Below are 115070 nucleotides of genomic sequence, written 5' to 3' on the forward strand. Positions count from 1 at the left end.
GAACGCCAGCACTGCCACCAGCAATCCGGCCGCCAGGCTCAACCAGGCCAGCCTGCGGGTCGTGGCATCGTTGAGCAGCGCGGCGGCAATCAACAACATGCCGGGCACGAACGCCACGGCCCACAACAACCAGGCGGTGGCATGGGCCTGGCTGGCACGGCCATCCAGATCGGTGGGATCCAGCGGCAGCATGCCCATGCCCAGGAAGGCCAGGCCGGCCAGCACGATCAACTGTCCGCCCACGCGCAGACTCCAGCTGGCCTTGGGCGGCATGCGCGCCAGCAGGCTGACCCCGGTGGCCATGCCCAGCGCGCCCACCAGCACGAAGGCGACCAGATTGAAGCCCAGCGCATGCGGCACGCCCTGCGCGCCCAACAGCGCCACCGGATGGCTGGCCTGCAGATAGCCCGGCAGCGTGACGCCGAAACCGGCCAGCGCCAGTACGAAAACCGTTGCCGCGATCAGGCCCATGTAGCGCTGCGCGCGCTCGGTGGTTGCCATTGGCTTGCTCCAACACGGGGCGCGACGCGCCGCCAGAACGCGGCATTGTCGTGCCGGTCGGGCGCGGCGTGAACCCCTGACGCTGCCACGGCCATGCGGAAGGCGCCCGAACCGGGCACGTGAGCGCCTCATTGCGGCTGGGCTTGTGTCAGCCGCGTTTGCCACCATTACCTCCCATTGTTGCCGCACTTAACTTCTGGAAGCCCATGTCCGACAAGCCGCATGTATTCGATGCCACCACCGACACCTTCGAGACCGAGGTCCTGCAGAAATCGTTGACGACACCGGTCCTGGTGGACTTCTGGGCCACCTGGTGCGGCCCCTGCAAGTCGCTGACGCCGATCCTGGAAAAGCTGGCCGGCGAGTACAACGGTGCGTTCGAGCTGGGCAAGGTCGACGTGGACAAGGAACAGCAGATCGCTGCGGCGTTCCAGATCCGCTCGGTGCCGACGGTCTTCCTGGTCAAGGGTGGGGAGATCGTCGACGGCTTCCCCGGCGCGATGCCGGAAGGCCAGGTGCGCGAATTCCTGACCCAGCACGGCGTGCTGCCGGCCGAGCCGCAGGTGGCAGAAGACGTGCCGCTGGCGCCGCTCGACCCGCAGGCGCAGGCCGCGGCGCTGCGTGAAGCGGTCGCCGCCGAACCGGACAAGGACGAACTCAAGCTGGACCTGGCGCTGGCGCTGCTCAAGACCGGCGACACCGCCGAGGCCGAGCAGTTGATCGATGCCCTGCCCGCCAACCTGGCCACCGACGACCGCGCGGTGCGCGCCAAGGCGCGGCTGAGCTTTGCCAACGTTCTCAAGGACGCCCCGGACGCCGGCACCCTGCAGGCCGCCGTGGATGCCAACAGCGCCGACCTGCGCGCACGGCACCTGCTCGGCGTGCGCCATCTGCTCGACGGCAACGACGAAGCGGCGCTGGAGCAGTTCCTGGAAATGCTGCGGCAGGACCGCAGCTTCGACGACAACCTGCCGCGCCGTAGCCTGATCGATGCCTTCCGCGTGATCGAGGACGAAGATCTGGTCGGCCGCTATCGTCGCAAGATGTCGGCGCTGGTGTTTTAAGCCCCAGCGTTGACGTGCGACACCTGTGCTGAGTTGAGGCGGTCACCCGATCGCCCTGCTCACCGCAGGATGCGCGCCGGGCCTGTGCCCGGCGTGTTGCGTTCGGGGGCCTGCATGGCTTTTTGACCCGGGCCAACGACCATGACGACACCAGCTCGCGGTCGGCAGCAACGGACGGACGCCGCGCCGACCACGCGCAGCCGGCCTACTCCATACGCATGCGAATGTTATGCTGCGCACTTTCCCTTGCCAAGGAAACAGGCCCGCATGCGCGCATCGCTGTTCAAGTTAGGCGTCAATCTGTGGCCGCCATTTTTGTTTGCCGGCATCCACGTCACCGTGCTCTCGGCCGACTACCGTTTTGCGCGGGTGGAGCTGCGCCAGCGCCCATGGAATCGCAACTATGTCGGCACCCATTTCGGCGGCAGCCTGTTTGCGATGACCGACCCGTTCTGGATGCTGCTGACCATGCACAACCTGGGCCGCGAATATTACGTCTGGGACAAGGCCGGCAGCATCGAATTCGTCAAGCCCGGGCGCGGCACGGTAACGGCGGATTTCGTCATCGACGACAGCGTGCTGGCGCAATTGCGCCAGGCCACTGCAAACGGCGAGAAACATCTGCGCTGGTTCGAGAACACGGTCTACAACCGCGACGGCGAAGTGGTCGCACATGTCCGCAAGCAGCTCTACGTCAAACGCAAACCCGCACGCTGAGGATGACGGCAGTGACGCTGCCACGCCAGCCGATACGGCGATGCATGTTTCGCTCGACTCGCCGCCCACGCAACGGATGATGGCAGAGCGAAACAGCTGCACGCCCTCCTGACCAGGCGCTAATGCCGCAGCAGCAAACGCGCAGGCGCTTTGCCGTAGGCGCAACGCGAGTGTCGCCACCGCAACCGCAAGCGTGCCGCCCGTTGCTGCAGTTGTCGCGCAACGCGCATCTGTTTTGTATCAGGCCATGGGCGCATTGACTTGGAACCCGTTGCTCACTGACAAGCCTGCGTTCTGGCATGCAGGTAACGCCGGGCTGACGCAAGCGCCACGGCCGCAGCCCTGGCTGCAACTCGTAGCGCGTGCGTTTGGTTATGGCCAGGCGCCGGCGTCTGGGCGGCGCTCAAGGCCTACCCTGTTGCCACTGCTGCAGCGCCTGCTTCTGACGCAAGGCCGCGCCAAGCGCGTGCAATTGCGCAGACAACTCTGCGATCACCGCGCGGCCTTCGCCTTCACCCGCGACGGGGAGATCGGCCAGCCGACCAAGCGCATCGTCGATGGTCGCGATCGAGACCGCTTGCGCAGCCACCTGGTTCCTTAGCTGCTGCAACGCATTGCGCAATCGGTCGACGTCAGCGCTGAGCGGCACGGGCACGCCCGTGCCTTCTTCCATGGCACGCGCCACTTCGCCCTGGGCTGGCGGGGGAAGCAAGCCAAGCGCTGTGTCCAGGGGCTGGGCGAGCGTCTGCAAGGTGCGTGAAATCGTTCTATCCTGCTCGGCCGCTGCAATGGCGCGCTCGTGATCCAATCGCGTGGCCTGGGTGGTATTTGTGCCGTTCTTGGCTTTCAGCGCATTCCACACCACATCGTTGAAGAACATCTGCGCTCCTTGCTGCAACACCCATGCTGGAGAATTGTCGGCCTCTCCAGGCAAGCTGCCGCCGCCATACCCTCCTCTCAGCGGGGAAGCGATCAATCTGGTGGCACCCAACGAAGCCATGTTGGCCAGCACATTGCCGACCATATGGCGTCCCAGCACATCGCGCAGCGCCGTCGTTGCCGCGTTCGCCGTGCTGAACGCCTGTCTCGCTAAAGCCATCGCTTCCTGACCTGTCTGCAATAGATAGCTGGGAAAATGCACCGCATCGGACCACGTGGCAGGAGGTCGTGTCTTGTCCGGCAATGCAAGAGCGAACAGATTCAAGCGCTGATGCCCACCGAGCAAATCGGGAACCGTCATCTGGCCAGTGCGCCCCATTGCCTTGCCGGTGTCCAGCAACGCCTTGTGCAAAGCGCCTGCACCACCCACCGCCAGCCCGGCCAGGCCAACTTCGGCAACCGCCGTACGGGTGGAGGGGTCCCCTGAGGTGCGCCGCGCGGCGTTAAAGCCGCCGCTGATGGTCGGCCTGAGCAGCATGGTGTCCAGCGCCGTATCGTCCAGCATGGACTGACGCTGAGCGATTCCTGCCCGACGGTCATAGGCCTGTGCCGTGAGCTCGGCACGGGTCGGCGTACCGTTTTCTCCGGGACGCACGAAGCGCTTGTTTCCCTCAGGGGTGACTTCCAATAGGACCGGCGGCGGGTCCGGCACCAGGATTTTGGGATCGATCGCCTGGAAACGCGGCAGATTGGCAACGCGCGCGCGCCTGTCCATCGATGGAATCAACAGCGTGTCGCAGGCATGCGACCCCATTCCCGAGATCACCCCAGCCAGGGTCGCTGTACTCAAGGGTTCGGAAGCGGGCGGGCGGCTGCTCTGGTAGGCAGTGGCTGCAGAAATGCCGAGCGGCGTCCGCAACGCGCCAACGAAAAACGATCTGAGACTTTCATACGCAATGGGCAGCGACGCTTTCCTGCCGACCGCCTTCATATCCCCGGCAACTTCGTAGGCAGCGTCCGGACCGAACGCCTCAATACGCTCCTGCAAGCGGGCATCGGCCCACTGCACGTATTCCGCCTGCAATGCGAGCTGCTCGTCCGACGGCTCCGCAAACGGGCGATCCTTCAGACCTGCACGCAGTTGCGTCTTCAGGCGTTCGCAAGCGGCGACACAACGCTGCGCGTAAGCCCCCTGCGTCGCCGAAGAAGAAGCCGCCTGCTGGTTGCCTGGATGCCGCCCAGCGCGATGCTGGCGCTCTGCGCGCTCAGACGCAGCGCGGGAGGATTCACCCGCTTCCGGACGCCACTGCCTGGTCTTGGCGGGGGATAATTCACCCGACGGCAGCGTTGTGGTCTTGCCTGCACGCGCGCGCAAGCGCGGGCTCGGCTCCGCCAGCCCCTTTAGCACCGTCGAACGCGGCGTCTGCGGCTCTGGCACGAATGGTTCGCTTGCGTGCGCGGCACCGGGATTTGCGGACGATCCACTTGGGATGGACGGTGGAGCGCTGTTCTGGCGTTGGAGCTTCATACGACAGCCTCCCTCGCGCTGCCCGCCTGCGTCACCAGCGCATCCAGCACGACACGTGCGACGACCTGCCCCCGCTCGAGAGTGGCTGCCACGTCTTCGGGCGTCTGCGCGAGCAGCAACGGGCAGATGCACAGCAGGCCCAGGTTGGACATCGTCAGCCGCCACCCGTACTCGGTCAGCAGTTGCTCTTGCAGCGCAAGCAGTGTGACGACCTCGTCGCCCTCGAGTTCGCGTGCGGCCAACGGCAGGATGACTTCCGGAAATCCCGACACGCCATCGTTCCGGGGCTGCGCATGCACGCGACACAGCATGCCCGCAGGCCCGAGAACGGTCTCGCCTTCACGCAGGCGCTGCACCAGTGCATCGGTCAGGCCCAGGCGAATACCAAGACCGGAAAAGAACGAAGCCACCATGGAATCAACATTGATCTGATCGGATGTCATTTGAGGTATCTCACAATGAAAGTGCGAGCTTCATCGCTTGGCTCTGCCTGGGCAGTGTCACTGTCAGCGCCCGGTCACCGCAAAAAAAGCGCGAATCACCGGCGCAACGCACGAAGCGCGAAGCCTCACGCAAATAGTTCGATCCGCACGCTTGCCTGTTTGCTCAAGTCAGCGATCAAGGCTGTGGTGGCCACAGATTTTTCGGCACCTCAGGCCATGCCCGTCACCAATGACCATCGCCTGGCGCGCCGTCCGGCGCGGCAGTCCTGACGCGCAGCACCATTGGCATGCACCCACGACGACCTGCTCGCCCTGGACGCGCATTTTTGGAAGGTTGCTGACGAGACAGAGACCGGCCGACTGCAGAGTGCCAGTGCATTTGAAAAGACTGCCCTCTGTCACGCTCCACATCCATTGCATACCAGGCGCCGCTTCGGAACCTGATTTGGTTCGCGTACGGCGATAGAAAATCTGCTGGACAGACAGCGGGCATACGCGTCTGGTAGTTCAATTTTCGCGCAGTGCATTCACCACTTCGCCTCCACCAATACCGGCAGGCTCAGGATTGCACCAGGAACTTCGCTACGGGAGGGAGGTTCCACGGCATCTGCGATGCAATCCCATGCGATGCGCACCAATCGTCCGGTACGCACGCAATCTATCTGCCGTATACACGTCAGGAGATGTCCCGATGAAGTCATCCGCATCCGTCGATTCGGCCAGCCGCAGTGCGGGGTCGCACTTGCCTGAGATCCAGGAAACAGAGCTCGCCACTGCCTCCACCTCTGCGGCCGTCACACACCAATCCGCGCCGGACCCCGCACTCAGCCCACTTGGGCGTGCGCCCGTCAGGCGCAGTGGCGCAAACACGCTGGGGGCGCTCCTAGCCAGGCCCGAGCAAGACGCCCAGGCCCTCGTCCCGCAACCGGCAACCTCATCGAATGCAACGAAGGCGACGCTGGCACGGCTTCGTCAGCAGTTGGCTTCGGACGATGCACGCGCAATCGCACCGGACTTGGCGGCCGATCTGATCAGCAGGCTCAGGCCGATGAAATCGCCCGGCACCACGGGTGCGCAGGCACGCGCGGCCACGCATGCGGACCTGGTCAGCCGCATCAGCGAACACGATGTGATCGATTGGTACAAGGCGCAGGGGCTGAACGAAAACGACGTAGCCACGCTGCGGCGCACCGCACTGCTTTCCGGCATGCCCAACCCGAGCGGCAGCTTCCTCACCAATGCCATGCAGTACATCGTCTCGCCGTGGATCAACTATGCGACACGCCAACCGTGGGCCGGCGCAGGGTTCGGTCTGGCCACCATGCTGGTCGCCGCACCTGTGAATGCCGGCCAACAATCGGCGGTTGTCAGCCTGTGCGAGTCGATTCGCGAACACGGCGCACACGTCATCGTGCCGGACAAGAAGCAGATCAACGACAAGCACTGGCTCCCCGAACTGGCACACGCCCTCAAGGAAAAGATCGAAACGTTCGCCAAAGCCTGCGACGTGTTTCGCGAGATTCAGAGTGATCCGAATTCCTCAAGTAAGGAACGCGCGGCGGCAGCCGACGTCTTGCTGGCAGCAGAGAAGGAGCTGCACCAGGCCCAGCATGATTTCGTCATGACCCAGGGCGCACACGATCGCCAGTGGCAGGGCAACCGCTGGCAGGCCGTTCCACGCATCTTGCGTTCGCCGGTGGCCAGCACGCTGGGGCTGCTCAGCAAGACAGGCGCGATGCGTGCGCTGTCGCCGACGGCGCAGACGGTTGGCGCGATGTTGATGACGGCTGCGCAACATGTGGCCGCCGGCTTCGACGAGCAAGCCAAGCAGGAAGCCAACAACAAGCTCAACCTCTTGTACGCCGATGTACTGACCGACGCAGGCAAGCAGAAGCTGGCCAGCGGCGCGGCGGTCAGCGCAGAGGACATCAAGGCCGACAAGCTACGCAGCCTGATCCAGTCGCCCACCCAAGCGCTGGTCAAGCGCGTCACCGCCGGGGTCGCCGAGTTGGAGAAGCTGCTGGCGGATGCAGTGACAGCAGAGGGTACGCAGCCAGGCGCAATCACGGCGGACGACCGCGACATCGAGGCCGGCGACGCCAGCAAGGCGATGCAGGAACTGCGCTTGGTGCGCAACGACCTTGAGGCATTGCGCGAAGGCAGGCTCGACGAAATCGACCCGAACGGCACCGCATCCAAGCTGCTTATCGGCGCCGAGAAGTCCGTGCTGTCGCAGCAGCTGTTCAACGATATCGCCAAGAAGTACAACTATCTCGAGTTCACCGCGCAAACCGCACAGCGCATCGGCCAGATGTTCCATCTGATCTTCCTGGGCAGCGCCGCATCGTCGGTAATCAGCAAACTCGTTTCGGCCTCCCAGGGCGGGACCCGCAATGTTCCGCTCCCGCAAAGCCTGGCGGTCTCGGCGATCTCCGGGGGCATGGCCGCCGTTGGCGCCCTGAACCAGCACACCGCCATCACCATCAAGAACAACCGTCGCGAGGGAAGCACCGACATCGGGCTGGGGAAGCAGGTAGGCCGCGGAATCCTGGGCGCCATGCATGAAACGCTCTCCCAGCGACGTGGGACCAAGGCCAGCAAGGCCATCAACACCTTGTTGGAGGGCAATGATGTTGAAGCGCTGCTGGCAACGGCAAGAGCGTTGTCTGTGCAGGAGGCAAGCACCTCTTCCAGCCAGCCACAGGATTTGCCATCGACATCCAGGGCGGCACCACCGCGCCGGGAACATGTTTCGGCCCCGAGTAGCCCGAACCGATCGAGGCTGGAACAGACCAATAACGAGATAACGCGGTCCAAGAGCGCTCGGAACTTGGGGACGGAACTGCACGAGTTCGCCCGCATGGCCGGCAAACACTCCAAGCACCTGGTGTGAGGTGATGATCCGGCATGTTGCAGGGCGTCGCTTCCCTGCAACATGGCCGCCGCACCGGACGCTGCCTTGTCCGTTACCGACGTCGATTGACGCGGGGTGTGCTGCTTCCTCGGCAGCCGCGCCGGCAGGCGGATGCCGAAGCGGACTCAGTGCCGGACCAGCGGCGGCATCAGGCCGAAGATGCACGCCGCTGCATCGTTCGCCTCGGCGGTGAACGAAGCGATATCGCTCCTATCCATGTCGGGTCGCCGCCTGTCTGCCAAGGCATTGGTCACCGGCCATCGCGCGGCTGGCGACTGCTGCCCAAGCGCGCAGACACCACCCGCATGGCTGGCGGATGTGAGCGACATGTGTGCAAGGCGGGCCGCCAGCGGGCGACGCTCACGGCCTGCTCGCTGGGGCATGCGGAGTCTGGGGTCTCCCAACCCACATGGAATGCTTTCATGAAAGCGATCAACGTCATCACCCTGGTGCTTCTCATCGTCGGTGGATTGAACTGGGGGCTGGTCGGCCTGTTCCAGTTCGATCTGGTTGCCGCACTGTTCGGCGGACAGGACGCGCTGCTGTCGCGTGTGATTTACACGCTGGTGGGGCTCTCGGCGCTGTGGCAGCTGGTACCGCTGTTCCGCAACAACCATGGCACTGCCGAGCATCACACCAGCCCGCACGTGCGCAACAATCCGTAACCTCCTGCCCGCGGCAGGTCTTCGCATCTGCGCATGACGCCGGCGCACTGCGTCGGCGTCATGCCATGCGATGCATGCTTTGCGTCTGGGCGCGTGGTCGGCAAGAATCGCAGACACCTCCCTGCTGGCTGCCTTCATGCTCCTGCGCACTGTTGCTTCTGCCTGCCTGCTCGCCCTGCTGTTACCCGTAGCCGCCAACGCGGCTTACCGTAGCCCGCAACAGATTCTCGACAGCTCGCCGGCCAGCGCGTGGCGCGTGCTCGATCCGGACCGCACGCTGTACCTGGAGCTGGATGCCGGACGGGTCATCATCGAGTTGGCGCCGCAATTTGCGCCGGAGCACGTCGCCAACATTCGCACGCTGGCGCATGAGCGCTTCTGGGACGGGCTGAGCATCTATCGCTCGCAGGACAATTTCGTGGTGCAGTTCGGCGACCCCGATGGCGAGACGCCGGCCAAGGCCAAATCGCTTGGCTCGGCCAAGACGCATCTGCCGGCCGAATTCGAACGCGCATCGCAGGGCCTGGATTTCCAGCGCCTGCCCGACAGCGATGGCTGGGCGCCGCAGGTGGGCTTTGTCGACGGCTTCCCGGTCGGCCGCGACACGGCCACCGGCAAGACCTGGCTGGCGCACTGCTACGGCACCCTGGGCGCCGGGCGCAACAACGACGAAGACAGCAGCATCGGCGCCGAACTGTACGTGGTCACCGGGCAATCGCCGCGCCAGTTGGATCGCAACATCACCGTGGTCGGGCGTGTGGTCAAGGGCATGGAATTGCTCAGCGTGACGCCACGCGGCCCCGATCCGATGGGCTTTTACGAAGACCCCGCGCAACGCGCACCGATCCGCGCGATCCGGCTGGCCAGCGAAGTGCCTGCGCCAGAGCGCACGCCACTGCAATTGCTGCGTACCGACAGCCAGACCTTCCGCGATGTGGTCGAGGCACGCCGCAACCGCAAGGACGATTTCTACAAGCGCCCTGCCGGGCACATCGACCTGTGCAATGTGCCGTTGCCGGTGCGTGTGCCGCCGGCTGGTTGAATCGGGAATCGAGAATCGAGAATCGGGAATCGCAAGAGCGAGTCGCGCCCCGTCAGCGGGCGCGCTGGCTGAAGGCGACGCTACCGAGGATCAGCACCGCGGCCACCAGCATGGTACAGGTGAGCGGTTCGCCCAGCAGCGACCATGCCAGCAGCGCGCCGAACACCGGCACCAGATAGGTCACCGTGGACGCACGCGCCGGGCCGATGCGCTGGATCAGGCGGTAGTACATCAAGAACGCCAGCCCGGTGCACACCACACCCAACGCGGTGGCGCAGGCCCACGCCAGCGCCGGCACCGGCGTGGTCGGCCATTTCCACCAGGCCAAGGGCGCCAGCAAGAGCGCGCTGCAACCCAGGGTGGACGCCGCCGACGCAGCAGGCGGCAAATCGCCCATATGGCGCTTCACCAGGTTGTAGCCGATGCCGTACAGCAGCGAGGCAGTCGCACCAGCCAGCGCTGCCGGCCCGACGCTCAAGCCGGCAGATTTGCCGGTGGCCAGCACCAGCACGCCGATAAACCCCACCAGCAAGGCCAGCGCGCGACGCGTGCCGATCCGTTCGCCGAAAAACAGGAAGGCGATCAGCGCGGTAAACAGCACCGTCATCGCATTGCAGATCGCCCCGACTGCCGCCGGTGCATGTTGCGCGCCCCAGGCGAACAGCAGGAACGGCAACGCCGAGTTGAGCACACCGATTGCCGCCAGCATCGGCCAGCGATGCAACGGGAAACGTTCGCGTGCCAGCCACAGGAATGGCAGCAGCACCAACGCACCCAGCGCCAGGCGAATTTCCACCAGCACCACGGTGCCGAACTTGGGCGCGGCCACGCGCATGAACAAAAACGAGCAGCCCCACACCACGCCCAGAAAACCAAGCTCAAGCGGCGTACGCCATTGACGTACCGCAAGCTCGGGCTGCACCGACGATTGGGCGCTCATGGCCGTGCTCCCGAACCGTGCCATGCGGGGATGAAACGGCAGAAGACGGCAGCAGGCAGACTAAGAGACATGGCACGATCGTCGCGAAGGGATGATGCAGCATCGGCTGCCACCAGGGGCGCGACAAGCGCGTAGTATCGGGGCGAGCCACAAATCTCACTCATGCCTCGATGAATCTGCGCCCTACCTTGTTACCTGCGCTGGGCGTGTTCGCCGCTGCCGCCCGCCACCAGAATTTCGCCCACGCCGCCGAAGAACTGCACCTCACCGCCAGCGCGGTCAGCCACCATGTGCGCAAGCTCGAAGCGCTGCTGGGTGCGACCTTGTTCCAGCGGCTACCGCGTGGCGTCAAACTCACCGCCGAAGGCCGCCAGCTGGCCGATGCGGCCACCGCTGCGCTGGCCGAGATCGCGGCGGTAGCCGGCAACCTGCATCCGCGCGAAGACGCCATTCCACTGCGCGTTACCACGTTGCGGTCGCTGTCGTATTGCTGGTTGTTGCCGCGGCTGCCGCGCTTTTGCCGCGCCTATCCGCATATCCGTATGGACCTGCAATCGGATACGGCCTTTTCGCGTTTCGAAGAAGGCGGCCCGGACCTGGGTATTCGTTATGGCCAAGGCGCCTGGCCCGGACTGACCTCGCATCACCTGATGGACGACGAACTGTTCCCGGTGGCCTCACCGTCGTTGCCGGAAGTGGCTGCCCTGCGCACGCCGGCGCAGATCGCGCAATTACCGCTACTGACCGACATGTCGCCGCAGGGGTGGCGCGACTGGTTCCGCGCAGCCCAGGTCCGCGGTACCACCGTGCCGCCGATGCACACCTTCAACGACAGCACCGACGCGATGCGCGCCGCCGTGTATGGCCTGGGCGCGGTGCTGGCGCGCAAGCACATCGCCCAGCCCTACCTGCAGCGTTACGAACTGGTACGCCTGCCCGGCCCCACGCTGAAGGCGCGTTACGCGTACTACATCGTGCACCCCAGCCACCGCGAACTTAGCCCGGCCGCGGCATTGTTCATCGACTGGCTCAAGCGCGAAGCACAGGACGAACGCACCCCGATGCCGGCACTGCCCGCCGAATTGGTGGCGTTGCCGCTGAGCGAAGGCGTACAGGAGCCGCGTGCAAGGCGGCGTTTGCGTAGCGCATCGGCGGCGGAATGAACCAAGCGGCAGGCTGGCATTTGTCGAAAAATTTGGGCTATCCAGGGCGCTTCCCGATGCTGGCACAACGCAACAACGCCGACGACAAACATCTGCGCTTCCGCTCGTCGGTGGCATTGCGCCGGGTCGGCACGCACGAGATCGAGCTGACCATGGCCACCCGGGTGAGCTGCCGCAACGGGTTTGGCCGTGTCTACATGGCCTGTATCCATCATGCGCATCACCACTACGTCATGCCCACGATGCTGCGCGCCGCAGTAGGCCGCGTGATGCAGTCCGACCCCGTTACCAGCCAGGCATGGCCGGCACGGCCCGCGTGATGTGAGCAGCGCGCCATCACCTCGTTTTGTCCTGGCGATGCCTAGGCTTGATGTCCCCAATCCACAGGACACTCCCATGCCTACCCTCCGCATGCGCATCACCGGCACCGACGACGACGCGCGTGCCATTGCCAACCTGCTGCAAAGCATCGACGGCATCGAGCACGTGGAAGAAGTGGACGATCTGATGCCGCACCTGGACGACGAAGATTCCAGCTCGGCAGGCCTGTCGGACGACGAAGGTCCAGGCAGCCACGAGTTCGAAGTGGAAGCCGGCAACGAGGCCACCGCGCAGAAGGTCCGCGACGCGGTGCAAGAGCTGGCACTGCAGCTGGACGTGTTTGTGGAATACGAAGTGGACGAAGGTTGAGCCGGGCTCAGCTCTACCTGTGGCGACAGTGCTGCGTTGCTGGATCGCACGCGACGCCATGACGCGTCCTGCGGCGCTTGGGCATGCCGCTGCGCGCTCAAGCCGCGTGCGATCGAGCGCTGGCAGCGCACGCCGCATGCACTGATCGGTCGGATGACCCCGCAGCTGCACGGCAGTCCCGCGCAGCTGCGGTGCATCAGGACATCCGGCGCCGACGTACGCGCCAGCGCCACGCCTGCAACAACAACCAGCCGGCGATCAGTGCAACCGCAGCCACCGGCAGTAGCGCTGCCACTGCGCGGATGACGAACGCCACGCTGCTGGAAAATACCTCGCCGAACTCGGCAGCGGCTTGTGCGATCTCGCCCCTGCCCTGCTCGCCACCGGTACTGCGGAAATTGAGCGTCAGCAATTGCGTGCGCACCCGGCGCTGCTGCTGCGCGGCCTGCTGTTGGGTCTGCTGCGCCTCGGCTTCGATCTCGGCCAGCCGCTTGGACAAAGCCAGCAGATCGGTCACCGCCAGATCGCGGCGCTGCTGCAATTCCAGCAGGCGCGCATGCTCTTTTTGCAGCCGCGCCTGTGCCAGGCCGGTGTCGGCGATCTGCTGGGCCAGATCTTCGGCCCGCGTGCTACGCGCGGCGACATCGCCATGCTGGCCGGCCAACTGCACCATGGGTTCGATCCCTTCCGGTGCCAGCCGTACGCTGACGCGCCCACTGGGATCGCGCCCGCCTTCCTGCTCGACCGCCAGCAAGGCGCAGTCGCCGAACTGCGCGTCCTGGCAGGCAGTGCGTATCGCGGCGATGCGCTGGCCGATCTGGTCGGCAGGCAGCTCGATGCGCACATCGTGCTCGTAGGCCAGGGCATTGCCCTGCGCGGCAGGCGGTGCCGGCGCCGCAGCCCCGCCGTCGGCCGCCATCTCCGCGTGATGCTTCGCACACCCGCACAGCGCCCATCCCAGCAGCATGGCCGTGGCATACCGCTGCATGGCACGGCTCATCGGCTGGCTCCGTCGATTGCATGCACCTGCAGCCCGGCAAGATCCACTGCCGGCAGGCAACGCACATTGACCGCGACGCCCATTTCGCCGGTCTTGGGGTTGAGGCCCTCACTGAAGGGCGCGATCCCGCACTGCGTGCAATAGTGGTGATCGATGTGCTGCTGATTGAAGCGGTAGCTGCCCACAGCTTCCGGCGCGGCCTGAAGCTGCAGCTGCGTGCGCGCGCCGAACCAGAGCAAACCGCCGCGGCGGCGACACAGCGAACAGTTGCAGTCGTAGACCTCGGTGATGGGCGCTTCGGTCTGCAGATCGAACGCGATGCGTCCGCAATGACAGCTACCGGCATAGTGCATGTGATCCTCCTTGGAACAGGCCACCGTGCGGGTGGCAAGCATGATGTTGCGTGTACGCGCCGCCTGGGTAGCGAGGCGGCGCCCGGGAACCGGAGTGTACGAGCGATCGCGCCCGTAACGTGCAGCCGTCGTGTGCCCCCGGGCGATTGCGCCGCTGCACGGCCGGCAGGATCGGGGCGCTCACCCACACGTGGTGCGCATCTGTCAGGGCACATGGAGGGCGCGCACGATCCGCAGGGTCAGGCGGCACACGCTGGTCCAAGCCTCGGCCGCGCCCGCCTGGCGGTGAGCGCCGTCGATTTATTGGCTGCCCTACACCAATGGCGGATGCGCACGTGGGCGCAGATGCCTATGCTGGCGGTTTGATTCCACCAGGACCCACGATGCGTCAACGCCTGCTTGTCCTCGCCCTGCTCACCGGCCTCAGCGCCTGCCAGCAACAGCCCGAATCACCGCGCGCCGATGCAGCCGCGCCTGCCGCCAACCAGGCACAGACCCCGGATGCGCGCTTTGCCGCATTATCCAAACAGGCCCTGGACACCTGGATGCAGCTGTCGCCGGTGACCGCCACCCAGACCGGCGACCATCGCTTCGATGCGCAAATCGACGACCTGAGCGCCGGCGGCCGTCAGCGCAGCGTGGATGCGGGCAAGAAGCTGCTGGCCACCCTGGATGCAATCGAGGTGGCCAAGCTTTCGCGCGAGAACCAGGTGGATGCGGCCATCCTGCGCAATCAGCTGCAATCGGAGATCTGGAATACCGAGGTGCTGCAAAGCTGGGCCTGGGACCCGCAGGTCTACAACGGGCTGGCCGGCAGCGCGCTGTACAGCCTGATGGCGCGCGAATTCGCGCCGCTGCCCGAGCGCCTGACCGCGGCCACCCAGCGCATGGAAAAGATCCCGAGCATCTTTGCACAGGCACGCGAGAACCTGGACCCGGCGCGCGTGCCGAAGATCCATGCCGAAACGGTGGCCAAGCAGAACAAGGGCATCCTGAGCATCGTCGACAGCTTCATCGCGCCCAACATCAGCCAGCTTGGCCCGATCGAGGCGGCGCGTGCGCAGGCGGCCATCGACAACCTGCGCAAGGCAGTGGCCGAGCAGCAGACCTGGCTGGACACCGTGCTGGTCCCCAATGCCAAGGGCGACTTCCGCATCGGTGCGGAAAAATACGATCAGAAGCTGAAATTCGCGCTGCTGTCGTCGCTGTCGCGTGCCGACATCAAGCAGCGCGCCGAATCCGAGCTCAAGCGCGTGCGCAGCGACATGTACGGGATTGCGCGCACGGTACTCAAGGACAAGCCCGGCGCTCCCCAATTGCCCGAATCGCCCACCGAAGACCAGCAGCAGGCGGCGATCGAAGCGGCGCTGGAACTGGCGTATGCCGACAAGCCGGCGCGCGACAAGGTGGTGGACGCGGCCAAGGCAGCGCTGGCCCAATCCACCGAATTCGTGCGCCAGAAGGACTTGATGACGCTGCCCGATTCGCCGGTGGACATCATCCTGATGCCGGAGTTCCAGCGTGGCGTGGCGGTCGCGTATTGCGATTCGCCCGGCCCGCTCGACAAGAATCTCAAGACGTTCTACGCGGTGTCGCCGATTCCCGACGACTGGAACGACAAGCAGGTCGATTCGTTCCTGCGCGAATACAACACCCGCATGATCCAGCTGCTCAGCATCCATGAGGGCACGCCGGGTCACTACCTGGAAGGCTGGCATTCGGCCAAGTTCCCCTCCACGCTACGCGCGGTGCTGCGCTCGGGCATGTTCGCCGAAGGCTGGGCGGTGTACACCGAGCGCATGATGCAGGAGCAGGGTTACCTGGATAACGACCCGCTGTTCCACCTGGTGCAGCTCAAGTTCTACCTGCGCACCATTGCCAATGCCATTCTCGACCAGGGTGTGCATGTGGACGGATGGGATCGCGACAAGGCGATGCACCTGATGACCCACGACACCTTCCAGCAGGAAAGCGAAGCCTCGGGCAAGTGGGTGCGTGCGCAGCTCTCCTCCGCGCAGCTCCCGACCTACTTCGTCGGCGTGCAGGAACATCTGGACACCCGCAAGGCGGTACAGGACAAGCTCGGCGAGACCTTCAACCTGAAGGCCTATCACGACAAGATGCTGTCCTACGGTGCACCGCCGGTACGCTTCGCCCGCGAGCTGATGCTGGATCAACCGATCGAGTGAGCATTTCCCTTCTCCCCGCGGGAGAAGGTGCCCCGCAGGGGCGGATGAGGGTACGGGCGAAGCCTCGCGTGCCTCATAGAGGACGCATTTTCTTGGTGCGAATTCAATCGACCATGAAGCCTTGTGTCATCCAAAACTAGCAAGTGGCTTCGCCCCGGACCCTCACCCCAACCCCTCTCCCGCCGGGAGAGGGGCTTAGGTCGTTGCCAATGTCTATTGGCCAGTTTCCAACCCGCGTTACCCCAGTCCCGTGTCCTTACACGTAGCTTTCCGTCACGCATCCGCAGCAACAAACCCTCCGGTCTGCCGCGCCCAAAGCCGTGCATACAAGCCGCCATGCGCAATCAATTGCGCATGCGTGCCTGTCTCGACGATCTTGCCGGCATCCATCACCACCAGCCGGTCCATGCGCGCGATGGTCGAAAGGCGGTGAGCGATGGCGATCACCGTCTTGTTGCCCATCAGCGCGTCCAGGCTGTCCTGGATGGCGGCCTCCACTTCCGAATCCAGCGCCGAGGTCGCTTCGTCCAGGATCAGGATCGGCGCGTCCTTCAGCAGCACCCGCGCGATCGCGATGCGCTGGCGCTGACCGCCGGAGAGCTTGACCCCGCGCTCGCCCACATGCGCATCGAAACCGCGGCGGCCTTCGCCATCGATCAGCGTGTCGATGAAACTGTCGGCGCGTGCCTTGCGCACGGCATCGAGAATCTGCGCCTCGCTGGCCTGCGGCCGCCCATACAGCAGGTTATCGCGGATCGAGCGATGCAACAGCGAGGTGTCCTGGGTGACCAGGCCGATCTGCCCGCGCAGGCTTTCCTGCGTCACGGTTGCGATGTCCTGTCCGTCGATCAGGATGCGGCCCTGCTCCAGGTCGTACAGCCGCAGCAACACGTTGACCAGGGTGGATTTGCCGGCACCGGACGGCCCGACCAGGCCGATCTTCTCGCCGGCACGCACCTGCAGATCCAGCCCGGCGATCACCCCACCGCGCTTGCCGTAATGGAAATGGATGTGCTCGAACTGCACCTGCCCCTGCGTTACCTGCAGCGGCACCGCATCGGCTGCATCCTGCACCTGCACCGGTTGCGAGATGGTCTGCATGCCGTCCTGCACGGTGCCGATGTCCTCGAAGATGCCGTTGACCGTCCACATGATCCAGCCGGACATGTTGTGGATACGGATCACCAGACCGGTGGCCAGGGTGATCGCGCCCACGCTGATCTGGCCGCGGCTCCACAACCACAGCGCCAGCGCGCAGGTCCCCACGATCAAAAAGCCGTTGGCCACTGCGATGGCGGTGTCCATGGCGGTGGTCACCCGGGTCTGCCGGCGGTGTTTCACCGCCAGTTCGTCGATGGCATCGCGCACATACGCCTGTTCGCGGCCGGCATGGGCGAACAACTTGAGCGTGGAAATATTGGTATAGCCATCGACGATGCGGCCGGTCGCCTTGGAGCGCGCATCGGAGGCAACCCATGCGCGCGCCTTCATGCGCGGCACGAAAAACGCCATCAGCGCGACGTACACCACCAGCCAGAGCAGCAGCGGCGCCATCAGCCAGGGGTCTGCCTGCGCGAACAGCCACAGGGCACTGCCGGTGTAGACCACGATGTACCACAGCGCATCCACCATCTGCACGGCCGATTCGCGCAGCGAGGTGCCGGTCTGCATCACCCGATTGGCGATGCGCCCGGCAAAATCGTTGTTGAAGAAGCCCAGGCTCTGGCGCACCACGTAGTTGTGCATCAGCCAGCGCGAACGGTTGCTAAGACCCGGCACGATCGCCTGATTGACTAGCAGATTGTGCAGGCCGGTGAAGAACGGCCTTGCCACCAGCGTGATGACCGCCATCCAGATCAGTTCGCCCGCATGCTGCCGGAAGAAGTCCGGCACAGGTTTGCCGGCAAGCATGTCGACGATGCGGCCGAGGAAGTCGAACATCGCCACTTCCACCAGCGCCAGCAGCAGCCCGGCGATCAAGGTGGCCAGCAGGATCGGCCACAACGGCCGCAGATAATGCAGATAAAAGCGCCACACGCTGCGTGGCGGCATCTCCCGCTCGATGGGCGGGAAGATATCGATCAGGGACTCGAACCAGCGGAACATTGCGCAGACTTCGGAAACACCGGGATCTCAGGCTAGCCGATCGGGCGTCAAGCCGCAGTGGCGCTGGTCGGCACGCGGCTCGATCAGCCCATGCACTGCGTCAACGCCGTCGCCAGGAGAACAAGAGACGAGGTTTGCAGCGCCTTCGCCCATGAGGCGCCACCGCTGTCACTCGCGCACGCGCGCGAGCAGGCGATTGACCTCTGCCAGATCGAAATGCCCAGGTTCCAAGCGCCCACCCAAGCTCGCCAATTCCTGCACATGCTGCGGGTGGTCCGGGTCGGCGATGACGTGCAACAGCGCCTGGTAATCGGCAATGCCGCCACTGCTATTCGGCGGGCAGGCATTGGCACCGTCCACACAGCGCGCCACGCGCAGGCCGGCATCGGCCGGCAAGAGCGCTTCCACTTGCAGCCGATGCTGCCAGCCAGGGCCGGCACCGTAGAAATACTCGAAGCCTTCCAGTTCGCCCACCGCGCTTTCCAGCGTGACACGCCCGGCGTGCTTGAGCCGGGGACGCTCGGGCACATCCAGCCCGGATTCGCCGTAACGCCCGCCGCCGAGGTCGAATTCGTAGGGATGGGCGCCATTCCAGCCCATCACCGGCTGCAATACGCGATGCAAGGTGGCCAGGCGTACTGCGCCCGACACCAGCAGGCGCCGCCAGATCAGCGGCGCACTGCCGATCAATGCCACATGCAGTTGATACACCGGCGCAGGTGCCTGCAGCGCTTGCTGCGCGGATTTCTTTTTTGCCTTGGTCATCATGCGATGCGTGTGCCTGCCTGTTACCAGTATGGCGTGCCAGGCAGGCGAATGCAGACGCTGTCCAGATCGGCGATTGAATCACTGCGCAACCGCCAGGCGGGCGCGGCCGGTGCCCGGGTCGGGATGTAGCACTTGTCCATCCCGCCTCTGAGCGCCCCGTCCACGCCCGCCCGACGGCCACGCGTCACGGCTTGGCGGCCACGCTCAAGCACTGCGGCGCAGGCGCAAACCGAACAGCAGGTCATACAGGATCGGAATCAGGCCCAGCGTCACCAACGTGCCCAACGCCAGCCCACCGATCATGGTGATCGCCATCCCCGTCCACAGCGGGCCTGCAAACAGCATCAGCGGCACCAGGCCGACGATGCAGGTGAGCTTGGTCATGACGATCGGGCGCAGCCGCTTGACCGCGGCCGCCACCACCGCTTCGCGGCGCGGCAGGCCATCGGCAAGTTCGGCTTCGATGCGCTCCAGCAGCAACACCGCGTTGTTGACGATGATGCCGGCCAGCGCCAGCAGGCCGAAGGTCGCCATGAAGCCGAACGGATAGCCGGTCATCACCAGCGCCAGTGCCGCACCGATCAGCACGAACGGCACCGCCGACAGCACGATGAACAACTTGCGGAACGAGTTGAACTGCCACACGAACAGCAGCAGGATCGCGCCCAAGGCATGCGGCATGTAGTGCAGCAGGGCCTGATTGGCTTCGGCCGAATCTTCCAGCTCGCCGCCAATCTCCACGCGGTAGCCGGGCGGCAGCTTGAGCGCGGCAATTGGCGCGGACAGCCGCTCGACGATCTCGGTCGCGGTCAGTTGCGGGTTGCGCGCGGTCACGGTGATCGCACGGCTGAGGTTGCGCCGCTGGATCGCCGACGGCTCGCTGTCGCGCAGCACCGTGGCGACCGCCGCCAACGGTACCGGTGCGCCGCCTGCCTGCGGGTACACCAACGTATCGGCCGGGTTGCCGTTGGCGGCACGCTCGTCGGTGCTGCCGCGCACGACAACCGGCACATCGGTGCCATCGTCGCGGATCAACGTGGCATCCACGCCGCTGTAGCGCCCCTGCAATGCCTGCGCAATGTCCTCGCTGCTGACACCGGCGCGGCGGGCCTTGAGCTGGTCCACCTGCACCACATAGCGCGGAATGCGCGCCTGCCAGTCGTCCTGCACGTCCACGGTGCCCGGCACCGCCCGCAAGGCCCTGGCAATCGCAGCAGCGCTGCTGCGCAGGATCGCCTCGTCCGGACCCACCACGCGATACACCGCCATCCCGGCTTCGGTGGCGCCCAGCGAAAAACGCTTGGGCTCGGCGCGCAGCGCGGGGAAGTGGCTGCGCACATGCGAGCGCACCCGTGCGATCACCGCATCGATGTCGGTCCCCGGCCGCACGCTGACCGTGAAGTAGGCCTGGTTGGCCGCCGGCAGCGGCGGGTTCAGGCCCAGCACGATGCGCGGCCCGCCATCGGCAACATACCCGATGCTGTCCACCACCTCGGGGTTGGCGCGGCGGTCGCCCAACCAGCGGCTGAGTTCACTCACCGTGCGCAGCGTTTGGCGTGCATCGCTGCCCGCCTGCAAGGTCACCGGCATCTGGAACTGCAGGCGGTCGGACTTGGGCAGGAAGTCGTATGGAATGGACACCAGCACGGTGACCGCCACTGCCAGCATCGCCGTCATCGCGCCGATGAACAGCACCTTGTGCTGCAGCACGCGTTCGATCACACGGCGGTAGCCGCGATAGAACCGCGATTCGGCTGCATCGCTGGTCTTGGTGACATGCACCTTGGCGAAGTACATGCACAGCAGCGGCGTCACCGTGATGCTCAGCAACCACGAACCCAGCAGCGTCACGCCAAGCACGGTGGCCAGCGAGCGCAGATATTCATTGGTGCTGGTCTGGCCGAAGAAGAACGGCGAGAACGCCAGCACGATGACCAACGACGAGGTCAGCAAAGGTGTCGCCAACGTCCGGCCCGCATCGATGCAGGCCTGGCGGCGTTCCTCGCCGGCCACCAGGCGGCGCTCGATGTCTTCGGCAATCACGATGCCGTTGTCCACCAACAAGCCCAGCGCAAGAATGATGGCGGCAATGGAGACCGTCTGCAGCTCCACGTTCAGCACACGCATGACGATCAGCGAGGCGAAGATGGTCAACGGCACGATCGCGCCGACGATCAACCCGGTACGCCAGCCCAGAAACAGCATCACCACCGCCATGACGATGACAATGGTCTCGCCCATGACGTGATGCATCTTGCCCATCTCGCGCTCGACCACATCGGCCTGGAAGCTCACCACGTGCTGGGTGAAGCCGACAGGCAGCTCGTGCGCGGTGTCGTCGAGCTTGGCGCGCAGCGCCTTGCCGAACTCGGCGATATTGGTGCCCGGCTGCATCGAGACCGAGACCACCACCGCCGGCTGGCCCTGGTAAACGGCCGCGCTTTGCGGCGGGTCGGCCGGCATCACCTGCACCTGCGCCAGCTCGCCCAGGGTCACCTCGCGGGCACCGCCCGCAGGTGCGCCGGGCACGCTCAGCAGAACAGCGCGCAACTGCTCGGGCGTGCGGATTTCGCCGGACGTGGCCACGGTCAGCGCCAGCCCCGACACCGCGACCTGCCCACCGGAACCCACCACATTCTGCGCGCGCAACTGCGCCATCACGCTGGACGGCGTCAAGCCGCTCGCCAGCAACCGTGCGCGATCAAACGACACATACACCGATTCGTCCTGCAGGCCATACAACTTCACCTGCTCCACGCCGGGCAAGGCGTACAGCTGCTCGCGCATGCGCCGCAACGGGCCGCGCATTTCGCTCATCGAAAAGCCCGGTGCGGTCACCGCGATCGACGCCACCGACACGCGCCCGAAGTCGTCGTCGACAAAGGGACCAAGCGTGCCCGCAGGCAATTGCGCGCCGGCCTCCGCGGCCTTGGCGCGCACCCGCTGCCACAGCGCCGGCAGATCCTGCACATCGTCATAGGCGGTCAGCTGCACGATCGCGCCGCCCGGATGCACCGTGGTGACGATGCGCTTGATGCCGGCCAGCTCGCGCAAGCGCTCCTCCACCGGACGCGCCAGCAGGTTTTCCACCTGCTCGCTGGGCATGCCGGGATAGGCCACCGACACCAGCGTGTCGCGTACGGTCACCGACGGTTCTTCCTGCGATGGGAAACCGAGAAACGCCACGATGCCGCCGATCAGGATCATCGCTGCGGCAAACAACGTCAGCCGGCTCGAGCGCATCGCCATCTGGGTCAGCTTCATGGCGTGCGACCTCCGCTCAGCTGCGTCTGCGCCTGCAGTGGCGTCACCGGCTGGCCGTTCACCAAGAAGCCCACACCGGCGCTCACCACCTGCTCGCCTGCTCGCAGCCCGCGCAGAATCTGGACGCGCTCGCCGACGATCGTTCCCAGGTCGACCGCGCGTTCGATCACGGCCCGCGTGGCCGGCTGGTAAACGAACACGCTGGCCTGTTGCCGGTTGAGTCGGGGCAATACCGCCGACAACGGCACGCTCGGCGTGGACGCGGCAGCAGGCGGCAGCGTCAGCATCACGCTGTCGCCGCTGCGCAGCGAAGGCGCGGCGGCGAGCGGTTCCAGCAACGCCTGCACCGTCGTGGCATTGTCCAGGCGGCTGGAAAGACTGCGCAGACGCAGTTCGATCGGCGCGCCGCCCGCATCCACCACGCGGGCATGCACGGTTTGCCCCGGCACCAGACCGGCACCGGCAATTGCCGGCAGCGTGGCGACCAGTTGCACATGGCCCTGCCCCTCCACCTGCAGCACCGCCTGCCCCGCCGCCACATCGGCCTGCGGCTGTTGCAGGCGCGCCACCACGCTGCCATCGAAGGGCGCGCGGAGCTCGCCCAGACGCGCGCCGCGGCGCGCCATGGCCAGGTCGGCCCTGGCCACCTGCAGCTGCGCGGCGGCCGCATCTGCCGCCGCCCGCGCGGCAGTCAAGGTGGCGCTGGAACTGGCGCCGTCATCGAACATTGCCTGTTGCTGGCGCAATTGCAGTTGCCGTTCGCCCGATTGCGCCAGTGCCGCGCGCACGTTGGCATCGGCCTGCTGTTCGCGCAGGCGCAGCGGCTCATCGTCCAGCCGTGCCAGCAGTTGCCCGCGGGTCACCCGGTCGCCGACATCCACCAGCACCGCAGACAGACGGCCTGCCCCTTCGAACCCCAGCTCGGCGCGTTGTTCCTGGCGCACCAGCGCCGGCACCTGCAGTGGGTTATCGCCCCCGTTGCCGAAGCGCTCCAGCTTCACCGCGCGCGGCGTCTCGGTGGCCGGCGCCTCCGGCCCGCTGCATGCGGCCAGTCCCAGCAGCAACGTGCCGCACACCAGGCCGCGATAGAACATCGTCATCATTGGATCCCCCGGTGTATGCCGCTCAGCGGCTGTAGGTCAGTGCGAGGTTGCCGCTGACCACGCTGCGGCGTGCCACCAGCGGGCTGTCTTCGGCGTTGTCCAGGTAGCGCGTTCCGGTGACCCCCAACGTGGTGGCCCAGTGGTCGCCCAACGAGTGTGTCCAACTGCCACCTACCGCGGCGGCATACGCACCGGACCCGGCATTGAAGGCGGCAAAGCGGGTGCGCGCGGCTTGCGCATCGGTGACGCCGAAGTAAGCCTGATTGAAGCGGCGGTCGCCGCCATGCACGTCCAGGTCCAGGGTGACCGTGTCGTTAGCGCTATGCAGCAGGGTGAACTCCATCCCGGCGCGATAGCGGTTGCGGCGCGCAGCATCCTTGAGCGTGAATTCGGCCTCCGCATTGACGTTCATGTAGGGCGTCACTTGCTGCATCACCAGCGTGCGTGCGGTCACCGAGCCAGGCACATCGCCCATGCCGGCCAGCAGGCGCGAGCCCGGCCGCCAGTTGCTGTCGCTTTGCAGCCGGCCCAGGTCGTAATACAACGATTGCGATACGTAGAAGCCGGACTTGCTCTGGAATTGCAGGCCGCCGCCGCGGGAGGTGTCGAAGAACAACACGCCGCGCTGCACCACCAGCACCGGGTTGAATTGCACGCGCGCGCGCTCGGCACCGGCATACTCCGGCGTGGCAACCGCGGCCGCGCCGGCCGTGATTTCAGTACGGTCTCCCAGCAGGCGCGAACTCCCGGTCAGATCGGTTTGTGCGTGCGCAATGCACGGAATGGCGCTCATGCAGGCAAGCACGCTGGCGCGAACGGCATGGTGGCCACGCAGGCGATTGAAGGACGATAGGTTCATCGAAAGTCTCCGTCGGAAGTCAGGAAGCGGTGGGCAGGCGCACGCCATAGAAGGCTTGAAACAGCGCAATACGGCTCAGCACGCGTTGGCGTGCGGTATCCAGGTAATCGAGTTCGGTCTGAGCGATGCGGGTCCGCTCGGCCAGCAGCGCGCTGCGGTCTTCCAGACCGGCATCCACGCGTTCATGCATTCGAGCAAGACGCAGTTGCTCGCGTTCGACCTGCTCGCGCGAGCGCGGCTCGGCCTGCGACAAGGTGGCGTGCGCGTCGAGCGCGTTGGCGACCTCGCGGAATGCAGACTCGATCGCCTGCTCGTAGGCGACGACATCGGCACGTTTGCGTATTTGCGCCAGGTCCAGGTTGGCGCGATTGCGGCCGCCATCGAACAACGGCAGGTTCAGTTGCGGCATGAAGCTCCATACGCCGTGGCTTGCAGAAAACAGGCCGTTCAATCCGTCGCTGGCCGTGCCCACGCTGCTGCTCAAGGTGATGGACGGAAAAAACGCCGCGCGCGCCGCGCCGATGTCGGCATTGGCCGCGCGCAATTCCAGCTCGGCCTGCTGGATGTCCGGGCGTTGCAGCAACAGCGACGAATCCAGGGCGCGCCACGCACTGGCAGGCGTATCAGCGGCGATCAGACCCTGCAGGTCGCCGGGTACCGGAGTGCTGTCGTAGCCGGCCAGCAACTGCAGCGCACGCAGCGCCGCAGCGTGATTGTCGTTGCCCTGCAGGGCCGCCACATGGGCTTGGTCGGCCTGTCGCTGCTGCGCATCGCGCTCGTCGCGCGCAATCAGCCCTACCTGATATTGCCGCTCGGCGATGGCAAGCAGCGCAGCGCTGTCGGCATCCAGCGATTGCAGCTGCTGCAGCGCCTGCGCGGTGGTGCGCTCGGCGGTGTAGGCACGCAGCACCTCTGCAATCAGGGCGCCACGCGCCGCGTCGCGGCCATAGGCGCTGGCCAGGTAGCGCTGGCGTGCGGCCTCGGACATCGCCTGCAGCTTGCCGAAAAAGTCCACTTCGAAATTGCCGATTCCCGCATTGGCAATCACCAGATCCTGCTGGTACCGCGCATCCAGCGTCGGGTTGTCGAAATGTTGCCGCAGCTGCTGCGCGCCGACGGCGAGCGTCGGCAGGCGCGACGCCCGCGCAATGCCGTACTGTGCACGCGCCTGTTCTACCTGCAACGCCGCACGGCGGAAATCGCCGTTGTGCGCCAAGGCACGTTCGACCAGGGGCCGCAGGTCGCGGTCTGGCGCGAAGGCCTGCAGAAACGCGCGCTCTTGCTCGTTCAGAGCGACGGCGGCGGTCGCATCGGCGTCGGGCTGGCCGGATGCCGGCGCCAATGCCGCCTGCGGGCTGCCGAACGTGGCCGGCACGCCGACCACCGGGCGCTGGTAGGCCGGCGTCAGCGAGCAGCCAACCGACAGCACCGCACTGGCGGCAACCAGGCACACGCAGGACCAACGATGCGGAATAATTTGTGGAATCATGATGTCGGAGCACAGAGCCAATCTCGACCGACATCCTCGACCCGCAGCGTCCAGGTTGTTTTCGGGAATTATCCAGATTTGATCGAGACGACAGGGCAACACGCCATGACAGGCAAAAAGGTTCTGCTGGTGGAAGACGACAGCGATAGCGCCAGCATTCTGGAGGCCTATCTACGCCGCGACGGCTTCGATGTGGCGGTGGCCGGCGATGGCGAACGCGCCATCCAGCTCCACCGGCAATGGGCACCGGATCTGGTGCTGCTGGACGTGATGCTGCCCAAGCTCAGCGGCATCGAGGTGCTGTCGACGATCCGCCGCGCCGGCGACACGCCGGTGATCATGGTCACCGCCATTGGCGACGAGCCGGAAAAGCTTGGCGCCCTGCGCTACGGCGCCGACGATTACGTGGTCAAGCCATACAGCCCCAAGGAGGTGGTGGCGCGCGTGCATGCGGTGCTACGCCGGAGCGTGGCGGTGCGCGCGCCGGGCGAGCCATTGCAGCACGGTCGGCTGAGCGTGGATCCGGCCGCCGTGGTCGCCAGCGTGCAACACGAAAACGGCGACAGCGTGGCGCTGGATCTGACGCCGACCGAATTCAACCTGCTCGCGCTGCTGCTCAAGACCCCATTCAAGGCCTTTACGCGCAGCGAACTGCTCGACGCCTGCCTGCCCGATAGCGATGCATTGGAACGGGTGGTGGATTCGCACATCCACAACCTGCGCCGCAAACTCGAAGTGCATGGCATCACCGGTGTGCTGGTCACCGTGCGTGCAGTGGGGTATCGCTTTCAATGAAGGTGCTGCGGCGGTTTCATGCCTGGCGCAACCAGGCGCCCCTGTGGTGGTGGGTGGGACTGCGCATGAGCGCGCTGGCGGTGGTGACCATGATGGTCATCGCGTTCGGCATGTGGTGCTATTTCAATCTGCGCTACAGCCTGATCCTGAGCAACGTGCCGGCCGAGCCGCGTGCCGAGATCTCCCAGCTGATCGAGCAGCCCCGGGCCAACCAGGCGCGCCTGTGGGAGCTGTTCCAGCGCTATTACGACATCGAAAATTTCCTGCCCGGGCTGGCCAATCCGGACTGGTGGATGCTGGGCGCCATGATGACCATCTCGGTCCCGGTCATCCTGTTCTGCGGCCTGCTCGCGTCGCGGCCGCTGTCGCGGCAATTTTCGCAGGTGGCTTTCGCCGCGCACCGGGTCAGCGATGGCGATTTCGGCGCACGCGCGCAAGTGGTGCGCGGCGCGCCGGACGAGCTCACCGCCCTGGCCGACGACTTCAATACGATGAGCGGCAGGCTGCAGCAATACGAGCGCGAATTACGCGACTCCAGCGCGATGCTGGCGCATGAACTGCGCACCCCGCTCAATGCCGCGATGGGACGCGTGCAAGGCATGCTGGATGACGTCTTCCCGCGCGAACCGGAGCAACTGCGGCTGGTGCATCGCCAGCTGGAGCAGATCAATCGCCTGATCGGCGACCTGCACCTGGTGTCGCTGGCGCGTGCCGGCCAGCTGGTGCTGGAGCCGGAAAGCGTCGAGCTGCGGGAGCTCGTCGCCGAGCGCATCGAGTGGGCAGGCCCGGCGCTGCGCGAGGCGCAGATGACCATTCACTACCCCACGGCTCCGGCGCTGCGCCTGCATGCCGACCGGCACCGGCTGGGCCAGGTGCTGTCGATCCTGATCGATAACGCGTTGCGCTACGCCGCAGCCGGCAAGTTGCTGGAAATCGAGGTGCGCCGCGACGGCAACAGCGTGCAGCTCACCGTCGGCGACCGCGGTCCCGGCGTGGCGCCTGCGCAACTGCCGCACTTGCTGGACCGCTTCTGGCGCGCCGACAGCTCGCGCGCGCGGCATTCCGGCGGCAGCGGCCTGGGCCTGGCGATCGCCTCGGCCATCTGCCAGGCGCACGATGGCCAACTGGTCGTCAGCAACCGCCCCGGCGGTGGCCTGCTGGCCAGCGTGCAGTTGCCGCTGGGGCGTTGACGCAAGGCCCGGCCGCACACGCCGCCAGTGCACTGCCCGCACCTGCGGGCAGTCGCGCGCCGATCACCGCGACTGCAGGCTCGGCACCGCGTCGCTCACATTGGCGTGGCGGCGCATGATCCAGTTGAACAACGGCGTGGCCATCAGCGTGGACAGGATCGCCATCAGCACCAGCACCGAGAACAGGCCCTGTTCGATCACACCCGCCTGCAAGCCGATATTGATGATGATCAGCTCCATCAGCCCGCGTGCATTCATCAGCGAACCGATCGCCATCGCGTCGCGGTTGTTCTCGCCGGTCGCTCGCGCCGCGGCCCAGCAGGCCACGCCCTTGCCGATGAACGACGCGGCCAGGATCGCCACGCCCGCCAGCATGATCTGCGGCTGCAGCAATACGCTGAGCTGGGTTTTCAAGCCCGAATAGGTGAAGAACATCGGCAGCAGCAACACCACGACGAACGGCTGCATCATCTCGCGCAGCTTCTCGGTCAGTGCGCCCCTGGGCAGGCAGACACCGAGCAGGAAACCGCCGAACACCGCGTGGATGCCGATCGCATCCATGGCCCAGGCGCTGATGCAGAACAGGATCAGCACCACCGCCAGGACACTGTTGCTCAGCGGCTGGCCGGGCACCACATGATCGGCCAGCCGCTTGAGCAGATGCCGGCCGACGAAAATCATGAAGACCGCATAGCCGATGCCGCCGCCGATGGCCAGGTAGGCACTGCCCCAACTGCCGCCGAAACTGGCCAGCACCACGGCCAAAATGCACCACGCTGCGGCATCGTCGAACGCGCCAGCGGTCAGCGCCAAGGTGCCCAAGGGGCTATTGGTCAGACCGCGTTCGTGGATGATGCGCGCCAGCATCGGGAAGGCGGTGATCGCAATGGCCGCGCCCAGGAACAGCGACGCTTCGGCCAGCTTGGCCTTTTCCGAAAACAGGCCCTGCACGTTGATCAACCATGGGCACATGGCAAATGCCAGCAGGAACGGCACCGCGATGCCCGCCATCGACACGCTCATGGCACTGCGATAGCGCGCGCGAAAGTGGTCGCCGCGGAAATCGGTTCCGACCAGGAACATGTACAGGCCCACGCCGAACTGCGCGAACACATACAGCACGTCCATGGTCTGCTTGGGGAACAGGGCCGCCTGCGCGCCCGGCGCCAGCAAGCCGAACAACGAGGGCCCCAGCATCACGCCGGCAATCATTTCGCCCACCACCTGCGGTTGCCCGAGGCGCTTGGCCAGCATGCCGACCAGCCGGCACACCAACAAAATCGCGGCAGCCTGCAAAAAGAAATACACCGACATCTGCGGAGTGGTCATGCGTGCGGCGACATCCCTGAAAAGTGCGCAGATCGTAACTGGACCTGCCGCACTTCGGTAGCGTGCGGCGGCCGATGGCGATCTGAGCCACCTGCGCGCTTGGGCCCGCCAGGCGCAGCGCGCAGGTCATCCGCGCGTGCCTGCATCATTTGCCCACAGCGGTCTGCGTCGGCACCGGCGTCAGCACCAGGTCCTGGAAATCGAAGCTGAAATCGGTCAGCGGCGAAATCGGCTCCATACGCATCTCGCGCACCGTGCCGTCCGGGGTCAGCGCAAAATTGACGAAGGCATCGGCATTCAAGGAGCGGTCGTCCCAGCGCACGATGAAGCTGTCGTGCTGCCAATGCTCCAGCGTGCCCACCAACTGGGCGGTCCTGGCGAACTGCAGGCGCAGCCGCTTGCCGTCCTGGACGATCACCACATCGCCATACCAGGGGTCGCGATAGGTGGCCGCGTAACTGCGCAGCGGCAACGACGGCGTGGACCGCGCCGCGCGCGCGTCCTGGTGCTTCTTCCAACTTGCGTCCGCCTCGCTGTCGGCCTTCTCCACCAGCTTGGCGTAAGCGGCGGTCCAATCGGTGGACGGCACCTGCAAGAAGGCATCCAGCACCTGGAAGGTCACGGCGTTGAACGCAGCGCCCACCTCCTGATTGGTCAACACCACCACGCCCAGCTTCTGATCCGGCAGCAGCGTCAGGCGCGACACCATGCCGGGCCAGCCGCCGGTGTGCCAGACCAGGCGATGGCCGCGGTAATCGCTCAGGCTCCAGCCCTCACCGTAGCCGGCGAAGTTCGGCCGCGCCGCGGCAAGCTCGGGCACCTGCACCTCGCCGATCGGGATCGGCGTGATCATCGACCACATTTCCTGCTGGCGCTTGGCGCTGAACAGGGGTTTGCCATCGGGCAGGATGCCGCCGGCCAGTTGCACGTTCATCCACAGCGCCATGTCGTGCACGCTGGAATAGATGCCGCCGGCACCGGAGTTGTTGGACCAGGTCAGCGGCGCCACCGTACGCAGCTCGGTGAAGTCGTACTTGGCATGCCCGACTGCCGCGTGATCGCCGGGCTGCAGATGGTCGGCGTTGAAGCGCGTGCCGCGCATGCCCACCGGGTCGAAGATACGTTGCTGCAGAAATGCCGCGTAACTCTGCCCGGAGACCTGCTCGATCACCTTCTGGGCGACTGCGTACAGGATGTTGTCGTACGCATAGCGGTCGCGAAAACCGCCCTTCAGCGGCACCTTGGCCAGGTGCTGCACGACCTCTTCGGTGGTGTAGCTGGTGCTGGGCCAGAACAATAAATCGCCTGCACCCAGGCTCAGGCCGCTGCGGTGCGCCAGCAGATCGCGGATGCGCATTTGCCCGCTCACATACGGATCGGACATGCGGAACCACGGCAGATGGTCGATGACCTTGTCATCGAGCGAGAGCTTGCCTTCATCGGCCAGGATCGACAGCGACGCGGCAGTGAACGCCTTGGTATTGGAGGCAATCGCAAACAACGTGTCGGCCTGCACGGGCGCAGGCTTGCCGGTCTCGCGCACGCCGTAGCCGCGCTCCAGCACCACCTGGCCGTCCTTGACGATGGCCACCGCAATACCGGGCACGTCGAACTGTTTGCGCACACGTTCCATCTGCGCATCGAACTGCTGCATGCCGGCGGGAAGTTCGGCCGCGTGCGTTGTCGTCACCAAGCTTGCCACCATCAGCACGCCCCCACTCAGCCATCGGTTCAAGGTCACTGCATCACCTTCAGGTTGTTGGTCAGATCGATCCGCCGGCGCCATCCAGCGCCAACGGTTGCGGCGCCACCAGCACGCCATTGGCATCGGCGTACAGCCAGTGGCCCGGAACGAAGGGCACGCCGGCAAAATTCACCGGCACATCCACATCGCCCAGATCGCGTCGCTCGGTGCGGCGCGGGCAAGCCGCCAGCGCCAGCACCCCCAGCGGCAACGTGGCAAGAATCTCGACATCGCGCACGCAGCCGTGGATCAGCACGCCGGCCCAGCCGTTCGCCACCGCATTGGCCGCGATCTGGTCGCCCAGCAGCGCATGCTTGAGCGAGCCCTGCCCGTCCACCACCAGCACGCGGCCGTCGCCCGGCATGGCGGACAGCTCGCGCACCCGCGAGTTGTCTTCGAAACAGCGCACCGTGACCATCGGTCCGGCGAATGCCGTGCGCCCGCCGAAGTGGCGGAACAGCGGTTCGGCGATCGTCACGTCGGGGTAGCGGTCACACAGATCAGGCGTGGTCCAGGTCATCGGGGCGATCTCGCGCGGCAGAGTTGGCATGGTAGCCGCCTGTGGCCGCGCGCGGGCGATGGGTGACGGATGACCGATACCCGATGACCGACACCCGATTACGCGCCATGCAGGCACGCACGCGCAGCGACCGTGCGCGCACGCGGACAACGCTGCGTTCGCCGCGTCGTGATGGTCGCTGCAAGGCAGTCGCCATGCGGCGGTTGCCGCGTATGGTCTCCGCCGAGGCGCGCAGCGCAGAAGGCGTGGGTTTCCGGCAGCTACGCCGTCTGCGGCTTGCGCAGCCCATCTCCAGCAGCGTGCAACGCCAGCGCGGCAGGCCAGTGCAGGCACAACTCACCTTCGGCACGACCGCCAGCCTGCCATGCAACGTTGCGTCGTACGGGCTCAACCATTGCACTGCCCCGCGGCGCCCATTGGCAACCCATCTTCTCATCGCGCCACCTGCGCCACGGCTATGATCGGCCGGCGCGCGCTGCACCCATCGACGCATCCGCAATGACGCACGACCTCGCCAGCGAGTCTCCATGCAATGACCGACCTGTTCGCTTCCGCCCCGCCCGCCCTCGAAGGTATCCACATCGGCATTGGTGGCTGGGTGTATGCGCCGTGGCGCGCAGGCATGTTCTACCCGGAAGGCCTGGTGCAGCGCCGCGAGCTGGAATACGCAAGCCGCCACGTCACCGCCATCGAAATCAACGGAACCTATTACGGCACGCAGAAGCCGGCCACTTACGCGAAGTGGCGCGATGAAGTGCCGCCCGGCTTCGTGTTCTCGGCCAAGGCGCCGCGCCGCATTACCCAGTCGCGCAAGCTGGCTGGCACCAGGGCGCAGGTGGAAGATTTCATCGGCGGCATTGTCGAGCTAGGCGATACGCTTGGGCCGCTGGTGTGGCAATTCGAACAAGGGCACCGGTTGCAGGCCGACGATCTGGACGCGTTTTTGTCGTTGCTGCCCAAGCGTGCAGGTCCGCGTGCGCTGCGCCATGTGCTGGAGATCCGCGACCACGATGCGGTAGATGCCTCGCTGCTCGCATTGGTCCGCGGCCATGGCGTGGCCACGGTGTTCACCGATTCGGATGAGCACCCCTCGTTCGCCGATCTCTCCACGGATTTCGTCTATGCGCGTCTGATGCGCAGCCAGGCGCGCCTGCATGCAGGGTATCCGGCGCCGGCACTGGCGCGTTGGGCAGAGCGCATCCAGGCCTGGCGCCGCGGCGAAGACCCGGCCGATCTGCCGCACGTGGACGCTTCGGCAGCGCCGGCACGGCAGCCGCGCGAGGTCTTCGTGTTTTTCATCAGTGCGGCGAAGGAACGCAACCCGGCAGCGGCGATGGCGTTGTTGAAAGAAGTGTCGGCGCGTCAGGGCAGCTAGCAACACGACAGCGCGGCCGCTTCGGATCGGCAGGTTCCATGCGTACGTTCGATTCTGCGTGCGGCGTCGGCAGCCCATCTGACGACGGCTTGCCGTTTTATCAGCCGCCCTTGGTCCGCACATGAGGGCAATCCGCGCTGGTTGACGCGGCCGTCTCTTGCGCACAGCGCTGAGCGCTGAGGTGCCACGATCGATCGCGGAATGGGCTGGTGCATCGCTCCTCGGCCATCCTGCCGTGATGCAGGTCGGCCGTTGGCGGGCGGGTCGCACGATTGCTGCGCGACAGCCTGGTCAGCCATCCCTCCACCCCGCCGCTGCACGCCGGCGCCGCGTTCCTTGCAGCGCAACATCACGCAGTTTTCGGCGACAATGGCGCATGCCCACGACCGACCTGCGCAAGGCGCAACTGCAAATCCACTTCTGCGTCCTGCTTTGGGGCATCACCGCGATCCTGGGCAAGCTGATCACGCTGCAGGCACTGCCGCTGGTGTGGTGGCGCATGTTGATCGTGGTGGTGGCACTGGCCTTGTGGCCACGCGTGTGGCGTGGGTTGCGTGGCTTGTCGGGGCGTGTGGTGCTGGGCTATTGCGGCATCGGCGCGCTGGTGGCCTTGCACTGGCTCACCTTCTACGGCGCGATCAAGCTGGCCAATGCATCGGTGGCGGCGACCTGTATCGCACTGGCGCCGGTTTTCACGGCGGTCATCGAGCCATTGGTCACGCATCGCCCGTTCCGTCCGCGCGAGCTGCTGTTCGGGCTGGCCGTGTTGCCCGGCGTGGCGCTGGTCGTCGGCGGGGTGCCGGACGGCATGCGGGCCGGCGTGGTGGTGGGCGCGATTTCGGCGGTGTTCGTCGGGCTATTCGGCTCGCTCAACAAGCGCATGGTGGCGCATGCCGACCCGCTCACCGTCACCGCGCTGGAACTGGGCGCCGGCACGCTGACCCTGACCCTGCTTGCACCGGCGATGCCGCTGCTGCTGCCGGCCTTGCATGGCGATCTGCTGGTGGTGCCCAGCCTGCACGATGGCGTGTTGCTGCTGGCGTTATCGCTGGCCTGCACCTTGCTGCCATTTGCGCTGGCGCTGGTCGCCTTGCGGCATCTGAGCGCCTATTCGGTGCAATTGGTGACCAATCTCGAACCGGTGTACGCCATCGTGCTGGCGATCGCGCTGCTGGGCGAACAACGCGAACTGACCCTGCAGTTCTATCTCGGCGTGGCGATCATTCTCGGCGCGGTGTTCCTGCATCCGGTTCTGGAGCGTCGGCGCACGGTGGCGCACCCGGAATTGCTCGGCACAGCCGAGGCGAAAAATATCGTCGACTGATTGCACAGCGCTGCAAGATCGCGCTTGTCCACTGCGACCGCCGCGTTGAAGCACGCCGGCGTTCACGCTGCATCGCGCGGCGTCCGCGCCGCCCGGCATACGGCAATCGACGTCCCATGCACTGGCCAGGCGATCTGCATCGGCAGATGCGCAACCACGCGCCCCTACTCCAGTGCGACCACCTGATCGCGCCCACCGCGCTTGGCCGCATACAGGGCCTGGTCGGCACGCTTGATCACCGCCTCCACGCTTTCCTGCGGGTACAAGGTCGCCACACCGATACTCACCGTCACCGGCAGCGCGATCGTCATCGCCGCCACGCTCTGGCGCAGGTATTCGCATTGCACGCGTGCCTGCAGCAGATCCGTATTGGGGAGCAGCAATACGAATTCCTCACCGCCATACCGGGCGATGGTGCCGGCACCGGCCATATGCGCACGCAACAATGCGGACAATTCGCGCAGCACTGCATCGCCCTGATCGTGCCCATGCACATCGTTGACGGTCTTGAAGTGGTCCACGTCCAGCAGCGCGACCGACAGCGGCTGGCCCACCGCACGCGTCTGTTCGGTGGCCGCCGCCAATGCCACCGCGAACGCGCGCCGGTTGGGCAGGCCGGTCAACGGATCGGTGCGGGTCTGTTCGACCAGGTCGGCGTTCAACGCATCCATCTGCGCGTAATAGCCAGCCATCTGCTGTTCGTACCACTCGCGCTCGTGCAACTGCTGGCGCAACTGCCTGCCGGCCAGCCGCAACTCAAGCAGCTGCGAGGCCTGCCGCGACAATGCCTGCAAGGCCTCGCGCTGGTCTTCGCGCAGATGCGCCGGGGTCTGGTCGAACACGCACAGCGAGCCCAGCGCCAGGCCCTGGCTGGTCACCAGCGGCGCGCCGGCATAGAAGCGCACCCCGCCGCTACCGACCACCATCGGGTTATCGTGGAAGCGTGGGTCCAGCAAGGTGTCGTCCACCATCAGCACTTCGTCCGGGCTCAGGATCGCGTGCGCGCAGAACGAGATATCGCGTGGTGCTTCGCTGCGTGGCGCACCGTGCGCAGACTTGAACCACTGCCGGTCTTCGTCCACCAGCACCACCGCCGCCATCTGCGTCTCGCACAGCGTGGAGGCAATCATGGTCAGGTCGTCGAATGCACGTTCGGCTGGCGTATCCAGCACGTCGTATTGGCGCAGCGCGGCCAGCCGCTCGGCCTCGTTGCTCGGCAATTCCGGTTTGATCACTGCCGCCCCCTGGCTGTTATCTGTGAAAGTATGCCGGAGCCCGGCAAGTGCCACCATCGGGCGCACCCTACGCTGCAGCGCCGCCCTGGACGGCATCGGATATTTCGAAGCGTGATCCATACAGCGGGCGCAAGCACCCGGCACGACGTTGCACATTTGGCGCGGCAGCACGGCACTACAGCGCGGGCATATGCCGTGTCCGAAACGCCGGCTGCGCTGACCTGACTGCGATGCAGCCGGCCCGGCACAGGCGCTTACCAGTCGGTGCGTTGCGGCAGCAGCCCGCGCAATTCCGCATCGCTGAGGTTGCGCCACTGCCCCGGCTTGAGCGCAGCCAGTTTGATGTTGTCGATGCGCACCCGGCGCAGTTGCGTCACCCGGTAGCCGAACTCGGCAGCCATCAGGCGAATCTGCCGATTCAGGCCCTGCTCTAGCACGATGCGGAAGCCGAATTTGGCAATGCGTGCGGTGCGGCACGGCAATGTGGTTTCGTTGTGGATGCGCACCCCGCGTGCCATGCCGCGCAGGAATTCATCGGTGACCGGTTTGTTGACCGCGACCAGATATTCCTTCTGGTGGCGATTTTCCGCGCGCAGGATCTCGTTGACGATGTTGCCGTTGCTGGTCATCAGGATCAGCCCTTCGGAGTCCTTGTCGAGCCGGCCGATCGGGAAGATGCGCTGCTCGTGACCGACGAATTCGACGATATTGCCCTTGACCGAACTCTCGGTGGTGCAGGTGATGCCCACCGGTTTGTTGAGCGCGATGTAGACGTGCTTGCGACCACCGAGCTTCTTGGCCTCGCGTATGCGTAGCGGCTGGCCATCCACCAGCACGGTATCTTCCGCGCCGACCACCGCGCCGGTGCCGGCGGGTACGCCATTGACGGTGACCCTTCGTTCGCCGATCAGGCGATCGGCCTCGCGGCGTGAGCAGAAGCCGGTTTCGGCGATGTATTTGTTGAGTCGGATCGTCATCTGCCAATTATCGGCGATTTGGAGCAGGCCGTGCGCCATGCCGGCTGACCGGGCCAGCAATCGGCAGCAGGCAGTCGCCAGCCGCGTTGTACACGCAGCACCGGCCTGACGCTGCCCGACGTCGCCCGGGTCAAGCGCGCTTACCCGGAGACGGCCACCAGCTGCGGCGTGTGCAACAGTTCTTCCAGCGGGCATGGACGATGCAGGCTGAAACCCTGCACCTGGCCCACGCCGGCCTCGCGCAGCCCGGGGATGTCGGCCTCCGATTCCACGCCTTCGGCGACCACCTCGATGCCCAGCGCCAGCCCGACCTGGGCGATCGAATGCACCGCCGCGCGATCCACCGCATCGTGCGCATAGTTGCGGACGAAGCCGCAATCGATCTTCAACACGTCCACGGTGAATTGCTTGAGATAGCCGAACGAGGCCAGGCCGCTGCCGAAATCGTCCAGCGCCACGTGACACCCGCGTGCGCGCACGCTCTGCACAAAACGCTGCGCGTGTTCCAGATCGCCGATGACCGCGGTCTCGGTGATCTCCATGCACAGCTTCGGCACCAGTGCCGGGTAGCGCTCGAACAGGGCGCAGACGACGTCGAGAAAATCCGGCTGCGCGATCGATTGTGCAGACAGATTGACGTGGCACAGGTCCAGCATCGCCACATGCATCGGATTGGCCGCCAACTGCGCGCACAGCGCTTCCAGCACATAGGTATCGACCATGCGCCCCAGGCCGTAACGCTCCACTGCCGGCAAGAATTCACCCGGGCTCAGCACCCGCCCGTCGCTGGCGCGCATGCGCACCAGCACCTCGTACTGCAGGCGTCCCGGGTCGTTCAGCACCTGGATTTTCTGCGCGTACAGCAGCAAACGCTCTTCGGCGATCGCCTGTTGCACCGCACTGATCCAGCCACCATCGTGGCGGCGCTGCGCCAGTGCCAGATCGTTCTCGTTGAAGCAGCGAACGCGGTTGCGCCCTTCTTCCTTGGCCGCATGACAAGCCAGATCGGCGGCGGTCATCAAGGTAGTGAGGTCGCTGACGCCGTGGCGAATCTCCACCACGCCAAAACTGCAACTGGGCGTCAGCGGTCGCCCGCCTTGATGGCTCCACGGTTGACCGAGCACGCCGTGCATGCGTTCCAGCACGGCCTGCGCCTGCGCCAGGTCGGTATTGGCCAGCAGGATGGCGAACTCATCGCCGCCCAGACGCCCCAGCCAATCGCCAGAGCGCAGCTGCATGGTGATCACATCGGCGAAGTGGCACAGGAACTTGTCGCCGACCGCATGCCCGAAGGTGTCGTTGACCAGCTTGAAATGATCCAGGTCGACAAAGCACAGCGCGTGGCACATCTGCGGCGATTGCGGCAGCTCGATCAGGCGCAGCAGCCGACGTTCGATTTCATGCCGGTTGATCAGCCCGGTCATCGCGTCGTGGCGCGCATGGAAGGCCACTTCGTCGGCCAGCTCGTGCGCGTGCGAGACATCTTCGATCACCGCCAGCACCAGGGTCGGCTCTTCCGGCCCCGGCTCGACCAACGACGCGCTCCAGCGGCCCCACATCACCCCGCCGTCGGCACGCACGAAGCGCAATTCGCCGGACTGCAGCAGCTTGGGCCAATCGAGCATGCCGCGGCTGTCCAGCTTGATGTCTTCCGGATGCATCACCTCGGCCAAGGTGCAGGCCTGCAATTCTTCGGGCCGGTAGAGCAGCACGTTGGCCATCGACGCATTGGCATCCAGCACGTTGCCGCGCAGATCGAACTTGACCATGCCCAGCGCCGCCTGCTGAAACGCGGTACGGAAGCGGCCTTCATGCGACAGCAGATAATCGCGAATGCGCCGCATCGCCAGTACGCAGGTGATCAACACCAGCAGCAAGGTGGCCAGGCTGCAGACCACCATCACATCGTGCAGCAGCCGCGCGCAGCGGGTCAGGTAGGCCAGAAATTCGGACGCGTCGTGACGCATGCGGCCGTCCAGCAGATGCAGTTCATCGCGCAGTGCCTGCAACGCACGCGGGTCGGGCCGGTTGGCGGCCTGCACCGAAGCGGCGCGGTCGGCCAGATTGCTCAGTTGCAGGATGCCGGCGTCGGTGCGCTTCCACAGCGCGATGGCGTCGCCGAGATACGGAAATTGGTGCCCGTAGCGATACAGCCGCACCATTTGCGGCATGTCTTCATGGGCATTACGCCCAGCGGTCAGACCAGCGTAGACCGCGTCCCAATCGATCATCGGCTGTTCGATCGCCACGCGTGCGGCGCGGTCGCCCAGCGGCACTTCCAGCGCGCGGCAGGCGGCCTGCAGATCGGCCGTATCCCCGCTGCCCAGGTAGCGCTCCATCCAGTACACCGATTCTTGCTGGGCGTTGGACCAATGACTTTGGCCAACGATCCAGGCGGTCGCACCGGACTGGACTTCGATCACCAGCGCCGACACCACCGTCATGCAGACGGCGATGCCGATCAACAGCGCCAGAGGAAGCGTCAGCCAGCCACGCACCAGGTGCATGGTCTGCCCACCGCCCTTGCCGCGTACTGCTTGCGCCATCGCCGTCCGTCCTTCGCCGCCCCAATGCGATTCAGGCGCCCACTGGGCGCCTGAAGGCAGTAACGGCCGCAACGGCCGAGTCTGTATGGCTATGCCCGCTTGGCGTGATGCGACCGGGGTTAGCGACGCTGACTAGATCAGCCTGATCGCCGCCGCCTCGAGGCGCCGTGACGCCTTACCTGCTCGCTATGCCCTTGGATGCATAGCGATACTGGGCAACCCGACCGTCTGCAGGATCCCTGCAAGCAGGGCCGGGCAGCCTTACTCGCCGCGCGGCTTCGGCGGACCCTTGCGGTGCGGCGCGCCGGCGCGGTCCATCGGACGGCCCGGGCCGTTCGGGCGACCGGACGGCTTGCCGCCACGCGGGAAGCGCGGCTTGGACGCCGCTGCGGCCGCTTCGCCGTCTTCCAGCTTGCGCATGTTGAGCTGCTGGCCAGACACCCAGACCTTCTTGAGGTGCTGCAGCAGTTCGCGCGGCATGTCGGCCGGCAGATCCAGAATCGAGTAATCGTCCTGGATGTCGATACGACCGATATAGCGGCTTTCCAGCCCGGCTTCGTTGGCGATCGCGCCGACGATATTGGCCGGCTTCACGCCGTGGCTGTGGCCCACTTCGATGCGGTAGCTCTCCATGCCGAACTCCGGCTCGCCACGTGGGGCCGGCTCGCGGCGTGGACGCTCGCCGGCATCGTCACCGCGCGGCGGGCGTGCAGCGCGCTCGCCGTCGGCACGCGGGCCACGTTCGAACTTCGGCTCGAAGCGGGGGCGATCGCCGCGGTCGGCACGCTCATGACGTTCGCGCGGCGCAGTGTCCTCGCGCGCACCGCGCACCGGCGGGGTCAGCAGGAACGGGGCATCGCCCTGCAGCAGCTTGGCCAGCGCGGCGGCGATATCGATCGCCGGCACGTTGTTTTCGGCCTCGTAGCGCTGCAGCAGGTCGCGGTACATGTCGATCTGGCCACCTGCCAGGGTCTCGGTGATGCGGCTCATGAAACGCGCGACGCGGGTGTCGTTGACCGCGTCCACGCTCGGCAGCTGCATCTCTTCGATCGGCTGACGGGTGGCGCGTTCGATGGAGCGCAGCATGCCCTTCTCGCGCGGCGTCACGAACAGGATCGCGTCGCCGTTACGCCCGGCACGGCCAGTGCGACCGATGCGGTGCACGTAGCTTTCGGTGTCGTAGGGAATGTCGTAGTTCAGCACGTGGCTGATGCGCTCCACGTCCAGACCGCGAGCGGCCACGTCGGTGGCCACCAGGATGTCCAGCTTGCCGTCCTTGAGCTGGGCGATGGTCTTCTCGCGTGCGGCCTGCTGCATGTCGCCGTTGATGGCCGCTGCCGCCATGCCGCGCGCCTGCAGCTTCTGCGCCAGCTCTTCGGTGGCCGCCTTGGTGCGCGCGAAGATGATCATGCCGTCGAACGGCTCGACCTCGAGAATGCGGGTCAACGCGTCCAGCTTGTGCAGCCCGCTCACCCACCAGTAGCGCTGGCGGATGTTGGCCGAGGTGGTGGTCTTGGCCGCGATGGTGACTTCGGCCGGGTCCTTCAGATAGGTCTGCGCGATACGGCGGATGGCCGGCGGCATGGTGGCCGAGAACAAGGCCACCTGGCGCTGCTCCGGCAACTTCTTCAGCACCGCTTCGACGTCGTCGATGAAGCCCATGCGCAGCATTTCGTCGGCTTCGTCCAGCACCAGCGTCTTGAGCTGGGACAGATCCAGGGTACCGCGGTCCAGGTGATCGATCACCCGGCCCGGGGTACCGACCACCACATGCACGCCGCGCTTGAGCGCGCTCAGCTGCTGGGCATACGGCTGGCCGCCGTAGACCGGCAGCACGCGGAAGCCGGGAATGGCTTCGGCATATTTCTGGAACGCCTCGGCGACCTGGATGGCCAGTTCGCGGGTCGGGGCCAGCACCAATGCCTGCGGCTTGACCTGGTGGAGATCGGCGTTGGACAGCACCGGCAGCGCGAATGCGGCGGTCTTGCCGGTACCGGTCTGGGCCTGGCCGAGCACATCGCGGCCGGCCAGCAACGCGGGGATGGTGGCAGCCTGGATCGGCGACGGCGACTCGTAGCCGACATTGGCAACGGCCTTCATCACAGCGTCCGAGAGGCCGAGATCTGCAAACAGCAGCGGCGCGGAAGATTCTTGGGTCATGGGTAACTCCGGAGGCGCCGCACGGAGCCGGCAGGCGCAAAGCAGCATAGTGTGCCTCTTCAGCCCCCTTGCTGTCGAAATTTTCGTGACAGTCCATTCAGGTTGTGAGGAATTGTGCTGCTGCGCGAATCATCCCCCGTGTCGTCCCTTGACCTGCCCGACCGGAGCCACGCCCCTGGACACAGACCTGCACACCCGCTTCAGCGCCCTGCTGCAGCAGCATCGCGGCATCGTGCTGAAGGTGGCGGCCAGCTATTGCCGCGGACGCGACGACCGCGACGAACTGGCGCAGGAAATCGCCACGCAACTGTGGCGGGCATTTCCCGGCTACGACCCGGGTCGGCGCTTTTCCACCTGGATGTACCGCATCGCCCTGAACGTGGCGATCAGCGATCTGCGCGGCCGCCGCGCGGCCGGCGAGCCGATCGCGCTGGATGCGGTGATGGAGCGCATCGCCGATCCACAGGCGCACGACCCCGTACGCGCGCAACAGGTGGCCGCGCTGTATGCCTTCATCGCACAGCAACCGCCGCTGGAACGCGCGCTGCTGTTGCTCTATCTGGACGAGCACAGCTATCGCGAAATCGGCGAAGTGCTCGGCATCAGCGAAACCAATGTCGCCACCAAACTCAGCCGACTGAAAACGCGCATTCGCGCCGAGCTGTGAACCCCACCGATCCGCAACCGGAGCAAGACATGGAACTGGACGACATCGCCCTGGCCTGGCGTTCCCTGGAACAACGGCTGGACCAACACGCTGCACTCACCGACCAGGTGCTCGGCGACCTGCGCAGCCACGCAGCGCGCGCGCATCTGCGCCCGTTGTGGCTGAGCCAGTCGGCGCAACTGCTGTGCGCCATCGCAGTGAGTGGCATCGTTGCCCACAGTTGGCTCAGTTTCGCCGAACAGGCCGCTGCCGTCGTCGGCGGCGTGTTGCTGCAGGCGTGGTGCGTTGCGCTGTCAGCGTCTGCGGCCCGTCAACTGTGGCTGTTGTCGCAGTTGGATTTCGCCAGGCCACTGCTGCAGACACAGCGCGCGCTTGCACAGCTGCGGCGCTGGCGCACGCGCGTGGCGCCGTGGCTGGGCGTGGCGTTCTGGGTGCTGTGGGTGGCAGTGGCAGACGCTGCGTGGCGGGTCTTCACCGGCCAGTCGTTGCCGACCGCCTGGCTGCTATGCAACCTGCTGGTCGGTGTCATCGGCGGCATCGGCACCTGGCTGGGCTATCGACGGCTGCAGCGCAGCGGTCACCCCTGGCTGGAACGCCTGGACGCCGCGCATGCCGGCCGCAGCGTCGCCCGCACCGAGACCCTGCTGGAACAGATCGCGCGTTTCCAGCGCGAGTAGGCGGATAATCGCGGCCTCCCTGCCACCGAGCACACCATGCAATACCTGGAATTCGACCTGGACGGCGACTACATCGAACTCAACCAGTTGCTCAAGCTGGCCGGCATTGCCGACAGCGGCGGCCAGGGCAAGGCGATCGTCGCCAGCGGCGCGGTCAGCGTCGACGGCGTGCAGGAGCTGCGCAAGACCGCCAAGATCCGTCCCGGTCAGCTGGTGCAGCTGGACGATGTGGAAATTCGCGTATTGGCATGGAACCCGGACGCCGAGCCTGACGCATGAGGGTGGTGGAGATCGGCCGGCGCAACAACGCACCTTCGGCCGACGATCCAACCCACGACGTCTGTGTTTTTTCGATCGCCATCGACTCGGACCAGCCGTTCTGGCTGGAGCAGTCCATCCGCGGCGGCCATGCCGAGCGAGGCGGCTGCAGCATGCTGGCCTTGCACGAACTGGATGCCTGGCGCGGCGACTGGCGTGCAGAGGTGACCAGGGCCGGTTGCGCCTGGGTGATTCCACTGCTGGAGCAAGCCCTGCATACCGGCGATACGCAGGCGGCCATCGATGCAATCCTGGCGCGGGTGCAAGCGACTGATTGAAGCTCACACCCGCCGGCGACGCTGCATCAAATGCCCAGCAGCGCGCGCACCAGTTTGATGATGCCCCAGAACGACACCACCCAGATGGCGCTGCGCAGGTACGGAATACCCGCGGCATACACCGGCACATACGCCACGCGCGCCCACAGGTAGAGCTGCACAGCGAGTGCTGTTTCTGCGCTGGTGCGCCCGGCCACGCTCACCGCCAGCACGGCGGCCGCGAAGATCGGAAAGGTCTCGAGATAATTGCGAAACGCACGGTCCAACCGCGCCGCCACGCCGGTGAGCGGCTTGGCCTCGCCATCGCGTGCGCTGGCATTCCACTTGGTGCCGCGCTGGGCGGTCATGCTGGCCGAGGCGGCCAGTAATTGCACCAGCCCGAGCACCATCGCCCAGCCCAGCATCTGCAGCTCGATCGTCCGTGGCATACGTTTCTCCCGGCCGATGGAAACATCACTTCACCGCCGTGCGCAGGCTGTAACCGGCCAACCGCCAGGTCTTGTCTTCGTCCAGACGGAACGAGACCAGCTCGCGGACCGGCTGCTGCGCCTTGGCGAAACGGGTCGGGAAGCTGACGTTGACATACAGGCCTTCGGGCACCTGCGCGCCGGGACCGTACTTGACCCGCGTGACCGAGCCCTGCCCGCGCCCCACCACCGCACCCAGCCGCGCGCGTTCGGTGCCGATCTGGCTAACGAAGGCGTCGCGCTTGACCGCGGTCTTGGCCACCTTGGACGCGCCATCCCACAAGGACGCGACTTGGTTGCCGTCCACCATCTGCGCCACGCGCAAGGCGGCCTGGGTCATCTCGATGTTCTGCTTGGTCAGCTGTGCATGCTGCGCCGGGCTGAGCGCCGGCTGCCCTGCGGGCGCTGCAGCGGCCGGTTGCGCCGCCGCCGGGCTGGCGGCGCGACCGGCCGCCTGCGGTTGTTGAGCGAACGCCAGCGCTGGAGCCAGTGCCAACACGATAACCAGACGAGAACGAAGCATGGGACAAGGACCTTGTACGGATCGGGTGGAAAGGGAGAGGCGCCGCCCACCTTTTAGTGGGTAGCGCAGTCTAGAGCGCGTCATGCGCAACACAAGTCTGCGGGTGCAGGTCCGGGGACGGCACTGACGACAACACGCCAAGCGCTGACGCGGGCCTCGGGAACAACGCATTGCTCGAGCGCGCAAGCGGCGAGCAGGGACCTCCGGCCACGGATGCGCGCATCGGAAGTCATCAGGTCTGGCAGCGGCGTTTCATCCTTCTGTCTGGAGTGGCAGGCATGCGCGCATTCCGCACAGGCACGCACCAACCTTGAATTCCCATTGCCGTTGTCAACACGATCTAGACCTCGCTCCCGGGAGCCGGCGGCACGGCCGCCACGCCACGCGGCCGCCACAGACGCCAACTGACCCAGAAGGCACGCGCGATTGCGGCAATCAGCGCCGCCAGACTCAGCCAGGTGGCCAGCGTCGCCGGCCATTGTTCGTGCATGGCCGCAGCGGCCAGACGCAGCAGCTCGGCCACACCGAAGCCAACCAGCACCAACAGGGCCGAAGGTAGATAGGCCAGTAACACACCCTTGGTCTTGCCTCGCATACGCCCCCCGGCTCGGTTGTGATGCAGCGACGATAGGCAGGGCGCAGTGCGATACGCGTGAAGCCCATCACTGCGCTCAACCGTCGGGGTGCGTCGCGGGCGACGGGCCGGCCTGGGCCGCGTCCTGCGCTGGCGCGGAGTCTGGTTCGGCTGCAGGTGTCGCCGCACCTGCGGCATCGCGCTGGGCTTGGTCGTTTTGCGTCTGGCCGGCCTGCGCCTCACCGGTCTGCGTCTCGGACGTCGGGGTGGCCGGCAGCGCCGCGGCATCGGTTTCGGCCAGCGGGCTTTCTTCCGGGCAGGCCGCATCCGGAAAGCCGAAGCGCTGCTTCAAGGCCAGGCCGCAGGCATTGACCGCGTCCAGGTCTGCACCCTCGCCCTTGCACTTCTGGTCGAAGGCGACCAGAAACGCGTCCTTGCGGCGTACGAAGGCATCGCCGCACTTGCGCATCTGGCGGATGCGTTCCAGATCGTCCTGCACGGCGTTGGTGCCGTCCAGCCCGTATTCGCGCAACTCTTCCACGCTGAGCAGGCGCAGGCTGCGGTTGGGCACGGTCATCATCAAGTCGGCCACCGCCACCGCCACGCCGTTGCGCTCCAGGTAATCCTTGACGTTGCCGTAGACCTCGCGCAGTTCGCGATTGAGCTCGGCGCGCGAAGTGGCCTTGGAGCTGATCCGCATCATGCGGTGAATGCCGACCTTGCCGGCGACCAGGCGGTTGTCGCCGGCCGCCAGCACGAACACGCAGGCGCTGTGGCAGATCGAGCCTTCGCGCACCCAGATGGTCCAGTTGGACTCGCCGATGGTATCGCCGGCGCGGATCGCCGCCTCCACCTGCCCGCCACTGGAATCCAGGTCCAGGATGCGATGCGGCAACTTCCACTGCTCCGCGACCGAGGCCAGCCGCCACACCAGCGCCGCAAAACCTGCATTGATCTTGCCGGCGTAGCGCACCCGCACCAGCCCGGTCTCGCGGCACGGCGCCAGCGCCGCTTCCACGCTGGCCCGGTCCAGTGCCGGCAACAGCGTGCCGTCGCCGGCCTCGCGGCTGTAATCGGTCGCGCAGCTGATCCAGGCCTGGCCCGATTCCAGTTCTGCCTGCGGCCAGCCGGCCTCGCCCGCCTGCGTGCGCGGGCGCGGTGGCGGGACCGGGTCGGGCGTATCCACCGACACCATGTGATCGCCATCGCTTGCCTGCCCTGCACCACTCTGCTGCGCAACCGCTGCATCGGCGGAGGTCGCCGACCGATCGCAGGCGGCCAGCAGGAGCAAACAGGCAAGGGACAGACAAACCGATTTCAGCATGATGTGGGGCACGGAACGCGACGGAGATCACCCGCAGTCTATGGCTGAATGGGTCGATGGGTTGACCCGGCCATAAACGCGCGGGCTCGCTGCAACCCTGTCCGAAAACGGCCAGCCGGCGCTGGGGCGAGCGCATAGACTGGCGCCATGCAGACCGCAACGCCCGACCGAACCCAATGCGACCGCGCGCGCCTGGCACGCGATGCACGCTTCGACGGGCTGTTTTTCACCGCCGTGCGCAGCACCGGCATCTATTGCCGCCCGGTGTGTCCGGCGCCGCCGCCGAAGCCGGCCAATGTCAGTTACTACCCCACTGCCGCGGCAGCCAGCGCCGCCGGCTACCGGCCGTGCCTGCGCTGCCGGCCGGAGCTGTCGCCGCAGGCGCAGCAACATCTGGGCGAAGAAAGCGTGCAGCGTGCGCTGGCGATGATTGCCGACGGCGCGCTGCAGGAGCAGCCGGTGCAGACGCTGGCCGATGCGGTGGGCTTGAGCGCGCGCCAACTGCAGCGGCAATTCGTGCAGCAGCTGGGCGCCACGCCGATCCAGGTGCACGGCACGCATCGGCTGCTGCTGGCCAAGCAATTGCTGACCGAAACCGCCCTGCCGGTCACCGAGGTCGCACTCGCGGCCGGCTTCAACAGCCTGCGCCGCTTCAACGCGGCCTTCCTGCACGGCTGCGGCATGCCGCCCTCTGCATTGCGCAAGCAGCGTACCGAGGTCCCCGGCGGCGAACTGACATTGCGCCTGGGCTATCGCCCGCCACTGGATCTGCCGGCGATGCTGGCCTTCTTGCAGCGCCGCGCGATCCCGGGCATCGAGCAGGTCGATGCCAATGGCTACCGGCGCGTCATCGGCCCGCCGGGCAAGGCCAGCGTGATCGAGGTCAGCGCAGCACCGCAGCGCGCGGAACTGCTGCTGCGCATCGGCGCTACCGACCCGCGCCAGATTCCGCAGATCGTGCGGCGCGTGCGCCGGCTATTCGATCTGGATGCAGACCTGCAGGCCGTGCACGCCACGCTCGCGCCGGAACCACTGCTGGCCGAGGCGCTCGCGCGCCGTCCCGGGCTGCGCGTGCCCGGCGGCTGGGACGGCTTCGAAGTGGCGGTGCGTGCGGTGCTGGGCCAGCAGATCAGCGTGGCCGGCGCAGCAACGCTGGCAGCGCGGCTGGTGAACCGTCATGGCGGTCATCATGCCGACATGCCACCCGGACTGGATCGCAGTTTCCCCACGCCCGAACAGCTGGCCGACGCGCCGCTGGAACAACTCGGCCTGCCGCGTGCGCGCGCCGCCACGCTGCGTGCGCTGGCATCGGCCTGCGCGCAAGGCCAGCTGCACTTCGGTGCCGGGCAGCGCCTGCCTGATTTCATCGCCGCCTGCACCGCGCTGCCCGGAATCGGGCCGTGGACCGCGCATTACGTGGCCATGCGTGCGTTGTCGCATCCGGACGCGTTTCCGGCCGGCGACCTGATCCTGCAGCAGGTGCTCGGCGCTCCCGGGCGCCTGAGCGAACGCGCCACCGAGGCCCGTTCGCAGGCGTGGCGACCGTGGCGCGCCTACGCCGTGCTGCACCTGTGGCATCTGGCCAACGACCGCAAGGACACCCGCGCATGAGCACACTGCACTACGACACCTTTCCCTCGCCGATCGGCGCACTGAGCGTGGCCGCCGACGACAGCGGCGTGCACCACATCCTGTTCGCGCAGAACCGCTACGACGCCATCGGCCGTGCGCGCTGGTTGCACAACCCCGATGCGCCGCTGGTGCGCGAAGCACGCGAACAGTTGCTCGATTACCTGCATGGCGGGCGACGCAGTTTCGATCTGCCGCTGGCGCCGGTCGGCACACCGTTTCAGCTGACGGTCTGGCGCACGCTGGCGCAGATTCCGTTCGGGCAGACCTGGAGCTACGCGCAACTTGCGCAGGCGGTCGGCAAGCCGGCCGCGAGCCGCGCGGTGGGCGCTGCCAACGGACGCAATCCGCTGCCGATCGTGCTGCCCTGCCATCGCGTGATCGGCGCCAATGGCACGTTGACCGGCTTCGGCGGCGGCCTGCCGACCAAGCAGGCCCTGTTGCAGTTGGAAGGCTGGTCCCCGCGTGGCGCCGCGCGCGCCGACGATCTGTTTGCACCTGCCTCGGCAGTGCGCACTGGCTGACTTCGCGGCGTCATCGCTGCGCCGTAAACTGACGCCATGATCGACCGACGTTTTGGAGTTGCCGCAGCGGCGCTTGCCTTGCTTGCGGCCTGTAGCAGCCAGCCATCTGCGCGCAGCGCGCCCACGCAGGTGCCGACTGCAGCGCCCAAGACCGCATCGGCCAGCACCCCGCACACACTGCTGCTCATCTCCATCGACGGCCTGCGCGCGGACATGCTCGATCGCGGCATCACGCCGAACCTGTCGCAACTGGCACGCGAAGGCGTACGTGCGCGCTGGATGACGCCCTCGTATCCGTCGCTGACGTTTCCCAATCACTACACCCTGGTCACCGGGCTGCGCCCGGACCACCACGGCATCGTGCACAACAGCATGCGCGACCCGACGCTTGGGGGTTTCTGGTTGAGCAAGTCCGAGGCGGTGGGCGATGCGCGCTGGTGGGGCGGCGAACCGGTGTGGGTGGGCGTGGAAAACAGCGGCCAGCATGCGGCCACCTGGTCGTGGCCAGGCAGCGAGGCGGCGATCAAGGGCGTACGCCCGTCGCAGTGGCGCCATTATCAAAAAGGCGTGCGCCTGGACACGCGCATGGACGCAGTGCGGGGCTGGCTGAAAACCGACGGCGCCCGGCGCAATCGCCTCGTCACGCTCTACTTCGAACATGTGGACGAAGCCGGCCACGACCACGGCCCGGAATCGCGCGAATACGCCGACGCCGTGCGCGCGGTGGATGCGGCCATCGGCCGGCTGCTGACAGGCATGCAACGCGATGGCACGCGTGCGCGCACCAACATCATCGTGGTCTCCGACCATGGCATGGCCGAGGTTGCGCCGGGGCATGCGATCAGCGTGGAAGACATCGCGCCGCCGCGGATCGCCACCGCAATCACCGATGGCCAGGTGATCGGCTTGCAGCCATTGCCTGGGCAACAGGACGCTGCCGAGGCCAGCGTGCTCGGTGCGCACGACCACTACGACTGCTGGCGCAAGGCGGAGCTGCCGGCACGCTGGCAGTACGGCAGCCACCCGCGCATTCCGTCGATCGTGTGCCAGATGCACGAAGGTTGGGATGCACTCTTCCCGGACAAGCTTGCCAAACGCGCGCAGCGGGGCACACGTGGCTCGCATGGCTTCGATCCGGCATTGCCATCGATGCGGGCGGTGTTCCTGGCGCAAGGCCCGGACCTGGCGCAAGGCAAGACACTGCCAGGCTTCGACAACGTGGATGTCTATGCGCTGATGACCCGGCTGCTGGGTATTCCCGCCGCGCCCAACGATGGCAACCCGGCAACCTTGCTGCCAGCCTTGCGCGTGCCGCCGGCAGCCGACGCCAAATAGACGCGACCGGCACCCGCAGCAACGCCGCCCTGCGCGCGCGCAGCATCTACGCCGAAAACGCGCACGCAGGCAAGACGCTGCGCCACGTCGTGGCCGCGCGGCTCATGTCGGCGACAGCACAGGAATGTGGCTCGCTGTAGACACCGCTGCGGCCCAGCAGTGCGACAATGACGCAATGTCTGGTTCCAATTCCCCGCCGCGTCGCTTGCGGCCGCTGTTGTCCAGCGAAGGCTGGCGTCGTCGCGCTGCACTGTGGGGCGGCGCCATTGCGGTGGCGCTGGTGGCGATCGTATTCGCCAAGGCCAGCGACGCGGCCTTTCATCTATTTCAACGCATCACCGCACACTCGATCTGGTGGGCACTGCTGCTGACGCCGGGCATCTTCGCGCTGCTCGCCTGGCTCACCTCCGGTGCGCTGCGGCCTACGCGCGGCAGCGGCATCCCGCAGGTGATAGCCGCGCTGGAGCACCCGGAGCCGGCGTTTCGCGACAGCAACCTCTCGTTGCGCGTGTCGGTTGGCAAGCTCGCGTTGACCACCTTGTCGCTGCTCGGCGGCGCATCGGTGGGACGCGAAGGACCCACCGTGCATGTCGGCGCCAGCCTGATGCATGTGTTCGGGCGCTGGTTCGGTTTTCGCGACCCACGCGAGCTCTCGCATTTCCTGCTCGCCGGCGGCGCCGCCGGTATCGCGGCCGCATTCAATACCCCGCTTGCGGGCGTGGTCTTTGCGATTGAAGAGCTGAGCGGGCGTTTCGAGCACCGCTTTTCCGGCACCCTGCTCACCGCGGTGATCGTCGGTGGGGTGGTGTCGCTGGGCCTGCTGGGCAACTACACCTATTTCGGCAAGGTGGCCGTGGCCTTGCCCTTGGGCCAGGCCTGGCTGGCGATCGCCTTGTGCGGCAGCGTGGCCGGGTTACTCGGCGGCATCTTCGCGCGGATGGTGCTGGCCAGCGTCAGCGGCAAACCGCGCTGGTTGGGCGCGCTGCGCCAACGGCATCCGGTGCTGCTGGCCGCATTGTGCGGCGTTGCACTGGTCGGGCTGGCGCTGGTGTTCGGACAAGGCGCCTTCGGCACCGGCTACGAACAGGCGCGCAGCCTGGTGCAGGGGCATGCGGTGGTCGGCCACGAGTTCGGCATGATGAAACTCATCGCCAACCTGGTCTCGTATCTGGCCGGCATTCCAGGTGGCCTGTTTTCGCCGGCGCTGGCAGTGGGTGCCGGCATCGGCCACAACCTCTCGGTGCTGATGCCCAGCGTGGATCCGCGCACCTTCGTGCTGTTGGGCATGTGCGCCTATCTCACCGGCGTGACCCAGGCGCCGCTGACCTCGGCGGTGATTTCGCTGGAACTCACCGACACCAGCCAGATGCTGCTGCCCATCCTGGCCACCGTGCTGATCGCGCGCGCAGTCTCCGGGCTGGTCTGCAAGACGCCGATCTATCGTGGCCTGGCCGAGCAGTTGCTGGCACCGGGTGGCGCTACCGTGGCACCGACGACTTCCGCGCCTGGTCACTGACGCTGGATGCGGCCGGCCAGCAGTGCGCAGCGCGGCCGGCTGCGACAGCAACGATCCAGTGCCGGGTCGCCTGGTGATCGACCACATGTCCCGGCGTTGATCAGGTGGCGCCGGGCCTAAGCCAGCGCGCACACGTACGCCAGGTCCATGAACGTGCCGGGGAAAGTTGCCGCGAACTGATCGGGCATCGCCTGACCAGCCGGCGCCTTCACGATGCCGGCCGGGCAATGCCGGACAGCGGACATAAAAAAACGCGGCGCAAGCGCCGCGTTCTGGTGTCGCGAAGCTGGCCGGGATCAGCCGGCCTTGGCGACGGTCTTCTTGGCGACGGCCTTCTTGGCCGGGGCCTTGACCACGCCCTTCTTGGCAACCGGGGCAGCTGCACCCACGACAACCTTGCTCACCGCGTGCGAACGCGAATTGCCGTAGCTGGCGTTGTAGCGCTTGCCCTTGGCGGTCTTACGGTCACCCTTACCCATTTCGTCGACTCCTGAATGTGAATACAAATTCCCGTGCTGGCACAGGTCTGGCGAGGTTTCACCGGCGGCGCCCTCGCGCAAGGCCGACAAGCCTACCACGGCGGCCCCGGCGCGCGTAGCTGGGCAGCGCCCGGCCGCCTTGCGGCACTGATCGACCCAAGAACGATGCATGCAGTCGTGGACTGTGCGCGGCCGCGGTTGGAGCAGCAGAGCAGCCAGAAAATGCGGGGGCAGACGTGGAGGAACTCCGCTGTCCGCATCGGCCTGGCGGCGACGCAACCGCACTACGACAAAGGCTTAGTGCGACTAACAAAACGTAGCGAGCAGCTATCAGGTGGGCACGAACGGCGCGCTCAGAACCTTAGCGTACGCGTGGTACATGCCGATTCCGAGCACCGGCCGCGCCCGCCTGGCGGCTGCGCAGTCGTGTTGTTAGCCGCCCTTAGTGCGCGCAGCTGGCGTCGTGCACATGCCCATGCCCGTGATTCAGACGCAGATTGACCAGGTGGGCGATACCGACCAGGGCGCCGCCCAGCGTCATCACCACCGCGTGCGGCACCACCGAATGATGGAGCGGGTCGTACAGCAGGCCCAGCCACAGCAACCCCAGGCCGGGCAGCAGCAACGCCAGTGCATGCAGCGCTTTGTGCCGGCGATACCCGAGCACCAGGCTGAAAAGGCCCAGCAGCGTCACGAACACCACGATGGCCCGTTCCACCCCGTCGCCCAGCCAGAACGACAGGCCCAGCGAAGGCGCCAGCGCCAGCACCAGTGGCAATACCGCACAGTGCACCGCGCACAGCAGCGAGCCGGTTGCGCCGAAGCGGTCAAGAAGATGGCGAAGGGTTGGTAGAGGCATGACGTCCAGCAGGGTACTCGCGGCGACGTGGAATAATATAACATCTTACTGTTCCAGCCCCGCATCAGTGCATCGCGCAGTCATGCGGGCTCGCCGCCGGCGCAGCAGGAAAGCTGCGCCTTACCACTGATACACAGTAACAATTACAGAGTCCGGTCCACCATGCCCTCTTTTGCTCCCTCTTTCCGCCGTTCTGCGCTCTCGCTGGCCCTGACCAGCCTGCTGACCCCTGCCCTGGCCATGGCCGAGGACGCTCCGGTCGCTGCCGATGGGCAGACCCCGCCCAGTTCGGACACGCGCCACGATGCCAGCCCCTCCAGTGGGCGTCATATCAAGGATCTGGACAAGGTGGTGGTCACCGCCAGCCCGCTGCGCGATGCGGCCGGTGAGTTGAGCCGCCCGGTGGAAGTGCTGGCCGGCGAGCGTCTGGACGAGGTGCGCAGTTCCAGCCTGGGCGAAACCGTGGCCAGCCTGCCCGGCGTGCAGAGTTCCAACTTCGGACCCGGCGTGGGCCGGCCGATCATCCGCGGCCTGGACGGCCCGCGCGTGGCAGTGCTGCGCGACGGCCTGTCCACCCAGGACGTATCCACCGTCAGCCAGGACCATTCCCCGGCGATCGAGCCGTTCCTGGCCAACCAGATCGAAGTGCTGAAGGGTCCTTCGACCTTGCTGTATGGCTCCGGCGCCATCGGCGGCGTGGTCAACGTGGTCGACGGGCGCATCGCCGAGACCCCGGTGGACGGCTTCAGCGGGCGCGCCGAAGTGCGCATGGACGGCGGCGACAAGGACGGCAACACCGACATGTTCCGCGTCGATGCCGGTAATGGCAGCGGGCTGTCGATCCACGCCGATGGCGTGTATCGCAACCAGAACGACTACGACACGCCGAAAGGTCGCCAGCTCAACAGCTGGATCGATTCCAAGGTGGGCTCGATCGGTGCATCGCTGTCCGGCGACTGGGGGTTTGTCGGCCTGTCGGCATCGCGTTTCCGCGACAACTACGGCAACCCGGGCGAGCCGGGCGACCCGTCCATCGGCGAGCGCGGCGTGTCGCTGAAACTGCAGCAGGACCGCTACGACCTCAAGGGCGGGCTGACCGATCCGTGGGGCGAAGGCAGCGCGTTGCGTTACAGCTTCGGCCATACCGATTACGCACATACCGAATTCGAAGGCGCCGAAGTCGGCACCGTGTTCACCAAGCGGGCCAACGAAGGCCGCGTGGAAGCCTCGTTCACGTTTGGCGGCGGCTGGCAGACTGCATTCGGTCTGCAAGGCAGCGACAGCACCTTCCAGGCGATCGGCGAAGAATCCTTCGTGCCCAAGACCGATACACGCTCGCTCGGCGCATTTGCCGTTGCGCGCAACAGTTGGGAGCGGGTCACCGCGGAAGTCGGCGCGCGCGTGGACAAGGTCAAGTACCAGACCGATGTCGGCGTGGATCGCGATTTCACGCCGACCAGCTTCTCGGCCAGCGGCGGTTTCCGCTTCAACGAACAATGGCGTCTGACCGCCAACCTGGACCATGCCGAGCGCGCGCCGGCCGAAGAAGAACTGTTCGCCAACGGCCCGCATATCGCTACCCTCGCCTTCGAAATCGGCGACGCCAACCTGAAGACCGAGAAGGCCAACCAGGCCGAGCTGGGATTGAATTTCCAGAACGAATGGGTGGATGCCAAGGTGGCGGCGTACTACAACCGCTACAACGACTTCGTCTACATCGTCGACACCGGCGGCCAGTGGTTCAACGAAGAAGACAACGACTTCCTGCCGATTCGCCAGTGGACGCAGGCCGATGCGATCTTCCACGGCTTCGAAGGCGAGGCCACCGTCCACCTGGCCAACAACGAGAACGGTGCGTGGGACCTGCGCGTGTTCGGGGATACCGTGCGGGCGCGCCTGAACGATGGCGGCAACCTGCCGCGGATCGCACCGGGCCGCTTCGGTGCGCAGCTGCGCTGGGATGCGCAGCAGTGGCGCGCATCGCTCGGTGCCACCCGCACCATGAAGCAGGACAAGGTGGCAGTGAACGAAACGCCGACCGACGGCTACACCTTCGTCGATGCACATCTGGCGTATCACGTGGACCGCGGCAGCACGGCGTGGGAAGTGTTCCTGGACGGCAACAACCTGACCAACCAGGACGCACGCGTGCACACCTCCTTCCTCAAGGACGATGTGATGCTTCCTGGCCGCAGCGCCTCGTTCGGCGTGCGCCTGTTCTTCTGACGGCAGACTCTCTCCCCTGCTGACTGGAAGGAAGGCCGCCTTCGGGCGGCCTTTTTTATGTGCATTGCCGAGCTATCGGCGCCGGCTTGCGCGCACTGCACTGCGCCTGCAGTCGCGTTCGCCAGCGCGTGGGTCTGCACGACACTCAGGACGGAAGCACCCACGCGCGACACGCCAGCACGACCTTCTTCCCAACGTGGAAGCGCAGCCCACGGCTGCTGCGTCGCACAACACGCTGCGGCGCATCTAGGGTTAAAACTTCATTAGCACTGCGCTGACAGGGGGCGCAAGCGACGCGATAGCGCGGGCGCGCGCGTGCACTGGCTGCCGATGCCTGCACACGCGGCGTGGCTCGGCAGCGTTCTTGCACTTTAAGACAAGGAGCCTTGCGCATGCGTTTTTCATCGCCCCGCTACACCCTTTCGCTTGCCGTCGCTGCCGCGCTGCTGGCACCGGATGGCCGCACGCAGACCGCCACGCCTGCATCAGGCAATCAGGAGGCCACCACGCTGGATGCGGTCATCGTCAGCGGCACCGCGCGCTTCAAGGGCCTGGCCAAGCGCGACGCCAGTTTTTCGATCACCACGGCCAGCCCGGAGCAGATCCAGCAGGCGGTGCCGCAAAGCACCGCCGACCTGCTCAAGATCGTGCCCGGCGTGTGGGCCGAGCCCAGCGGCGGCGGCACCGGCGCCAACATCTTCGTGCGCGGCATGCCATCGGAAGGCGATGCGCCGTTCGTGACCATGCAACTGGATGGTTCGCCGCTGTTTCCGCCGCCGACCTTGTCGTTCCTGGAGAATTCCACGCTGTTCCGTGTCGATGACACCGTCGAACGCATGGAAGTGCTGCGCGGCGGCTCCAGCCCGATCTTCTCCAACGGCCAGCCCGGATTGACCGTCAATTTCATCCAGAAAAAAGGCCAGGACGAACCCGAAGGCAGCGTGCGCCTGACCGGCGGCAACAACGCCTTGCGCCGCATCGATGTGTTCAACAGCGGACCGATGGGTAATGGCTGGTACTACAGCGTAGGCGGTTTTTTTCGCGAAACCGACGGCGTGCGCGACCCGCAGTTCTCCGCCGACAAGGGCGGCCAGTTCAGCGCCACCTTGAGCAAGCGCTGGGACAACGGCGAGCTGTCGTTCTACGCGCGCCACACCGACGATAACAACGCGTTCTACACCGCGATCCCGTTGCTCTCGCGCAACAACGGCAACGATCTTTCCAGTTTCCCCGGCTTGAACGCGCAGACCGGCACCCTGCTCGGCCGCGATTTCCGCAATGTGGATCTGTTGGTCGGACCCGATGGCCAGACGCTGCGGCGCGACCTGGCCGACGGGCGCGGCGTCAACATCGACGTGTTCGGCGGCGAATGGAACTGGGAGAGCGGCGGCTGGACCGTTGCAGACCGCTTCAATGTGATCAGCGGCAGCGCACCGACCTACGCGCTGTTTACCGGCGATGCGCCACAACGCCTGGGCGATTTCATCGCCAGCTACGGCAGCAGTGGTAGCGCCAGCTACACCAATGGGGGCGGCGTGGTGGATGCGAATCAGCAGGTGCTCGAAGCCGGATGGTGGTCGGTGGACAAACGCCTGAATTCCTTTACCAACGACCTGCGTCTGAGCCGCGAGCTGTTTGCCGGCAACACGCTGACGGTGGGCGCGTATTACGCCAAGTATTCCTCTGCCGACACCTGGTACCTGGGCAATACCATGTTGCTCACCGCGCAAAACAACGCGCGCCGCATCGATGTGGCGTTGGACGATGGCCGCCAGGCCACGCGCCAGGGGTTCACCAGTACCGCGTTCTTGAACCTGCGCGCCAAGTACGACGGCGAAAACATCGCCGCTTTCGTCGCCGACGAGTGGGAGCTGAGCGAACGCCTGCGCCTGGACCTGGGCGCACGCTACGAGCGCCAGAGCGTCACCGGCGATGTGCACGACGCCACGACCGTGGATCTGGATGGCAACCCGGCCACGTTGTACGACAACGCCACCTCGCTGGCGCTGGCGACCACCCGGCGCATCGATCAGAACGATGAAGCGTTGTCATGGACAGCCGGTCTGAACTTCACGCTGGACCAGCACAACAGCCTGTTTGCGCGGGTCAACTCCGGGGTGAAGTTTCCCGGCTTCGACAACCTGCGCGATGGACAGACCCGCGTGCAGGACGTGGATCAATACGAGCTGGGTTTGAAGTCCGGCACAAGCGTCTACGACCTGTATCTCACCGCGTTCTACAACACCTTCAAGAACTCGCCGTTCCAGGCATTCCTGGCCAATGGCGAGAACTTCACCGCCGTGGGCGATTCGCGCGCACGTGGCCTGGAGGTGGAGGGTGCGATCCGGCCGTTCGGCGGGTTCGAGCTGGCTGGCACCGGGGTGTGGCTGGACGCCAAGTACCGCAATTATCGCGAGTTCACCGGCAACCAGGTGATGCGCCAACCCAAGCGCCAGTTCCGCATCACGCCCAGCTATTACTGGATGCTGCCGTTCGGCGACCTCAAGGTGTTTGCCACCTATTCGTACATCGGCGAGCGCTTTGCGGACCTGGCCAACAGCCAGCGCCTGCCCTCGTACGACATGCTGGATATCGGCGCCAACCTGCATGTGGGCGAACATTGGGAAGTGACGGCCAGCGGCAGCAACGTCACCGACACGCTGGGCCTGACCGAAGGCAACGTGCGCGTGCCTGGCGCAGCCACCGGTGGTGTCTTCATGGGCCGCCCCATCGCCGGGCGGCAGTACCAGATGTCGGTGGCGTACCGCTGGTAGTTCGCCGCCACACGCTGAGCCGCGCAGCAGCGCAGACTGCTGCGCGGCACCTCGCTACCGCATGCCTCGATGCGCAGCCTGGTGGCACTGACATGCCCGGGCCATGGCCGACGTTGCCAGACGCTGCGGGCCCCATGCGTTTTCCCATGCGCGGCAGACGGTGTAACACGGTGATGACAGGACGGAGCCGAACAGCGCCGCATGCGAAGCACGACGACGCATCGTGATCGCTTATTTCGATCGAAGTGACTGCCACTGCCAAATTTTTCTGCAATTTTCGTCGGCAGAACTTCGCATGCAACGCATCACCCGACACGCCAGCCGTAAATTGCGCGATGTGTCACGAAGATGTCGTCTCTGGCATGCCTTGCAGACAATGCTGCCCCCATTTGTAATCCAGGCGTTCTTGATGCGCACGCATCGACAACATCGGCTGCGTCGACACGCACAGGGGAGCCGACGCCGGACCTGACGCAGCGTCCATCGGCAGACATGCGCTTGGTAACTCAACTGGGATAAACGCACATGGCTCTTGTTGCAGCCTCCTTTGCATCGATGTCGCACACCCCGGGCATCGACACGCAGCATCTGACTGCCTGCGGTGCAGCTCGGCTTTCGGATCGCACTGCCTGACGGGCTTTCCGGACCCGGCTGGCACCTGTTGGGTCCTTCACTCGCATTCCTCTTTCCGGCTCCACCAACACCGGCTTCACAGGCGCGAGCTTCGTGGAGTGGAGCAGTTGCAAAGGCCGATCGCGCGGTTGGCCTGACGGAGGAGTGTGTCACTCGACGGCGCCCCCCATTTGACTGGAATCAAACGGAATGAACTCTCTTCGCAGGCGACCTCTCGCGCTGTTGATCGTTGTCCTCCTGAGCGGCAGTACGCCGCCGTCGGTACTTGCTGCCACCCAGGCAACGGCTGCCGCCACCCCGGCCACTGCCAGCGCCAGCGCCAGCAATAGCGCCACAGCGAAAGCCACTGGCAACGACCCATTGCTGCGGTACCAGTGGCATATCTCCAATCAGGGGCAGGCCGTGATCGGCGACAGCCGTCCGGTCGCCGGCGTGGACATGGATGTCGACATCCTGCATGCCCTGGGCATTCGCGGCCGCGGCGTGCGGGTCGGCGTAGTGGACGATGGGCTGGAATTGGGCCATGAAGATCTGGCAGACAACATCCTGCCAAACGGGTCGCACAATTTCGGCGACGGGTCACACGACACCACGCCGATCGACCCGAACAATGGTCACGGCACGTCCGTCGCCGGCATCATCGGTGCGGTGGGCTGGAATGGCCGCGGCGGACGCGGCGTAGCGCCAGAAGTGCAACTGGCAGGATTCGACTTTCTTGCACGCGACTCTTCGGTCACCGACGCCAGCATCCGGTATGCATGGGGCGATGGCCCGGAGGCGCGCAACATCGATGTCTTCAACAACAGCTGGGGTTCCACTACCCCGTTCTACCAGGATTTTCCGCTGGAAGACCAGCGCAGCTGGGAAGCATTGATGGCTTCGACACGCGGAGGCCTTGGCGGCATTTACGTCAAATCTGCGGGCAATAGCTTCCTGCGCTTCCTTGTGCCCGACGAGAACGGAAACCCCGTCAATATCTGCAGCGAACAATCGCGTGCATTGAAAGTCGGCTGCTCGCTGGCCAACATCGATCCGTTGGCAAATCTGCCCGGAACCATCGTCGTGGCCAGTCTGAATGCCAAGGGCACCCGCGCCTCGTATTCGTCCACAGGCTCTGCGCTGTGGGTCTCCGGTCTTGGCGGCGAGTTCGGCCGTCAACGCAAGTTCTATCCCGACGCAGCGTCCACCTTTTACCCGGACGCAGTCCCCTATGCCTACGACCCGGCGATTGTCACCACCGATCTCAGCGGCTGCGCAGCTGGCGACAACGTCGAAGCTCCCGACGTGGTCTACAACGCATTGGACGGCAGCAAGTCGAAGATCGACGCATCGTGCAACTACAACGCCGTCATGAACGGCACCTCGGCTGCAGCGCCCACGGTGTCTGGCGTGGCTGCGTTGATTCTCGGTGCCAATGCGAGCCTGAGCGCACGCGACGTCAAATATATCCTTGCGACAACCGCGCGCCAGATCGACCCATGGCAGCCGCAGGCGGTCTACCAGGGCAGCGTAATCGATCCGGGCTGGATCACCAACGCAGCCGGGCACCGCTTCAGCAATTGGTACGGCTTCGGCCTGGCCGATGCCGCGGCCGCGGTCTACAAGGCGCGCTATTTCACGCCCCTGCCGCCCATGCGCGATACCCAATGGATCAGCTCCACCGATGCCGCCAGTCAGATCGGCGGCCCGGCGCGCCCGGGCAAACTGCGCATCCGTGTGCAGCAGGCGATGAAGGTGGAAGCGGTGCAGCTGTCGCTGCAGTCGGCGCACAAGACGCCGTCCAACCTGCGTGTGGTGCTGGTGTCGCCGAGCGGGACGCGCAGCGTTGTCGCCACGCCGTTTTCCGTCCTGGATCCGGCTGCTTATGCGCAGACCGGGTTCTATATCGACCTGACCTCCAGCAATGCGTTTCTGGACGAGAAATCGCGCGGCATCTGGACCCTGGAAGTGACCGACATGAGCGATCCCAGGAGCACTGTCGCACTCAACGCTTTCAAACTTCGCATCGTGGGGCACTGATATGAAACCGATGATTGTTGCTTGCCTATTGACGCTGTCACTCGCCGCAACCGGTGCTGCCCAGGCAGTGCAATACATGGACGCCAACACCCTGCGTGCGGCAGCGACCGGCGTGCGTTTCAAGTCCGGACCGGACATGTTCCGCATGCTGCCGGCCACGGTGGTGAGCGAGCACAAGCCGCCACGGAACGCGATATCGGCGCAGCGGTCGGCAGCCAAAGCCGGCATTACGGGTGCGGTGGCCCCCAGCGACAAGGTCGCCGCGCGCATCGGGCCGTATGCGGTGGTGCTGGATGCGCCTGCGGGTGCCGCACGCAGTCTTGCCACGAACACCGAACGCCCCATCGCCGCTGCGGTGAATGAGCGCAACGGACGTGTCGTGCTGGTCAACCCGCAGGTGAAACTCACCGGTATCACGCCCGCCACTGCGAAATCGCTGGCTGCCAGCACCGGCGGAACCATTGCATACACCTCGACGGTGGACGGCAGCGCGGTGATCACCTATGCATCGGTGGACCAGGCCCAGCGCGCACTGCCCGGCCTGCAGCGCAGCAGCGGTGTCGCGCAGGCGGCGCTGGTGGTCATGCAGGCGGTGATGCAAACGATGTAAGTACATCGGCCGCAGGCCGATCCCTGCGGCCGTTTCACGTCAGGCAGCCTGCCGGCCGGTTTGGCCGGCACCTGCATCTGGCGTGCGCCCCCATGACCGATACCATGCCATGACACTGTCTCCCCTGCGGCGATTGCCGCTGCTTTGCGCGTGCCTGCTGGCGCTCGGGCCCTTCTCGCTGACAGCCGATGCTGCAGCAACCGGCGTTGACGCGCCGATCAAGACCACCCAGAACACAAACAATGCCAGCGACCCGTTGTTCCGCTACCAATGGCATCTGCTCAATCAAGGCCAGCCGGTGTTCGGCGACCAGCGTCCACGGCCAGGCGTCGATCTGGATGTGGACATCCTGCACACGCTTGGCATTCGCGGAGCCGGAGTCAAGGTGGCGGTCATCGATGGCGGGCTTGAGATTGCGCATGAGGATCTCGTCGACAACATCGTTGCCGGCGGCTCGCATAACTTCTTGAATGGTTCCAACGATCCGACGCCGCCTGCGGATGAAATCGACAATGACCACGGCACCGCGGTCGCCGGCATCATCGCGGCACGCGGATGGAACGGGCTGGGTGGACGCGGTGTTGCGCCGGAGGCGAATGTAGCTGGCTTCAATGCACTTTCCATAGTCGATGGCAGCAAGCAGTACGTCGATATCCGTTACTCCTGGGGCGATGGCCCGGAAGCCCGTGCGATGGACGTGTTCAACAACAGCTTCGGCATCTCGACAGCGGTCTATCCATTCAGCGATCTCGACGAGCAGCGCTCTCTGGAAAAAATGATGCGTGCCCAGCGTGGCGGCAAGGGCGGCATCTACGTCAAGGCAGCCGGCAATGATTTCAATACGCTGCTTGATGTGGATGCACAGGGCAAGCTGATCGATCGCTGCAGCGACCAGACCCGGCAGCTTGGCGTCGCCTGCAGCAGCGCCAATATCGACAACCTCAACAGCCTGACCACCATGATTGTGGTCGGTGCGGTCAACGCCGACGGTGTGCGTGCGAGTTATTCCTCGCCCGGATCCGCAGTGTGGGTGTCCGGTCTCTCCGGCGAATTTGGGTTCCAGCGTCGCTTCGACCCGCATCCTGAGACTTACAGTCCGTTCTATACACTGCTCGCTGCACAGGGACCGCAACCATTCTTCTCACCGGCGATCGTGACGACCGATCTGAGCGGATGCGCGGCAGGCAATAACCGCGATCGCACGCGTGCGCCGCAGAACGCGCTGGATACCAGCCACTCAAAGATCGATGCCTCGTGCAACTACAGCGCACGCATGAACGGCACCTCTGCCGCCACACCGACGGTTGCAGGCGTCGCAGCGCTGATGCTGGGCGCCAACCCGCAACTGACGCTGCGCGATGTCAAATACATCCTGGCGACGACGGCGGTGCAGGTCGATCCCCATCAAGCCAAGGCGTTCTACAAGGACGCCGTGATCGAGCCCGCCTGGATCACCAACGCGGCCGGCCACCGTTTCAGCAACTGGTATGGCTTCGGCTTGGTGGATGCAGCCGCGGCGGTGGAGCGTGCGATGCATTTCACTCCGCTGCCTGCAATGCAAGACACCGAGTGGACCGTCTATGACGGCAAGAGCAGCACCATCGGCGGCATCGGTTCGCCAGCGCGATTGGCGATCGACATCAAGCAGTCCTTCAAGGTGGAAAGCGTACAGCTGTACTTCGCGGGGACGCACAAGAATCCTCGTCAACTGCGCGCCGTGCTGGTCTCGCCCAGCGGCACCCGCAGCACCGTGATGACGCCGTTTTCCACGCTCGATCCGGGCGATGGCTTCGTGGTCTTCCTGACCTCCAGCAATGCCTTCCTGGATGAGGCGGCCGCCGGTCGCTGGACATTGGAGGTGGACGACATGCTCGCCGATAACGGCAAGGAACAACTGCAGCAATTCGAAATGCGCGTGGTGGGCCACTGACATGAAAACTTCTCTGATCACATTGCTGTGCGTCGTTGCCGCCAGCATGTCTGCACCCGCCTCGGCACAGGTGTTCGATCGCGCCCGCCTGCGGGCTGCCGCAACCGGGCAAACCGTGGTGGTGGACCGTGCCAGTTTCCGGCTGATTCCAGCGGCAGTGGTACAGCTGGCCGACACCACGCGCGGTACGGCCGCCACGCAAACGCTAGCAAGCACGCAGGCCAGCGCGAACGCACCGGTTGCCCGCGTCGATCGCTACGCGATCTACCTGGACACCAGCGGCGCGGCGAACGCGGTCGCGCGCACCGTGCGCAGCGAACCACCGGCGACCGTCGTTGCCGCGCTGGAAATGCGGAGCGGCCAGCCGGCATTGCTCGGCGCTTCGATCAAATTGTTCGAGACCACGCCAGCCATCGCGCGCGCACTGGCCACGCGTACGGGCGGCTGGCTGATCTATGCCTCCGCCACCGACGGCAGCGCGATGATCGGCTATGCCTCGGCGATGACCGCATTGGACAATTGCCGCCAGCTGCAAGGCAGCAACGGCGTGGGCGCGATCAAGCCGGAAGTGGTCGTTCCGGCGGCACGGCCGTTGTGACGCCACTGCGCGAGAACCGCGGCAGTCACGCGTGCCACGCTGCTGCAGTGTGTTGCAGCGTGGCGCGTCGGCGCAGCCCGCCTTACAGCGGCAGCGGGCTGCGCTCTGCAAACTGCCCGCGCCAATAGGGGTAGTACGGGTACGGCGGCTCCACCGCGCTGGCCTGATCCAGGCGGGCACGCTGGTCGTCGGTCAACGACCACCCCACCGCACCGAGGTTTTCGCGCAGTTGCGCCTCGTTGCGTGCACCAATCAGCACCGTGCTCACGGTCGGCCGCTGCAGCAGCCAGTTGATGGCGATCTGCGGCACGCTGCGGCCGGTCTCTGCGGCGATGACGTCGAGCGCATCGACGATGTCGAACAAGCGCGTATCGTCGATCGCCGGGCCGGCCGCGGCGGTGGCGTGCAGACGGCTGTGTTGTGGCAATGGCTGCCCACGCCGCAGCTTGCCGGTCAGCCGCCCCCAACCGAGCGGGCTCCACACCACCGCACCGATACCTTGGTCGATACCCAGCGGCATCAGCTCCCATTCGTAGTCGCGCCCGGCCAGCGAGTAATACGTCTGGTTGGCGACAAAGCGGCTCCAGCCGTGCGCATCGGCCACCGCCTGCGACTTCATCAGCTGCCACCCGGAATAATTGGACGCGCCCAGATAGCGCACCTTTCCCGCGCGCACCAAGCCATCCAGCGTGGACAGGGTCTCTTCCATCGGCGTCATCGCATCGAAGGCGTGCAGCTGCAGCAGATCGATGTAGTCGGTGCGCAAACGCCGCAAGGAGGCCTCCACCGCACGCAGCAAACGGAAACGCGAGGCGCCGGCATCGTTGGGGCCATCGCCCAGGCGCAGGCCGGTCTTGGTCGAGAGAATCACCTGATCGCGGCGGCCCTGCAGGGCCTGGCCAAGGATGTCTTCGGATGCGCCATCGGAGTACACATCGGCGGTATCGAACAGGTTGAGCCCTGCATCCAGGCACACATCGATCATGCGCCGCGCCTGCGCCACATCGGTATCGCCCCATGCAGAAAACAGCGGCCCCTTGCCGCCGAACGTGCCGGCCCCCAGGCCAAGCACGGGCAGCTTGAAACCGGAACGGCCCAGTAGACGGGTTTCCATTGAGAATTCCTTGGTAACGTTGAATGAGAGATGCGTTGGGTGACCGCTGGCCGCTCGCGCTTGTGGAATGCTGGGCGCGAAACCAGTGTTTATGCGCCTCGAATGCCGCCTGAGGCGCACTGCGCCAACCCGGCGAATGACCAGCGCGCGATCACCTCACCCCATCTGCGTACAGGCCAGTGGCGCAGTCGCGCGGCGGCGTTGCAACTGCACGCTCCATAGCGCCATGCCCAGCCCGATGGCACTCAACAGCGCGGCCACCCAGGGCGTTGCGGCCAGGCCCGCCTGCGTGGCGATCACCACGCCACCCAGCCATGCGCCCAGCGCATTGCCCAGGTTGAAGGCGGCGATGTTGAGGCTGGAGGCCAGGTTCTGGCCGGCGCCACGCGCGTGTTCCAGCACGCGCAACTGCAGTGGCGCCACGGTGGCAAAGGCGGCCACGCCCAATAGCCCGACAAAGGCCACCATGGCGGCCTTGCTGTGCAGGACACACCCCAGCGCGCCGAGCACCACCACCAGGGCGGCCAGGCTACCCAGCAGGGCCGCGGTGGGGCGACGGTCTGCCAGCCGGCCACCGAGCAGATTGCCGACGATCATGCCCACGCCGAACACCAGCAGCACCGGCGACACTGCCGATTGCGCAAGGCCGGTGACCTGCAGCAGCAGCGGCTGGATGTAGGTGAACACCGCGAACACGCCGGCGTAGCCCACCACCGTGATCGCCAGCGCCAGCAGCACCTGCCCCCGCTGCAACACCGCCACTTCCTGCCGCCACGACACCGGCGTGGCAGCACCTGCCGTGGCCGGTACCCACACCGCGACCGCGGCAGTGGCCAGCACGCCGATCGCTGCCACCGCCCAGAAGGTCGCGCGCCAGCCCAGTTGCAGGCCCAGCCAAGCACCGGCCGGCACCCCGAGCAAGGTGGCCACGGTCAGCCCGGCGAACATCAGCGAGATGGCCGATGCACGGCGTTCGGCCGGCACCAGCGACGTCGCCACCACGGCGCCGACGCCGAAAAACGTGCCGTGGGCCAGCGACGTCAGCACCCGCGCGAGCATCAGGCTGGTGTAGTCCGGCGCCAGCGCGCAGGCCACGTTGCCGACGGTGAAGATCAGCATCAGCCCGATCAGCACCGCCTTGCGCGGCAGGCGTGCGCTGGCCAGGGTCAGCACCGGCGCACCGACGAACACGCCCAGCGCATAACCGCTGATCAACAGGCCTGCCGCGCTGAGCGAAACGCCCAGATCGGCGGCCACCTGCTGCAGCAGCCCCATGATCACGAATTCGGTCGTGCCAATGCCGAAGGCACCGATGGTCAATGCCAGCAATGCCGGCGGAAAGCGCGACGCACGCGCAGAGGTGAGATTGGACATGGGCATGGCCAGGGAGGACTGCGCACAGCCTGCGCCCTGCGTTTACTTACAGAAAGCCCTGCTATCCTGATTCACTTTCAAGCAATCATTGACAATCGCATGGACCGTCTTGGCGATATTGCCCTGTTCTTGCGCGTGCTCGACCTGGGCTCGATCACCGCAGGCGCGCGTAGCCTGGATCTGTCGGTGGCGGTGGCCAGCCAGCGTCTCAAGCGCCTGGAACGCGAATTGGGCGTGCGCCTGCTGCACCGGACCACGCGCCGCCTGCATCCCACTGCCGAAGGGCAGCGGCTGGCCGAACGTGGCCGCGTGCTGGTGGAAGATCTGGACGCGCTGGCCGAGGATCTGCGCGAAAGCGCGCACGACGTGGGTGGCGTGCTGCGCATGACCATGTCCGCCTCATTCGGGCGGCAATACGTGTCGCCGCTGCTGCCGGAATTCCAGGCCCGCCATCCGCGCCTGCGCATCAGCGCGCACCTGAGCGACGACCTGGTGGACCTGGTCAAACAGGGCTTCGATCTGGCGATCCGGATCGGACCGCTGGAAGACTCCGGGCTGGTGGCCCGGCGCATTGCCGACAACCGCCGTACCCTGGCGGCCTCGCCCGCCTATCTGCAGCGTCACGGCACACCGCGCACGCCGGACGAACTTGCACAGCACGCCGGCGTGTTGCTGATGGGCCGTGACGGCCGCCAGGACGTGTGGACATTGCAAACGCCCGACGGTGGGCTGGTGCGCGTGCGCATGCAGAGCCGCTTCGAAAGCAACTTCGGCGAGCTGGTGCGCGACGCCGTGGTCGCCGGCCAGGGCATCGCGGTGCATTCGTACTGGCACATCGCCGACGAATTGCGCAGCGGCCGCCTGGTCGAAGTGATGCGCGACTACCCCCCGCCCACCTCGCACATCAGCGCAGTGACGCCGGCGCGCCAGCTGCAACCGCCGCGCGTGCGTGCGTTCGTGGATTTCCTGCTGGAGCGGCTGGGCGAGCAGCCGCCTTGGGACCTGGCGACATAACGCCGCCGCGCGCATGGGACCGGCCGGCACCGGCGGTTGCCGTGCGGAAGGCGCTGCAGCGAAACGCGCCTGCCGCGACTGCGAGCAGGTGTAGGGCGCCGTTTGCGGCATGCCAGTCACCATCGGAAACGGCGGCATCGATGCATGGTCGCTGCGTCTCACGCGCCCCGACTGCGCGACTGGCTGGCGGCCCGAACGCGCAGCCTTCGGTCGCATGAGGTGACTGGCGAGCTGCTGCATCGTGCTATCGGCATGACCGTGCACGACCACAAGCTGAGGCCGGCAGCGTGCGCAACCGCCGAGGCAATCGCTCCCGCAGATCAACGCCCGCCGCGCAGCAGGCGTTTGTGCAGGCTACGCCGCTGCGCATCGCTCAATAGATGTCCATGCGTCCGCAACAGCCCCAGGATCTGCAGATGCGCCTGTGCGGTGCGCCGCGCCAATTCGGTGGCGGCAGCGGCTTGGAGCCGCTTCCACTCTGCCGGGCTGGTCGGCGTTGGAAAGCTGGAACGTTTTGCGGGCATGGCAGCAAGTGAATGCGAGAGACCTCGCCATGATACGGCCGGCCTGTGATCGCCCTATCAGGGCCGACGCAGTTCACGCGCAGGCGGCCACGACTGCTGCCGCGCTGTCCATCGGGCGCAAGCCCACCGCCCGCGCGATGGACCTTGCCGCCCACACCACCTGCACTCTTGTACGATCGGTGCCCTCGCGGCCGGGCCGCATCGCATCGTCGACGGGTTTTCGCATGTCTTCGCTGACCGAATTGAGCACGATCTTGCTGCGTCATGCGCCTGGCGACGGCATGCATCCCACGCAGATCGCCCGATTGCAGATCATGCGTAGCGCAGCGCCGACAGTGGCCATGCCCACTGTCTATACACCCATGCTGTGTCTGGTGGCGCAAGGCCGCAAGCAGGCAATGCTGGGCGCGCAGGCGTACGTCTATCACCCGCAGATGTACCTGGTGGCGTCGGTGGATCTGCCCATCGTCGGCTCGGTGATCCAAGCCAGCAGCGCGCAACCATACCTATGTTTCTGCCTGGACCTGGACACCGCGGTGCTCAGCGAGCTGGCGATCAATCATCCGGAGCTGGTGGACACGCAGCGCGATGCGGCATCGGCCGGGCTGCTACTCAATCGCAGCACGCCGCAGTTGCAGGACGCAGCGTTACGGCTGGCGCGTCTGCTCGATCGACCGCATGAAATTGCCGCGCTCGCCCCCCTGATCGTGCGCGAACTGTTGTACCGCCTGATGGCCGACCCGGCCAATGCGGCAGTGCGCCAGATGGCCATCGCCGACAGCCGGCTCAACCAGATTTCCAGGGCCATCGTGTGGTTGCGCGAGCACTATGCGCAGCGCTTCAGCATCGAGCAGATCGCCGATCTCTCGGCGATGAGCCGCTCCACCTTCCATGCGCATTTCAAGGCGGTGACCACGATGACGCCACTGGAATACCGCTCGCAGCTGCGCGTGCACGAAGCGCGCCGCCTGATGGTCGCCGAGGCGCTGACCGCTGCCGACGCCGGCTTCCGGGTTGGCTATGAGAGCGCATCGCAGTTCAGTCGCGACTACGCACGCATCCTCGGCATCTCGCCCGCGCGCGATGCGCAACGGCTGCGTGCCAACGCGCAGGACGCCACCGAAGCGGCGTGAGGTCTGCCGGGCGCAGCGCGGGCCGCGCAGCAGCCCCGGCAATCCGCCGCAGCGTCCACTCACGCCGAGACGGCATCATCACCGCGCCAGCATCGGCATCACCGCTGTCTACTCAGCCGCATATTGCGCCTCGCTCACCTGCTCCAGCCAGGTGACGGGCGTGCCGTCCTGCGATTCGGCAATGGCGATATGCGTCATCGCCACGTTGGCATTGGCACCGTGCCAATGCTTGACGCCGGGCGGAATCCACACGATATCGCCCGGGCGGATCTGCTGCGCCGGCTTGCCCCACTCCTGCACGCGCCCGGCGCCGGCGGTCACGATCAGCGTCTGGCCCAGCGGATGGGTATGCCATGCGGTGCGCGCGCCCGGCTCGAAGGTGACGGTGGCGCCGCCGACGCGTGCCGGTGCTTCGGCCTGGAACGGTGCGTCGATGCGCACCTTGCCGGCGAAATACTCGGCCGACCCCACTGCCGACGGCGCCCCACCCGCCTTGCTCACCCTGATCGGTCTCGCGGCCTCATCAGGAACCACGGCGGCCATCATCGACAACGACATTGCAGTCGCGAACAGATTCATTGCAGTGCTCCTTGATTCGAGTGTTCGAACTGTAGCGCGCTTGCCCGAGGCCACTAACCGGCTAACCGCGCATGCTCCTAGAAACACGGCGCATCAATCCGCAGCGCCGCGGAGTGCCTGCTGCTGCATTGAAGCCATCACGCACATTCGCGCATGATGCAGCCGCATGAATGGCATGCCTGACGCGGGCATTGGTGGCAATGGCACGGGAAAATCTCAATGACCTGCAGGTGTTCGTCACGGTAGCGCGCGAAGGCAGCTTCACCCGTGCCGCCGCGCAACTGGGCCTCTCGCAGTCGGCACTCAGCCACACCGTGCGCGCACTGGAGACGCGGCTGGGCATTCGCCTGTTGACCCGCACCACGCGCAGCGTGGCGATGACCGAAGCCGGGGCACGCCTGTTCGAAACCGTGGCACCGCGCCTGGAAGAGATCGACGCGCAGTTGTCCGCGCTCACCGACTTCCGCGATAAGCCGGCCGGCACCATCCGCATCACCACCGCCGGCCATGCCGCCGATGCCTACATCTGGCCGGCATTGTCGAAGGTGCTGCCAGACTACCCGGACCTCAAGGTCGAACTGACCGTCGACTACGGCCTGGCCGACATCGTTGCAGAACGCTACGACATCGGCATCCGGCTCGGCGATCAGGTCGCCAAGGACATGATCGCGGTACCGATCAGCCCGATGCAGCGCATGGCTGTGGTGGCAGTGCCGGGGTATTTCGTGCACCACACCATCCCGGCAGTACCGGCCGATCTGGCGCAGCACAATTGCATCGGTCTACGCCTGCCCACCCACGGCGGTTTGCTGCCGTGGGATTTCGACAAGGACGGGCGCGAAGTGAAGGTGCGCGTGGATGGGCAAAGGACCTTCAATGGCAGCAGCGCCATCCTGCGCGCTGCACTGGCAGGCGGCGGCCTGGCCTTTCTGCCGGAGACCATGGTGCTGGAGCACGTGGCCGCCGGCCGGCTGCGCCGCGTGCTGGAAGACTGGTGCGAGCCGTTTGCAGGCTATTACGCCTACTACCCCAGCCGCCGCCAATCCTCCAGCGCACTAAAGGTCGTGATCGATGCATTGCGGCACGATCTGGTGCGTTGACCACGCTCGTACAGAGCCTGCCCGGGCGCGATGACGCGTGCGGCAGGCATGACCGCTGACGTTATTTGCCGATGAGTTTCTGCCGCTCCGGGCTGTAACGCGCACCGACAATCGCCACCGCATCCAGCGCCTGCTGGAGACGCGCAAGATCCTCGTCGCTCAAGGTCAAGCCCTCACTAGAAACCACTCGGCACTTCGCGCCTGCCTTGCGTTGTCGGAGCCGTCGGGTTCGCACGATACGCCCGCAGGAACAATGCCACCGCGCCGCTGACATACGCATCCAGCTGCACCGATTGCGCCTCTGGCGCATCGCCGCGCGCGGCAGCGGTGGCCGGCCGCCCGGTCATCAATCCGAAAAAATGCACCGATGCATCGGGCAGGTTCTCGATCACCAATGCGCCGCGTTGCACCTCGCGCGCCAACAGCGTGCGCATCATGGTGTCGTAGCGCTCGAAGCACAGCGTCCACATTTCCTCGCGCACCTGGCCAGGCAGCAGTGGCGGGCGTACCAGGCCATACGCGGCATCATCCCGCATGCTGCTGGCAGACACGCGCAGCACTGCATCGGCTACCGCAGTCAGGCGTTGCTCCAGCGGCCCCTGCAGCTCCAGCAAGGCCGTCCAGCGATTGGGCGAGGCCTGCGCCAGCGCTTCCAGGGTGGTGCGGAACAGCACCTCCTTGGACGCGAAATGCGCATATACCGTGGCCTTGGACACCATCGCGCGCTCGGCGATGGTGTCCATGCTGGTCCTGTCGAAGCCGTGCTGCTGAAACAGCACGCGTGCCGCCGCCAGGATGGCGCCACGCTTGTCGTGCGGCGCACGCCTGGGCGCAACCGACGGTGCGTCGTCATCCACGCGGCGGCTCCGCTACCGGGGCCGCGGCGGCAGTGGGCGCAGCGGTTTGCAGCCAGCCCCCGCCCATGGCCTTGTAGAACGTCACCAGGTTGGTGAAGCGCGACAGCTGGGTGTTGATCAAGGTCTGCTGCGCGCTGTACAGCGAACGCTGCGCATCCAGCGCCTGCAGATAGCTGTCGATGCCGCGTTCGAAACGCGCCTGCGACAATCGGTAGCTATCGGCAGTGGCATCCACCAGCGCTTGCTGCGCCTGCAGTTGCCTGCCCAGCGTGTCGCGCTGCGCCAACGCGTCGGAGACCTCGCGGAACGCGCTTTGGATCGACTTTTCGTAGCGCGCCACCTCGATATCGCGGTTGGCCTTGGCCATGTCCAGATTGGCGCGATTGCGCCCGGCATTGAAGATCGGCAAGGTCAGCGTGGGCACGAAGCTCCAGGCACGCGTCCCGGCATCGAATAGCCTGGACAGGCTACTGCTGGACGAACCGGTCGATGCGGTCAGGCTGATGCTGGGGAAGAACGCTGCCCGCGCCGCACCGATATTGGCGTTGGCCGCACGCAAGTTGCGCTCGGCTTCCAGAATGTCGGGGCGACGTTGCAGCAACTGCGACGGCAAGCCGGCCGGCACGCTGGCCAACACATTGCCTTCCACGCTCGCGTTGTCGGGCAGTGCATGCGGCAGCAATTCCACCGGCACTTGCGTGCCGACCAGCAGCACCAGGGCATTGCGATCCTGCGCCACCTGCGCGGTGTAGCGCTCCACATCCACGCGTGCGGTTTCCACCGTGGTCTGCGCCTGACGCAAGGTCAGTTGCGAGGCCGCGCCCAGTTCGAAGCTGCGCTGCTGCAGGCGATAACTTTCGCTCTGGCTGGCCAGGGTGGATTGCGCCAGCTGCAGCAACTGCTGGTCGGCCGCCAAGGTCAGATAGGCGGTGGCCACTTCTGCCACCAGGCTGATATGCGTACTGCGGCGTGCCTCGGCGGTGAACAGGAATTGCTGCAACGCCTGTTCTTTCAGGCTGCGCACGCGGCCGAACAGGTCCAGCTCATAGGCACTGACGCCGATGTTGGCGCTGTAGGTGCGGAACACCTGCGGCTGGCCGGGAATGGCAAGCTCCGAGGGCGTGCGCGCATTGTTGGCGGTGCCGGTGCCCTCGATGGCGGGCAGCAGCGCGGCGCGGTCCACCCGATATTGCGCGCGTGCCACCTCGATATTGAGCGCGGCCACGCGCAGGTCGCGGTTATTGTCCAAGGCCAGCGCAATCACCTGCTGCAGCGCCGGGTCGGTGAAGACCTGGCGCCAGCCGATATCGGCAATGTACGCGGCGTCGGCGGCGCTGCCGCTATCGGCAGTGGCAGCCGGAGGGGCTGCCGACACGTCGGTGCCGGCAAATTGCGCTGGCACCGGTGCGTCGGGCCGTGTGTAGCGCGGCATCAGCGTGCAACCGGACAGCACGCTGGCCACGCCAAGCGCGCAGAGTGTCGTGCGAATCGTGGTCATGTCAGTGTCCTGTCGGTTGCGGTGCGGGCGAGGCAGGCTGTGGACGGCGCTGGAACAGGCCGCACACCAGCACGAAGAACAGCGGCACGAAGAAGATCGCCAGCACCGTGCCGGAGAGCATGCCGCCGATCACCGCCGTGCCCAGCGCGTGCTGCGCGCCGGCGCCGGCGCCACTGGTCAACACCAGCGGCACCACGCCGAGGATGAAGGCCAGCGAGGTCATGAGGATCGGCCGCAAGCGCATGCGCGCCGCTTCCAATGCCGCAGCCACCAGGCTCTTGCCGCCCTCGTGCAATTCCCTTGCGAACTCCACGATCAAGATCGCGTTCTTCGATGCTAGGCCAATGGTGGTGAGCAAGCCCACCTGGAAGTACACATCGTTCATTTTCCAGGTCAGCATCGCTGCCAGCAGCGTGCCGAACACGCCCAGCGGCACCACCAGAATCACCGAGAACGGAATCGCCCAGCTTTCGTACAACGCGGCCAGGCACAGGAACACGATCAGGATCGAGACGCTGTACAACAGCCCGGTCTGACCGGACGAGGCTTTTTCCTGCCGCGACAACCCGGTCCACTCGAAACCGATGCCCGGAGGGAGCTTGGCGGCTGCGGCTTCGACGATCTGCATCGCCTCGCCGCTGGAGGCCGCACCCGGCAACGCCATGCCCAGGATCTCCATCGACGGCACGCTGTTGTAGCGCTCCAGGCGCGGCGAGCCGGATTGCCAGCTTGCCGTGGCGAAGGCGTTGAACGGCACCATGGTGCCGGCGCTGTTGCGCACGAACCAATGGTCGATGTCCTGCGGGTTCATGCGGTAAGGCGCATCGGCCTGCAGCATCACCTTCTTGACCCGGCCCTTGTCGATGAAGTCGTTGACGTAGGTGCTGCCCCATGCGCTGGAAAAGGTATCGTTGATGTCGGAGATCGACACGCCCATCGCCTGCGCTTTATGCGGGTCGATTTCCAGCTTGAACTCCGGCGTGTCTTCCTGGCCATTCGGGCGCACCGCCACCAGGCGCTTGTCTTGCGACAGTTCGGCCAGCAATTGATTGCGCGCCTGCATCAGCGCTGCGTGACCCAGGTTGGCGCGGTCCTGCAGCATCAGATCGAAGCCGGTGGCATTGCCCAACTCCGACACCGCAGGCGGCGCGAACGCAAACACCTTGGCATCGCGGATACCGGCAAAAAATGCCCCGGCCCTGGCCGCCACGTCGGTGACGCTCTGGCCCTTGCCGGTGCGCTCGTCCCACGGCCGCAACTTGACGAAGGCAAAGCCCACGTTCTGGCCGCTACCGGCAAAACTGAAACCGGTCACGGCGAAGACACCGGCAACCGAATCCTTCTGGTCGACCAGGAAATGATGCTCCACCTGCTTGAGCACCTCGCTGGTGCGCGCGTTGGTGGCACCGGGCGGCAACTGCACCAGCACGAACAAGGTGCCCTGGTCTTCGTCCGGCAGGAATCCCACCGGCAATTTCATGAACCCGAACACCACCAAGGCCAGCAACGCCGCGTAGGCGAGCATGTAGCGCCAGCCCTTGCCAAGCATGTGCCGTACCACGCCCTGGTAGCCGGTGTTGCCGCGATCGAACAGGCGGTTGAACCAACCGAAGAACCCGGTGGTCGCCAGGCCGTGTCCCTTGTGCACCGGTTTGAGCAAGGTGGCGCACAAGGCCGGGGTCAGGATCATCGCCACCAGCACCGACAAGGTCATCGCCGAGACGATCGTGATCGAGAACTGCCGGTAGATCACGCCGGTGGATCCGCTGAAAAACGCCATTGGGACGAACACCGCCGCCAGCACCAGCGCCACGCCGATCAACGCGCCGGAAATCTGGTCCATCGATTTCCGCGTGGCGTCCTTGGGCGACAACTGCTCCTCGCTCATCACGCGTTCGACGTTTTCCACCACCACGATGGCATCGTCCACCAGCAAACCGATCGCCAGCACCATCGCGAACATGGTCAGGGTATTGATGGTGAAACCGAACGCCGCAAGCACACCGAAGGTGCCCAGCAGCACCACCGGCACCGCAATGGTCGGGATCAGGGTGGCGCGGAAGTTCTGCAGGAACAGGTACATCACCAGGAACACCAGCACCACCGCTTCCACCAGCGTGTGCACCACCTGTTCGATGGAGATGCGCACGAACGGCGTGGTGTCGTACGGCTTTTGCACCTTCATGCCGGGCGGGAAGAACTTTTCCTGCTCTTCCAGGCTCTTGTCGATTGCGCGCACCGTGTCCAGCGCATTGGCGCCGGTCGCCAGCTTGATCGCCAGACCGGCCGCCGGCTTGCCGTTGTAGCGGCCCACCGTGTTGTAGCTTTCGCTGCCCAGCTCGATGCGCGCCACATCGCCCAAGCGCACCTGCGAGCCATCGGACTGCGTGCGCAGCAGGATGTTTTCGAATTGCTCGGCGGTCTTCAGCCGGGTCTGTGCAGTGATGGTGGCGTTGAGCTGCTGGTTGGCCACCGCCGGCAACGCGCCCAACTGGCCGGCGGAAATCTGCGCGTTCTGCGCCTGGATCGCGTTGCGCACATCCACGGGCGTGAGGCTGAAATTGCTCAGCTTGTTGGGGTCCATCCACACCCGCATCGCGTACTGCGAACCGAACAAGGTGGTGTCGCCCACGCCTTCGACGCGGCTGATGGTTTCCTGCACGTTGGCAGCCACGTAATCGGACAGGTCCGAATCGCTCATGCTGCCGTCTTCGGACGTAAAGGCCAGCACGTTGAGGAAGTTGGTGGCCGACTTGGTCACCGTCACGCCCTGCTGCTGCACTTCCTGCGGCAACAACGGCGTGGCCAGCGACAACTTGTTCTGCACCTGCACCTGCGCGGTGTCCGGATCGGTGCCGTTTTCGAAGGTCAGGGTGATGGTCACCGCCCCGCTGGATTCGCTGGTGGACGCCATGTAGCTGAGGTGGTCCAGCCCCTTCATCTTCTGCTCGATGACCTGGGTGACGGTGTCTTCCAGCGTCTGCGCCGAGGCGCCCGGGTAGTTGGCGGCGATGGCGACTGCCGGCGGTGCGATGCTGGGGTATTGTGCGATCGGCAAGGTGGCGATGGACAGGATGCCGGCCAGCATCACGATGATGGCCAACACCCAGGCGAAGATCGGACGATCGATGAAGAAACGTGCCATGACGTGTGATCCCGCCTTAGTTGGCCGCACGCGGTGCGGTCGGGGCGGCAGGACCGGCAACATTGCCGGCGGCGGGTGTGGCCTTGGGCTGCCACGGCACGGTCTTGACCACGATGCCATCGCGTGCGCGCGATGCGCCTTCGACGACCACCTGCTCGCCGGGCTTCAGGCCGCTGCGCACCAACCACTGGTCGCCGACCGCGCGATCGGTTTCCAGCACGCGCAACTGCAGCTTGTGGTCGGCGGCGACGACAAAGGCCGTGGGTTTGCCCGCGCCGTTGCGCGAGACCGCCTGTTGCGGCACCAGCATGCCCTGCTCCTTGACGCCTTCCTGCAGCACCGCGCGCACGTACATGCCTGGCAACAGCTCGGCGTTCGGGTTGGGGAAGACCGCGCGCAGGGTGATCGAGCCGGTGTTCTGGTCGACGGTCACGTCGGAGAACGCCAGGTGCCCCTGCAACGGGTAGGTGCTGCCGTCTTCCAGCAACAGCGACACCTTGGCCGCACCGTCGCCGGCTTGTTCCAGATCGCCGCGCGCCATCGCCTGCCGCAGGCGCAACACCGCACTGCTGGGCTGGGTGACGTCAATGTAGATCGGGTCCAGCTGCTGGATGGTGGTCAGCGCCGTGGCCTGGTTGGCGGTCACCAGGGCACCCGGGGTCACGCTGGAGCGGCCGATGCGTCCGGAGATGGGTGCGTCGAGCCGCGCAAACGCCAGGTTGATGCGCGCGGTTTCCACGCTCGCCTTGCCGGCTGCCACGTCGGCCTTGGCCTGGCCTAGCGCGGCATCGGTGTCGTCGCCTTCCTGCTGGCTGATCGCCTTGATCTGCGCCAGTTCCTTGTAGCGCTCGGCCTTGAGCTGCGCGGTGCGCAGGGTCGCCTCGGCCTTGGCCAGGGACGCCTGCGCGCTGGCATAGCTGGCGCGGTACTGGGCCGGATCGATCTGGTACAGGGTCTGGCCAGCCTTGACGTCGCCGCCTTCGGTGAACTGGCGCGACTGGATGATGCCGCCCACCTGCGGACGAATTTCGGCGATCAGGTACGGAACAGTGCGCCCCGGTAATTCGGTGGTGAGCGTCACCGGTTGCTGCTTGACGGTCAGCACGCCCATTTCCGGAGTGCCTTCCTGCGGCGGCGGACCTCCCGGTGGGCTGCCGCAGGCACTGAGCAGGGCGGTGGCGGCAACGGCAACAGCAACAGCAAGCAACGACAGGCGAAACGAGGCATGAGCACGCACGGGCAGTCTCCGCAGGAGGTGTGATGATTAAATCTAAACGGTACGGTTCGGTATCCTAATAAGCACATCCGTGGCCGTCAAGCATTTCTGCCCAGTCGGTATACTTATGAATTATTGGGAGAACCTGATGCGGGTCAGAACCGAAGAAAAACGCGAGGCCATCGTCCAGGCAGCCAGCGAGGTCTTCCTCGAGCTGGGCTTCGAGGGCGCGTCGATGTCGCAGATCGCCGCCCGCGTAGGCGGCTCCAAGCGCACGCTGTATGGCTACTTTCCGTCAAAGGAAGAGCTGTTCGTGGCCGTTGCCAAGGACATGTCCGACCGCTATTTCGACCCATTGCTGCATGCGCTTTCGCAAAGCAGCGGCCCGGTCGATGAGGCTCTGCAGCGCTTCGGCGAGGATGTGCTGACCTTCCTGTGCGCCCCGCCCAACATCACCAGCTGGCAGACCATCATCGGGGTATCCGGCAGATCGGCGGTCGGCGCACTGTATTTCAGCGCCGGCCAGGAAGAAGGCATACAGCGCTTCGCCGAATACCTGCAGGCACAGGTGGATTGCGGCCTGCTCCATTGCCAAGACACCCTGCTTGCCGCCCACCAGTACGCGGCCTTGCTGGAATCGGAAACCTTGATGCCCTGCCTGTTTGGCGCACTCAAAGACCCCACGCCCGAGTTTCTGCGCGACGCGACGCGACGTGCGGTGCAGACGTTTCTGGCCGCGTATGGCGGCAAGGCAGGCAAGGCGGCGTGACGCCCTTTGCGACTTCACTGCATTGCACTGCGCGACGAGGCGCAGTGCGCGCGTACGGACGCCAGGCCTGCAATCCACTCAGGCGTCTAACTGCCTTGCCGCGCCGCTGGCTTGAGCGCAGCAGCATCATCACCGCATGACGCAACCGGGCAGCGAGGCTGCGCTGTGCGGCCGGCGCAGGAATGCTGCTGCAGCGATTTAACGGTGGCGCGCTTGCGCTTGAACACGTTGCCATCGCACGCATGTTGCCGCCCGGGCATTGCGCCACCAGCGCCTTGGAACAGGCCGCGTCCAGGCACGACCTAGCGGCTGGTTACTCCGCCACTGCGCATTTCGCGCACAGGCCATGCACTTCCAGCGTCTGTGCCTGCGGCTGGAAACCCAGCGCCTTGGCGCGGGCTTCCAGTTGCGACACCACGTCGCGATCTTCCAGCTCCACCGCGCTGTGGCAGCGGTCGCAGATCAGGAACGGCACCGAATGCTGGGCGCTGTTGGGGTGGTGGCAGGCGACGAATGCATTGACCGATTCGAGCTTGTGCACGAAGCCGTTGGCCATGAGGAAATCCAGCGCGCGGTACACCGTGGGCGGGGCGTCGGCGCCGACGCCCTTGCCTTCGCGCACCCAGTCCAGCAGTTCATAGGCCTTGACCGGCTTGCCGGCGTCGGCGATCAGCCGCAGCACGTTCGCGCGGATCGGCGTCAGCCGTAGGCCGCGTTCGCTGCAGGCACGCTCCACTGCGCGCACGAAACCGTTGGCATCGTCGACGTGGTGATGCGGTGCAGTGCAGGCGAGGTCTGGTGCGTGGGTGTGCTTGGTCATACAGGCTCCGGCGTCAGGCCGCTCCAATCTTGATGAGTGCCGCATCGATGCGTTTCAAGGCACCCTCGCGTCCGGCCAGGTACACCGTTTGCGAAATATCCGGGCTGACCTGGGTGCCGGTGATGGCCACGCGCAGCGGCTGGGCGATCTTGCCCATGCCCAGTTCCAGCGCGGCAGCAGCGTCGTGCAGCGCAGCCGAGACGTTTTCGACGCTCCACGCATCCACGGCAGCCAGCAGCTCGCGCGCCTTGCCCAGCGGCACCTCGGCGCCAAGCTTGAGGTGTTTCATCACCGCCGCTTCGTCATAGGTTTCCAGCGGCTGGTACCAGACCACGGCTTTCTCGGCCATTTCCTTCAAGGTCTGCACGCGCTCGCGCAAGGCCACCACCACATCGGCGGCGGCCGGGCCGGCGGCGATGTCCACACCGAGCTTGGCAAGCTGGTATTCCAACTGCGGGGCGATGCTGGCCGGGTCGTCGGTCTTCAGATAATGCTGATTGACCCAGCCGAGCTTGGCCATGTCCAGGCGCGCGGCCTTGGAATTGACGTCCTTGACGTCGAACAGGTCCAGCAATTCTTGCCGGGTGAACAGCTCCTGGTCGCCATGCGACCAGCCCAGGCGCGCCAGGTAATTGATCAGCGCATGCGGCAGATAGCCGGCGTCCTTGTACTGCATGACGTCGGCCGCGCCGGTGCGCTTGGACAGCTTGGCGCCCTGCTCGTCCAGGATCATCGGCATGTGCGCGAACCTGGGCACCGGTGCGCCCAGTGCTTCGTAGATATTGATCTGGCGCGGAGTGTTGTTGATGTGGTCGTCGCCGCGGATCACCTCGGTGATGCCCATGTCCCAGTCGTCCACCACCACTGCGAAGTTGTAGGTGGGGAAGCCGTCCGGGCGGAAGATCACCATGTCGTCGAGCTCGCTGTTGGCGATCTCGATGCGCCCCTTGATCAGGTCCTCGAACACTACCGTGCCGCCGATGGGATTCTTGAAGCGGATGACCCGGTTGGGGTCGTCGCGATACGGCAGGTTCTGCTCGCGGGCAGCGCCGTTGTAACGCGGCTTTTCCTGCTTGGCCATGGCGGCCTCGCGCATGGCGTCGAGCTCTTCGCGGGTTTCGTAGGCGTAATACGCCTTGCCCTGCGCGAGCAACTGCTCGGCAACCTCCTGGTAGCGCGCGATGCGCTGGGTCTGGTAGATCGGGCCTTCGTCGTAGCCCAGGCCCAGCCAGTCCATCGCTTCCAGGATGGCGTCGATGGCCGCCTGGGTGCTGCGCTCGCGGTCGGTGTCTTCGATGCGCAGCACGAACTGCCCGCCGCGGTGGCGCGCCTCCAGCCAGCAATACAGGGCGGTGCGGGCGCCGCCGATGTGCAGGTAACCGGTGGGGCTGGGGGCGAAACGGGTGCGGCAGGTCATGGAGCGCTCGGCGGACGGGAGTCGGCCGATTTTACCTTGCGCGGCGTGGCCCTGCCCGGCCCGTGGCTCAGCGGTTGTGCAGCAGGTCGCCGTACACCACGCAATCGCCGCCGCTGCGTGCCTTGCCCGGGGCGTCGTACAGCACCAGCCAGGTGGGAATCTTGCCGGCCAGGTGCCTGGGCAGGTTGCAGATGGCCTCGGCGCGGTCGCAGTCCTTGCCATGCGGCAGCACTGCCGATTCCAGCAGGTCGTGCTGGAAGCGCACCGGTGCGCGGTTGGCGGCCAGCACGGTGCGCGCATCCGGCCATTTGAACAGGCGAATCTCGCCATTCAGCACCATTGTCGGCCCGGCGAGCAGGTACAGATCGTCGCCGGAATAATGCAGGTCGCGAATGCCCAGCCCGCCCAATTGCAGGAAGTGCTTGCGCAGCAGGGTGCCGTCTTCGTCCAGCGGTGCCAGGCGCAGATGGTCGCCATGCGCTTCCACCTGGATCTCCAGCATTGCCGACCAGCCACGCAGCACCGGCCCACGCAGGCCCAGCAGCAAGCGCTGGCCATCGACCACGATGCCTTCGATATCGAAGCCGTTGTCCTTGCCGGGAATCTTCAGGAACGGGCCGAAATGCGGGTCGTCGGCCAGCAGGTCGGTGAGTTGGTTGTGCTTGGCATCGCCCTTGAGGCGAAGTGCGCGGCGGCCGTCGGCGGCTTCGCGTACCAGCTGCGGGCTGCCGTCTTGCGCCTGCTCGATCGGCAGGCAGGCAAGCAAGCGGCGGTTGCCATCGAGCTTCAACTTGGTCAGGCGTTTGGCGTTTTCAGCGTCGTCGCGGCCGCGCTTGGCGTTCTTGCGCTTGCTGCCGTGCGAACCGACGACCCACAAGAATCCGTCCGACAGGCCCATGCCTTCCAGGTCGGCTTCCTCGCCGTCTTCGCCCGGCAGATCCAGCAGGTCCGCCAACGGAAAGCTCTGCCCTTCGCCGAAGCGCAGCGTCTCGCGCTGTACCGGATCGAGCTTGCGCAGCCGATCCACCGCGCAGGCTTCGTCGCCGGCCACCCACAGCCAGTCGTCGGTGAAGGCGGCGCCGGACAGATTGCTGTGCACCAGCGCACCGGGCGCGAATTCGAGCCGGACGCTATGCGGAATCAGGGTTTTCTTGGCCATTGGGAACCTGTGGGTGATGAATCAACCGAACGCGGCCAGCTTGGCACGCACCACATCGGCCGCCAACTGCCCCGGCCAATCGCGGTCGTTGGCCACCTGCGCCTGCGCGCGGCTGGCCTCGAACGCCGCAAAGTCCAACTCGGCCAGTGCCCACACCGTCTCGCCCTGGGTCTGCGCCAGCACGCCGTCGGCGGGGAAGCCGACATCCATTGGCGCAAACACCGCCGCGTCGCCGGTATTGATGTCCAACGCCGGGCTCCACGGCGCTTGGCCTGCAGTCACCGATTGCGCGACGAACACGCGGTTTTCCAGCGCGCGCGCCAGGCAGCCGATGCGCACGCGCATGGCGCCGGCGGCGGTGTCGGTGCAGCTGGGCACGATCAACAACCGTGCACCGGCCTCGTATTGCGCACGCACCGGCAGCGGGAACTCGCTGTCGTAGCAGATCGCGATCGCGGCGCGAATGCCGTCCAGTTCGAACACCTTCAGTTCCTCGCCCGGCTCGATCAGCCCGGTGGCCTTTTCGAAGCCGGTGAGCTGCAACTTGTCCTGCCAGCTGTGCAGGCCCTCCGGGGTGAACCAGTCGCTGCGATTGCGGTAGCGCCCCTGCCCCAGATCCAGCAGAAAACTGCCGGCAATCAGGTGCAGCCGATGTTCCCGCGCCAGGCCGGCAAACAGTTCCAGCCACGGCGCGCGCAGCGCCTGGATGGCCGCCAGCGATTCGGGCAGGCCGGCAGAAATCTGCGTGTCGAACGTTGCGCCCAGTTCCAGCGACAGATATTCGGGCAGCACCACCACCCGCGCACCGGCAGCGGCGGCTTCGGCGATCAGGGCCGACTGGCGCGCCGCAAACGCGGCGAAGTCGACTGGCTTGCCGATGGGGTATTTGGCAACGGCAATTTTCATCTGGTGGCCTTTGGGGTGTTGGATCGAAGCGGCGAAGCAATCAGACCAGCTCGCCAACGCATTGTGCAGCGATTTTGCAGACCGTTCGTGATGCTTGTCGGTGGCTGTAGGGCGCTGGCCGCACTCATTGCGACAACGCACGTGTCCACACAACCAAGCTGTGGTCGATCTCGCCATGTTGCAACTCCGCCCACTGCAGGTGCACGCGCATGCCCGGCTGCGGGGCGTAGCCACGTTTGCGCCAGAACGCATCGTTGGGACGGTAATCGGCTGGTTGGCGCGGGTCGTCGGGCGCGCGTTCCACCGAACAGAACGCGGTCGATGCAAAGCGGCCCAACGCGCGTGCATGCGCTTCGCGCCGGTCGAAAAATGCATGACCGATACCCTGCCCGCGATACGCCGGCAGCAGCACCGATTCGCCGAAATAGAACACGCCGGCCGGATCGATGCCTGCCGCACGGAACGGTGCGTGGAACGCGTCGCTGTCATCGAGCAGCGGCAAACCGGTCGATGCACCGATCACCGCATCGCCATCGCGCGCCAGCACGAAGACGCTGTCCGGCGATGCCGCATAGGCCGCCAGATAGTCGCGCTCGTATGCGGCATCGCCTTGGTACAGATACGGCCATGCGCCGAACACGCTGATGCGCAGCTGCGCCACTGCATCCAGATGCGGCAGCACCTGCGTGCCGCGCACCGTTTCCACCATTAACGAGGAGCCAGCCATGCCGCCATGGTAAGCCAGCAAGGCGTGGCTGCAATGCGATGCTTCAACGCAGCCAATGACCATGGTTCGAAATGCAGGTCTGCGGTTGTTGCCACAGCAACCACACCGCCGCTTCGTCGGTGGCCAGCAGTACCCCGAGCAGCGCATCGGTGCTGTGTGCCCAGTAGCTGCCATTGCTCAGCCGTTGCCACGGCCCATAGCTGGGTGCCCGGGCGTGGCCGGTGCGGGTGTGCTGCTGCGCTGCCGCCTGCAGGAACGCATGCCCGCCGCTGCGCAGTTGCTGCGCGGTGCGTGCGTGCAGCTGCAGGCCCACCACTCCGCGGCGCCTGTCGCGGTTCAGCGGCAAGGCCGACAGCGCCGAGCTCTCCCAAGCGTGCGGCAGCGCTGCGGGAAGCAGCGCCACCGTGTCGATACCGGCGGGCAGCAAACGCTGCGCGCGCCGGTGCAAGTGTGCCTGCGTCAGCATGCAGGCCTCAGCGCAGGCTATTGCCAAGCTCGTACCAATCGAGCTTGCGGGTGACCCACATGATGCTGGCCAGAATGCCGAACAGCAGCAACGACCCCATCAGCAGCGCGTTGTCCTCGGAGATCAACAGGCTGTAAAGCACCGCGTACAAGGCGGTGAGCATCACCGAGAAGCCAGCCGCACGGACCCAACTGCGCAACACGCCGGACAGATAGAAGAACTGCAGGCCGATACACGCCGCCGCCGACACCAGATAGGCCTGCCAGAACGCGATGTGTTCGGAAAGGCTGAGCAGCAGCAGGAAGAAGATCGCCAGCGCCAGGCCCACCAGCAGGTACTGCAACGGATGGATGGGCAGGCGCTTGATCAGCTCGAACAGCACGAAGGCCACGAAGGTCAGCACCACGAACAAGATGCCGTACTTGCTGGCGCGGTCGGCCTGGGTATACACGTCCACCGGGTCGACCAGGCGCACTTCCAGCGTATCCAGCGCCGCATGGCTGGACTGCAACTGGGTCTGCGCACCGGTGGCCAGCGACGACAGCGACCAGCTCGCATCGAAGCCCTTCGGCCCGATGCTCGGCGCATTCGGCAGGAAGCGGCCGCCGAAGGACGGGTGCTGCCAGTCCGAGCGCAGGGCGATGTCGTTGTTGTCGGCGATCGGCGCGATGGCCAGCCGGCGCGTGCCGTCCAGCACGAACTGCATGTCCACCACGTTGCCGTCCTGCAGCCGGCCGGCGAGCGGGTCGGCCAGCGGACCCAGTTGGGCGTGGATGCCGGCCGAACGGTCGGCCAGTGCGCCTGCGCCGCTCTCCAGCGCCAGTGCGCGGCCATCGACCTGCAAGCGCGGCGTGCCGACCAAGCCGCGCACGTCGGAAATACCGATTGCCAGATACGGCTGGCCATACACACGGGTCGGCGCAGCCGCGTATTCGAAGGGGTCGTACTCGGCATGCAAGGTGGCCTTCCAGGAATACACCTGCACGCGGTACAAGCCCACCTCGCGCACCGAGGGCACCATTTCGCCGCTGAGTTTCAGGCGACGCGGCGTTTGCAGCAGCGTACCTTCGCGCTTGCGCCAGACCTTGCGCTGGTTGCCCTGCTCGTCCGGCTCGGTGACCTGCACGTCTTCGGTATACGGCAGCACCCGCACCGGCGCGATGAACTGCTGCTCGCCGGCCTTGCTCTGCGCTACCCGCTCCACCGCCTCGTCGCGGTAGCGCGCCCGGTCCTGCACCGCGCCACGGATCAGGAGCAGCGGAATCAACAACAGCAGGATCAGCCCGCCGATGGTGGCGAACCGCAACAACAGTTTCAGGGATTTCATCGGCCATCCTCATCTTGGGAGGTGGCCAGGGTGCGCTGCGCCGGTGTCGGCGGTTTGAGGCGAATTTGAAGCGAATGTGAAGTGGGCAACCCGGACATCCGGCGACCGGCACTGTGACGCATTGACGAAATACGGCTTTCAACGCTCCAAAGTGCCACCCCTGCCCAAAACGGGCTTCCGTTTGATCGGCAGCACTTCGCCTGGCCGCCGCACGCAGCCACTTCACGCGTAACGATGCACGGGCAGGTGCGCAGCCCCGAATCCCTCCTTTCATCTGATCGCAGCTTCCAGTTCGCCGCGCTTCGATGAGGTCTCGAGCCGCACGCATTGCATCAGCGCTGCCGTGGCCGCACGCCCACTCGGCAGTGATTTGGCAACTGCGCACGACTGCATTCCTCTCTTAACCTGGAGCTGCCTTCCATGAACTCGCATCGTTCGCTCGCCCTTTGCCTGCTCGCCGCCCTGAGCCTGACCGCCGCCACCGCGCAGGCGGCAGTGCACGGCATGGGCCTGAAGCCTTCGTCGTTGATGCAGCCGGTCACCCCGCTGTTCGGTACCGCGAGCGTGAGCACACCGCTGCCTGCCAGTGTCGACCTGACTGCATGGGCGATCACGCCGGGCGACCAGGGCCAGGTCGATGCCTGCGTATCATGGGCGACCGCTCACACCCTGACCGGTTGGTATGCCAACGCCAACAGACAGGCCCAGACGCGCTTTGCCCCGATGTACCTGTACAGCCAGGTCAACGGCGGCGTGGATGAAGGCTCTACCCTGGAAGCGCCGCTGCAGGTCGCGCTTGCGCAGGGCATCGACACCGAGCAGCACTATTCGTGGGGCAACTACGATTGGAAACACCAACCCACTGCCGCCGACAGGGCCAACGCTGCCAGGAACCCGACGCCGTATCGCCATTACACCGTGCTGTATTCGGGCAGGGGGAATGGGGGAAGCGCCCTGATCCAACAGATCAAGCTCGCCCTTGCCTCTTCCACGCCGGTGGCGATCGGCTTCTATGTGCGCCAGGGCTTTGAAGACCTGACAGCCCAAAATCAGGTCGATTACGACACCACGACGCCGATCCTGGGCGGGCATGCGGTCATCGCGCTGGGCTACGACAGCGAAGGACTGATCGTGGAAAACAGCTGGGGCACCGCATGGGGCAACAAGGGCTTCGGCAAACTGTCCTGGTCGGTGGTCGCCAAGGATGTGATCGGCGCCGACGTGGTGTACTAGCACGGCGCGGCCACGCGCCGTGCGCTGAGTGATGCAGGCGCGGCATGTGCCCTGGCGCATGCCGCCGCCTTGAACGCGCGGCTGCCACCGGCGCCAGCCAGCCGCGACAACGGCCTGCAGCGACTCAGCCGATCGGCAGGCGCAACACCGCACGCGCACCGCCACCATCGCGGTTGCCCAGCATCACGTCCCCGCCATGCAGGCGCGCAACCTCGCGCACGAACGGCAAGCCGAGACCGGAGCTGCGCTGGCCGGTCTGCGGGCGTGCCAGCGAATAGAACCGCTCGAAGACGCGCTCGAGCGCGTAATCCGGCACGCCACTGCCGCGGTCTTCAACCAGCAACTCCCAGTGTCCGTCGCGCAGCCGCGCCTGCAGGCGTACATGGCTGTCTTGCGTCGAAAACGCGATGGCGTTTTCGAGCAGATTGATCAGTGCCTGCCTGAGCAGAAACCCATCGCCCAGTACGTGGTGATCCCCTGGCGCGCCAGCCCCTGCGTCCACCTCCACGGTGATGCCCGCCGCCGCTGCACGCAGCGCCACCGCGTCCGCCGCAGCCTGCAGCAGCCCATCAATACCGATGGGCTCGCGCTTCTGCAGCCAGCCGTGCTGCTCTACCTCGGCCAGTGCCAGCAGCTTGTCGATGGTTTCGGTGAGCCGGTGTTCCTGCGCGCGGATGGTGGCAACGAAGTGCTGGCGGTCGGCCTCCGGCATTGGCTCGGCCAACAACTCCGAGGCACCGCGAATGGCCGCCAGCGGGCTTTTCATCTCGTGCGTCAGCGACTGCACGTACTGCTCCACGTAGGCCTTGCCTTCCAGCTTGCGACGCATGCTCTCCAGCGCCTGGCCCAGATCGCCGATTTCATCGCCACGCGGTTCGGGCGGCGGTACCGGGATGCCGGCGCTCACCGCCTGCGCATAGCGATTGAGCCGGCCGATGCCACGCATCAACCACCAGGTCATCAAAATGCCGATCAACGCGGAAATGCCGATCAACCAGGCGCCGCGCTGCAGGATGTTGCGCTGGCTGGCTTCGATAAACGGGTCGATGCTGCGATTGGGTTGCGCCAGGGTCAGCACGCCGATCAGGTTGCCGGGGTCGTCCGGTGCGTAGATCGGCGCGGCCACATGCATCACCGTGGCGGCAGGGTCGCCATCGATGTCCGGGCTGGAACGCGCGCCATATTCGCCGCGCAGCGTGCGGTAGACATCGTTCCAGCGCGAGTTGTCGCGGCCCACGTCGCGGCCCTGCGAATCGAACACCACCACGCCGCGCGCATCGGTGACGGTCACGCGGTAATCCACCGTGTTCTTGCGAAAGCGCCATACCCACGCCTTGGGGTCGCGCTGCTGGGCCCTGGCCACGTTGCGCGCGAAGCGGCCATCGGCAAGCGTGCCGGCAGCCAACTCGCCACTGGCCATTTCCGCCAGCACATTGGCCGCATCCACCAGCGTGGATTCCATCGCCTGGCGCACCCCTGGCTTGACCTCGTTGACGAACACGCGCATCACGAAGAACGCGGCCAGGCCCACGATCAGGAAGAAGCCCAGGAACAGCTTGAGACCAAGCCGCATGTCAGCCCGCGGCCTCGCTCAGTTCACCACATGCGTGCCGGCGCATGCCTATACCTCCAGCGCGTAGCCAAGGCCACGGTGGGTGCGGATCGGGTCGGCCGGCACGCCGGCCAGGCGCAGCTTGCCGCGCAGCGTCTTGATATGGGTGTCGACGGTGCGATCGGCACTGTCGGCGCTGGCGTCCCAACCGCGGTCCATCAGCTGCGCACGGCTCAGGATCGCACCGGGGCGCTGCAGCAACGCTGCCAGCAGCGCGTATTCGTAACGTGTCAGCGGCAGCAGGGTCTCGCCATAGCGGATGCGGCTGCCCTCGCGATCGATCGCAAACGCGCCGTGCGGCTGCCAGCCCGATTCGGCCGGCGCGCCTGCATGGCGTCGGCGCAGGCGCGCACGCACGCGCGCCACCAGCTCGCGCGGCGAGAACGGCTTGGCCATGTAATCGTCGGCGCCCAGCTCCAGGCCGAGCACGCGGTCGATCTCGTCGTTGCGCGCGGTCAGAAAGATCACCGGCACCTGGCTGAAACTGCGCAACGTGCGGCACACCTCGAACCCGTTGATGTCCGGCAGGCCCACATCGAGGACCACCACATCGGCCGGGTCGGCGCGCAGACGCGTCAGCGCATCGCGGCCCAGCAGGCAATGCTCAGGCGCATAGCCCTCGCTGCGTAGTGCGTAGAGCACTGTATCGGCAATGGCGGCTTCGTCTTCGACGACGAGCACGCGGGCGGCAGACTCGGACATGCCGCGCAGCATACCGGCATGCGGGCACGGCCTACAGGTCGAGGTGGTCCACGCATGGCGTGGCACGACGGGCGCACACGCCGCATTGCTCGCGGCATCGCGCGGCCTCTGGATGTCGCCACCGTGCGCTTGCGCTGCGTCGCCCGCAATGGGCGGCAACAAATCGCGCCGCAGCCTCTACACTGCCGCGATGAACTATCGCCACGCCTTCCATGCCGGCAACCATGCCGACGTGCTCAAGCACATCGCCCTGCTTGCCCTGATCGACACCCTCAAGCGCAAGGACACCCCGTTCTTCGTGCTCGACACGCACGCCGGGCGCGGCCGCTACCAACTCGGGGGCGAAGAGAGCCGCAAGACCAACGAGGCCGATGCCGGCGTGATGCCGCTGATGGCAGAGGCCAGCTTGCCCGAGGTGGTCGAGCGCTATCTGCGCGCGGTACAGGCCGACAACCAAGCCGTCGCCCGCCCCGCCACGCCCGGCCAGAAGCCCACCCGCCCGACCGCCGGCATCCAGCTCAACTACTACCCCGGCTCGCCGCTGCTGGCTGCGCAAGCACTGCGCGAGCAGGACCGCATGGCATGTTGCGAACTTCAGCCCGACGAAGCCGAGGCGCTCAAGGCCCTGTTCGCCAGGGACAGCCGGGTACGCGTGCACGCTGGCGACGGCTACGCGGCCATCCGCGCCTTCCTGCCGCCACGGGCTGGCGAAACCAAGATCGGCCGTGGGCTGGTGTTGATCGACCCGCCCTACGAATCGCAGGACGCCGAATACCCGCAGATCATCCATAGCGTGCGCGAAGCGTTGGCGCGCTGGCCGCAGGCGATCTGCATGGTGTGGTACCCGATCAAGCTGCGCCGCAGCCTGCAGCCGTTCATGCGCAAGGCCGCCGCGTTGCCGGCCAAGTCGGTGCTGGTCGCCGAGCTGCAGGTGCGCCCGGACGACTCGCCGCTGCGTCTGACCGGCAGCGGGCTGCTGATCGTCAACGCGCCCTGGCAGTTCGACCAGATGCTGGCACCGGCGTTGCCGGTGCTCAAGCAGCATCTGGGCGAGCCCGGCGCCTCGACCCGGCTGGAGTGGCTGCGCCAGGACGGCTGAGCCGGCAGGCGCGTTTGCCTACCCGTCGCGGTGGGTAGGCAGGCGGCAGCGCACCACGCGCACCGCGTCGGCGGCATGGCAGGTGCCGCGAGCACCTCCAGCGCAGCGTAAACAAACGGGCGCTGCGCCGGATGCCCATGTCCCAGCAAGGCCGGGCCGGGCGACCAATGCCTTCCGGCGGCCCCGCGGCGTCCACTCGGCTGCCACAGTGCGCGCCCCATCACGCTCACGACCGGCTCACGGCTCCGCTCGTTACAGTTGTGTGAGAAGCACTGCCACCTCCTGTCGGCCCCCGGCGGCACACCGGATTCATTCACGGTTGCGCGCCGGGCTGGTGCCAGAATCTTCCGATCTTTAAGGAACACCGGTCATGGCCATTCGCAATCGCATGCCTCCCTGGCATGAAAACTTCAGCCTGCCCAATGGCCGCACCCTTCTGCTTCGCCCGATCCGTCCCGAGGATGGTCCGCCGCTGCAGGGAGCCTTCAGCCTGTTGGGACCGGAGGAAATTCGCGCGCGCTTTGTGCGCTCCTCCACCGAAATCACCCCGGAGATGGTGCAGCGCCTGACCCATCCCAACCCCAAGAGCGAGATCGTGCTGGTCGCTGCCGAGCAACTGCCGCCCGGCGAAGCGCTGGTCGGCGCGGTCGCGCGCGCCGCACTGGTGCCGGGCACCCGCCAGGCCGAATACACCATCCTGGTCAGCAGCTTCGTCGCCGGCCAGGGGCTGGGACGGCAGCTGATGCGCAAGTTGGTCAAGTGGGCACGGCGCAAGTACCTGGACTGCCTGTTCGGCGATGTGCTGCAAAGCAATGTGCCGATGCTGCAGTTGGCAGAATCGCTGGGCTTCAAGCCGCAGGCGCATCCGGAGTCGCCGGAGCTGGTGCGGATGGTGTTGGAGCTGGATGCTTGAGGGGCCGGGAATGGAGAATTGGGAATGGGGAATCGGTTTAAAGCGGGTGAGTTTTCGCCTGGTTGCAAGTCCCTTGCCTGCACACCCTCGCATGACACGCTGCAAGTACGTTTTCGTACGTGCAACGAACCGCTCTCATTTGGCCGCTAGCCAACTCTATTGTGCGGTGTCCTCGCCGATTCTGGGACCGTTGGCGGCATGGACGCGGCCATCCAACCTCCATGGATGGGTTCACGGCGTGTCCCGCGAGCGGTGAGGGCACCGCGCAATCGACCAGTACCGCGGCTTTGTGCTTCCTGAACTCGCGCCGCGCTTACGTCACGCCAGTCCCCCCCAAGGTCAGCCTGCGCGCCCCACCGCCTTTCACACCAGATGGACCGGCCGCAGCGGGGGCTCTGATAAAATCGCTGGCTGATGCCGTCGCCTACCTTCCCCTCCCCGCCGCTGCCCAAGTCCGGCCAGCTCCGCGCCTACTGGCGCGCTCCGTCCTCTCCTACTGCGCTGGCCTGGTCGATTGCGCGGGCAGCCGAAGCGCATGCCGGCCCGTTGCTGGTCATCGCACGCGATAATCAGAGCGCGCACCAGATCGAAGCCGATCTGCATGCCTTGCTCGGCGAACAGGCGGCACTGCCGGTGGTGCCGTTTCCCGATTGGGAAACCCTGCCCTACGACCAGTTCAGCCCGCATCCGGAAATCATCAGCCAGCGGCTGGCCGCCCTGCACCGCCTGCCCGGCCTGACCCGCGGCGTGGTGATCGTGCCGGTGCAGACCTTGCTGCAGCAGCTGGCGCCGCTGAGCTACATCGTCGGCGGCAGCTTCGATCTCACCGTTGGCCAGCGGCTGGATCTGGATGCGGAAAAGCGTCGCCTGGAAAGCGCCGGCTACCGCAATGTGCCGCAGGTGATGGACCCGGGCGATTTCGCGGTGCGCGGGGGCCTGCTGGACGTGTTTCCGATGGGCGCGGACACGCCATTGCGCGTCGAGCTGCTGGATGAGGACATCGATTCGATCCGCGTGTTCGACCCGGAATCGCAGCGCTCGCTGGACAAGGTGGACGCGGTCAAGATGCTGCCGGGCCGCGAAGTGCCGATGGACGATGCCAGTGTGGAGCGCGTGCTGGCCTGCCTGCGCGAACGCTTCGACGTGGATACCCGGCGCAGCGCGCTGTACCAGGACCTGAAATCCGGGCTGGCGCCATCGGGCATCGAGTATTACCTGCCGATGTTCTTCGCCAAGACCGCAACGCTGTTCGATTACCTGGACAAGCGCGTGCTGCCGGTGATCGCCACCGGCGTGTCCAACGCCGCCGACGCCTTCTGGGCCCAGGCGCAGAACCGCTACGAACAGCGCCGCCACGATGTGGAGCGCCCGCTGCTGCCGCCGGACGAGCTATACCAATCGCCGGATGCACTGCGCGAGCGGCTCAACAAGCTGGCGCGTATCGAAGTATGGGCCAGCGATCATGCGCGCATCGATGAGGCCGCCCCGCTCGGCGACCAACCGTTGCCGCCGCTGCCGGTGGCCGCAAAGGACGCGCCGGCCGGCCAGGCGCTGGCGACGTTCCTGAGCCATTATCCGGGCCGCGTGCTGATCGCTGCCGATTCGGCCGGCCGCCGCGAAGCCTTGATGGAAGTGCTGGCCGCCGCGCAGTTGAAACCGGAGCTGGTCGCCGATGTGCCGGCGTTCCTGGCGGGCACGCTGCGTTTTGCCATCACCGTGGCGCCGCTGGAGGACGGCTTTGCGCTGGATCAACCGCAGATTGCGCTGCTGACCGAGCGCCAACTGTTCCCGGAGCGGGCCAATCAGCCGCGCCGCACGCGTCGGGTCGGACGCGAGCCGGAAGCGATCATCCGCGATCTGGGCGAACTGTCCGAAGGCGCGCCGATCGTGCACGAGGATCATGGCGTGGGCCGTTACCGCGGCCTGATCGTGCTCGATGCCGGCGGCATGCCCGGCGAGTTCCTGGAAATCGAATACGCCAAGGGCGACCGGCTCTATGTGCCGGTGGCGCAGTTGCACCTGATCAGCCGTTATTCCGGCGCCTCGGCCGAGACCGCGCCGCTGCATTCGTTGGGCGGCGAGCAGTGGACCCGTGCCAAGCGCAAGGCTGCCGAGAAGGTGCGCGACGTGGCCGCCGAACTGCTGGAGATCCAGGCACGTCGCCGTGCACGCGCCGGCCTGGCGTTGCAGGTGGACCGCGCAATGTACGAGCCGTTCGCGGCCGGATTTCCGTTCGAGGAAACCGGCGACCAGTTGGCCGCCATCGATGCGACGCTGCGCGATCTGGGCAGCAGCCAACCGATGGACCGCGTGGTGTGCGGCGACGTGGGCTTCGGCAAGACCGAAGTTGCGGTGCGTGCGGCGTTTGCCGCCGCCAGCGCCGACAAACAGGTCGCCGTGCTGGTGCCCACCACGTTGCTGGCCGAGCAGCACTACCGCAATTTCCGCGACCGCTTCGCCGATTACCCGATGAAGGTGGAAGTGCTGTCGCGCTTCAAGAGCACCAAGGAAATCAAGGCCGAACTGGAAAAGGTCGCCAGCGGCGAGATCGACGTCATCATCGGCACGCACCGTTTGTTGCAGCCGGATGTGAAGTTCAAGGATCTCGGCCTGGTCGTGGTCGACGAAGAACAGCGCTTTGGCGTGCGCCAGAAGGAAGCGCTCAAGGCGATGCGTGCCAACGTGCACCTGCTCACGCTCACCGCCACGCCGATCCCGCGCACGCTCAACATGGCCATGGCCGGCCTGCGCGATCTGTCGATCATCGCCACCCCGCCGCCGAACCGCCTGGCGGTGCAGACCTTCATTACTGCCTGGGACAACACGCTGCTGCGCGAAGCCTTCCAGCGCGAACTCAGTCGCGGTGGTCAGCTGTATTTCCTGCATAACGATGTGGAAAGCATCGTGCGCATGCAGCGCGATCTGTCGGAACTGGTGCCGGAAGCGCGCATCGGTATCGCGCATGGGCAGATGCCCGAGCGCGAGCTGGAACGGGTGATGCTGGATTTCCAGAAGCAGCGCTTCAACGTGTTGCTGTCGACCACGATCATCGAATCGGGCATCGACATTCCCAATGCCAACACCATCATCATCAACCGCGCCGACCGCTTTGGCCTGGCGCAGTTGCACCAGTTGCGCGGCCGCGTGGGCCGCTCGCATCACCGCGCCTACGCGTACCTGGTGGTGCCGGATCGCCGCTCGATGACCTCAGATGCAGAAAAGCGCCTGGAAGCGATTGCCTCGATGGACGAGCTCGGCGCCGGCTTCACCCTGGCCACGCACGACCTGGAAATCCGCGGCGCCGGCGAATTGCTGGGCGAAGACCAGAGCGGCCAGATGGCCGAAGTCGGTTTCAGCCTCTACACCGAACTGCTCGAGCGCGCAGTGCGCAGCATCCGCCAGGGCAAGCTGCCCGACCTGGATGCCGGCGAAGAAGTGCGCGGTGCCGACGTCGAACTGCACGTGGCCTCGCTGATTCCCGAGGATTATCTGCCCGACGTGCACACACGCCTGACCTTGTACAAGCGCATTTCCAGCGCACGCGACCCCGATGCGCTGCGCGAACTGCAGGTGGAGATGATCGACCGCTTCGGCTTGCTGCCGGACCCGGTCAAGCATCTGTTCGCCATCGCCGAGCTCAAGCTGCAGGCCAATGCGCTGGGCGTGCGCAAGCTGGACCTGGGCGAAAACGGCGGGCGGCTGGTGTTCGAGGCCAAGCCGGCGATCGACCCGATGACCATCATCCAGATGATCCAGAAACAGCCGAAGATCTACACGATGGATGGCCCGGACAAGCTGCGCATCAAGTTGCCGATGCCCGAAGGCGCCGACCGTTTCAATGCGGCACGCGGCCTGTTGGCGGCATTGTCACCGGGCTGAAGCGCTGCGGCGCCGGCAAGCGGCGACCGCACCGAGCACGATCACCACGTATAAAACGCGACCGGGCAGGCGGGCAATCCTCCGCCTGGTCGCATTTGCCAGTCATGACTACCGCAGCCTGCGCGCCGCGCATCCGGTTTGGATAAAAGCGCCCGCCGGTGCTTCACGCGCGCACAAGCCGGGGCGTCACCTGCAACGCCGTGCCGGAACGGGGCGAACTGTCCGACGTGACAGGCTCGATCAGTCCCCCTGAGCCTGCTTCCGACAAAGCTGAGCAATTAATCCACAGGCGGTGACGGGTTTCGCAAATCCGTCATTGCGCTGAATTTTGCCTAAATATTTCCAAAAGGCGCCGATACCTGCATAGACCGGCATGGCCCGTGTGCAGCGCTGCTCACACCCGTCCAGGCCGTTGCGACCTTCCCAGGCCATGGTACGCACCCGTGCGCCATCGCACCGCTTGAGGCACCAATGAACACGCCACTGTCCGATCTACCCGCGCCGCTGACCCTTGCCCTGGAGGGCGAGATGACCATTCGTCGCGCGGCCGAGCTCAAGCCGTTGCTGCAGCCGGCCTTGCTGCATCCGGGTGGATTGCATCTGGACCTGGCCGCCGTCAGCGAGATCGATACCACCGGCCTGCAATTGTTGCTGGCCACCAAGCAGGCGATCCAGGCCGATGGCCGGCCGTTTTCGCTGACCGATTCCAGCCGTGCGGTGGTCGATGTCATCGAGCTGCTCGGCCTGCTCGAGGCCCTGTACCCGCATGCGGTTGCAGGCCTGGGCGAACGAATTCACTAACGGACTGGTGACGCGCGCATGGACATGAACCAGCTGATGCAGACCTTCCTGGCCGAGAGCCGGGACCTGCTCGAAGACATGGAACGTCATCTGCTCGAAGCCGAGCGCGGCGAACCGTCGCCGGATGCGGTCAATGCCATCTTCCGCGCCGCGCACACCATCAAGGGCTCCGGCGGCCTGTTCGACCTGCCGCAGCTGGTCGGCTTCACCCATGTGGTGGAGAGCGTGCTGGATCTGGTACGCGACGAAGCGCTGAGCTTGAGCTCGGAACTGATCGGGCTGCTGCTGGTGTGCTGCGACCATATCCATGCCTTGGTGGAAACCGCCGCAGACCCGAGCCACGCCGACCCGGTCGCGCTGGCCGCCGAAGCCGAACCACTGCTGGCGCAATTACAGACGTATCTGCAACGCAGCGCCTGCGGCGTCACTGCAGCCGCGGTTGCGCAAGGCGCACCGGAAAAGCAGAGTGGTTACTGGCGGATCACCCTGAAACTGTTCGCCGACGCACTGCGCTTCGGCAATTCGCCGCTCAAGCTGATTCGCAACCTGCGCAGCCTGGGCTCGGTCGAATCGATCACCACCGATATCAGCCAGCTGCCGGCATTCGACGACCTCGATCCGGAAGCCAACTACCTGGGCTTCCAGATCCTGCTGCGCAGCGATGCCGACCGCGCGGCCATCGAAGAGGTGTTCGAATTCGTCCGCGAAGATTGCGATCTGGAGATCGTGTCGGTTCCGGCGCCATCCGACGCCGCTGAATTGCTCAGCGCCGAAGCGGCAGCCAGCCCCACGCCGAACAAGCCGCTTGCTGCAGTACCCAGCGCCGCTTCGGCCCCAGGCCGTGCCGCGCCGGACGCTGCCGCGCGCAGCGCCGACGCGCGTTCCATCCGCGTGGATGCCGACAAGCTCGATCGCATGATCGATCTGGTCGGCGAACTCATCATCGCCGTGTCCAGCACGAGTGCCAATGCGCAACGCACCGGCGATGCGCAGTTGCTTGAATCGGCCTCGATCCTGGCTGGCCTGGTCGAAGACGTGCGCGAAAGCGCGTTGCAGCTGCGCATGGTCAAGATCGGCGGCACATTCAGCCGCTTCCAGCGCGTGGTGCACGACGTGGCGCGCGAACTGGGCAAGGACATCGCGCTGGTGGTGGCCGGCGAAGACACCGAACTGGACAAGTCGGTGGTGGAAAAGATCGGCGACCCGCTCACCCATCTGGTGCGCAACGCGATGGACCACGGGATCGAGCCGGCAGACGTGCGCGTGGCGCGCGGCAAGCCTGCGCGTGGCACCGTCGGGCTCAACGCATATCACGACTCCGGCAGCATCGTCATCCAGATCACCGACGACGGTGGCGGCTTGAACCGCGACCGCATCCTGGCCAAGGCGCTCGAACGTGGCCTGATCGAACCAGGCCGCCAACTCAGCGACCGCGACGTCTTCGCGATGATCTTCGAACCGGGTTTCTCCACGGCGGAAAAGGTCACCAATCTGTCCGGGCGCGGCGTGGGCATGGACGTGGTCAAGCGCAACATCACCGCACTGCGCGGCACGGTCGAGATCGACAGCGCCGCCGGCGTGGGCACCACCATCTCGGTGCGCCTGCCGCTGACGCTGGCCATCATCAACGGTTTCCAGGTCGGCGTGGGCAAATCGGTCTTCGTGGTGCCGCTGGACGTGGTCGAAGAGTGCGTGGAGTTCACCCCCGACTACGCCAGCGACTACATCGACCTGCGCGGCAGCGTGTTGCCCTACGTGCGCCTGCGCGAACTGTTCGCGCTGGGCGGCAAGACGCCCTCGCGCGAAAGCATCGTGGTGATCCGGCAGGGCGCACAGCGCTTCGGCCTGGTGGTGGACACCCTGCTCGGCGAATGGCAGACGGTGATCAAGCCGCTGTCCAAGGTGTTCGCGCAGGTCAAAGGCATCAGCGGCTCGAGCATTCTGGGAAGCGGCGATGTCGCACTGATTCTGGATGTGCCCAGCCTGATTCAGCAGTTGCATCCCAACCAGGACGCGTTGGCGGCCTGAACGCCCGCGCCATCGCTCCGTCCGAACCGTCGTTTGTCGTTACCTGACCCCAGGAAGCTACCGTCATGTCACACCGTCTACCGATCGCTACGCAGTTGTGGTTCACCGCCGCGCTTGCAATCGCCCTGCCCGTTGTCGTGGTCGTCGCCGGCGTGGCGCTGGCGCTCTCGCACGCAGCCTTGCTGGGCACCAGCCTGGTTGCAGCATTGATCAGCGGCGCCTTGCTGGTCTGGGCAATCCGTATCGCCAGCGCGTCGCTGGAGATGGCCACCACCATGCTGGACGCGTTCTCGCGCGGCAACTTCGATGTGGCGCTGCCGCAGGTGCGCGACGACCAGGCCAGCGATGTCCTGCGCGGGCTGCGCAAGGTGCAGAGCGGCATCCGCCATGTCAACGAGGAAATCAATCGCGTTTCGCGCGAACACGATGCCGGCGAGATCGACGCGCGCATCGACGTGGCGCGCTTCGAAGGCGATTTCCGCGCAATGGGCGACGGCATCAACCGCATGGTGGCCAGCCATATCGCCGTCAAGAAGCAGGCGATGGCCTGTGTGGCCGAGTTCGGTCGCGGGAACTTCTCCGCCGAACTGGAACGGTTGCCGGGCAAGAAGGCCTTCATCAACGAGATCGTCGACCAGATCCGCGGCAACCTCACCGGCATGGTCGCCGAGGTCAATCGCATGTCGGCCGAGCACGATGCCGGCGATATCGATGTGGTCATCGACACCCAGCGCTTCACCGGCGATTTCCGTCGCATGGCCGAAGGCATCAACGCGATGGTGGCCAGCCATATCGCGGTCAAGAAGCAAGCCATTGCCTGCGTCAGCGAATTCGGCCGCGGCAACTTCACCGCACAGCTGCCATTGCTGCCGGGCAAGAAGCGCTTCATCAACGACACCATCGAACAGGTACGCGGCAACCTCACCGGCCTGATCGCCGAGATCAACCACATGTCGGCCGAACATGAAGCCGGCGATATCGACGTGGTCATCGACAGCAGCCGCTTCGATGGCGACTTCCGCAGCATGGCGCTGGGCATCAACCAGATGGTGGGCGCGCATATCGCGGTCAAGAAGCTGGCGATGGGCGTGGTGGCCGAATTCGGCCGCGGTAATTTCGATGCACCGCTGGCGCAGCTGCCGGGCAAGAAGGCCTTCATCAACGACACCGTGGAGCGCGCGCGCGGCAACCTGCGCAGCATTTCCGAAGTGATCCAGGTCATGGGCGCGATGGCCGAAGGCGACCTCACCCACACCGTGGAAGGCCGCTACGAAGGCGCCTTCGCCGACATGCAGCGCTACGTCAACACCACCATGAGCCGCCTCACCGAGATCGTCGATGAGGTCAACCGCAACGCCGAAAACCTGGCCAGTGCGTCGGAAGAGGTCAGCGCCACCGCGCAGGCGCTGGCCCAGGCCGCCAGCGAACAGGCGGCCGGCGTGGAAGAAACCAGCGCCTCGCTGGAGCAGATGACCGCCTCCATCGCACAGAACACCGAAAACGCGCGCGTCACCGACAGCATGGCGGCCAAGGCGGCCAGCGAAGCGGCCGACGGTGGAGACACCGTGCGCGCCACCGTGGTGGCGATGAAGGACATCGCCAAGAAGATCGGCATCATCGACGACATCGCGTATCAGACCAACCTGCTGGCGCTCAATGCCGCCATCGAAGCCGCGCGCGCCGGCGAACACGGCAAGGGCTTTGCGGTGGTCGCCGCCGAAGTGCGCAAACTGGCCGAGCGCAGCCAGATCGCTGCGCAGGAAATCGGCGAAGTGGCCGAATCCAGCGTGGAACTGGCCGAAAGCGCCGGCCGCGTGCTCGGCGAGATGGTGCCTTCGATCCGCCGCACCTCCGACCTGGTGCAGGAAATCGCCGCCGCTTCCGAAGAACAGACCGCCGGTGTCAGCCAGATCAACACCGCCGTGGGGCAATTGAACCAGACCACCCAATCGGCCGCCGCCAATGCCGAAGAACTGGCCGCCACCTCGGAAGAGATGAGCGCGCAGGCCGAACAGCTGCAGCAGCTGATGGGCTTCTTCCGGCTGGGCAATGGCGGCCGCGGCGCCGCGTCGGGCAGCAACAGGCAGGGTCCGCGCAGGATCGCCGCGCATGCGCCTGCCACGGTGAGCAGCGCGCAGCCACGACGCACCAACGTGCGCCAGCTCAGTGCGGTGGCCGCCACCGCCGATGCGATCGACGAATCGCAATTCGCCAGCTTCTGAGGAGCCGACGATGCAAGCGCTTCCTGCAACCGACCGCCAGGTGCCGTCCTCGACGGCGCCGCAGCAATACCTCACGTTTTTGCTGGGTGGGGAAATGTTCGGCTTGGGCATCCTGGGCATCAAGGAAATCATCGAATACCGCGTGCCGACCGATGTGCCGATGATGCCGCCGGCACTGCGCGGGGTGATCAATCTGCGCGGTGCGGTGGTGCCGGTGGTGGATCTGCAGCAACGCTTCGGCCGCAACGCCAGCGCGATCACCAAGCGCAGCTGCATCGTGATCGTGGAGATCGCGCATGGCCAGCTGCATCAGGTGCTCGGGCTCCTGGTGGATGCGGTCAGCGAAGTGCTGGAAATCGCGCCGGCCGACATCGTCGACACGCCCAGCTTCGGCGCCGGCATCGCGCGCGACTTCATCCACGCCATGGGCAAGATCGGCGAGCGCTTCGTGATCCTGCTCGATGCCGATGCCGTGCTGGGCAACGACACGCTCGCCCAGCTGCCGGCCGCCGAGCTGGCGGCCTGACCTCACGCATGCACTCAAGGACTCCCATGCGCCCCGCCCTTCTCTCCTGCAACTGCACGCTGGCCGGCCCGGTCCTGGTCGTGGACGACAGCGTGGTCCAGCGCGAACACGCCATGGCGCTGTGTCGCCAGCTCGGCGCAAGCGTGGTCGACGGTGCCGTCGACGGAAACGCGGCACTGGAATGGCTGACGCGCGCCCAGGCGCCATCGTTGTTGCTGGTGGATCTGGAAATGCCGGGCATGGACGGCGTGCAGTTGCTCGACGCCCTGGCGCGGGGCAAATACAGCGTGCCGGTGGTAGTGGTCTCGCAACGCGGCGGTGCCTTGATCGATGCGGTGATGCAACTCAGCCGCAGTGCCGGCGTGCGCGTGCTCGGCGGCATCGAAAAGCCGATGAACCTGCAAGATCTGGCCACCGTGCTGGATTGCGAACCGGAGCCGGCCGCCGATGCACCGGCATTCGCGCCGGTGGCGATCTCGCCGCTGATGTCCAGCGGTGGTGCCGCCGCCTCGCGGCTGGACCGTGCCATGCGCCGCGGCGAGATCCGTGTGGCCTACCAACCCAAGCTCGACCTGAAGGACGGCCGCCTGCGTGGCGTGGAAGCGCTCGCACGTTGGCGCCGCCCGCAAGGCGACATGATCGGCCCGGACCGTTTCATTCCGCTGGCCGAACGCGAAGGCTTGATCCACGCGTTGACGCAGCAGGTCATCGACAAGGCCATCGCGCAATTGGTGGACTGGCGCGCCGAAGGCTTCGACCTGAGCCTGGCCTTGAACCTCTCGCCCCGGCTCTTGGGCGAAGACCATTTTCTCGAAGAGCTGTGCGCCAAGCTGGGCGAGAACGGCCTGAGCCCGGCCAACCTGGTGCTGGAACTCACCGAAAGCGCCATCGTGGAGCCGGCCAATGCGCTGAGCATGCTGGCGCGTTTGCGCCTGCACGGGTTCGGCCTGTCCATCGACGACTACGGCACCGGCTTCTCCTCGCTGCAGCGGCTGGCCAGCATTCCCTTCACCGAACTCAAGCTGGACCGCAGCTTCGTGCATGCAGCGCATCGCAGCCGCAGCCAGCGCACCGTGCTCGAATCGACGCTGGAGCTGGCGCATCGGCTTGAGCTCACTGCCGTGGCCGAAGGCGTGGAAACGCCCGACGACTGGCGCCTGCTGCGCGAACTTGGCTGCGACTTGGCACAAGGCTATCTGATGGCCTCGCCGATGCCCGGGCCGATGCTGTCGGAGTGGTGGCGCGAACACGCCATGCGCATCGCACGCCTGAGCGACAGCACGTTCCACAGCGATACGGATGTGGCCTGAGCCGATGAGCACCGCGACCGCCATCACCGAACAGGAGTTCGGCCGCTTCCAGCGCTTCATCTTCGAAGCGGCCGGCATCACCATTTCCTCCGGCAAGAAGGCGATGCTGTGCGGCCGCCTGGGCAAGCGCCTGCGCGAACATCAGTTCAGCACCTATACGCAGTACCTGCAGCTGCTGGAAAGCCGCCAGGACCGCAGGGAAATCCAGACCGCGATCGACCTGCTCACCACCAACGAAACCTATTTCTTCCGCGAGCCCAAGCATTTCGAGCTGCTGCGCAAGCTGGCCGGCGAACACCGTGGCGGGCTGCCGTTCCGCTGCTGGAGCGCGGCCAGTTCCAGCGGCGAAGAGGCCTACAGCATGGCCATGGTGCTGGACGACACCTTGCAGGGCCGCCCGTTCGAGGTGGTAGGCACCGACATCAGCACGCGCGTGCTGGCCAAGGCGCGCACCGGCCATTACGCGCTGCAACGTATCGACGGCATCCCGCAGGCCTATCTCAAACGCTATTGCCTGCGTGGCCAGGGCGAGTACGACGGCACCTTGCTGGTGGAGCGGCGGCTGCGCGAGCGCGTACAGTTCGTGCACGCCAACCTCAATGCCGCGCTGCCGGCACTGGGCAGCTTCGATGCGATCTTCCTGCGCAATGTGATGATCTATTTCAACGGCCAGACCAAGCGCGAAGTGATCCTGCGCGTGCTGTCCAACCTCAAGCCGGGCGGGCACTTCTGCATCGGCCATTCGGAAAGCCTGAGCGAACTCGACATCGATCTGGTCCAGGTGGCACCCTCGATCTTCCGCAAGGCATGACCCAAGGATTCACCGTGTCCACAGCGCTCCATCGCCCCGCCGCCAACCCCACGACCATCAAGGCCATGGTGGTCGACGATTCGGCAGTGGTACGCCAGGTGCTGGTGGGCGTGCTCAACGACGCGCCGGGCATCGAGGTCATCGCCACTGCCGCCGACCCGCTGCTGGCGATCGAAAAAATGCGCCAGCACTGGCCGGATGTGATCGTGCTGGACGTGGAAATGCCGCGCATGGACGGCATCACCTTTCTGCGCAAGATCATGAGCGAGCGGCCCACGCCGGTGGTGATCTGCTCCACGCTTACCGAAAAAGGCGCGCGCGTCACCATGGATGCACTGGCCGCCGGCGCGGTGGCGGTGGTGACCAAACCCCGCCTGGGTCTGAAGCAATTTCTCACCGACTCTGCCGACGAACTGGTGGCGACCGTGCGCAGCGCAGCGCGCGCCAACGTCAAGCGGCTGGCTGCGCGCGTGACTGCCGCGCCGCTGGAAGCGGAGGTCAAGCACACCGCCGATGTCATCCTGCCGGCACAAAGCGGACGTGCGCTGGCGCAGACCACCGAACGCATCGTCGCCATCGGCACCTCCACCGGCGGCACCCAGGCCCTGGAAGAAGTGCTCACCGCGCTGCCGCGCGTCTGCCCCGGCATCGTGATCGTGCAGCACATGCCGGAGAAATTCACCGCTGCCTTTGCCGCGCGCCTGAACGGTCTTTGCCAGATTGCCGTCAAGGAGGCCGCCAACAACGACCGGGTGATGCCGGGCCGTGCATTGATCGCACCGGGCGGCAAACATCTGCTGCTGCGTCGTAGCGGCGCGCAGTATTTCGTCGAAGTGCTGGAAGGCCCACCGGTCAACCGGCATCGGCCGTCGGTCGATGTGCTGTTCCGCTCGGCCGCGCGCGCGGCCGGCAGCAATGCGCTGGGCATCATCATGACCGGCATGGGCGACGATGGCGCCGCCGGCCTGCTGGAAATGCGCCAGGCCGGCGCACGCACGGTGGCACAGGACGAACACACCAGCATCGTGTTCGGCATGCCCAAGGAAGCGATCAAGCGCGGCGGCGCAGACCGTATCCTGCCGCTGGGCGCGATGGCGCGCGAGATCGTGACGCAGCTGCAATAACGCGACAGACGTCCACCCCACGCGCCGAACGTACTGACACAACCACCGCGTCTACCGCATCTTCCGCGCGACAGACCCACTGCACCTGCTGGACAGAGCCTGTGCACCTGCTGGACACAGCCATTGCCCGTGCTCCAATGCAGCCATTGCGTCTGCTCCAACGCAGCCACTGCGTCTGCGCCGCATCGGCGCGCGCATTCTCCTATCCATGAAAGACCGCCACCTGCCCTTCTCCCGCCGGCGGGAGAAGGTGCCCGAAGGGCGGATGAGGGCAACACGCTAACCAGCCAGCTACAGCTGCGACTCCAGCGGCAACCAGCCCATCACCGCTGCTGCGCCACGTCGCCACACGCTCGCCGCCGGCTCGCGCGACCACACCTCGGGCGGCTGCGCGGCATCGTCGTGCCAACGCAGCTCGCCCTGCTCCAGGGTCACGCGGTAACTCACCGGCGCACTGATCTTGTGGTTGTACAGCCGCTCCAGCTCCGCGGTGACCACGCGGTCGTTGAACAGCAGGCCCATTTCGGTGTTGAGGTTCATCGAACGCGGGTCCAGGTTGAACGAGCCGATGAAACCGCTGCTGTCGTCCACGACAAACGCCTTGGTATGCAGGCTGGCGCCGCTGGAACCGAACAGGCTGCCGTCCGGCTTGCCCATCGGCTTGAGCTCATGCAGGCGCACGCCCTGATGCAGGAGCGGCACGCGATAGCCGGCATAGCCGCTGTGCACGGCCACCACGTCGTTGGCCGCCAGCGAGTTGGTCAGAATGCTCACGCGCACATCGCGCTGGCGTAGGTTGCCGATCCAGCGCATGCCCTCGTCGCCCGGCACGAAATACGGCGAGATCACTTTGAGCTCGCGCTGTGCGTGCGCCATTTCGCCGATCAGCACCGGCGTCATCCAGTCGGCTTGCGGCGGCGCACCTTCGGCTTTTTCCGGCGGGTCGGAGACGATGCGCGCCTGCGACACCCAGTGCACCGGTCGGTCGCCCTGCATCAGTTCACGCACGCTTGGCGAGCGCTTGAGCCGCTCCACATACGGGTGCGCGCGCACCGATGCCATGCCCGCGTCCAGGCTGCCACGCAAGGCCTCCAGTGCCTGCGGCTTTGCGGTGACCAGCGCAGACAGCGGCAAGGCATTGGGGCTATTCCAGTATGCGTCGAACACCTGCTCGGCCTGGCCCACCGCCGGCCCCATCAGCGCCGCATCCATATCCATGAAGTTGGTGTCGCGCGCCGCATCGAAATATTCGTCGCCCACGTTGCGCCCACCCACCACCGCGATGCGGCCATCGGCAATCCAGGCCTTGTTGTGCATGCGGCGATTGATGCTGAACATGCGCAGCACCATCTCCACCCCACGCATCAAGGTGCCTTCGCGCGCGCGCGTGGGGTTGAACAGGCGAATCTCGATCAGCGGATGGCTATCCAGGGCAGCCAGCACCGAATCGCTGCCATGGATATTCATGTCGTCCAGCAACAACCGCACGCGTACGCCGCGATCGGCCGCGCGCAGCAATTCGTTATGCAGCAGGTTGCCGGTGAAATCGGCATGCCAGATGTAGTACTGCAGATCCAGACTGCGCCCGGCCGCACGCGCGGTGAGCGCACGTACCGCAAACGCATCGACGTTATCCGGCAGGATCACCATGCCGGTCTGATCGACGTGCGCCTGTTGCAGTGGCGCCACCACCTTGTCGATGGGCGTCGCGACCGCCGTGGCAGGCAGCACGTGACTGACCGGCCCGCGTTGGCGGTCGGCAAAGCGCCCGTAGCCGTACAGCGATAACGCGCTGGCCAGCACCAGTACCAGCAGCGCAATGCCGAACCATTTGAAAAATTTCCGCTTTGTCACTGCCGATTCCGCGATGCGCAGCGCGGCAGTGTAGAGCCCATGCGGGCAGGCCGGTGTGCAGACGCCGCCACAAGCAACCTCGACAATTCCCGCGAGAAACAGACGGGTGTCGTGGAAGTGCCGTGGACGCGAGTACTCGCAGCACCGCGTGCCGCACAGGGCGAACGTGGTGGTTACGGCGTCATCAGCGGTATGGCGCGCCAGCTGCCGAAGCACCATCGCGCGCCCGCGGCGCTTACCAGATGGTCACCCGCTCCTTGTCGCCACGTACCATCGCATCGCCGGGCTTGCACTGGAATGCCTGCGCAAACGCCGGCATGTTCGACGGCGCACCGTTGGCGCGGAAATTCGCCGGTGCGTGCGGATCGGTGTTCAGGCGCACGCGCAATTCGCCATCGGTAAAGTTGCGGCGCCAGACCGTGGCCCAGTTCATGAAGAACCGCTGGTCCTGCGAATACCCATCGATCTGCGTGTTGGCAGCCGGCTGCTCCTGCAACGCCATTTGCAAGGCATCGTACGCCACGGTCAGGCCGCCCAGATCGCCGATGTTCTCGCCCAGCGTCAGCTTGCCTTTGACGTGCACGCCCTTGATCGCTTCATAGCCATCGAACTGTGCCACCAGCCGGTCGGTGCGCTCGGTGAACAGCTTGCGGTCTGCATCGGTCCACCAGCTGTCGAAGTTGCCCTTGGCATCGAACTGGCTGCCGGAATCGTCGTAGCCGTGCATCATTTCGTGCCCGATCACCGCACCGATGCCACCGTAGTTCAAGGCCGGATCGGCCTTGGGGTCGAAGAACGGCGGCTGCAGGATGGCCGCCGGAAACACGATCTCGTTGCGTGTGGCGTTGTAGTACGCATTCACCGTCTGCGGGGTCATGTGCCACTCGCGCTTGTCGACCGGCTTGCCGATCTTGTCCAACATGTCGCGGTAGTTGAATGCCTGCGCGGCCTGCATGTTGGCAAGAAAGCCGTCGCCACGCGTCTGAAGGCCCGACCAATCGCGCCACTGGTCCGGGTAACCGATCTTGGGAGTGAAGCTGGCCCATTTCTCCAGTGCGCGCTGTTTGGTGTCCGCGCTCATCCAGTCGAGCTTTTCCAGCCGCGCCTTGAGCGCCGCCGACAGGTTTTGCACCAGTTGCTGCATCTGCTCCTTTGATTCGGCCGGGAATGCAGATTGCACATACAGCTGGCCCAGGGCCTCGCCCATCGCCTCGTTGACCGCATTCAAGGTGCGCTTCCAGCGCGGCAGCATGTCCTGCTGGCCGCGCAGGGTCTTTGCGTAGAAATCGAAATTGGCCTGCTCGAACGGCTTGGCCAGATACGGCGCCGCTTCGTCCACCGTATGGAAGCGCAGATACGCCTTCCAGGTAGCGATCGGCGTATCGGCCAGCATCGCATCGAGCTCGGCGAAATAGCCCGGCTGGCTCAGCGAGAAGGTGCCGGCCGGCACCTTGAGCGCTGCGAAAAACGCCTTCCAGTCGAAGTGCGGCGTGATGGCGTTGGCGCCGGCCACATCGACCGGGTTGTAGCGCTTGGCCGGGTCGCGCAGTTCGATACGCGACAACGACGCATTGGCCAGGCGCGTCTCGAACGCCATCACCGCCTTGGCCTGCGTGGCCGCCTGCGCTGCGGGGATACCCGACAGCTCCAGCATCCGCGCGATGTAGGCCAGGTACTGCTCGCGGATCTTTGCCTGCGCCGGATCGGTGTAATAGCCCTTTTCGGGCAAGCCCAGACCGCCCTGCCCTGCGTAGGCGATCATCTGCTCGGAATTCTTGTAGTCGGCATTGGCACCGAACGAAAACACCAAGCCCTGGCCTTGCGCATAACTGTTGCGCAACCAGGCGGCGATGGACGGCGCATCGGTCAATGCGTCGATGTCCTTCAACTGCGGCTGCAGCGGCGTAATGCCGGCTTTGTCGATCGCCGCTTCATCCGAGCCGGTCCGCCACAGGTCGGCGATCTTGGCATCCACCGAACCGGCCGACAGATTGCCGCGCGCCAGTTGCTCCACCAACGCGTGCTGGATGGTCAGCGAGCGCTCGGCCAGCACCTCAAAGCTGCCCCAGCTGGTGCGATCGGACGGCACCGGATTGGCCTTGAGCCACTTGGCGTTGACGAACCCGTTGAGGTCCTGACACGCAGCGATGCTCGGGTCTAGGTCGCTGCTGCTGAATGCCACGATCGGCGCATCGAGCTTGGACACATCCACCTTGGTCGATACCGCCTGCGGCGCGGCAGGCGCCACCTTGGCGGTGTCATCGGAGGCGCCGCACGCAGACAGCGCGACCGCGATGGCGACCGCAAGCGACAGCGGAGCTAACTTGCGCAACTTCATTGAATTCTCCAGGGCATGACCGCGCAGGCGCGATCGAAAAAAGTCGACATCCGGTCGGCAAGCGCTGGCGAAGAACCGCGCAGCGCAGGCGCCCGCCTCTTCGTCAGTCGCTCTGCAACCGGCCAGACCACATCCGTGCAGCGGCACCGCAACATGAAGTCGATGCCGTGCGCCATGAAAGTCCATTGCATCTGTACAGCACGTGCGCGTCCGTCATCGGCACCGCCACGCACTGCTTCCACTCCACCTGCATGCCGGCGCAACGCGCGCCATCGCATGCGCTCAACGCCGCGCGTAAAACGGCGCCATCACCAGATACACCGGATACGCCAGCACCATCAGCGCCAGGGCGACCTCGTGCCCCGACGCCGCATCGGCCCACGCTTCCATCTGTGGCGCCGGCCCAGCCACGCCAAACCCCAGCAACAGCGCCCCCATCGCGCAGATCAGCAGTGCCAGCGCCAGTCCCGCGCCGGAGATGTCGCCAGCAGCCAAGGCGACAAACGCGGCCCCGCCGGCCACCAGCATGCCGAGCGTCACCAGATACGCGCGACAGTAAACGGCAGTCATCTGCCGGGTTCTCCGTTTGCTGGACATCGTGTCTCGCCTGCGCCTCGGTGCCGAGCGCGTATTACCCTCTCGCACCGCTTCCATTCATCACCGCACGCAGCCGCTTGCAGCCGCATGCGCACAAGAACACGCGCTGCGCGCACCGCACGCAGCGCTGCAACCGCCAACGGCGATTACTTCGCCTTGCCCTGGTTGGCCACCGCTTCGGCCGCGCGCTTGGCCGCTTCCGGGTCGCCCAGGTAACGGAAGCTGCGCACCTGCAGGTTGTCGTCCAGCTCGAACAGCAACGGGATGCCGGTGGGGATGTTGAGCTCGAGGATCTGCTCGTTGGAGACATCGTTGAGGTACTTGTACAGCGCGCGCAGCGAATTACCGTGCGCGGTCACCAGCACGGTCTGCCCGGCCTTCAACTGCGGCGCAATCGCGTCGTGCCAATACGGCAACACGCGCACCAGCGTGGTTGCCAACGACTCGGTCCCCGGCAGCGCGTTGCGGTCCAGGGTGGCGTAGCGCCGGTCATGGCACGGGTGGCCCGGGTCGTTGACGTCCATCGCCGGCGGCGGGATGTCGTAGGAACGGCGCCAGATCTTGACCTGCTCCTCGCCGTGCTTGGCCGCGGTTTCGGCCTTGTCCAGCCCTTGCAGGCCGCCGTAGTGGCGCTCGTTGAGGCGCCAGCTCTTGGACACCGGCAACCAGTCCTGGTCCAGTTCCTTCAATGCGCCCTGCAGCGTGTGGATGGCGCGCTTGAGCACCGAGGTGTGGGCGACATCGAACTGCAGCCCTTCGTCCTTCATCAGCTTGCCGGCCGCCACAGCTTCCTGGCGGCCCTGGTCGGTGAGTTCCACATCCACCCAGCCGGTGAAACGGTTGTCCAGATTCCATTGGCTCTGGCCATGGCGCAGCAGTACGAGTTTGCGGGTCACTACGGTTCTCCGATTGGGGCCGATCAGCCTGCGATTGTAGCGGCAGCGCGTGCATCGCAGGCGTGCACGAGATCGCCACAGGCAGCGCGCGATGCTTTCGCAATGCAGACCAACGATCCCGTCTTCGCCGGTTGGGACGGCAGCGTGATTCAGGCGCGACAGTTGCAGCAGCAACTGGCACGGCGCGTGGTGCTCGATGACGCGGTGAGCGCAACGCCGCAGTTGCTTGCAGGGTTCGATGTCGGTTTCGAAGACGATGGCCAGATCACCCGCGCGGCTGCCGTGTTGCTGGATGCGCAGACGCTGCTCCCGCTGGAAACGCACGTCGCGCGCGTGCCGACCTCGATGCCCTATGTCCCCGGCCTGCTCAGTTTTCGCGAATTGCCCGCATTGCTGCAGGCCCTGGCGCTGCTGTCGCGTACGCCGGATCTGGTGTTCATCGATGGCCAGGGCATCGCGCATCCGCGCAGGCTGGGCATCGCGGCGCACTTCGGCGTAGTGACCGGCCTGCCGTGCATCGGCATCGCCAAGCAGCGTCTGGCCGGCAGCTTCGCCGAGCCTGGGCCCGAACGCGGCGACCACACGCCGATCCTGCTGGGCGGTGCGCAGATCGGCTGGGCACTGCGCAGCAAACCGCGTTGCAACCCCTTGATTGTCTCGCCCGGCCATTGCGTGTCGATGCAAGGCGCGCTCGACTGGACCCTGCGAACATTGCGCGCCTATCGCCTGCCCGAGCCTACGCGCCTGGCCGACCGGCTGGCCTCGCGCCGCGGCGAGGTGACGGTACCGGTAGCCTGCTCCGGTCAGCTGCTGTGAGCAGGCGTCGCGTCAGCGGCCACGTGCCACAGCCCCAGCGCCGGCCGCATAGGCACGGCGCTGGGGCAACCCATCAGTTGTAAGTGATGACGATGCGACCGGAGCCGTCGATCCGGAAGAAAATCATTTGCTTGTCGGACGCAGGCCGGTAATTCACCAAAGAGCCCACTGCATAGGGCTGATCGCTGCACGAGGACGAGGACGCAGCGACCTGATAGGTGGTCGCTGTGCTGAGCGTCGGCCCTGCAACACTCCTGCCGGAGTAGACCGCATAGCAGCCGACCGCGCTTCCATTTATCAGGAATGCCAGCGAGCGGACATTGGCGGACGCACTGATGATGCGACTGGGGAGGGCCCGGGCGCTCTGCGCACTACCAAGGCAGGGCGCCAACGCTGCCATCACCAAGAAGAGCAGCGATGTTGTCTTCCTTCCTGAGATCGATAAGGACATAACGTATTCCTCGGATTGGGAGTGAGAATCTGAAACGCATCGAGTAAAACGCTAAAGCGCGAGCGACTTGCCGCCAGGTGTGCACCGCAGACGATGCGCAGCAAGCGACCGTTGCCGATCCGTCACCTGAGACGCATGCAATGAAGGCCAAAGCGCTCGTGGATCGTGCAGCGCCGCCATTATTCATGGCGCGATGACGCACGTGACCTGGCACGCTGCATTTAGGATGCGGCGGTACGTTTCCCGCCATGCAACTTCGTTCGTGTTGCAACTTCGCCGCTGCCAGAACCTCGTCCACCGATACCTGGCGGCAGCAGCGGTGGCGAGCCCTGGAGACAGCCGCTTGCGTTGCAAGATCGGGCCGGCCATGGCGGCCACAAGCGCCCGGGCCTTGCCGATGGGAGACGTGCGCACGGCAATGGCGCCCGCGCCGAGCTTCAGTAGTGCGGCCTGCATGATCCCGGACCGCAGCGCTGGATGCGTCGTCTTCGCTGCCGACAATGTCCTCGTTGGTACCGCATCTGCCTGCACAAGACCGGGGCTGTCTCGCACTGAGCCGCTGCTACCTCGTGCCGCGCCCGCACGGCGTTCGCGGTGCGGCACTCGCTGCCGCGCCGATGGCGCGCTCCCCCGACGCGCAGGAAGCGCCATGACCCGGACACTGCGTTTTACGCCACGCACCCGCCCCGGCCACCGCGCATGCGAAGCTCGTGCCCACGTCATCAACTCCGCGAGACCGCGCATGACCACCCTGATCGCTCCACGCGTCCATGACATCGGCGGCCTGGAAGTGCGTCGCGCCGTGCCCACCCTGCAGGCGCGCAGCGTCGGCCCGTTCGTGTTCGTCGACCACATGGGCCCAGCCGTGCTGGAGCCCGATCACGGCATCGATGTACGCCCGCATCCGCACATCGGCCTGGCCACGGTCACGTTCCTGTGGGCCGGCGAAATCGGCCACCGCGACACGCTGGGCTCGGATCAGGTGATCCGCCCCGGCGACGTCAACTGGATGACCGCCGGCCGCGGCATCGCCCATTCCGAACGCACGCCTGGCCCGGAGCGCGCACGCGAACACGCCTTGCACGGTATGCAGACCTGGATCGCCTTGCCGCGCTCGGCCGAAGAAACCGCGCCCGCGTTCCATCACCACGCGGCGGCAAGCCTGCCGCAGCAGCGCCGCGACGGCGTGTGGCTGCGCGTGATCGCCGGCCGCGCATATGGCGAGGAATCGCCGGTACAGGTGTTCAGCGGCACGCTGAATGTGGCGCTGGATCTGGCGCCCGACGCCGAACTGGATCTGGACACCGGGCACGCCGAGCGCGCCCTGTACATCCTGGAAGGCCAAGCGCAGCTGGACGGTGCCGACGTGCCAGCTCGCCACCTGATCGTGCCCTCGCCCGGCGCCCGCGGCCGCCTGCGCGCCAAGACCCCGCTCAAGGCGATGCTGCTTGGCGGCGAGCCGCTGGATGGGCCGCGTCATCTATGGTGGAACTTCGTGTCCAGTTCCAAGGAACGCATCGAGCAGGCCAAGGACGACTGGCAGGCAGGCCGCTTCGGCAGCATTCCCGGCGACGACAAGGAGTTCATTCCGCTGCCCGAGTCACCGGCCCCAAAACCGGTTAATTACCCTTGAAACCGTGCGCTGCGCGAGTGGACCAACACGCGCGATCACCAGGTCTCTTACCGGAAGTGCCACGCTGCACATGCGATGCCAGGCACAGGTGCGACACCACTTGAGCTGACTCGCAAAACTGTGGTAGTGATGGCCCTGTAGACGGAGCGCGTTGCGTAGACGGCAGTCCTTGGACGGGGAGTTCGAGGCACTGCAACGGCACGAAATCGGCGCGCCCGCATCGTCATCCAATGCCGGGGAATCGTGTATGAAGTCTGCATCCTGCCTTGTTGGCCTGAGCTTGCTGCTGGCCGCTGCCACCGCCCATGCCCAGACCTCGCCGGTCTGCCCGCCGTTGCCACCGGCCTCCGGCCTGCAGTGGAACGAGCTCGCCGGTGCCGATTACCTGGTCTGCAAGGCCATGACTGCCGATGGCCGGCAGGTGGTCGGCGTGATGCTCACTACCCGCGACCCGGCGATGACACTGGCACGCGAGCGGCGCGCCGAAAAGGGCCAGATCCAGCAGGAAGACTTCTACTGGTACAAGCTCGATCTGGGCGGCCGCGACATGCCGGGCACGGAATCGCGCCGCGTCACCGTGGTCGAACTGGGCAAGAAGCGCTACGCCCAGCTGTGGATCGATGGCGCCAGCACCGAAGAACTCGCCTCGATGCAGTCGATGGTGCAGAACATGGATCTGCAGCCGGCCAGCCTGGCGCTGCAGCGCTGACGCAGCGCGCGTCACAGCCCCGCGCACTGCTGCACCCGTCTTGCAGCGCGCGGGTTTGCCGGCACGCTGCAGACAGTATCTGACGATATCTGCCGCGAGCGTGTCGCCGCAGATCACCATTGCGCACTGATGCTCGTGCCCTCGCGTGTCGCGCCGACGCGCATGAGGCGACGCCCGAGCGGCTTGCGCATGCACCAAGCGCACCGATGCGTCCAGCCGCTCAACGATTTTGATTCCGGCGGCCACCACGTGCGACGGCGATGGGCTGGAGAACGCTCACGGTTGCAAACGTTGGAGCAGTGGCGCATGCCATGTCGGCATCCGCCCGGAATCGGCGTGGACCGATCGCTCGTTCCAATTCCGATTCCGCATCCACCGAACCCAAAGACTGCCGGCAAGCGTCTGTCAGTCGCTTCGAATCGCCGTGTCTCCACCGCCGCCAGCCGCCTGCAACTGAGTCTCGATGCGCACCTCGCCGGTCAGCAGGCGATGGATCGGGCATTTGTCGGCCACCTCCATCAACCGTGCGCGTTGCTCGTCGTCGAGCGCACCGTCAAGCACCACCGCGCGGGCGATCGCCGTGCCGGCAGCGCCGCGCTGCGTGTAATGCAGATGCACGTGCACCGCCGTCAGCGGCCAGTGCTTGCGCGCGGCCACCATCGACACCGTGATGGCGGTGCACGCACCCAGCACCTGCGATTCGGGATCCGGCCCGGCGTCGCTGCCACCATTGGCCGGCTGCGTATCGCCGCTCCAGGTGTGCAGCCCGTCGTGGATGCTGACCGTGTACGGCACCGTGCCGGTGCGCACGCTGACGGGCCGGTCACTCATTGCCCGCTCCTGTTGTCGTACGCGGGCCGGTTCAAAACCGGCCTTCCTGGAAATCGACGAACGCCTGCATCAGCTCCTGCTTGGTGTTCATCACGAACGGGCCATGCCGCATCACCGGCTCGTTGAGCGGGCGGCCCGCGACCAGGATCAGCTGCGCACCGTCGGCACCGGCTTGCAGGCGCAGGCGCTGTCCGCCACCCAGCACGGCCAGCTGCTGCGCCGGCAACACGCGCGCGGTGTCGCTCTCGCCCACCGTCAGCGCGCCCTCGAAGGCATACGCGAACGCGTTATGTCCGCTGGGCAGCTGATACTCCCATTCCACGTTCGGCTCCAACGCGATATCCAGGTACACCGGGCTCGTTGCAGGTTGCACGATCGGCCCGACCACCTCGCCGACCGCACCGGCAATCACCTTGACCGTCACGCCGGGCGCCGGATGCGCCACCGGAATGTGGTCGGGTGCGTACTCCTGGTACTTGGGATCGGTCATCTTCTCGCGCGCCGGCAGGTTTACCCACAACTGAAAGCCGCGCATGCGCCCGGATTCCTGCTCCGGCATTTCCGAATGGATCAGCCCGCGACCGGCGGTCATCCATTGCACGCTGCCCGGCGTCAGCAGGCCTTCGTTGCCGTGGTTGTCCTTGTGGCGCATGCACCCGTCGAGCATGTAGGTCACGGTCTCGAAACCGCGATGCGGGTGGCTGGGGAAACCGGCCAGATAGTCTTCGGCCTTGTCGGTGCCGAATTCGTCCAGCATCAGGAACGGGTCCAGCTCCGGCAGCTGCTGCGTGCCGATGACGCGGGTCAGCTTGACCCCGGCCCCGTCGGAGGTCGGCATGCCGCGAATGGTGCGCAGTACGTGCGCTGCTGTGGTGGTCGTGGTGCTCATCGCTTGTCCCTGTGCCCTGTGGCGAAGCGCCAATGATGGGTGCGCGCGGGCCGCCGCCCAACCGCGACCATTGCAACCGATCGTTCCAAACGCCGCCAGCGTGCCAGCGCTCTAACCGATCTATGACCGCAGCACCCTACGACCAAAGTTTTAACCCGTTGCGCCCGCCTGGCATTGACCGCAGCCGGGCGTGGGGGGACCCTTGAACGAATCGTTCCTGAGGGGCATGCATGAAAGGGTTCTCCAAGCTGGCCTGGGGCGCGTTGGCGCTGCTGGCCGCGTTCTGCCTGGGTACCGTTGCGCTGCGGCGTGGCGAGCACATCAACGCGTTATGGATCGTGGTGGCCGCGGTGTCGATCTATCTGATCGCCTACCGGTTCTACAGCCTGTTCATCGCCGACAAGGTGATGCAGCTGGACATCACCCGCGCCACCCCGGCGGTCGCCAACAACGACGGCCTGGATTACGTGCCCACCAACAAGCACGTGCTGTTCGGCCATCACTTCGCCGCCATCGCCGGCGCCGGGCCGCTGGTCGGTCCGGTGCTCGCCGCACAGATGGGCTACCTGCCCGGCCTGCTGTGGCTGGTGGTGGGCGTGGTGTTCGCCGGTGCGGTGCAGGACTTCGTGGTGCTGTTCCTGTCCAGCCGTCGCAACGGCCGCTCGCTGGGCGATCTGGTGCGCGAGGAAATGGGCCAGGTGCCCGGCACCATCGCCCTGTTCGGCGCCTTCCTGATCATGATCATCATCCTGGCGGTGCTGGCGATGGTGGTGGTCAAGGCGCTAGCGGAAAGCCCATGGGGCATGTTCACCGTCATCGCCACAATGCCCATCGCGATCATGATGGGCGTGTACATGCGCTACATCCGCGTCGGCAAGATCGGCGAGATCTCGGTGGTGGGGTTGATCCTGCTGCTGGGGGCGATCTGGCTAGGCGGCAAGGTGGCCGCGGACCCGACCTGGGGCCCGGCCTTCACCTTCACCGCCAAGCAGATCACCTGGATGCTGATCGGCTACGGCTTCGTCGCCTCGGTGCTGCCGGTGTGGCTGCTGCTGGCACCGCGCGACTACCTGTCCACCTTCCTCAAGATCGGCACCATCCTGGCCCTGGCGATCGGCATCCTGGTTGTCATGCCGGACCTGAAGATGCCGGCGCTCACGCAATTTGCCTCCACCGGCGATGGCCCGGTCTGGAAGGGCGGCATCTTCCCGTTCCTGTTCATCACCATTGCCTGCGGCGCGGTCTCCGGCTTCCATGCGTTGATCGCGTCCGGCACGACGCCCAAGCTGCTCGCCAACGAAGGCCACATGCGCTACATCGGCTACGGCGGCATGCTGATGGAATCGTTCGTGGCGATCATGGCGCTGGTGGCCGCGTCGATCATCGAGCCGGGCATCTACTTCGCCATGAACAGCCCCGCCTCGCTGGTGGGCACCGACACTGTCGCAGTGGCTGCCAAGATCAGCGAGTGGGGCTTCTCGATCACACCGCAGGTGCTCGAGGCCACGGCACGCGATATCGGCGAGCACAGCATCCTGGCGCGCGCCGGCGGTGCCCCTACGCTGGCGGTGGGCATCGCGCAGATCCTGCACCAGTTGCTGCCGGGCGAAGACACCATGGCGTTCTGGTATCACTTCGCCATCCTGTTCGAAGCCCTGTTCATCCTGACCGCGGTAGACGCCGGCACGCGCGCCGGCCGCTTCATGCTGCAGGACCTGCTGGGCAACTTCATCCCGGCGTTGAAGAAGACCGAGTCGTGGACCGCCAACATCATCGCCACCGCCGGTTGCGTGGCGCTGTGGGGCTACCTGCTCTACAC

96 protein-coding genes and 1 other RNA gene (2 of these 97 cut by a window edge) are annotated in these 115070 nt (G+C 65.9%); 46 read left to right on the forward strand and 51 right to left on the reverse strand.

Annotated features, from left to right (window positions below; all coding sequences use genetic code 11):
• Positions 1 to 501 carry the 5' portion of a DUF998 domain-containing protein gene (locus tag HLH45_RS18235; RefSeq protein WP_008573173.1) on the reverse strand. The gene continues 117 nt to the left of window position 1, outside the view, so 501 of the gene's 618 nt are visible here — the first part of the coding sequence; its start codon is at positions 499 to 501; its stop codon lies beyond the left edge, outside the window.
• Positions 502 to 707: 206 nt separating this feature from the next.
• Here HLH45_RS18235 and trxA point away from each other — a divergent pair, with 206 nt between their 5' ends.
• Together trxA and HLH45_RS18245 are read left to right on the forward strand one after the other, a co-directional pair.
• Positions 708 to 1565, forward strand: a complete 858-nt coding sequence (gene trxA / locus HLH45_RS18240; protein WP_029819793.1) for a thioredoxin — start codon at positions 708 to 710, stop codon at positions 1563 to 1565.
• A gap of 267 nt (positions 1566 to 1832) precedes the next feature.
• A complete protein-coding gene (locus HLH45_RS18245) occupies positions 1833 to 2282 on the forward strand; it encodes a DUF4442 domain-containing protein (RefSeq protein ID WP_008573175.1) in 450 nt (149 codons plus the stop codon).
• A gap of 403 nt (positions 2283 to 2685) precedes the next feature.
• On the opposite strand, the gene xopF1 is transcribed toward HLH45_RS18245, so the two are convergent.
• Positions 2686 to 4689 (reverse strand): type III secretion system effector XopF1, encoded by a 2004-nt coding sequence (gene xopF1 / locus HLH45_RS21875; protein WP_008573177.1) that lies wholly within the window; start codon positions 4687 to 4689, stop codon positions 2686 to 2688.
• Entirely contained in the window at positions 4686 to 5132 is a 447-nt protein-coding gene (gene hap3 / locus HLH45_RS18260) for an Hpa3 family type III secretion system protein (RefSeq protein WP_014090580.1), read from the reverse strand. Before hap3 ends, xopF1 begins: the two co-directional genes overlap by 4 nt.
• Before the next feature lie 691 nt (positions 5133 to 5823).
• Here hap3 and xopN point away from each other — a divergent pair.
• The 3 genes from xopN (at position 5824) to HLH45_RS18275 (ending at position 9753) form a co-directional block, all read left to right on the forward strand.
• Positions 5824 to 8025, forward strand: coding sequence for a type III secretion system effector XopN (gene xopN / locus HLH45_RS18265; protein WP_008573180.1), 2202 nt, complete (start codon positions 5824 to 5826; stop codon positions 8023 to 8025).
• A gap of 443 nt (positions 8026 to 8468) precedes the next feature.
• Positions 8469 to 8711, forward strand: a complete 243-nt coding sequence (locus HLH45_RS18270; RefSeq protein ID WP_031423421.1) for a DUF378 domain-containing protein — start codon at positions 8469 to 8471, stop codon at positions 8709 to 8711.
• 70 nt (positions 8712 to 8781) lie between these two features.
• Positions 8782 to 9753 carry a peptidylprolyl isomerase gene (locus HLH45_RS18275; protein WP_008573185.1) on the forward strand — a complete coding sequence of 324 codons (972 nt, stop codon included), beginning with the start codon at positions 8782 to 8784 and terminating at the stop codon, positions 9751 to 9753.
• A 52-nt stretch (positions 9754 to 9805) separates the two neighbouring features.
• Here HLH45_RS18275 and HLH45_RS18280 read toward each other — a convergent pair whose 3' ends face one another.
• Positions 9806 to 10693, reverse strand: coding sequence for a DMT family transporter (locus HLH45_RS18280; protein ID WP_033478707.1), 888 nt, complete (start codon positions 10691 to 10693; stop codon positions 9806 to 9808).
• A gap of 170 nt (positions 10694 to 10863) precedes the next feature.
• Between HLH45_RS18280 and HLH45_RS18285 the strand changes: the two genes are divergently transcribed.
• From HLH45_RS18285 to HLH45_RS18295, 3 genes are all read left to right on the forward strand, one after another.
• Positions 10864 to 11856, forward strand: coding sequence for a LysR substrate-binding domain-containing protein (locus HLH45_RS18285; RefSeq protein ID WP_011348013.1), 993 nt, complete (start codon positions 10864 to 10866; stop codon positions 11854 to 11856).
• A gap of 56 nt (positions 11857 to 11912) precedes the next feature.
• Complete coding sequence (locus HLH45_RS18290; protein ID WP_029819803.1) at positions 11913 to 12176, forward strand: DUF2867 domain-containing protein; 264 nt, start codon at positions 11913 to 11915, stop codon at positions 12174 to 12176.
• A gap of 76 nt (positions 12177 to 12252) precedes the next feature.
• On the forward strand, positions 12253 to 12546 hold the full coding sequence (locus tag HLH45_RS18295; protein WP_005912915.1) for a hypothetical protein: 294 nt from the start codon (positions 12253 to 12255) through the stop codon (positions 12544 to 12546).
• A 196-nt stretch (positions 12547 to 12742) separates the two neighbouring features.
• Here HLH45_RS18295 and HLH45_RS18300 read toward each other — a convergent pair whose 3' ends face one another.
• Positions 12743 to 13546, reverse strand: a complete 804-nt coding sequence (locus tag HLH45_RS18300; RefSeq protein WP_008573188.1) for a DUF4349 domain-containing protein — start codon at positions 13544 to 13546, stop codon at positions 12743 to 12745.
• A complete protein-coding gene (locus tag HLH45_RS18305) occupies positions 13543 to 13941 on the reverse strand; it encodes a GFA family protein (RefSeq protein ID WP_031423429.1) in 399 nt (132 codons plus the stop codon). Before HLH45_RS18305 ends, HLH45_RS18300 begins: the two co-directional genes overlap by 4 nt.
• A gap of 341 nt (positions 13942 to 14282) precedes the next feature.
• Between HLH45_RS18305 and HLH45_RS18310 the strand changes: the two genes are divergently transcribed.
• Positions 14283 to 16088 (forward strand): DUF885 domain-containing protein, encoded by a 1806-nt coding sequence (locus HLH45_RS18310; protein WP_033478711.1) that lies wholly within the window; start codon positions 14283 to 14285, stop codon positions 16086 to 16088.
• Between the two features lie 273 nt (positions 16089 to 16361).
• Here HLH45_RS18310 and HLH45_RS18315 read toward each other — a convergent pair whose 3' ends face one another.
• From HLH45_RS18315 to HLH45_RS18340, 6 genes are all read right to left on the reverse strand, one after another.
• Positions 16362 to 18194: an ABC transporter ATP-binding protein gene (locus tag HLH45_RS18315; protein WP_031423433.1), complete on the reverse strand. Its 1833-nt coding sequence runs from the start codon at positions 18192 to 18194 to the stop codon at positions 16362 to 16364.
• 168 nt (positions 18195 to 18362) lie between these two features.
• Positions 18363 to 18962 (reverse strand): plasmid pRiA4b ORF-3 family protein, encoded by a 600-nt coding sequence (locus HLH45_RS18320; protein WP_008578182.1) that lies wholly within the window; start codon positions 18960 to 18962, stop codon positions 18363 to 18365.
• Positions 18963 to 19166: 204 nt separating this feature from the next.
• Entirely contained in the window at positions 19167 to 22226 is a 3060-nt protein-coding gene (locus tag HLH45_RS18325) for an efflux RND transporter permease subunit (protein ID WP_008578183.1), read from the reverse strand.
• Positions 22223 to 23329, reverse strand: coding sequence for an efflux RND transporter periplasmic adaptor subunit (locus tag HLH45_RS18330; protein ID WP_046931890.1), 1107 nt, complete (start codon positions 23327 to 23329; stop codon positions 22223 to 22225). The genes HLH45_RS18325 and HLH45_RS18330 overlap by 4 nt, the downstream gene beginning before the upstream one ends.
• A gap of 22 nt (positions 23330 to 23351) precedes the next feature.
• Entirely contained in the window at positions 23352 to 24188 is an 837-nt protein-coding gene (locus tag HLH45_RS18335) for a MipA/OmpV family protein (RefSeq protein ID WP_033478751.1), read from the reverse strand.
• A 19-nt stretch (positions 24189 to 24207) separates the two neighbouring features.
• Complete coding sequence (locus HLH45_RS18340) at positions 24208 to 25677, reverse strand: efflux transporter outer membrane subunit (RefSeq protein ID WP_033478752.1); 1470 nt, start codon at positions 25675 to 25677, stop codon at positions 24208 to 24210.
• A 105-nt stretch (positions 25678 to 25782) separates the two neighbouring features.
• Here HLH45_RS18340 and HLH45_RS18345 point away from each other — a divergent pair, with 105 nt between their 5' ends.
• Both HLH45_RS18345 and HLH45_RS18350 read left to right on the forward strand, forming a co-directional pair.
• A complete protein-coding gene (locus tag HLH45_RS18345) occupies positions 25783 to 26472 on the forward strand; it encodes a response regulator (protein WP_005912893.1) in 690 nt (229 codons plus the stop codon).
• Positions 26469 to 27662, forward strand: coding sequence for a sensor histidine kinase (locus HLH45_RS18350; RefSeq protein WP_008573491.1), 1194 nt, complete (start codon positions 26469 to 26471; stop codon positions 27660 to 27662). The genes HLH45_RS18345 and HLH45_RS18350 overlap by 4 nt, the downstream gene beginning before the upstream one ends.
• Positions 27663 to 27725: 63 nt before the next feature.
• On the opposite strand, the gene HLH45_RS18355 is transcribed toward HLH45_RS18350, so the two are convergent.
• From HLH45_RS18355 to rraA, 3 genes are all read right to left on the reverse strand, one after another.
• Positions 27726 to 28991 (reverse strand): cation:proton antiporter, encoded by a 1266-nt coding sequence (locus tag HLH45_RS18355; RefSeq protein ID WP_008573493.1) that lies wholly within the window; start codon positions 28989 to 28991, stop codon positions 27726 to 27728.
• A gap of 145 nt (positions 28992 to 29136) precedes the next feature.
• Complete coding sequence (locus HLH45_RS18360) at positions 29137 to 30813, reverse strand: serine hydrolase (RefSeq protein ID WP_046931891.1); 1677 nt, start codon at positions 30811 to 30813, stop codon at positions 29137 to 29139.
• The gene (rraA, locus tag HLH45_RS18365; protein ID WP_033478754.1) at positions 30755 to 31255 is read right to left on the reverse strand and encodes a ribonuclease E activity regulator RraA; all 501 of its coding nucleotides are present in this window, start codon (positions 31253 to 31255) and stop codon (positions 30755 to 30757) included. Before rraA ends, HLH45_RS18360 begins: the two co-directional genes overlap by 59 nt.
• Before the next feature lie 532 nt (positions 31256 to 31787).
• Here rraA and HLH45_RS18370 point away from each other — a divergent pair.
• Positions 31788 to 32630 (forward strand): DUF72 domain-containing protein, encoded by an 843-nt coding sequence (locus HLH45_RS18370; RefSeq protein ID WP_008573497.1) that lies wholly within the window; start codon positions 31788 to 31790, stop codon positions 32628 to 32630.
• Between the two features lie 376 nt (positions 32631 to 33006).
• Positions 33007 to 33954 (forward strand): DMT family transporter, encoded by a 948-nt coding sequence (locus HLH45_RS18375; RefSeq protein WP_003487571.1) that lies wholly within the window; start codon positions 33007 to 33009, stop codon positions 33952 to 33954.
• A 164-nt stretch (positions 33955 to 34118) separates the two neighbouring features.
• Here the strand turns inward: HLH45_RS18375 and HLH45_RS18380 are convergent, their stop codons facing one another.
• The 4 genes from HLH45_RS18380 to HLH45_RS18395 all read right to left on the reverse strand — a co-directional run bounded on the left by HLH45_RS18380 (position 34119) and on the right by HLH45_RS18395 (position 40872).
• Entirely contained in the window at positions 34119 to 35246 is a 1128-nt protein-coding gene (locus tag HLH45_RS18380; RefSeq protein WP_033478757.1) for a GGDEF domain-containing protein, read from the reverse strand.
• Positions 35247 to 35443: 197 nt separating this feature from the next.
• Positions 35444 to 36166, reverse strand: a complete 723-nt coding sequence (locus tag HLH45_RS18385) for a pseudouridine synthase (RefSeq protein WP_014090599.1) — start codon at positions 36164 to 36166, stop codon at positions 35444 to 35446.
• A gap of 140 nt (positions 36167 to 36306) precedes the next feature.
• Positions 36307 to 38712 (reverse strand): putative bifunctional diguanylate cyclase/phosphodiesterase, encoded by a 2406-nt coding sequence (locus HLH45_RS18390; RefSeq protein WP_008573503.1) that lies wholly within the window; start codon positions 38710 to 38712, stop codon positions 36307 to 36309.
• Positions 38713 to 38973: 261 nt separating this feature from the next.
• On the reverse strand, positions 38974 to 40872 hold the full coding sequence (locus tag HLH45_RS18395; protein WP_046931892.1) for a DEAD/DEAH box helicase: 1899 nt from the start codon (positions 40870 to 40872) through the stop codon (positions 38974 to 38976).
• Positions 40873 to 41020: 148 nt separating this feature from the next.
• Here HLH45_RS18395 and HLH45_RS18400 point away from each other — a divergent pair, with 148 nt between their 5' ends.
• The 4 genes from HLH45_RS18400 to HLH45_RS18415 are packed head-to-tail and all read left to right on the forward strand — an operon-like array spanning position 41021 to position 42812.
• Positions 41021 to 41539, forward strand: coding sequence for a sigma-70 family RNA polymerase sigma factor (locus HLH45_RS18400; RefSeq protein ID WP_008576880.1), 519 nt, complete (start codon positions 41021 to 41023; stop codon positions 41537 to 41539).
• A gap of 29 nt (positions 41540 to 41568) precedes the next feature.
• Positions 41569 to 42216, forward strand: coding sequence for a hypothetical protein (locus HLH45_RS18405; protein WP_008576881.1), 648 nt, complete (start codon positions 41569 to 41571; stop codon positions 42214 to 42216).
• A gap of 36 nt (positions 42217 to 42252) precedes the next feature.
• Positions 42253 to 42495 carry an RNA-binding S4 domain-containing protein gene (locus tag HLH45_RS18410; protein WP_005912879.1) on the forward strand — a complete coding sequence of 81 codons (243 nt, stop codon included), beginning with the start codon at positions 42253 to 42255 and terminating at the stop codon, positions 42493 to 42495.
• On the forward strand, positions 42492 to 42812 hold the full coding sequence (locus HLH45_RS18415) for a hypothetical protein (RefSeq protein WP_008576882.1): 321 nt from the start codon (positions 42492 to 42494) through the stop codon (positions 42810 to 42812). Before HLH45_RS18410 ends, HLH45_RS18415 begins: the two co-directional genes overlap by 4 nt.
• A 26-nt stretch (positions 42813 to 42838) precedes the next feature.
• On the opposite strand, the gene HLH45_RS18420 is transcribed toward HLH45_RS18415, so the two are convergent.
• From HLH45_RS18420 to HLH45_RS18435, 4 genes are all read right to left on the reverse strand, one after another.
• On the reverse strand, positions 42839 to 43240 hold the full coding sequence (locus tag HLH45_RS18420) for an MAPEG family protein (RefSeq protein ID WP_008576883.1): 402 nt from the start codon (positions 43238 to 43240) through the stop codon (positions 42839 to 42841).
• A 25-nt stretch (positions 43241 to 43265) separates the two neighbouring features.
• The gene (locus HLH45_RS18425) at positions 43266 to 43802 is read right to left on the reverse strand and encodes a DUF4019 domain-containing protein (protein WP_008576885.1); all 537 of its coding nucleotides are present in this window, start codon (positions 43800 to 43802) and stop codon (positions 43266 to 43268) included.
• 340 nt (positions 43803 to 44142) lie between these two features.
• Entirely contained in the window at positions 44143 to 44397 is a 255-nt protein-coding gene (locus tag HLH45_RS18430; protein ID WP_005912872.1) for a hypothetical protein, read from the reverse strand.
• Positions 44398 to 44473: 76 nt separating this feature from the next.
• Positions 44474 to 45700 carry a COG3904 family protein gene (locus HLH45_RS18435; RefSeq protein ID WP_046931893.1) on the reverse strand — a complete coding sequence of 409 codons (1227 nt, stop codon included), beginning with the start codon at positions 45698 to 45700 and terminating at the stop codon, positions 44474 to 44476.
• A gap of 147 nt (positions 45701 to 45847) precedes the next feature.
• On the opposite strand from HLH45_RS18435, the gene HLH45_RS18440 reads away from it, so the two are divergent.
• The 4 genes from HLH45_RS18440 to HLH45_RS18455 all read left to right on the forward strand — a co-directional run bounded on the left by HLH45_RS18440 (position 45848) and on the right by HLH45_RS18455 (position 50704).
• The gene (locus tag HLH45_RS18440) at positions 45848 to 47311 is read left to right on the forward strand and encodes an AlkA N-terminal domain-containing protein (RefSeq protein ID WP_008575644.1); all 1464 of its coding nucleotides are present in this window, start codon (positions 45848 to 45850) and stop codon (positions 47309 to 47311) included.
• Positions 47308 to 47853 (forward strand): methylated-DNA--[protein]-cysteine S-methyltransferase, encoded by a 546-nt coding sequence (locus HLH45_RS18445; protein WP_046931894.1) that lies wholly within the window; start codon positions 47308 to 47310, stop codon positions 47851 to 47853. Before HLH45_RS18440 ends, HLH45_RS18445 begins: the two co-directional genes overlap by 4 nt.
• A 36-nt stretch (positions 47854 to 47889) precedes the next feature.
• Entirely contained in the window at positions 47890 to 49188 is a 1299-nt protein-coding gene (locus tag HLH45_RS18450; RefSeq protein WP_008571872.1) for an alkaline phosphatase family protein, read from the forward strand.
• Between the two features lie 124 nt (positions 49189 to 49312).
• Positions 49313 to 50704, forward strand: coding sequence for a chloride channel protein (locus tag HLH45_RS18455; protein WP_008571873.1), 1392 nt, complete (start codon positions 49313 to 49315; stop codon positions 50702 to 50704).
• A 296-nt stretch (positions 50705 to 51000) separates the two neighbouring features.
• Here the strand turns inward: HLH45_RS18455 and HLH45_RS18460 are convergent, their stop codons facing one another.
• The 3 genes from HLH45_RS18460 to HLH45_RS18470 all read right to left on the reverse strand — a co-directional run bounded on the left by HLH45_RS18460 (position 51001) and on the right by HLH45_RS18470 (position 52042).
• On the reverse strand, positions 51001 to 51183 hold the full coding sequence (locus tag HLH45_RS18460) for a 30S ribosomal protein THX (RefSeq protein ID WP_008571876.1): 183 nt from the start codon (positions 51181 to 51183) through the stop codon (positions 51001 to 51003).
• 304 nt (positions 51184 to 51487) lie between these two features.
• Positions 51488 to 51564, reverse strand: a non-coding RNA gene (locus HLH45_RS18465) — sX9 sRNA.
• Positions 51565 to 51625: 61 nt separating this feature from the next.
• Positions 51626 to 52042 (reverse strand): MerC domain-containing protein, encoded by a 417-nt coding sequence (locus tag HLH45_RS18470; protein ID WP_008571877.1) that lies wholly within the window; start codon positions 52040 to 52042, stop codon positions 51626 to 51628.
• Positions 52043 to 52204: 162 nt separating this feature from the next.
• Between HLH45_RS18470 and HLH45_RS18475 the strand changes: the two genes are divergently transcribed.
• From HLH45_RS18475 to HLH45_RS18500, 6 genes are all read left to right on the forward strand, one after another.
• On the forward strand, positions 52205 to 54268 hold the full coding sequence (locus HLH45_RS18475) for a TonB-dependent receptor (RefSeq protein WP_008571878.1): 2064 nt from the start codon (positions 52205 to 52207) through the stop codon (positions 54266 to 54268).
• Positions 54269 to 54660: 392 nt separating this feature from the next.
• Entirely contained in the window at positions 54661 to 57042 is a 2382-nt protein-coding gene (locus tag HLH45_RS18480) for a TonB-dependent receptor (protein ID WP_008571879.1), read from the forward strand.
• Between the two features lie 855 nt (positions 57043 to 57897).
• Positions 57898 to 59694, forward strand: a complete 1797-nt coding sequence (locus HLH45_RS18485; protein ID WP_033478572.1) for a S8 family peptidase — start codon at positions 57898 to 57900, stop codon at positions 59692 to 59694.
• Between the two features lies 1 nt (position 59695).
• On the forward strand, positions 59696 to 60304 hold the full coding sequence (locus HLH45_RS18490; protein WP_033478573.1) for a hypothetical protein: 609 nt from the start codon (positions 59696 to 59698) through the stop codon (positions 60302 to 60304).
• A 109-nt stretch (positions 60305 to 60413) separates the two neighbouring features.
• Positions 60414 to 62234: a S8 family serine peptidase gene (locus tag HLH45_RS18495; protein WP_008571882.1), complete on the forward strand. Its 1821-nt coding sequence runs from the start codon at positions 60414 to 60416 to the stop codon at positions 62232 to 62234.
• Position 62235: 1 nt separating this feature from the next.
• On the forward strand, positions 62236 to 62832 hold the full coding sequence (locus HLH45_RS18500; RefSeq protein WP_008571884.1) for a hypothetical protein: 597 nt from the start codon (positions 62236 to 62238) through the stop codon (positions 62830 to 62832).
• A gap of 82 nt (positions 62833 to 62914) precedes the next feature.
• On the opposite strand, the gene HLH45_RS18505 is transcribed toward HLH45_RS18500, so the two are convergent.
• Both HLH45_RS18505 and HLH45_RS18510 read right to left on the reverse strand, forming a co-directional pair.
• Positions 62915 to 63946 carry an aldo/keto reductase gene (locus HLH45_RS18505; protein WP_008571885.1) on the reverse strand — a complete coding sequence of 344 codons (1032 nt, stop codon included), beginning with the start codon at positions 63944 to 63946 and terminating at the stop codon, positions 62915 to 62917.
• A gap of 156 nt (positions 63947 to 64102) precedes the next feature.
• Positions 64103 to 65320, reverse strand: a complete 1218-nt coding sequence (locus HLH45_RS18510; RefSeq protein WP_014090618.1) for an MFS transporter — start codon at positions 65318 to 65320, stop codon at positions 64103 to 64105.
• 99 nt (positions 65321 to 65419) lie between these two features.
• On the opposite strand from HLH45_RS18510, the gene HLH45_RS18515 reads away from it, so the two are divergent.
• Positions 65420 to 66334, forward strand: coding sequence for a LysR family transcriptional regulator (locus tag HLH45_RS18515; protein ID WP_008571887.1), 915 nt, complete (start codon positions 65420 to 65422; stop codon positions 66332 to 66334).
• 320 nt (positions 66335 to 66654) lie between these two features.
• Here HLH45_RS18515 and HLH45_RS18520 read toward each other — a convergent pair whose 3' ends face one another.
• Positions 66655 to 66858 (reverse strand): hypothetical protein, encoded by a 204-nt coding sequence (locus tag HLH45_RS18520; RefSeq protein ID WP_014090619.1) that lies wholly within the window; start codon positions 66856 to 66858, stop codon positions 66655 to 66657.
• Between the two features lie 224 nt (positions 66859 to 67082).
• Here HLH45_RS18520 and HLH45_RS18525 point away from each other — a divergent pair, with 224 nt between their 5' ends.
• The gene (locus HLH45_RS18525) at positions 67083 to 67991 is read left to right on the forward strand and encodes an AraC family transcriptional regulator (RefSeq protein WP_011348053.1); all 909 of its coding nucleotides are present in this window, start codon (positions 67083 to 67085) and stop codon (positions 67989 to 67991) included.
• A gap of 108 nt (positions 67992 to 68099) precedes the next feature.
• On the opposite strand, the gene HLH45_RS18530 is transcribed toward HLH45_RS18525, so the two are convergent.
• The gene (locus HLH45_RS18530) at positions 68100 to 68570 is read right to left on the reverse strand and encodes a (R)-mandelonitrile lyase (protein ID WP_008571889.1); all 471 of its coding nucleotides are present in this window, start codon (positions 68568 to 68570) and stop codon (positions 68100 to 68102) included.
• A 200-nt stretch (positions 68571 to 68770) separates the two neighbouring features.
• On the opposite strand from HLH45_RS18530, the gene HLH45_RS18535 reads away from it, so the two are divergent.
• Positions 68771 to 69670: a LysR family transcriptional regulator gene (locus tag HLH45_RS18535; RefSeq protein WP_171309851.1), complete on the forward strand. Its 900-nt coding sequence runs from the start codon at positions 68771 to 68773 to the stop codon at positions 69668 to 69670.
• Between the two features lie 61 nt (positions 69671 to 69731).
• On the opposite strand, the gene HLH45_RS21955 is transcribed toward HLH45_RS18535, so the two are convergent.
• From HLH45_RS21955 to HLH45_RS18555, 5 genes are read right to left on the reverse strand one after another with little or no spacing between them, the layout of a single operon-like run.
• On the reverse strand, positions 69732 to 69857 hold the full coding sequence (locus tag HLH45_RS21955; RefSeq protein ID WP_267475572.1) for a hypothetical protein: 126 nt from the start codon (positions 69855 to 69857) through the stop codon (positions 69732 to 69734).
• Positions 69847 to 70527 carry a TetR/AcrR family transcriptional regulator gene (locus tag HLH45_RS18540; protein WP_008571891.1) on the reverse strand — a complete coding sequence of 227 codons (681 nt, stop codon included), beginning with the start codon at positions 70525 to 70527 and terminating at the stop codon, positions 69847 to 69849. The genes HLH45_RS21955 and HLH45_RS18540 overlap by 11 nt, the downstream gene beginning before the upstream one ends.
• Positions 70520 to 72025: an efflux transporter outer membrane subunit gene (locus tag HLH45_RS18545; RefSeq protein WP_008571892.1), complete on the reverse strand. Its 1506-nt coding sequence runs from the start codon at positions 72023 to 72025 to the stop codon at positions 70520 to 70522. Before HLH45_RS18545 ends, HLH45_RS18540 begins: the two co-directional genes overlap by 8 nt.
• A gap of 1 nt (position 72026) precedes the next feature.
• Positions 72027 to 75170: an efflux RND transporter permease subunit gene (locus tag HLH45_RS18550; protein ID WP_046931895.1), complete on the reverse strand. Its 3144-nt coding sequence runs from the start codon at positions 75168 to 75170 to the stop codon at positions 72027 to 72029.
• 16 nt (positions 75171 to 75186) lie between these two features.
• The gene (locus HLH45_RS18555) at positions 75187 to 76407 is read right to left on the reverse strand and encodes an efflux RND transporter periplasmic adaptor subunit (protein ID WP_033479040.1); all 1221 of its coding nucleotides are present in this window, start codon (positions 76405 to 76407) and stop codon (positions 75187 to 75189) included.
• A gap of 106 nt (positions 76408 to 76513) precedes the next feature.
• Here HLH45_RS18555 and HLH45_RS18560 point away from each other — a divergent pair, with 106 nt between their 5' ends.
• The gene (locus HLH45_RS18560) at positions 76514 to 77155 is read left to right on the forward strand and encodes a TetR/AcrR family transcriptional regulator (RefSeq protein ID WP_008576090.1); all 642 of its coding nucleotides are present in this window, start codon (positions 76514 to 76516) and stop codon (positions 77153 to 77155) included.
• Between the two features lie 313 nt (positions 77156 to 77468).
• Here HLH45_RS18560 and HLH45_RS18565 read toward each other — a convergent pair whose 3' ends face one another.
• From HLH45_RS18565 to creD, 7 genes are all read right to left on the reverse strand, one after another.
• On the reverse strand, positions 77469 to 77975 hold the full coding sequence (locus tag HLH45_RS18565) for a transcriptional repressor (protein WP_005912830.1): 507 nt from the start codon (positions 77973 to 77975) through the stop codon (positions 77469 to 77471).
• A 13-nt stretch (positions 77976 to 77988) separates the two neighbouring features.
• On the reverse strand, positions 77989 to 79392 hold the full coding sequence (gene gltX / locus HLH45_RS18570) for a glutamate--tRNA ligase (protein ID WP_008576091.1): 1404 nt from the start codon (positions 79390 to 79392) through the stop codon (positions 77989 to 77991).
• Positions 79393 to 79459: 67 nt separating this feature from the next.
• The gene (locus HLH45_RS18575; RefSeq protein WP_008576092.1) at positions 79460 to 80551 is read right to left on the reverse strand and encodes a DUF3616 domain-containing protein; all 1092 of its coding nucleotides are present in this window, start codon (positions 80549 to 80551) and stop codon (positions 79460 to 79462) included.
• Between the two features lie 21 nt (positions 80552 to 80572).
• Complete coding sequence (locus tag HLH45_RS18580; RefSeq protein WP_008576093.1) at positions 80573 to 81457, reverse strand: carbon-nitrogen hydrolase family protein; 885 nt, start codon at positions 81455 to 81457, stop codon at positions 80573 to 80575.
• 124 nt (positions 81458 to 81581) lie between these two features.
• Positions 81582 to 82184 carry a GNAT family N-acetyltransferase gene (locus tag HLH45_RS18585; protein ID WP_029819849.1) on the reverse strand — a complete coding sequence of 201 codons (603 nt, stop codon included), beginning with the start codon at positions 82182 to 82184 and terminating at the stop codon, positions 81582 to 81584.
• Positions 82185 to 82227: 43 nt separating this feature from the next.
• Positions 82228 to 82650, reverse strand: a complete 423-nt coding sequence (locus HLH45_RS18590) for a hypothetical protein (RefSeq protein ID WP_008576095.1) — start codon at positions 82648 to 82650, stop codon at positions 82228 to 82230.
• 7 nt (positions 82651 to 82657) lie between these two features.
• A complete protein-coding gene (gene creD / locus HLH45_RS18595) occupies positions 82658 to 83977 on the reverse strand; it encodes a cell envelope integrity protein CreD (protein ID WP_008576096.1) in 1320 nt (439 codons plus the stop codon).
• 420 nt (positions 83978 to 84397) lie between these two features.
• Between creD and HLH45_RS18600 the strand changes: the two genes are divergently transcribed.
• Positions 84398 to 85210 carry a C1 family peptidase gene (locus HLH45_RS18600; RefSeq protein WP_008576097.1) on the forward strand — a complete coding sequence of 271 codons (813 nt, stop codon included), beginning with the start codon at positions 84398 to 84400 and terminating at the stop codon, positions 85208 to 85210.
• Between the two features lie 124 nt (positions 85211 to 85334).
• Here HLH45_RS18600 and creC read toward each other — a convergent pair whose 3' ends face one another.
• Together creC and creB are read right to left on the reverse strand one after the other, a co-directional pair.
• Positions 85335 to 86783, reverse strand: coding sequence for a two-component system sensor histidine kinase CreC (gene creC / locus HLH45_RS18605; RefSeq protein WP_008576099.1), 1449 nt, complete (start codon positions 86781 to 86783; stop codon positions 85335 to 85337).
• Positions 86784 to 86831: 48 nt separating this feature from the next.
• The gene (gene creB / locus HLH45_RS18610; protein ID WP_008576101.1) at positions 86832 to 87536 is read right to left on the reverse strand and encodes a two-component system response regulator CreB; all 705 of its coding nucleotides are present in this window, start codon (positions 87534 to 87536) and stop codon (positions 86832 to 86834) included.
• Between the two features lie 178 nt (positions 87537 to 87714).
• Between creB and HLH45_RS18615 the strand changes: the two genes are divergently transcribed.
• The 10 genes from HLH45_RS18615 (at position 87715) to HLH45_RS18660 (ending at position 102237) form a co-directional block, all read left to right on the forward strand.
• On the forward strand, positions 87715 to 88623 hold the full coding sequence (locus HLH45_RS18615) for a 23S rRNA (adenine(2030)-N(6))-methyltransferase RlmJ (protein ID WP_033479057.1): 909 nt from the start codon (positions 87715 to 87717) through the stop codon (positions 88621 to 88623).
• Between the two features lie 370 nt (positions 88624 to 88993).
• Positions 88994 to 89536 carry a GNAT family N-acetyltransferase gene (locus HLH45_RS18620; RefSeq protein WP_003488532.1) on the forward strand — a complete coding sequence of 181 codons (543 nt, stop codon included), beginning with the start codon at positions 88994 to 88996 and terminating at the stop codon, positions 89534 to 89536.
• A gap of 414 nt (positions 89537 to 89950) precedes the next feature.
• Positions 89951 to 93415, forward strand: a complete 3465-nt coding sequence (mfd, locus tag HLH45_RS18625; RefSeq protein WP_033479041.1) for a transcription-repair coupling factor — start codon at positions 89951 to 89953, stop codon at positions 93413 to 93415.
• A gap of 471 nt (positions 93416 to 93886) precedes the next feature.
• Positions 93887 to 94216, forward strand: a complete 330-nt coding sequence (locus tag HLH45_RS18630) for an STAS domain-containing protein (RefSeq protein WP_003488096.1) — start codon at positions 93887 to 93889, stop codon at positions 94214 to 94216.
• An 18-nt stretch (positions 94217 to 94234) separates the two neighbouring features.
• Positions 94235 to 96244 (forward strand): chemotaxis protein CheA, encoded by a 2010-nt coding sequence (locus HLH45_RS18635; RefSeq protein WP_008576106.1) that lies wholly within the window; start codon positions 94235 to 94237, stop codon positions 96242 to 96244.
• A 65-nt stretch (positions 96245 to 96309) separates the two neighbouring features.
• The gene (locus tag HLH45_RS18640) at positions 96310 to 98466 is read left to right on the forward strand and encodes a methyl-accepting chemotaxis protein (RefSeq protein WP_046931896.1); all 2157 of its coding nucleotides are present in this window, start codon (positions 96310 to 96312) and stop codon (positions 98464 to 98466) included.
• A 10-nt stretch (positions 98467 to 98476) separates the two neighbouring features.
• Positions 98477 to 98992 carry a chemotaxis protein CheW gene (locus HLH45_RS18645; RefSeq protein ID WP_008571302.1) on the forward strand — a complete coding sequence of 172 codons (516 nt, stop codon included), beginning with the start codon at positions 98477 to 98479 and terminating at the stop codon, positions 98990 to 98992.
• 26 nt (positions 98993 to 99018) lie between these two features.
• A complete protein-coding gene (locus HLH45_RS18650; RefSeq protein WP_008571301.1) occupies positions 99019 to 100302 on the forward strand; it encodes an EAL domain-containing response regulator in 1284 nt (427 codons plus the stop codon).
• A 4-nt stretch (positions 100303 to 100306) separates the two neighbouring features.
• Entirely contained in the window at positions 100307 to 101113 is an 807-nt protein-coding gene (locus HLH45_RS18655) for a CheR family methyltransferase (RefSeq protein ID WP_008571300.1), read from the forward strand.
• A complete protein-coding gene (locus tag HLH45_RS18660) occupies positions 101110 to 102237 on the forward strand; it encodes a protein-glutamate methylesterase/protein-glutamine glutaminase (protein WP_008571299.1) in 1128 nt (375 codons plus the stop codon). Before HLH45_RS18655 ends, HLH45_RS18660 begins: the two co-directional genes overlap by 4 nt.
• Before the next feature lie 291 nt (positions 102238 to 102528).
• Here the strand turns inward: HLH45_RS18660 and HLH45_RS18665 are convergent, their stop codons facing one another.
• The 4 genes from HLH45_RS18665 to gpmA form a co-directional block, all read right to left on the reverse strand.
• On the reverse strand, positions 102529 to 104091 hold the full coding sequence (locus tag HLH45_RS18665) for a phospholipase D family protein (RefSeq protein WP_008571298.1): 1563 nt from the start codon (positions 104089 to 104091) through the stop codon (positions 102529 to 102531).
• A gap of 235 nt (positions 104092 to 104326) precedes the next feature.
• Positions 104327 to 106429 carry a M13 family metallopeptidase gene (locus tag HLH45_RS18670; RefSeq protein WP_046931897.1) on the reverse strand — a complete coding sequence of 701 codons (2103 nt, stop codon included), beginning with the start codon at positions 106427 to 106429 and terminating at the stop codon, positions 104327 to 104329.
• 282 nt (positions 106430 to 106711) lie between these two features.
• Entirely contained in the window at positions 106712 to 107026 is a 315-nt protein-coding gene (locus HLH45_RS18675; RefSeq protein WP_033478650.1) for a hypothetical protein, read from the reverse strand.
• A gap of 146 nt (positions 107027 to 107172) precedes the next feature.
• Entirely contained in the window at positions 107173 to 107922 is a 750-nt protein-coding gene (gpmA, locus tag HLH45_RS18680; RefSeq protein ID WP_008572455.1) for a 2,3-diphosphoglycerate-dependent phosphoglycerate mutase, read from the reverse strand.
• 102 nt (positions 107923 to 108024) lie between these two features.
• Here gpmA and nfi point away from each other — a divergent pair, with 102 nt between their 5' ends.
• Positions 108025 to 108738, forward strand: coding sequence for a deoxyribonuclease V (gene nfi, locus HLH45_RS18685; RefSeq protein ID WP_008572453.1), 714 nt, complete (start codon positions 108025 to 108027; stop codon positions 108736 to 108738).
• Between the two features lie 73 nt (positions 108739 to 108811).
• On the opposite strand, the gene HLH45_RS18690 is transcribed toward nfi, so the two are convergent.
• Positions 108812 to 109189, reverse strand: coding sequence for a hypothetical protein (locus HLH45_RS18690; RefSeq protein ID WP_008572451.1), 378 nt, complete (start codon positions 109187 to 109189; stop codon positions 108812 to 108814).
• Positions 109190 to 109931: 742 nt separating this feature from the next.
• On the opposite strand from HLH45_RS18690, the gene HLH45_RS18695 reads away from it, so the two are divergent.
• The gene (locus HLH45_RS18695) at positions 109932 to 110822 is read left to right on the forward strand and encodes a pirin family protein (RefSeq protein ID WP_008572447.1); all 891 of its coding nucleotides are present in this window, start codon (positions 109932 to 109934) and stop codon (positions 110820 to 110822) included.
• A 247-nt stretch (positions 110823 to 111069) separates the two neighbouring features.
• A complete protein-coding gene (locus tag HLH45_RS18700; RefSeq protein WP_008572445.1) occupies positions 111070 to 111531 on the forward strand; it encodes a hypothetical protein in 462 nt (153 codons plus the stop codon).
• Positions 111532 to 111936: 405 nt separating this feature from the next.
• Here HLH45_RS18700 and HLH45_RS18705 read toward each other — a convergent pair whose 3' ends face one another.
• Together HLH45_RS18705 and HLH45_RS18710 are read right to left on the reverse strand one after the other, a co-directional pair.
• Positions 111937 to 112362, reverse strand: a complete 426-nt coding sequence (locus HLH45_RS18705; RefSeq protein ID WP_008572444.1) for an OsmC family protein — start codon at positions 112360 to 112362, stop codon at positions 111937 to 111939.
• A gap of 31 nt (positions 112363 to 112393) precedes the next feature.
• Positions 112394 to 113251: a pirin family protein gene (locus HLH45_RS18710; RefSeq protein ID WP_008572443.1), complete on the reverse strand. Its 858-nt coding sequence runs from the start codon at positions 113249 to 113251 to the stop codon at positions 112394 to 112396.
• 230 nt (positions 113252 to 113481) lie between these two features.
• Here HLH45_RS18710 and HLH45_RS18715 point away from each other — a divergent pair, with 230 nt between their 5' ends.
• On the forward strand, positions 113482 to 115070 hold the 5' portion of the coding sequence (locus HLH45_RS18715) for a carbon starvation CstA family protein (protein WP_008572442.1). It continues 484 nt past the right edge of the window; 1589 of the gene's 2073 nt are visible here — the first part of the coding sequence; its start codon is at positions 113482 to 113484; its stop codon lies beyond the right edge, outside the window.

Origin of the sequence: Xanthomonas euvesicatoria, from assembly GCF_013112235.1 — a bacterium.
In the GTDB taxonomy this organism is placed as follows: domain Bacteria; phylum Pseudomonadota; class Gammaproteobacteria; order Xanthomonadales; family Xanthomonadaceae; genus Xanthomonas; species Xanthomonas euvesicatoria.

Excerpts from the sequence above, each read along its gene's own strand:
- HLH45_RS18305 (WP_031423429.1), bottom strand. The coding sequence starts at position 13,941 with ATGCTTGCCACCCGCACGGTGGCCTGTTCCAAGGAGGATCACATGCAC.
- HLH45_RS18690 (WP_008572451.1), bottom strand. The coding sequence starts at position 109,189 with ATGTCCTTATCGATCTCAGGAAGGAAGACAACATCGCTGCTCTTCTTG.
- HLH45_RS18645 (WP_008571302.1), top strand. The coding sequence starts at position 98,477 with ATGCAAGCGCTTCCTGCAACCGACCGCCAGGTGCCGTCCTCGACGGCG.
- HLH45_RS18355 (WP_008573493.1), bottom strand. The coding sequence starts at position 28,991 with ATGACCACTCCGCAGATGTCGGTGTATTTCTTTTTGCAGGCTGCCGCG.
- xopF1 (WP_008573177.1), bottom strand. The coding sequence starts at position 4,689 with ATGAAGCTCCAACGCCAGAACAGCGCTCCACCGTCCATCCCAAGTGGA.
- HLH45_RS18380 (WP_033478757.1), bottom strand. The coding sequence starts at position 35,246 with ATGGTGGCACTTGCCGGGCTCCGGCATACTTTCACAGATAACAGCCAG.
- HLH45_RS18410 (WP_005912879.1), top strand. The coding sequence starts at position 42,253 with ATGCAATACCTGGAATTCGACCTGGACGGCGACTACATCGAACTCAAC.
- HLH45_RS18520 (WP_014090619.1), bottom strand. The coding sequence starts at position 66,858 with ATGCCCGCAAAACGTTCCAGCTTTCCAACGCCGACCAGCCCGGCAGAG.
- rraA (WP_033478754.1), bottom strand. The coding sequence starts at position 31,255 with ATGACCTGGACCACGCCTGATCTGTGTGACCGCTACCCCGACGTGACG.
- HLH45_RS18565 (WP_005912830.1), bottom strand. The coding sequence starts at position 77,975 with ATGACCAAGCACACCCACGCACCAGACCTCGCCTGCACTGCACCGCAT.
- HLH45_RS18340 (WP_033478752.1), bottom strand. The coding sequence starts at position 25,677 with ATGATTCCACAAATTATTCCGCATCGTTGGTCCTGCGTGTGCCTGGTT.
- HLH45_RS18525 (WP_011348053.1), top strand. The coding sequence starts at position 67,083 with ATGTCTTCGCTGACCGAATTGAGCACGATCTTGCTGCGTCATGCGCCT.
- HLH45_RS18640 (WP_046931896.1), top strand. The coding sequence starts at position 96,310 with ATGTCACACCGTCTACCGATCGCTACGCAGTTGTGGTTCACCGCCGCG.
- creD (WP_008576096.1), bottom strand. The coding sequence starts at position 83,977 with ATGAAATCCCTGAAACTGTTGTTGCGGTTCGCCACCATCGGCGGGCTG.
- HLH45_RS18650 (WP_008571301.1), top strand. The coding sequence starts at position 99,019 with ATGCGCCCCGCCCTTCTCTCCTGCAACTGCACGCTGGCCGGCCCGGTC.
- HLH45_RS18505 (WP_008571885.1), bottom strand. The coding sequence starts at position 63,946 with ATGGAAACCCGTCTACTGGGCCGTTCCGGTTTCAAGCTGCCCGTGCTT.
- HLH45_RS18600 (WP_008576097.1), top strand. The coding sequence starts at position 84,398 with ATGAACTCGCATCGTTCGCTCGCCCTTTGCCTGCTCGCCGCCCTGAGC.
- HLH45_RS18545 (WP_008571892.1), bottom strand. The coding sequence starts at position 72,025 with ATGACCACGATTCGCACGACACTCTGCGCGCTTGGCGTGGCCAGCGTG.
- HLH45_RS18315 (WP_031423433.1), bottom strand. The coding sequence starts at position 18,194 with ATGTTCCGCTGGTTCGAGTCCCTGATCGATATCTTCCCGCCCATCGAG.
- creB (WP_008576101.1), bottom strand. The coding sequence starts at position 87,536 with ATGCTGCGCGGCATGTCCGAGTCTGCCGCCCGCGTGCTCGTCGTCGAA.
- HLH45_RS18490 (WP_033478573.1), top strand. The coding sequence starts at position 59,696 with ATGAAACCGATGATTGTTGCTTGCCTATTGACGCTGTCACTCGCCGCA.
- HLH45_RS18655 (WP_008571300.1), top strand. The coding sequence starts at position 100,307 with ATGAGCACCGCGACCGCCATCACCGAACAGGAGTTCGGCCGCTTCCAG.
- HLH45_RS18695 (WP_008572447.1), top strand. The coding sequence starts at position 109,932 with ATGACCACCCTGATCGCTCCACGCGTCCATGACATCGGCGGCCTGGAA.
- HLH45_RS18575 (WP_008576092.1), bottom strand. The coding sequence starts at position 80,551 with ATGGCCAAGAAAACCCTGATTCCGCATAGCGTCCGGCTCGAATTCGCG.
- HLH45_RS18470 (WP_008571877.1), bottom strand. The coding sequence starts at position 52,042 with ATGCCTCTACCAACCCTTCGCCATCTTCTTGACCGCTTCGGCGCAACC.
- HLH45_RS18480 (WP_008571879.1), top strand. The coding sequence starts at position 54,661 with ATGCGTTTTTCATCGCCCCGCTACACCCTTTCGCTTGCCGTCGCTGCC.
- HLH45_RS18415 (WP_008576882.1), top strand. The coding sequence starts at position 42,492 with ATGAGGGTGGTGGAGATCGGCCGGCGCAACAACGCACCTTCGGCCGAC.
- HLH45_RS18375 (WP_003487571.1), top strand. The coding sequence starts at position 33,007 with ATGCCCACGACCGACCTGCGCAAGGCGCAACTGCAAATCCACTTCTGC.
- HLH45_RS18495 (WP_008571882.1), top strand. The coding sequence starts at position 60,414 with ATGACACTGTCTCCCCTGCGGCGATTGCCGCTGCTTTGCGCGTGCCTG.
- HLH45_RS18290 (WP_029819803.1), top strand. The coding sequence starts at position 11,913 with ATGCTGGCACAACGCAACAACGCCGACGACAAACATCTGCGCTTCCGC.
- HLH45_RS18370 (WP_008573497.1), top strand. The coding sequence starts at position 31,788 with ATGACCGACCTGTTCGCTTCCGCCCCGCCCGCCCTCGAAGGTATCCAC.
- HLH45_RS18705 (WP_008572444.1), bottom strand. The coding sequence starts at position 112,362 with ATGAGTGACCGGCCCGTCAGCGTGCGCACCGGCACGGTGCCGTACACG.
- HLH45_RS18245 (WP_008573175.1), top strand. The coding sequence starts at position 1,833 with ATGCGCGCATCGCTGTTCAAGTTAGGCGTCAATCTGTGGCCGCCATTT.
- HLH45_RS18615 (WP_033479057.1), top strand. The coding sequence starts at position 87,715 with ATGAACTATCGCCACGCCTTCCATGCCGGCAACCATGCCGACGTGCTC.
- HLH45_RS18310 (WP_033478711.1), top strand. The coding sequence starts at position 14,283 with ATGCGTCAACGCCTGCTTGTCCTCGCCCTGCTCACCGGCCTCAGCGCC.
- HLH45_RS18330 (WP_046931890.1), bottom strand. The coding sequence starts at position 23,329 with ATGATGACGATGTTCTATCGCGGCCTGGTGTGCGGCACGTTGCTGCTG.
- HLH45_RS18275 (WP_008573185.1), top strand. The coding sequence starts at position 8,782 with ATGCATGCTTTGCGTCTGGGCGCGTGGTCGGCAAGAATCGCAGACACC.
- HLH45_RS18405 (WP_008576881.1), top strand. The coding sequence starts at position 41,569 with ATGGAACTGGACGACATCGCCCTGGCCTGGCGTTCCCTGGAACAACGG.
- HLH45_RS18295 (WP_005912915.1), top strand. The coding sequence starts at position 12,253 with ATGCCTACCCTCCGCATGCGCATCACCGGCACCGACGACGACGCGCGT.
- HLH45_RS18535 (WP_171309851.1), top strand. The coding sequence starts at position 68,771 with ATGGCACGGGAAAATCTCAATGACCTGCAGGTGTTCGTCACGGTAGCG.
- HLH45_RS18635 (WP_008576106.1), top strand. The coding sequence starts at position 94,235 with ATGGACATGAACCAGCTGATGCAGACCTTCCTGGCCGAGAGCCGGGAC.
- HLH45_RS18450 (WP_008571872.1), top strand. The coding sequence starts at position 47,890 with ATGATCGACCGACGTTTTGGAGTTGCCGCAGCGGCGCTTGCCTTGCTT.
- HLH45_RS18350 (WP_008573491.1), top strand. The coding sequence starts at position 26,469 with ATGAAGGTGCTGCGGCGGTTTCATGCCTGGCGCAACCAGGCGCCCCTG.
- HLH45_RS18325 (WP_008578183.1), bottom strand. The coding sequence starts at position 22,226 with ATGAAGCTGACCCAGATGGCGATGCGCTCGAGCCGGCTGACGTTGTTT.
- mfd (WP_033479041.1), top strand. The coding sequence starts at position 89,951 with ATGCCGTCGCCTACCTTCCCCTCCCCGCCGCTGCCCAAGTCCGGCCAG.
- HLH45_RS18590 (WP_008576095.1), bottom strand. The coding sequence starts at position 82,650 with ATGCTGACGCAGGCACACTTGCACCGGCGCGCGCAGCGTTTGCTGCCC.
- HLH45_RS18515 (WP_008571887.1), top strand. The coding sequence starts at position 65,420 with ATGGACCGTCTTGGCGATATTGCCCTGTTCTTGCGCGTGCTCGACCTG.
- HLH45_RS18445 (WP_046931894.1), top strand. The coding sequence starts at position 47,308 with ATGAGCACACTGCACTACGACACCTTTCCCTCGCCGATCGGCGCACTG.
- HLH45_RS18460 (WP_008571876.1), bottom strand. The coding sequence starts at position 51,183 with ATGGGTAAGGGTGACCGTAAGACCGCCAAGGGCAAGCGCTACAACGCC.
- HLH45_RS18430 (WP_005912872.1), bottom strand. The coding sequence starts at position 44,397 with ATGCGAGGCAAGACCAAGGGTGTGTTACTGGCCTATCTACCTTCGGCC.
- HLH45_RS18585 (WP_029819849.1), bottom strand. The coding sequence starts at position 82,184 with ATGGCTGGCTCCTCGTTAATGGTGGAAACGGTGCGCGGCACGCAGGTG.
- HLH45_RS18360 (WP_046931891.1), bottom strand. The coding sequence starts at position 30,813 with ATGGCGTGCTGGTGGCGCCGCAACCGTTGGCGCTGGATGGCGCCGGCG.
- HLH45_RS18710 (WP_008572443.1), bottom strand. The coding sequence starts at position 113,251 with ATGAGCACCACGACCACCACAGCAGCGCACGTACTGCGCACCATTCGC.
- HLH45_RS18475 (WP_008571878.1), top strand. The coding sequence starts at position 52,205 with ATGCCCTCTTTTGCTCCCTCTTTCCGCCGTTCTGCGCTCTCGCTGGCC.
- HLH45_RS18550 (WP_046931895.1), bottom strand. The coding sequence starts at position 75,170 with ATGGCACGTTTCTTCATCGATCGTCCGATCTTCGCCTGGGTGTTGGCC.
- HLH45_RS18425 (WP_008576885.1), bottom strand. The coding sequence starts at position 43,802 with ATGCTTCGTTCTCGTCTGGTTATCGTGTTGGCACTGGCTCCAGCGCTG.
- nfi (WP_008572453.1), top strand. The coding sequence starts at position 108,025 with ATGCAGACCAACGATCCCGTCTTCGCCGGTTGGGACGGCAGCGTGATT.
- HLH45_RS18440 (WP_008575644.1), top strand. The coding sequence starts at position 45,848 with ATGCAGACCGCAACGCCCGACCGAACCCAATGCGACCGCGCGCGCCTG.
- HLH45_RS18530 (WP_008571889.1), bottom strand. The coding sequence starts at position 68,570 with ATGAATCTGTTCGCGACTGCAATGTCGTTGTCGATGATGGCCGCCGTG.
- HLH45_RS18660 (WP_008571299.1), top strand. The coding sequence starts at position 101,110 with ATGACCCAAGGATTCACCGTGTCCACAGCGCTCCATCGCCCCGCCGCC.
- HLH45_RS18335 (WP_033478751.1), bottom strand. The coding sequence starts at position 24,188 with ATGAACCTATCGTCCTTCAATCGCCTGCGTGGCCACCATGCCGTTCGC.
- HLH45_RS18620 (WP_003488532.1), top strand. The coding sequence starts at position 88,994 with ATGGCCATTCGCAATCGCATGCCTCCCTGGCATGAAAACTTCAGCCTG.
- HLH45_RS18500 (WP_008571884.1), top strand. The coding sequence starts at position 62,236 with ATGAAAACTTCTCTGATCACATTGCTGTGCGTCGTTGCCGCCAGCATG.
- HLH45_RS18345 (WP_005912893.1), top strand. The coding sequence starts at position 25,783 with ATGACAGGCAAAAAGGTTCTGCTGGTGGAAGACGACAGCGATAGCGCC.
- HLH45_RS18285 (WP_011348013.1), top strand. The coding sequence starts at position 10,864 with ATGAATCTGCGCCCTACCTTGTTACCTGCGCTGGGCGTGTTCGCCGCT.
- HLH45_RS18280 (WP_033478707.1), bottom strand. The coding sequence starts at position 10,693 with ATGAGCGCCCAATCGTCGGTGCAGCCCGAGCTTGCGGTACGTCAATGG.
- HLH45_RS18510 (WP_014090618.1), bottom strand. The coding sequence starts at position 65,320 with ATGTCCAATCTCACCTCTGCGCGTGCGTCGCGCTTTCCGCCGGCATTG.
- creC (WP_008576099.1), bottom strand. The coding sequence starts at position 86,783 with ATGCGGCTTGGTCTCAAGCTGTTCCTGGGCTTCTTCCTGATCGTGGGC.
- HLH45_RS18700 (WP_008572445.1), top strand. The coding sequence starts at position 111,070 with ATGAAGTCTGCATCCTGCCTTGTTGGCCTGAGCTTGCTGCTGGCCGCT.
- hap3 (WP_014090580.1), bottom strand. The coding sequence starts at position 5,132 with ATGACATCCGATCAGATCAATGTTGATTCCATGGTGGCTTCGTTCTTT.
- HLH45_RS18420 (WP_008576883.1), bottom strand. The coding sequence starts at position 43,240 with ATGCCACGGACGATCGAGCTGCAGATGCTGGGCTGGGCGATGGTGCTC.
- HLH45_RS18395 (WP_046931892.1), bottom strand. The coding sequence starts at position 40,872 with ATGACCCAAGAATCTTCCGCGCCGCTGCTGTTTGCAGATCTCGGCCTC.
- trxA (WP_029819793.1), top strand. The coding sequence starts at position 708 with ATGTCCGACAAGCCGCATGTATTCGATGCCACCACCGACACCTTCGAG.
- HLH45_RS18435 (WP_046931893.1), bottom strand. The coding sequence starts at position 45,700 with ATGCTGAAATCGGTTTGTCTGTCCCTTGCCTGTTTGCTCCTGCTGGCC.
- xopN (WP_008573180.1), top strand. The coding sequence starts at position 5,824 with ATGAAGTCATCCGCATCCGTCGATTCGGCCAGCCGCAGTGCGGGGTCG.
- HLH45_RS18560 (WP_008576090.1), top strand. The coding sequence starts at position 76,514 with ATGAATTATTGGGAGAACCTGATGCGGGTCAGAACCGAAGAAAAACGC.
- HLH45_RS18455 (WP_008571873.1), top strand. The coding sequence starts at position 49,313 with ATGTGGCTCGCTGTAGACACCGCTGCGGCCCAGCAGTGCGACAATGAC.
- gltX (WP_008576091.1), bottom strand. The coding sequence starts at position 79,392 with ATGACCTGCCGCACCCGTTTCGCCCCCAGCCCCACCGGTTACCTGCAC.
- HLH45_RS18320 (WP_008578182.1), bottom strand. The coding sequence starts at position 18,962 with ATGATGACCAAGGCAAAAAAGAAATCCGCGCAGCAAGCGCTGCAGGCA.
- HLH45_RS18385 (WP_014090599.1), bottom strand. The coding sequence starts at position 36,166 with ATGACGATCCGACTCAACAAATACATCGCCGAAACCGGCTTCTGCTCA.
- HLH45_RS18390 (WP_008573503.1), bottom strand. The coding sequence starts at position 38,712 with ATGGCGCAAGCAGTACGCGGCAAGGGCGGTGGGCAGACCATGCACCTG.
- HLH45_RS18630 (WP_003488096.1), top strand. The coding sequence starts at position 93,887 with ATGAACACGCCACTGTCCGATCTACCCGCGCCGCTGACCCTTGCCCTG.
- HLH45_RS18300 (WP_008573188.1), bottom strand. The coding sequence starts at position 13,546 with ATGAGCCGTGCCATGCAGCGGTATGCCACGGCCATGCTGCTGGGATGG.
- HLH45_RS18580 (WP_008576093.1), bottom strand. The coding sequence starts at position 81,457 with ATGAAAATTGCCGTTGCCAAATACCCCATCGGCAAGCCAGTCGACTTC.
- HLH45_RS18675 (WP_033478650.1), bottom strand. The coding sequence starts at position 107,026 with ATGTCCAGCAAACGGAGAACCCGGCAGATGACTGCCGTTTACTGTCGC.
- HLH45_RS18270 (WP_031423421.1), top strand. The coding sequence starts at position 8,469 with ATGAAAGCGATCAACGTCATCACCCTGGTGCTTCTCATCGTCGGTGGA.
- HLH45_RS18670 (WP_046931897.1), bottom strand. The coding sequence starts at position 106,429 with ATGAAGTTGCGCAAGTTAGCTCCGCTGTCGCTTGCGGTCGCCATCGCG.